The sequence below is a fragment of the Streptomyces sp. NPDC102259 genome, assembly GCF_044766465.1.
Classification (GTDB): Bacteria; Actinomycetota; Actinomycetes; order Streptomycetales; family Streptomycetaceae; genus Streptomyces.
Genome location: NZ_JBIWMA010000011.1, coordinates 112,970 through 226,885 on the forward strand (window position 1 = coordinate 112,970; position 113,916 = coordinate 226,885).

Sequence of the window (113,916 nt, forward strand, 5' to 3'; positions counted from 1 at the left end):
CATCCTGGACCGACAGGTCCACGACGGCCGGAAGCTCGTGTACCTGGACAACGCGGCGACCTCGCAGAAGCCGCGCCAGGTACTGGACGCCCTGAACGAGTACTACGAGCGCTACAACGCCAACGTCCACCGCGGTGTGCATGTGCTCGCCGAGGAGGCCACGGCGCTGTACGAGGGTGCGCGCGACAAGGTCGCCGCGTTCATCAACGCGCCGAGCCGCAACGAGGTGATCTTCACCAAGAACGCCTCCGAGTCGCTCAACCTCGTGGCGAACATGCTGGGCTGGGCCGACGAGCCCTACCGCGTGGACGCCGAGACCGAGATCGTCATCACCGAGATGGAGCACCACTCCAACATCGTGCCGTGGCAGCTGCTGTCGCAGCGCACCGGCGCGAAGCTGAAGTGGTTCGGCCTGACCGACGACGGCCGGCTCGACCTCTCCAACATCGACGAGATCATCACCGAGAAGACGAAGATCGTCTCCTTCGTGCTGGTGTCGAACATCCTCGGCACCGTGAACCCGGTCGAGGCGATAGTGCGCCGCGCGCAGGAGGTCGGGGCCCTGGTCCTGATCGACGCCTCGCAGGCCGCGCCGCACATGCCGATGGACGTCCAGGCCCTCCAGGCCGACTTCGTGGCCTTCACCGGCCACAAGATGTGCGGCCCGACCGGCATCGGCGTCCTGTGGGGCCGCCAGGAACTGCTCGAGGACCTTCCCCCGTTCCTCGGCGGCGGCGAGATGATCGAGACGGTGTCGATGCACTCGTCGACCTACGCCCCGGCGCCCCACAAGTTCGAGGCGGGCACCCCGCCGATCGCGCAGGCGGTCGGTCTGGGCGCGGCGATCGACTACCTGTCCGCGATCGGCATGGACAAGATCCTCGCCCATGAGCACGCGATCACCGAGTACGCGGTGCGTCGTCTGACCGAGGTCCCCGACCTGCGGATCATCGGCCCGGCGACGGCCGAGGACCGGGGCGCGGCGATCTCCTTCACGCTCGGCGACATCCACCCGCACGACGTGGGCCAGGTGCTGGACGAGCAGGGCATCGCGGTCCGGGTGGGGCACCACTGCGCCCGGCCCGTCTGCCTGCGCTACGGAATTCCCGCGACCACGCGAGCGTCGTTCTATCTGTACTCCACCCCGGCCGAGATCGACGCTCTGGTCGACGGTCTGGAGCATGTACGGAACTTCTTCGGCTGAGGGGCGTGAGCTGAGACCGTGAAGCTGGACTCGATGTACCAGGAAGTCATCCTGGACCACTACAAGCACCCGCACGGGCGTGGTCTGCGCGACGGGGACGCCGAGGTGCACCATGTGAACCCGACCTGCGGCGACGAGATCACCCTCCGGGTGAAGTACGACGGCACGAAGATCGAGGACGTCAGCTACGAGGGCCAGGGCTGCTCCATCAGCCAGGCGAGCGCGTCCGTCCTGAACGACCTTCTGGTCGGCAAGGAGCTGGCCGAGGCGCAGAAGATCCAGGAGACCTTCCTGGAGCTGATGCAGTCCAAGGGCAGGATCGAGCCCGACGACGCGATGGAGGAGGTGCTGGAGGACGCGGTCGCGTTCGCCGGCGTCTCCAAGTACCCGGCCCGGGTGAAGTGCGCCCTCCTCAGCTGGATGGCGTGGAAGGACGCGACGGCCCAGGCCCTGGGCGGAGCCGACGCCGAAAGGAAGACGGCATGACCGAGACGATTGAGATGAAGCCGGCCTCCGAGGAGGAAGTCCGCGAGGCGCTGTACGACGTCGTCGACCCTGAACTGGGCATCGACGTCGTCAACCTCGGGCTGATCTACGGCATCCACATCGACGACGCGAACATCGCGACGATCGACATGACCCTGACCTCGGCGGCCTGTCCGTTGACGGACGTGATCGAGGACCAGGCGAAGTCCGCCACGGACGGCCTGGTCAACGAGCTGCGCATCAACTGGGTCTGGATGCCGCCGTGGGGCCCGGACAAGATCACGGACGACGGCCGCGAGCAGCTTCGCGCGCTGGGGTTCAACGTCTGAGATCCGTTCGAGAGCTTCGTTCGAGAGCTTCCCCCGCACACGAAAGCGGCGGCACCCACCGGGTGCCGCCGCTTCTCGTATGTGCTCAGGTGCTCAGGTGTTCGTCTGTGCTCAGGTCTCGTGGGTGCTCAGGCCAGCCCGTCCACCAGGTTGAACGAGAAGTCCTCGCGGTAGTTGGAGCCGTAGCCGAACGCGTCCAGGCGCAGCGCGAAGTTCTTGTGGCGCAGGAACCGGCCGGGGTAGTTCACCGACTCCAGCATGACCGCGCCGGAGGAGTAGGAGGAGGGGACGGTGCAGAACGTGGCGTCCTGCTTGAAGAGGGTGGAGCCGTCGTTGCGTTCGGCCCGCAGGACGAAGTCGCGGTGGCGCAGGTACTTTCCGTCCGCCGTGACGAAGGTGGAACAGGAGCTGTCGGCCAGGCCCTTCACCACGCTGAAGGTGGAGTCCGCACGTGACTCCGAGCCGCCGACCGGGTCGAGTTTCACCAGGCCGCCGCTCACGTGCCAGTAGCGGTCGGGGTAGTTGAGCGAGCGGACCGAGCGCTGCGTGGCGGCCGGTCCGGGAGTGGACGGCTTCGTCGTCGACGACGCGGACGGCACGGCCGGGGCGTGGGGCGTCGAACTGCCCTGCGCCTCGGGGGAGGAGGTCTTCGGCGACGCGGTCGCGGACGCGGTCGGGCTCTTCTTCCCCGTCGGCGTCGTGGACCCGCTCGCGGAGGGGCTGGCGAAGGAGATCAGGCCGCCCTCCGTCTCCTCGTCCGACAGTGTCTGTCCCTGCCGTGCCTCCGACTTGTCGTCAACGGGCTTGTCGTTCAAGGCGATTGTGGTCACGCACGCCACGATGGTGGCCACGGCGAGACCGCCGGCCAGCCAGAGGCGCCGTGTTCCGGGTGCCCGGGAGGTGTCCGGGGCCCAGCCGTTCTCCCAGGGTTGCTCCTGGGACGGCCGGGACTTGTTTTCTGGCATGCGCTGTTCCTCCAGCGGTACCCCTGACGGCTGCCGCGGCTGCGATGGCCCGGTGTGTGAACGGTGAAACAGTAGTGGAACGTGTGGCTCAGGTTCAGCCGTTTGGGTGAGCGCTTTCCATAACGCTTTCGACTCCGGGGCGACTTGGGGCCGCGGCCCCCGTGGTGGCGAGGATCGCGGAAGTACCGGACGGCGCCGATGTGTACGACCGTACGCATCGTTGTGTACGCTCGTACACATGGGATACCTGACGCTGGCCGGCGCCATCGCCGCCGAGGTGGCCGCGACCACCGCCATGAAGTACAGCGACGGCTTCAGCAGGCTCTGGCCCTCGCTTCTGACGGCCTCCGGCTATGTCGTCTCGTTCCTGCTCCTTGCCCAGACCCTCAAGACCGTCGGCATCGGCACGGCGTACGCGATCTGGGCCGGGGTCGGCACCGCGGCCATCGCCGTCATAGGTCCGGCCCTGTTCGGGGAGTCCCTGACGCCCACCAAGGCCGTCGGCATCCTGCTGATCGTCGGGGGAGTGGTCGTGCTGAACCTGGGGGGTGCGCACTGATGCCCCGGCGTCACGACCCCGAGCGGCGGCAGCGGATCATCGACGCGGCGATCCGGGTCGTCGGGGAGAAGGGGCTGGCCGGGCTGAGCCACCGCTCGGTCGCCGCCGAGGCGGACGTGCCCCTCGGCTCCACCACCTACCACTTCGCCACCCTCGACGAACTGATGATCGCCGCCCTGCGGCAGGCCAACGAGGGCTTCGCCAAGGCGGTCGCGGCGCACGGCGGGCTGACGGACACCCGCCTCGACCTGCCGGCCGAACTGGCCGGACTGCTCGGCGAATGGCTGGCCGGCGAGCGCACCGGCGTCGAGCTGGAGTACGAGCTGTACCTGGCCGCCCTGCGACGGCCCGCGCTGCGCCCCGTCGCCGCCGAGTGGGCCGAGGACCTCGCCGCCCTCCTCGCCGGGCACGTCGACCCCCTCACCGCACGCGCGCTGGTCGCGCTGATGGACGGGATCTGTCTCCAGGTGCTGCTGACGGACGCGCCCTACGACGAGGTGTACGCGCGAGAAGCGCTGACACGGCTCATTCCCGCCGCCCCCGGGCCCGCCGCTGCCTCCGGTCTCCGCGCTGCCCCCACTGCCCCTGGTTCCCCCGCTACCCCCGCTTCCCCTCCGGGTCGGCGTCCTCGCCCAGGCGCCGGACGACGCTGAGCGCCTCCTCGACACTCCCCGCCACGTCCGTCACCGGATACTGCACGTGCCGTACGACCCGCTCCCGGTCCACGACCAGGGTCAGCCGCTTCAGCCGGCTCGCCCCCGCCGCCCGGAACGTCGGCAGCCGCAGCGCGGTGATCAACGCCAGCTCGGCGTCGGACAGCAGCGGAAAGCCCAGCCGCTCCTCCTCCGCGAACGCGCGCTGCTCGTCCGGACGTTGGGTGGACACTCCGTGCACCGCCGCGCCCGCCGCACGGAACCCGGCGAGCCGGTCGCGGTAGGAGCGGGACTCCAGCGTGCAGCCCGGGGCGCCCGGGATGTCCGTCCAGCCCGGCGGGTAGGCGTCGGGGCGGGCGTAGGCGCCGGGGAAGCAGTAGAGAACGGTGTGGAGGGCGTCGTCGGCGACCGGATCGCGCGGCGAGCCCTGGTCGTCGACCAGCCGGAGACCGGGCAGCCGGGTGCCCGCCAGCGCGTGCACGCGCCGGGCCTCCGCGGACGCCTGCTCGGCCGTGGCCGTGGTGCCGCCGTCACCCAGGACCCAGGCGTCGCCCCAGTCCTGGAGGGCGACCAGGACGGGCAGCAGGGCCCGGCCGCGCGGGGTGAGGCGGTACTCGTGGCGCACCGGGCGCTCCTGGTACGGCACCTTCGCGAGCACCTCCGCCTCGACGAGGAGCCGCAGCCGCTCGGTCAACACCTTCCGGGACAGGCCGAGTTCGCGCTGGAGCTCGTCGAACCGGTGCACTCCGCGCGCCGTGTCCCGGACGATCAGCAGGGTCCACCAGTCCCCGACGACGTCCAGCGCCTGCGCGATGGCGCAGCCGGAATCCTCCAGGCTCGTCCTGCGGGCCATGGGGCCTCCTCCCGTCGCCGACGGCCATGCTGACACAGTTGGTTCCCAAGGGAAACTCACCAGGCGGGCGGGGGCGTGCGGCCCGCGTCCTGAGACACCGCTGTGCGGGTTGGCCTCTGCGGCCCCCCGCCGGTTAGGTTGCCCTCATGACCGACACGACTGTTCCCCGCACCACCGGCGCCGCGGCCGCAGGCCTCGCCACGATCGCCGCCGACGGCACTGTTCTCGACACCTGGTTCCCCGCGCCCGCGCTCGTCGCCGAGCCCGGCCCGTCCGGCACCGAGCGCCTGTCCGCCGAGAAGGCCGTGGAGCTGCTCGGCGAGGGCGCGGCGAAGGCGATCGGTCCCGACGCCCGCCGGGCGGTCGAGGTGGTCGCGGTCCGCACGGTCATCGCCTCGCTCGACGACAAGCCGCTCGACGCGCACGACGTCTACCTGCGTCTGCACCTGCTCTCCCACCGGCTGGTGAAGCCGCACGGGCAGAGCCTGGACGGCATGTTCGGCCACCTCGCCAACGTCGCCTGGACCTCGCTCGGCCCGGTCGCCGTCGACGACATCGAGAAGGTCCGTCTGAACGCCCGCGCGGAGGGCCTGCACCTCCAGGTCACCTCCATCGACAAGTTCCCGCGGATGACGGACTACGTCGCTCCGAAGGGCGTCCGGATCGCCGACGCCGACCGGGTCCGCCTCGGCGCCCACCTCGCCGAGGGCACCACGGTCATGCACGAGGGCTTCGTCAACTTCAACGCGGGCACGCTCGGCACGTCGATGGTCGAGGGCCGCATCTCCGCGGGCGTCATCGTCGGCGACGGCTCGGACATCGGCGGCGGCGCCTCCACGATGGGCACGCTGTCCGGCGGCGGCAACGTGATCATCTCCATCGGCGAGCGCTGCCTCGTCGGCGCCGAGGCGGGCGTCGGCATCGCCCTCGGCGACGAGTGCGTGGTCGAGGCCGGTCTGTACGTCACCGCGGGCACCCGGGTCACCATGCCCGACGGCCAGATCGTCAAGGCCCGCGAGCTCTCCGGCGCCTCGAACATCCTCTTCCGCCGCAACTCGGTCACCGGCGCGGTCGAGGCCCGCCCGAACAACGCGGTATGGGGCGGCCTGAACGAGATCCTGCACAGCCACAACTGATCATGGGCGGCCGTGACCCGCGGCCGTCCGACCGATCAACTTCCCGATCCGCGGCCGAGCTGTCGGCAGCCGTCGGCGTCGGTCATCGTCGAGCGCCCTTCCCCGCCCGCCCCGGTGCGGCCCGGAAGGGCGCTCGCGTGTGTGTCGGCGTGTGCGTCGGCGAGCGGATCGGCGGCCGGCGGCTCCTGGGCGCGGGCGCTCGCCCGGGGGCCCGCACGCCGGGCCGGGGTTCGTCAGGCGGGCAGTGCGGCCGCGAACTCCGCCAGGGTCGTGAAGTCCTCCTCGCGCAGGCCGAGTCGGGGGTCCACGTGGTGCAGGAGAGCCGGCGCCGGGTGGTGGGTGGTCACGTACGTCGTGTCGGCGGGGGACTGTTCGTCGTCCACCCAGGCGAAGGGGCGGCCCGCCGCGTGGGCGACGATCGCCGCCGTCTTCCAGTGGACTCCGTCGGCCCGGTGGGCGAAGAGCGCCTCGCCGAAGTCGACGTACGGCAGCTCCGGCAGCCCCACCACCGGCGCGATCCAGCGGTTGGCCTGGTCCATCCAGGTGGTCGCCCAGCACAGGTCGTAGGGGAGGCGGAGCAGGGCGGCGCCGTGCCCGGGGTGCAGCCAGACCCGCAGCGGCCGCTCACGGCCCACGGACGCCCTGATGGTCGTATAGCCCGCCGGTCGTTTCGAAGGCCGGGCCGCGTACGGGTTGAGGGGACCGTCGACGTCGAGGTAGAGCAGCGGTCGGCTCATGTAGGCACCGTACGCGGGCGCGGGCGGGCGGCCGACGGAATTTCGGGTGGGGCGGCATAGCGGGGGCGGGGGGTGCGCGTCTCAAGAGGTGCAGGGGGGCGGGCAGCGGGCCCGGTCCCGGGGGAAGAGAAGGTGACGATGGATGCCGAGGAGCTGGAGAGCTTCCGACATTTCGTGGACAGCAGATCGTCGGCGCTGCTGAGGACGGCCGTCCTGCTCAGCGGCGGCGACCGGCACTCCGGTGAGGATCTGCTCCAGAACGCCCTGGCGAAGGCGGCCGGCCGCTGGCACCGCATCGAGGAACCCGAGGCCTACGTACGGCAGGTGCTCTACCGGCAGCAGATCAGCCGCTGGCGTCTGAAGTGGCCCCGGCGCGAGGTCAGCGTCGCCGAACCGCCGGACAGCGGGGCCGGCCTGGACGCGTCCTCGGCCGCCGAACTGCGGGTCGTGATGCGCGCGGCCCTGTCCCGGCTGACCGCGCGCCAGCGCACCGTGCTCGTGCTGCGCTATTTCGAGGATCTGCCGGAGGCCGAGGTGGCCGGGCTCCTCGGCTGCTCCGTGGGCACCGTCCGGTCCACCACACACCGCTCCCTCGCCCGGCTGCGCGCCCTCGCGCCGGAGCTGGCCGCCCTCGGCCACGCGGACGCCGAAAGGGCGCCGTCCAGTGACTTCTCGCCCGTGGAGGTGCGTCCGTGAACGTCGACGAACTCGTACGCGACTCCCTGCGCGAGCAGGCCGACGAGCAGCCGCCCGCCGGGGCCGGACTCGCCGACCGGGTCCTCGCCCTGCGTCGGCGGCGCCGCGCCCGGCGGTTCGTGTCCGTGGCGGCAGTGACCGTCGCCGTGGTGGCCGTCGCCGTGGCGGTGCCGAGGCTGGACTCCGGTGGCCCGACCGATGTGCGCCCCGCCGACGTCACACAGCCCACCCGGATCACCGCGCACCCGGACCAGTCGCCGCCGCGCGACCTGATCGCCGCCGGGCGGACGGCGCTGGCCGCGTACTACGCGACGACCGTCGTCCCGCAGACCGCCGAGCGGGCGGTGTCGACGCGCACCTACTGGCTGCTGAACCCGACCACGCAGAAGTACGTGAAGACCACCGCGTGGTCGTGGGTCGCGGTCGCGCCGGGGCTGCGCACCGCCGCCGTCCTGGAGCAGAACCTGCCCGTCCGCCGGATCGGCCTGCTCGACCTGGCCAGCGGCGAGGTCAAGCGGTGGATCCCGGTCGAGCAGGCCGTCGGCGGGCTCGCGTTCTCGCGGGACGGCCGGGAGCTGGTCGCGACGACGTACAGCGCGAACCCGGACCTGCGGGTCAAGTCCGAGGGCGGCACCGGGGGCTGGGACGCGCCCACGGCGCAGTCGTACCGCACCGGTTTCTACGTCTTCGACGTGGCCTCCGGGAGCGGCTCCTGGAGCGAGGTGAGGCCCGGCACGGACATGAACGACCCCACCGCCTTCCTCAACAGCCGCCAGGACTTCGCCTTCAGCCGTGACGGCAGCCGCATCTGGTCCGGTCTGCCCTCGGAGCCCGGCCACCAGTTCTACGACCGGCAGGGCGCGAAGGTCGGCCCGCCCGCGGGCGAGAAGTATCTGTCGTGGTTCGTCGACGCGGGCCTCTCGCCCGACGGCAGGAGGCTCGCCGGTGACTTCGCGGGCAAGAAGTACAAGTCGTCCTCCTGGATCGTCGACCCCCGGACCGGGAAGAACCTCGTCGAGACGCACGGCCAGCAACTGCTCGCCTGGGCCGACGACTCCACCCTCGTCGCCTGGGACGTCGGCCCGGACGGCAACGAGTACCACCAGCGGCTGGTGCTGGTCACCCTCGACAGCGACGAGGTCGTCCCGCTCAGCGACTTCCGGGCGGTCAAGGACGACAGCCTCGGACGCTGGACGCCGATCTTTGCGGACCGCTGACTGGCCCTCGCCGGGCGCTCAGGAACCCGGTCGGGCCACGAGCCGCTCGTAGGCCGCGCGCAGTCCGTCGACCGTCTCGCGGTCGGCGGGCCGCAGCGGTGCCCGGACCGGGCCGGCCGGCAGGCCCAGGTCGCCCAGGAGCCCCTTGGCGGTGACGGTCCCGGGCAGGCCCGAGGCCATCATCGACTCCACCAGTTCCATGGCCCGGTGCTGAAGCCTGGCGGCCTCGGCGGTGCGGCCCGCGTCGAACGCGTCCAGGACCGAACGGAGTCGATCCGGCACCACGTTCGCGACCGTGCTGACGTAGCCCGCCCCGCCCACCGCGTACAGCGCGAGGAGGTGCTCCTCGCAGCCCGCGTAGTACGCCAACCCGGTCCGGGAGAGCACCTTCTGGGCGCCGAGGAAATCGTAGGAACAGTCCTTGACCGCGACGATCCGCGGGTGCTCGGCGAGCCGGAGCATGGTGTCCGGCTCGATCCGGGTGCCCGTGCGGCCGGGGATGTCGTACAGCATCACCGGCAGCCCGGACGCGTCCGCGACCTCGCGGAAATGCGCCTCCAGGGCGTCCTGCGGCGGCCTGCTGTAGTACGGGCTGACCACGAGCACCCCGTCCGCGCCGGCCTTCTCGGCGGCTCGGGCGAGTTCGACGGTGTGGCGGGTGTCGGAGGTGCCCACCCCGGCCACGATCGACGCCCGGTCGCCCACCGCCTCCCGTACCGCGGCCACCAGTTCCGCCTTCTCGGCGTCCGACGTGGTCGGCGACTCACCCGTCGTACCGGAGAGCACCAGTCCGTCGCAGCCGGCGGACACCAGACGGTCGGCGAGCCGCCGCGCACCGTCGAGGTCCAGCGCGCCGGAACCGGTGAACGGCGTGATCATCGCGCAGAGCGCACGACCGAAGGCCGGAGCGACGGCCGGAGCGAAGGCCGGAGCGGGGCGCGGGGCGGTGGCGGGACTCGGGGGCGTGGTGCGAGCTGTCGTCATACGGGCAGTCTCGGCCGTACGACAGTGAAGCTCTACTTAATTTTTCTACGGGATACGGGTAAGTGTTTCTGTACGGATGGCGCGGCGTCGGGCCGCCCGGCGCGGGGTAGCGGCGACCGGCCGGGGTACCCGGGTGTTCCGGAACCGAGAGGAGGCGGAGGCCGTGACCGGGACCACGGACATCCGGCCCGTCCGCGACCGGCGCCACAGCGACCGGTCCCACAGCGACGAGCGCCGCGACGACGGGCGCCACAGCGACGGAAACCGCACCGTCGGCGAACTCGTCGACCAGGCCACCGAACAGCTCTCCCGGCTCGTACGGCAGGAACTGGCCCTCGCGAAGCACGAGTTCACCGAGAAGGGGCGACGTGCCGGGCGTGGCGGAGGTCTGCTCGGCGGCGCGGGCGCGTTCGGCTACGCCGGGCTGCTCGCCCTCGCCGGCACGGCGGTCGCCGCCCTCTCTCTGGCGCTGCCCGTCTGGGCGGCGGCGCTCATCGTGACGGCGGTGCTCTTCGTGATCGCCGGCGTGCTGGCCGCGCTCGGTCGCGGTCAGCTGCGCAAGGCCGCGCCGCCCACCCCCGAGGAGACCCTCGGCAGCGTCCGGGCCGACGTCGAGGAGATCAGGGAAAGGGCACACCGATGACGGACAGGACAACGGCCGACCTGCGTCGGCAGATCGAACGGACCCGGCACCGGCTCGGGGTCACGGTCGAGGAGCTGGCGGCCAGGGCGGACGTCCGCGGCCGCACCCGGGCCCGCGCCGCCGACCTCATGGACCGCACGGGCGCGATGACCGTACAACTGCGCAGCACGGCGTCCCAGGCGAGCTATCACCTGCACGAACGGGCCGGGCGTGCGGGGCACGCGGTTCAGGAGCGGGCGGGCCACGCGGGGCACGTGGTTCAGGAGCACGCGCTCCACGCCCGCCACGACCTGCGGGACAACGCGGCCCGCGCGGGTCGCACCGCGGAGCGGTCGGCGCCCGCCCCGGTCCGCGTACCCGTGCGGTTCGCCCTCCGGCACCCGCGACCGGTGGTGATCGTGGGCGCGGCGGCGGTGGCACTGGTGGCGGCCGGGGTGATCGGCCGGCGCAGGGCGAAGGAGTAGGTGTAGCGGAGTAGAGGTGTTTACCGGTGTGCCGGTCACGGGCGTCGAGCGCGCTCGTGACCGGCACACTCGGCGTTTGAGGCCGGTCCAGCACCCGCCTCCACCGAACATTTGATTCCCCTGGACAAAAAAAGTGTTCGGTGAGACGGTGGACGCATGCTGGACGTGACCGTGATCGAGGACCCCGAGGCCGCCGCCGCCTCCCTGGACCCCATACGGGCCGGGCTGCTCGCCGAGCTGGCGGCCGGACCCGCGTCGGCGGCGATGCTGGCCGGCAAGGTCGGGCTGCCGAGGCAGAAGGTGAACTACCACCTCAAGGCGCTGGAGCGGCACGGCCTGGTCGAACTGGCCGGTGAGCGCCGCAAGGGCAACGTCACCGAGCGGCTGATGCGGGCGACCGCGGCGTCGTACGTGATCTCGCCGCTCGCGCTCGCCCCGTTGCAGCCGGACCCGGACCGTTTCCGGGACCAGCTGTCCGCGCGCTGGCTGCTCGCGCTCGGCGCCCGGCTGGTGCGCGACGTCGGCTCGCTGATCACCGGCGCCGAGAAGGCGCGCAAGGGCCTGGCGACCTACGCGCTGGACGGCGAGGTGCGCTTCGCCTCGGCCGCGGACCGGGCCGCGTTCATCCAGGAGTTGACGGCGGGCGTCAGCGCGCTCATCCGCAAGTACGACGCCCCTGACGCCGAGAGCGGCCGGGACCACCGGATCGTCGTGGCCGCCCATCCCATGGTCAAGACCCGGACGCAGCCCCAGGCGCTGCCCGAGCCCGAGCCCGGGCCCGAAACCAAGCCTGAGACCCAGGCGTAGAACCAGAGCCAGACGTAGATCCAGACGTAGATCCAGATCCAGAGCCCGGAACAAGTCAGTCGGTAACCAGGAGCCCACCATGTCCAAGGAATTCGAGATCGCCCGCGAGTTCGAGGTCGACGCCACGCCGCAGCAGGTGTGGGACGCCTTCACCGCGGGGACCGGCGGCTGGCTGTGGCCGATGGAGGCGCCGGAGCCGCGCGAGGGCGGCAAGGGCCCCTTCGGCTCGACGGTCACCGTCTGGGACCCGCCGCACCGCTACACCAACCGGGTCGAGAACGTCGACGGCATCTCCGAGCAGACCGTCAACCAGCTCGACTACACCGTCGAGCCGCGCGACGAAGGCCGGCGCGCGTGGGTGCGCTATGTGCACAGCGGCATCTTCGTCGACGACTGGGACAACCAGTACGACGCGGCGGGCCGGCACACCGACTTCTACCTGCACACACTGCGCGAGTACCTGACGCACTTCGACGGCCGCCCGGTCGCCTTCGTCACCTTCGACGGGCCCGACGCCTCCAAGGCGCCCGACGCCCTCACCGCCGTGGCACGGGCGCTCGGCCTCGCGGACGACACGGCCGAGGGCGCGCGTGTCCGGGTCGGTGGCCCCGAGGGGCGGCTCCTCGATGCCGTGGTCGACTTCCGCAACCCGTACTTCGTCGGGCTGCGCGGCGACAGCGCCCTCGTCCGCTTCTTCGGCCGCAACCACTGGGGCTACCCGGTCGGCGTCAGCGTCCACGACTTCGCACCGGACGCCGACGCCAAGGCGAACGAGACCGCCTGGCAGGGCTGGCTGGACGGAGTGTTCAGCCAGCCCCGGTAGCCGGCAGCCGGTACTCAGTGGCCGGTAGTCAGTGGCCGGTAGTCAGTGGCCGGTAGTCAGTGGCCGGCCACTGAGTAGGGCCGGCCACCGGGTAACCGGTGTCCGCCGGTGTTACGGCTCGAAGCGGAGCACCTGCGGGTCGTGGTCGCTGATCTGGTCGTGGAACTCCGAGTTGATGTGCACGCTGTCGTACTCGAAGTCGCAGCCGCGCCGGATCGACGGGCTCACCAGGATCTGGTCCAGGACCTGCTGGTTGCCCTGGTAGTCGTAGGTGTAACGCTCGTTCTTCGGGAGCGACTTGATCGCCGACCACAGTTCGCCGTCACCCTCGAGGAGCTGCGCGGTGCCGGAGAACTCGAAGTCGTTGATGTCGCCCAGGGCGATGACGTCCGCGTTCTTCTGCGTGTCGAGGATGTCCTTGACGAACGCGTTGACCAGCGTCGCCTGCTGGTGGCGCTGGGTCTCCGAGCTGCGCACCACCGGCTGGTACTGCGAGGTCAGGCCCTGGTCGCCGCCCTTGGAGTTGAAGTGGTTGGCGATCACGAAGACCGTGCGGCCACGGAAGACGAACTCGCCGACCAGCGGCTTGCGGCTGGCGTTCCAGGCCGCGTTCGCCGGGTCTATGCGGCCGGGGGAGGCGGTGAGCTGGGCCTTGCCGCGCACCTTGGTGACACCGACGGCCGTGGCCGCGTCGCCGCCCGCGCGGTCGGTGAAGGAGACCCGCTCCGGGTTGAACAGGAACACCTGACGGATGTTTCCGCCCGGCTCGCCGCCGTCGGTGTTGTTCGTCGGGTCGATCGAGCGCCAGTCGTACGTCGGGCCGCCCGCGGCCACGATCGCGTCGATCAGCTTGCCGACCGTCACATCGGCGGCGACCGTACCGTCGTTGGTCGCGCCGTTGTTGTCCTGGATCTCCTCCAGGGACACGATGTCGGGCGACTTCAGGTTGTTCACGATCGCGGAGGCGTGCTCCTCGAACGTGGCGTCGGACGGGTCGAGGTTCTCGACGTTGTACGTCGCGACCGCCAGCTCGCCCTTCTTCTGCTTCTGCGTCGTCTCCCGCTTCAGGCCGCCGCTCTTCAGCGCGCCGAGCCGGTTCGCGACGAGGGTGTAGCCGCCGAACTGGTTGTAGTCGAGCGGGCCCGCGGTGACGTCGGTGAGGGAGTCGCCGACGTTCGCGACGGGGAAGTCCGCCGTCGCGCCGAGCGACTGGATCTGCAGCCGGCCGGTGTTCTGCGAGGTGTAGGAGCCGTACAGGGCGCCCCCGCTGCGGCTGGTGTTCTCGCGCGGCTTCACCGTGACCCACAGTTCGGTGTAGGGGTCGGTGGCGGTGACCACGCGGGCGTCGGAGACCTGGACGTTCATGCCCTCGAGGGACTCGTAGTAGTCCAGGGCGTACGTGGCGGGCCGCAGGGTGAGGCCGTTGACCGAGTTGCTCGCGGCGGCGTCGCCGGCCGGGGTGTAGGCGGCCGGGACCGACTTCGCGTTCACGACCGTCGCGGCCGGGACCGCGTTGCCGCTGGAGACGACGGTCACCGTCGGCTTGGTGATCTCGGTGATCGTCTGGTTGCCGGTCGAGGCGCCGCCCGGGACGAACTCCGAGACCGTGCCGGTGACCGTGACGGAGTCACCGACGGCGACCTTCGGGACGGAGCTGGTGAAGACGAAGACGCCCTCACTGGTGGCCGGGTCGGCGTCCGGGTTCGGATCCTGGATCCAGAAGCCTCTGGACGATCCGTAGGTGCGCACGCCGGTGACGATTCCGGCCACACCCGTGACCGCCTGGCCGGCGTACGGCGACAGCCGGGTCGTGCCCTGGATGTCGTGGATGGCCACCGTCTCCGCGTGCGCGGGCGCGGACAGGGCGACGGTGGAGGCCGCGGAACAGACGGCGGCGACGGTGAGCGCGGCGAGACGCGCGGACTTCTTGCTCGGCAACGGAATCCCTCCGGGGACGTACATGAGCGCCGGGACGAGGGTGGAACGTGGAACGAAGGTGTGGCGTGAAGCGTGGAGCGAGGGTGTGGCGTGAAGCGTGGAACGAAGGTGGAGCGTGGAACGAGGAGCCGCGATCCGCGGGGCGGACGCGACGCGCGTAGAAATTACAGTGAACAGATGTCCATCGGATTTCTACGCGCGTCAATCTCCTGCCTGGTCACGCCACTTGTCAAGGTTTCAGCCATGTACGCCGCCCGGCGGGGAGATGAACCGGGCGGCATGGGTCCATACCCGTCTAGGCTGAGTGGCCCAGTGCCCCCAGCGGGCCGGTGGCACCACGCGCCCTAGGAGAACCAGCCGATGTCAGACAGCTCCCCCCTCCCGCCGGTGCGGCTGCACCCCGAAGCGGAGCTGGCGCGCGACGCGCTGTCCACGCCGTTGCTCTCCCGGGCCGCGCTGCTCGCCCGCTGGGCCGGCCCCGGCACCCGGGTCGACGCCGGGGGCGGACTCGTCGAGGACCAGCTGGCGCCCGCCGCCGAGGTACTGGGGCTGACCGGGGACGACGCCGCCGCCTACGCGAGCGAGGCCTGGCGGGTCGCCGTGGACGCGGGGCTCGTGGAGGTCGTCGACGAGGAGGCGGGCACGGTCACGGCCGGCGAGGACCTGGCCCTGCTGACCGGCGGTTCCCCGCACGACATCCTCGCCGTCTGGCTCGGCGCCCTGGAGACCGTGCTCGCCGACGCGGCCGTCCCCGACCTGGACGAGCTGATGGAGGCGATGGACGAGGGCGGCGAGGTCGACTTCTCCCGGCTCGACTGGAACCCCGAGGCCGAGGCCGAGTTCCTCGACGGCGTCCTCGGCAACCTCTACCTGCTCACCGCCAGCGAGGACGGCCCCGGGGACGCCCCGGTCCCACTGCCCGCCCTCGCCGCGTCGATGATCATCCCCGGTGACATGGACGAGCCCACCAACGACGTCCTGGAACAGGTCTCCGACGCGATGATGCGGCTCGACGACCAGTTCCGGCTCCTGGAGCCGATCGGGATCGTCGCCTACCGGCCCGTCGACGAGGACCTGATGGCGGACCCCGAGGAGGAGCCCGCCGCCCCCGTCGACGACACCGACGTCTCCCGCTACGGCATGGTCCGGCTCACCCCCCTCGGCGTGTACGGGCTGCGGGCCCGGCTGCTGGAGGCCGGCTTCCACGCCCCGGCCGTCGGCGACCTCGCCGACAAGGGAGCCGACGTCCTCCTCGACGGCAGCGCCGGCTACGGCTCGCGGGCCGCCGCAGCCGAGACCGAGCAGTGGCTGGTACGCCGCGAACCCCTGGACGCCGCGCGGGAGTTGCTGGCCGCCGCTCGCGGCTCCGACCCCGGCGCCCCGCTGCGCCGGCTGCGCTGCCAGCAGGCCCTCTCCCTCGTCGGCGGCCAGGCCGAACCCGCCGTCCGCGAGGTCCTCGACGACGCCGAACTCGGCGGCCTCGCCCGCGTCTGGCTCAGCGAGCTCGGCGCGACGGACGTACCGGCGCCCTCCGAGGACCTGGTCTTCTGGCTCACCATCGACACGCTGGCGGCGCAACTCGCCGCGGAGGGCAACTCCGAGGAGCTCCAGGCCCTCGTCGAGGGACTGGCCCAGCAGCACGGCGGGTTCTTCTCGGCGGCCTGGCGGGTCGACCACCCGGCGACCCCGGACGTCCTGGAGGCGATGGGACGCCTGCATCCGGACAAGCGCATCGCGAAGGAAGCACGCAAGGCGGCGTTCAAGGCGCGGTCGCAGCAGGGCGGATGACCCTCCCGCGGTGCGGGTTTCTTTGGTCTCCCGTGGCCTGATCCGTACGGATTCATGGAACGGGGTCCCCTGAAGTCGCCCCCCGTTCAACTCCTGTTCAGGCGTGGGCGGGACGGTGACGCCGAACCGAGGTCCGCCACCCTCCACGGCACTTCCACCGCGTCTCAGGAGACACCATGTCGCTCACCCGCAGGGACTTCGCCCGACAATCCGCGATCACCGGTGCCGGAGTCGCGCTGGCGGGCAGCGTAGGCGCCCTCGCCACCGCGCCCAATGCCCTCGCGTCCACGGAGACCGAGTCCGCGGCCGACACCGCGGACGCGACGCGGAAGTCGACGGCCGGCCACCACGGAGTCGGCTACGGACCGCTGCTGTCCGACCCCGCGGGCATCCTCGCGCTGCCCGCCGGATTCACGTACCGCGTCATCACGTACAGCGGCAGGACGAAGCTGGAGTCCGGCGAGATCACCCCGTCCAACCACGACGGCACCGCCACCTTCTGCGGCCCGCGCGGCGCGACCCTGCTCGTCAACAACCATGAGCTCAAGGGCCCGCGCGCCGGCTGGGCGTACCCGGTCCCGCTCACCGAGGGCCTGGTCTACGACCCGGCGGCGGCCGGCGGCTGCACGGTCGTCGAGGTGCGCCCCGGCGGCCATGTCGCCGAGTGGGTCGGCGTCGCCGGCACCTCCACCAACTGCGCGGGCGGCACCACCCCTTGGGGCACCTGGCTGACCGGCGAGGAGACCGAGGACAAGGCCGGCCAGAACGGCATGACCAAGGACCACGGCTACATCTTCGAGGTGGACCCCGAGGACCGCCGTGCCAACCGCGACCCGAAGCCGATCAAAGCGTTCGGCCGGTACGCCCACGAGGCGGTCGTCATCGACCCCAAGCGCGGTCACGCCTACCTCACCGAGGACGCCTCCGGCCCCAACGGCCTGCTCTTCCGCTGGACCCCGCCGGCGGGCTTCCGGCACGGCCGCGGCAAGCTGCGCACCCTCGCCGACGACGCCGGCGTCCTCCAGGCCTTCAAGTGCTTCGACTCGGGCGGCAAGTTCGTCGACGACCTCTCCCGCGCCACGAAGATCGGCACGGTCTACGGCGTCGACTGGATCGACGTCCCCGACCGCGACGCCAAGTCGGTGTCCGTCCGCAAGCAGTTCACCGACGGCCAGGTCACCCGCGCCCGCAAGCTGGAGGGCATGTGGTGGGCCGACGGCGGCACGTACGTCGTCTCCTCCTACGCCCGTGCCGAGAGCCCCGTCCAGCACGACGGCGCCGTCTGGTTCTACGACCCCAAGCGCCGCACCCTGACCCTGAAGGTGCTGCTCGGCGTCAACCCCGACCCGTCCGTCGACGGCGCCTTCGACGGGCCCGACAACATCACCGTCTCCCCGTACGGCGGTCTCGTCATCGCCGAGGACGGCGAGGGCGTCCAGCACTTGTTCGGCGCCACCGACAGCGGCCGCACCTACCCCATCGCCCGCAACGAGCTGAACCTCGGCACCGCGGACGAGCCGGAATACAGCGAGTTCACCGGCGTCACCTTCTCGCCCGACGGCCACACCCTGTACGCCAACATCCAGACCCCGGGCATCATGCTGGCGATCACCGGGCCATGGAAGCGCCAGCAGCGGTAATTCACCGACGGCGTTTAATTCGCTCGCGACTTCCGTGCTGCGTCTCCTAGATTGAGATCACGACAACGCACCTCCCGGTGCGCAGGCTGCGGCTACTTCTTTGCAACAGAAATCGACGCCGCCGCCGACTCGATCTCGGGAGGCGCAGCATGCGGTGGGTGCCCGGTGCGCAGGCAACGGTTACTTCATTGGATCGGACGGTCGCGGGTTCGAGTCCCGTCATCGACTTCAGGTCGATGTAGCTCAGTCGGTAGAGCATCTGGCTAAGTCCGTCGCCGACCCCTGATCTCGGGCACCTTCCCTATGCTGCGCCACTCCCCGATACACGACTGAATCAGCATTGAATTCGGGGGAATTCATGATGGCGCGCTTCAATATCCGTGCCCGTGCATCGCAGCCCACCTCGCCCGTGACCACCACGGGCCGTACGCTGCGCACCCACGAGGGCGGCCGAGGACACGAGCGGGACGCCCGCTCCGAGCTCTTTCTGCTGGCGGTGTCCAACTTCGTCTCCCAGCAGACCTTCTACGAGACCGGCGCCGCCCGCGACGACCGCTTCACGAAGCTGGTGCGCGAACTCGCCGTCAGCGACCCGGCCTGGACGGCCGGCCTGCTCGGCTGGCTGCGCGGCGAGGGGAACCTCCGTACCGCCGCGGTCGTCGGCGCCGCCGAGTACGTCCACGCGCGCCTGGCGGCGGGCGCCACCGAAGGCCCGTCGAACCGGCAGGTCGTGGACGCTGTGCTCCAGCGGCCCGACGAGCCCGGCGAGCTGCTCGCGTACTGGACGGCGACGTACGGCCGCAACATCCCCAAGCCCGTCAAGCGCGGGATCGCCGACGCCGTGCGACGGCTGTACAGCGGCAGGTCGCTGCTGAAGTACGACACCGCGTCCAAGGGCTATCGCTTCGGCGACGTCCTCAACCTGGTGCACGCGGCGCCCGACCCGGACAAGCCGTGGCAGGGCGAGCTGTTCCAGTACGCCCTGGACCGCCGGCACCACCCGGACACCGCCGTGCCGCCCGCCTCGAACCGCGTCCTGACCGCCCACCGCGAGCTGATGGCACTGCCCGTCGAGGACCGGCGCACGGTGGTCACCTCGCAGGGCGGGGCCGAGCGGCTCGCGACGGCCGGGATGACGTGGGAGGCGCTGGCGGGCTGGCTCCAGGGGCCGATGGACAAGGCGGCCTGGGAGGCGGTCATCCCCTCCATGGGGGCCATGGCCGCGACCCGCAACCTGCGCAACTTCGACGAGGCCGGTGTCTGCGACGAGGTCGCGGCGCGGGTGGCGGCGAAGATCAGCGACCCGGCGGAGGTGACGCGCTCGCGGCAGTTCCCCTTCCGGTACCTCGCCGCGTACCAGCACGCGCCCTCGCTGCGCTGGGCGTACCCGCTGGAGCAGGCGCTCGGCCACTCGCTGGCCAACGTGCCCGCGCTGTCCGGCCGCACGCTGGTGCTCGTCGACCGCTCGGGCTCGATGTTCTACGCACGGCTGTCGGACCGCTCCGAGCTCAACCGGGCCGACGCGGCGGCGATCTTCGGCACGGCGCTCGCGCTGCGGGCGGCCGACGCCGACCTCGTCGAGTTCGGCACCAGCAGCAACACGATCAAGTTCCGTAAGGGGGAGTCCATGGTGAAGATTCTGGAGCGTTTCGGTGACCTCGGCGGTACGGACACCACCGAGGCCGTGCGCCGGCACTACCGCGCGCACGACCGGGTGCTGATCGTCACCGACGAGCAGTTCGCCGCGGGCCGCCACGGCGACCCGACCGACCAGGTCCCGGCGAACGTGCCGGTCTACACCTGGAACCTGGCCGGCCACCGCGCGGGCCACGGTCCGTCGGGCAAGGGGAACCGGCACACCTTCGGCGGGCTCTCGGACGCGGCCTTCCGGATGGTGCCGCTGCTCGAGGCCGCCGACGACACGCGGTGGCCGTGGGCGGCCTGAGAGCCGACCGGACCCGGCCGAGCCGCGAGGTCGGTGGCCGGCGGACAGGAGCGCCGTCGAGATGCCGGATCGCGCAGGTGACGAACGGGCCGTTCTCCCAGGGGACGACCGCGTGCACGATGTCGCCGGGCCCGAGGGCTCGGCGACGATCGGCTCGACCCGACGCCGCTCCGCCCCTTGTGCGCGCACTGAACTGATATCTAACATTTCAGTTCATGGAGGCTGTGCCACGCACTCTGCTCAGGGACCGCGCCTACGCGGCGATCCGGGACGCCATCGTGGCCGGGGACATCGCCCCCGGCGCGGTGGTGCGCGACGCCGATCTCGCCGAGCGGCTCGGGCTGTCCCGGGCGCCGGTGCGGGAGGCGTTCGCCCGGCTGGTCGACGAGGGGCTGCTGGAGAGCAAGCCGCAGAGCTACACGCGGGTGACCGCGCTGGTGGCCGCCGAGGTACGGGACGCGGCGGCCGTGGTGGGCGCGATGCACGAGCTGGTCACCCGGGTCGCGGTGCCCCGGCTGTTCGCGGCGGACGTCGAGGGGATGCGCGGGGCCAACGAACGGTTCGCCGCCGCCGTACGGGCCGGGGACGTGGACGCGGCCCTGCGCGCCGACGACGCACTGCACGACATCCTCGTCCGGGCCGCCGGCAACCGGGCGGCAGCCGCCACCATCGCCCGCTACACCCCCCTCATCCGGCGGCTGGAGCGACGGCGTTTCGGCGAGGGCGGCAGCTGCCGTTCGGCCGGACTGCACGGCCGGCTGATCGAGGCCTGCGCCGGCGGTGACGTCGACGAGGCCGTGCGCGTCACGGCGGAGATCTGGCGCACCCTCGCGGATCTCGCCGACGCCGACGACCGAGCGGCCGAGTGACCGGTGGCCGAGTGACCCACCCGACCGCTCCGGGCGACCGACCGCTCCGGGTGACCGACCGCTCCGGGTGACCCACTGCTCCCGGCGACCCACTGCTCCAGGAGGCCCCATGTCCCTCTCCTCGTACGAGCGTTACCCCCTCCTCTTCGGCCCCTCCCCAATCCATCCGCTGGAACGGCTCACCGCCCACCTCGGCGGAGCCGCGCTCTGGGCGAAGCGAGAGGACTGCAACTCCGGCATCGCGTACGGCGGGAACAAGACCCGCAAACTGGAGTACCTGGTCGCCGACGCGCTCGCGCAGGGCTGCGACACGCTCGTGTCGATCGGCGGGGTGCAGTCCAACCACACCCGTCAGGTCGCAGCCGTCGCCGCCCGCGCGGGGCTCAAGTGCGTTCTGGTGCAGGAGAGTTGGGTGGAGTGGCCCGACTCGGTGTACGACAAGGTCGGCAACATCCTGATCAGCCGGCTGGCCGGGGCCGATGTGCGCCTGGTGCGGGCCGGGTTCGGGATCGGCTTCAAGGAGAGCTGGGAGCTGGCCCTCAGGGAGGTCGAGGAGTCGGGCGGCAAGCCGTACGCCATCCCGGCCGGGGCCTCCGACCATCCGCTCGGCGGACTCGGCTTCGCCGGGTGGGCGTACGAAGTCGCCGAGCAGGAGCGGGAGTCGGGCGTCTACTTCGACACCGTGATCGTCTGCTCGGTGACCGGGTCGACCCAGGCCGGCATGGTCGCCGGGTTCGCCGCGCTGGAGGAGGCGGGTGGGCGGTCCCGGCGCGTCATCGGGATCGACGCCTCGGCCAAGCCGACCGAAACCCGCGGGCAGATCGCGCGCATCGCACACGGCACGGGCCGACTCATCGGAGTCGAGCGCGAGTTGACCGTCGAGGACGTCGAGTTGGACGAGCGGTACCACGCCGGCGTCTACGGCGTCCCGGACGAGACGACCCTGGAGGCGATGCGACTCGCCGCGCGCACCGAGGGCATGGTCACCGACCCGGTCTACGAGGGGAAGTCGATGGCCGGACTCGTCGACCTGGTCGCGCGCGGCGAGATCGGCCGCGACTCCACCGTGCTGTACGCGCACCTGGGCGGGCAGCCGGCCCTGAACGCGTACAGCGCGCTGTTCTGAGGACCCGGCGCGGTTTCCGGACCTGGCCAGGCAGGGCCGGGTCCGCGCCCGGCCCTGTCCCGCGTCGTCTCCGAACAGCGCCGAGCCTTGTCCCGGGCCCTGTCCCGCGGCGTCCCGAACCCGTTCGACGCCAGGTGGCCCGCCCCGTACCGGGGTCGACGCCCGCCTCACCATGCGGGACTCGGCCGCGACGCGAATCCGGGTCACGGACGGTCTCGGCTCCGCATTAGGACGCGGCCCGTTTGGGCTACCTCGAATGTCTTCTCCCGGGCCGCCGGCTTCAGCAGACTCGTTCCAGAGCCCGGCGGCCGCGCCGGGGAAGCCGCCCGAACCGGGAGCCGATCAACGTGAATCTCATCGCCCGTTCCGCCGCTGTCGTTCTCGTCGTCATGGCCGCCTCGATGGGCGTCGCCGCCTCGGCGGCGGCAACGCCGGCGATCACCGTACAGGCGGACGCCGCGCAGGTCACCGAGTCCACGGGGGGCGACAACATCTGGGGGTGAGTACCCCGCGGCAGACCTGGCAGGCGCTCGGCTCGATGATGGACGGACTCCGTTGTACGTGATCACAGCACGACTGGTGAGTTCTCAGCCGAAGGCCCGGCCTTCGGACCTGGACCGGATCGCCGGCCGACTTCGTGAAGCGACCGAGTGCGGCGATTCAGGCCTTCAACACCACTGGATGCGACCGGACCCGCTCGGCGCCGCGCTCGTCCTCTACATGACGGCTCGGACCCTGGAATGCGCGGAGCTCGAAGCTCGCGTGATCCTCTTCTGGGCTCTTGCCTCCGATCCGAGCCTTTGCCGGTGGCGACTGGACCGCGCCAGTGCCGATCTGATCGTGAGTGCGATGGAGGCATCGCTGTGGCGTCAGCCGTTCGACGGCGGCCTGAACTGACTTCCCGGGGGCGCTCGTCCCCCGGTCATGCGGAATGAATTCCCGTTTTCCTCACCGCTGTCGCATTGCTGCTGCCCGCTGCCTGCTGCCCCGGCCACCGGCCCACCGATTCCCAAGGCGGACTTACGTGTCATGAATCTCGCAAATTTCACCCTGGTCGAGGCATTCGACGAGATGGTCAACGGCCGGCCCGATGGAACGGCCGTCGAGTTCGGCGGCGACCGGGCCTCCTATGCCGAACTCGCCGCCGCATCCCGACGGGTGGCGGCCCTGCTGAAGGAACGCGCCGGAGTGCGGCCCGGCGACCTCGTCGCGTTCTGTATGGAGCCCTCCGTCGAAATGGTCGTCACGGTACTGGCGATTCTGCGCTGCGGTGCCGCGTATGTGCCGCTCGATGTGCAGAACCCACCGGTGCGCAACCGGCTCATTCTCGACGACAGCGGTCCGCGGGCCGTGGTCGGCGACGCGGTCGACGGGTCGGCCGGCGTGTGTTCGATCACGAGCGACGAAGTCCGGCAGGTGGCCTGGGACACCGGCGCGCAGGAGTGGTCGGGGGCTCGGCCGGATCCGGGCGCGTACTGCTACGTCATCTACACCTCGGGGACCACGGGCAGGCCCAAGGGCGTGCCGATAACGCACCGCAACGTCCTGGCTCTCTTCGCGGCCGCCGCCGAACTGTTCGACTTCGGTGCCGAAGACGTGTGGCTGCTCTACCACTCCATCGCGTTCGACTTCTCCGTCTGGGAACTGTGGGGGCCGCTCCTGCACGGCGGCTGCCTGGTGATCGTCGACCGGTGGACCAAACTCTCGCCCGAAGCCTGTGCCCAACTGCTGCTGGACCGCGGCGTGACGGTGCTCAACCAGACTCCCACCGCGTTCTCGGTGATGGCCCGCGTCCTCCTGGAGAAGGTGCCCGACGGCGGCGGCGTCCCGTTGCGGTACGTGGTGTTCGGCGGTGAGCGGCTCTCCATGCCCGCTCTGCGTACCTGGGCGGACCGGTTCGGCCTCGACCGGCCGCAACTGATCAACATGTACGGGCTCACCGAGGCCACCGTCCACACCACGTACCACCGGCTCACCGGGCAGGACCTGCTCCTCGACGACTCGGTCATCGGCCGGCCGCTGCCGGGCTTCACCGCGCGCATCGTGGACGAAGCGGGGGACAGCGCTGAGCGAGGTCAACTCGTGGTGTCCGGCCCTCAGGTGGCGGCTGGGTACCTGGACCGGCCGGAGACCACGGCCGAGCGATTCGGGCCCGACCCGCTCGGCCTCGTCGACGGGGCGCTCTTCTACCGGACCGGGGATCTCGTGGAGACGCGGCGCGGGCAGCTCGTCTACCTCGGTCGTGCCGACCGGCAGGTGAAGATCCGGGGTCATCGGATCGAGCTCGGCGAGGTGGAGGCGGCCGTCGCCGCCGTACCGGACATCACCGAAGCGTCCGCCGTGGTCGTCGGCGGCGCCGAGAACCCGATCCTCGCCTGCGGATACACCACCCGCTCGGGGCAGCAGGTCGAGCTTCGCGCCCTCCGGGCCGAACTTCGCAAGCGTGTTCCGCAGTACATGCTCCCGGCCCGTTTCCGGTGGTTCGAGCAGCTGCCGCTGACGGTGAACGGAAAGACGGACAGCCAAAGCGTTGCCAAGGAAATGGAAATGGAGTTCGAGAAGTGAGTGAAACAGTGCCGACATTGAACCGGGACGAAGTGAGGCAGCGGGTCCTCGACTGGATCGGTGAGGAGCTGGGAGACCCTCACATCACCGGCGCCGACAATTTCCTCGAACTCGGCGGCCACTCCATGATGGCGATCGAACTCAAGACCAGGATCGCCCGTGAGTACGGTCTGTCGATCAGCCTCGCCGATCTGTTCCAGCGTTCGGTCTCGGTCGCCGTGGCCCGCGCCGAAGACGGAAAGGCAACGGTGTGAACAGCATGCGCGTCTATGCTTCCGTCCTCCGCATTCCCGACTACCGCAAGCTCTGGATCGGCGCGGTCATCAGCCTGCTCGGTGACGGGGCCACCTGGACGGCCCTCGCGTGGATCGCCGTGTCGACCGGCGGCGCCGGGACCCTGGGTGTACTCGGCGTCTGCTACTCCGCCCCCGTACTGCTCGGCGGCCTCCTGGCCGGCAAGGTCGTGGACCGCTTCTCCCGGCGGAAACTGCTGATGTTCGACTCCCTGGTGCGCGGTGCCGCCATGCTCGCCGTCCCGCTGCTGTACGTCACCGATGTCCTCGACTCGTGGCACCTCTATGTCGTCGCGGCGGTCTTCGGTCTGTTCAAGATCATCCCGATCGGCATCATCCCCGCTGTCCTGCCCGATCTGGTGCCCAAGAAGCAGCTCCCCACCGCGATCGCCCTCGAGGCCGTCGCCTACGGCGCGGCCGGCATGCTCGGCCCCGCGCTCGGCGGTCTGCTGATCCCGCTCATCGGCGGGTACTGGGTGCTCGCCCTGGACTGCGTGACCTACTTGGTGTTCGCGGGGCTCGTGCTCAGCCTGAAGGCCCGCCTGGACCGTCCGGGAGCCGGTACGGAGAGCACCGGCGAGCGGAGCGCGGCCTTCACCGAGCGGAGCTCCTGGCGCCCGGTCGTCGCCTTCGTGGTCCGGGACCGGGTGATGCTGGTGATCACCATCACCTTCACCATCTTCAACGTGGCGATGGGCATGCTGATCGTCGCTCAGCCGTGGCTGGCCCATGAGCGTCTCCCGGGCGGTGCCACCATGCTCGGCGTGCTCGTCGGCGGCCTCGCGGGTGCCGAGATGATCGGCTCGCTGATCGCCGGAGCGATCAAGCCCGCCGTCCGTCCGATGCTCCGTATCGGGCTGCTCCAGGTGATCTCCGGCAGCGGCCTGTTGTTGCTCCTCGGAGCGAACCCGGTGCTCATCCTCGCCGGTCAGGTCGTCTGCGGCCTGCCCGCGATGCTCATGACGGTCTCCTCGCAGAGCGTCCGGTACCAGCGCACTCCGGAGGTACTCCGCGGCCGGACCATGACCCTGATGCGCACGCTGATGCACAGCGCGTACCCGCTCGGGGCGATCGTGGCGGGCCCGCTGCTGGCCGGCGACCACTACACCGTCGTCGTGCTCGCCATGGCCGTGGCCGCGGGCGCACCCGGCCTGCTCACGCTCGGTCTGGTGCGCAACGCGGTCGTCAACAAGCGAGAGCCCGAGACACCGGCCGGGTCCGAGTCCGAGACACCCGCCGGGTCCGCTCCCCAGGCCGCGGCCGAGCCTGTCGGTCAGACCCCTGTGCTCGCGGCCAGGTCGGCGCAGGACGGCTGATCGCCGGCCGGCCCACGCACCCCCCTCGCGGCCGACACCGGCGAGTACCCGGCGGCCCGGTGCTCCCACCGCCCACGTCCTGAGCGGTCCAGTACTGGTCAACCTCACCAGCGTCGAACGCTGACTCACCTCGTATCGGAGTACACACTCATGCCCGCAACAAGCGTCACCACAAAGGTGGTCGCCGCCTCGTACGCCCAGGAGGGGCTGTGGCTGCTGGAGCAGTTCGGCGCGGGGCCGGCGGCCAACAACATCCCCATGGCCTGGCGGATCGCCGGCCGCCCCGACCTCGACGCACTGGGCGCCGCCCTGAGCCTGGTCGCCGAGCGCAACCCGGTGCTGCTGTCACGCTGCGCCTGGGACGAGGACGCCGGAATCCTGCTGATGTCCGAGGACTTCCGGCCGGGTGACATCCCGTTGCACGTCACTCACGGCCTCGAGGAGCAGCAGGCGCTGCTCGAGGTGTCGCGGGAGTCGCTGCGCGCCTTCCCCGGTGACTCCCCGTTGATCCGTGCGCATGCCTGGGTCCCGCAGGGGGAGGGCGACACCCTGCTGTTGCTGGTCGTCAACCACCTGGTGTTCGACGGAGGGTCGGAGGAGTCCCTCTTCGCCGAACTCGACGCGTGCTATCGCCACGTGACGCAGGGCGAGGCGCTGCCGCCGGTCCCGGAGGCGTATCGGCGCTTCGCCCGGGAGCAGCGGGAACGCTTCGCCCGCGCCGACCAGTCCGCCCGGGTGTCGGAGCTCGCCGCCCGGCTGCCCGTACCGCGGAGCGTGGCACTGTCCGGCTCTGCCGACGGTGGCCGGGCCGGACAGGACCCCTCGGAGGCGGCCCGCCACTATGAGCGGATCGACGCCGGGGAACTCTCCCGGCTGAAGCAGTTCGCTCATGGCCACGGCGCCTCCGAGGTGATGGTGCTGCTGGCCGCACTGGTCGCCACGGCGGCCCGATGGGGCGACCAGCAGAGCTGCAGCGTGCTGCTGCCGAACGCGAACCGGGCGGAAGCCTGGAGCCGCCGGCTGATCGGCCCCTGCCTCAACAGCCTGTACGTCACGGCTTCGGCCGATCCCCGGCAGAGCTTCGCCGAGCTGCTCGGCCAGGTCCGTGACCTGGCCCTGGACGCCTACGGGGACCACGACGTGCCCGCCGAAGCGCTGCGCGCACGCTGGGCGGAGCGCGGCGGTGAGGCGCACACCAATGTGATGCTGAACATCTTTTCCCAAGAACGTGCCGAGTTGAGTCTGCCCGGCTGCACGGCGAGCCGGCTGAGCTGGGAGGAGACTCCGGTACGGGCTCGTACGGACCTGTGCGTCTACGGCTGGCCGCAGGACGGCGGACTGCGCCTGGAGTTCCTCCATCGCACGGCGGCCCTCACCCCGGCGGACGCGGCCTCGTTCGCCGCCTCGATGACCGGACTGCTGCGGCAAGCCGTCGTCACCCCGGACCTGCCGCTGGCCGAACTCACCCTGGACGGAGCCGACCGCGCCACCCGCACACTCGCCGAACCGCTGACCGCCACCCCTCGAACGTCGGTCGTCGAACAGGTGTGGGAGGCGGCTGCCCGCCACCCGCAGGCCACCGCGGTCCGGGCGTCCGAAGGCGACCTGAGCTACGCCGAGCTGATCGCCGTCGCCGAGGCGGGCGCGGCCCGGCTCCTCGGCCTGGGTCTGCGTCCCGGGCAGGTCGTCGGGCTGGAGGGCGGCCACAGCAGCCGGACCGTTCTCGCGGCCCTGGCCGTCCTGCGCGCCGGCGGAGTCCTGCTGTTCGTCCAGCCGGGCCTGCCACGGGCCCGTCAGGACGCGATCCTCGAGACCGCCCGCCCCGCGTTCGTGATCGGTGAGACCGATGGCGCCGCCATCAGCCCGGACGCGCTGCTCGCCGCCGGGGACGGCCCGAGCGACATCCCGATGCCCGGCACCGACGATCCGGCGTACGTCTTCTTCACCTCCGGTTCCACCGGCACTCCCAAGGGTGTGCTCGGCCGGCACGGCGGACTCGCCCACTTCCTCGCCTGGGAGCGCGACCTGCTCGCGACCGGCCCCGGCGACCGGGTCGGCTGGCGTACCAACACAGGCTTCGACGTGGTCCTGCGCGACCTGTTCCTGCCCCTGGTCTCCGGTGCCACGCTGGTCGTACCCGAACCCGGCGATCTGGAGGACCCCGCCGCCACCCTGCGGTGGCTGGAGCGCGGCGGTGTGACCACGCTGCACATCACTCCGAGCCTCGCCGACCTGCTCGTCGCCGAGCATGTCGAGGACCCGGACGGAGCCCCCCGGCCCCGCGCCCTGCGCGCCGTGCTCTTCGCCGGAGAGCCGCTCAGCGGTCAGGCTGTCCGCCGCTGGCGCGAACACCTGGGCGGACGGGCCCGCGTCATCAACCTCTACGGGCCGACCGAGACCACGCTCGCGAAATGCTGGTACGAGATCCCCGCCGAGCCGTCGGACGGGGTGCAGCCGATCGGCCGGCCGCTGCCGGAGACCCAGGTGGTCATCCTCGGCTCCACGGGCAGGCCCGCGGGGGTCGGCGAGACCGGCGAGATCACCATCCGCACGCCGCACCGCTCGCTCGGCTATCTCGGGGCGTCCGGCCGTGACGCGGCGGACCGCTTCACGCCCAATCCGTTCCGTGCCGACGAGGCCGATCTCCTCTACCGGACGGGCGACCTCGGCCGTCTCCGGGCCGACGGGCTGCTGGACATCCTCGGCCGCGCCGACGACGAGCTGAAGGTCCACGGGGTGCGCGTGCAGCCCGCGGAGGTCACCGCCGTCCTGCGGGCCCACCCCGACATCGAGCAGGCCGCCGTCCTCAAGCGCGACGACGGCCATGGACTGATCGGCTACGCGGTGACGCGCGCCGGCACACCGTTGGACGAGGCCGCGGTGCTGCGCCACGTCGCCTCCCTGCTGCCTGCGGCCTTCGTCCCCGCCCGGCTGGTGGCCCTGGACCGGCTGCCGCTGCTGCCCAACGGCAAGGTGGACAAGAGGTCCCTGCCGCAGCCCTCCGCGGGCCGCGCGCACTCCGAGATCGTCGCGCCCCGCACCGCCGAGGAGGCGGCCGTGGTCGACATCTTCGAGCAGGTCCTCGGGGTGCGGCGGATCAGCGTGCACGACGAGTTCCTGGCGCTCGGCGGCCATTCGCTGCTCGCCATGCGCATGGCCGCACGGCTCGGGAAGCACTTCGGTGTCCGGGTGCCCGCCGCCGTCGTCCTGGACCGGGCGACGCCCGCGGTGATCGCTGCCCGTGTCATGGTGCGCGACCCCGAGACGCTGCCGCCGGTCGGCACCACGGTGCAGGACGCCCCCTATCCGGCCGGCCTCACCCAGGAGCGGATGTTCTTCCTGGAGGAGATGACAGGCGGCGAGCCGGGCGTCTACACCATCCCGTGGTGCTTCCGCCTTCGCGGCGGCCTCGACCGGGAGTCGCTGCGCAGGTCGCTCCTTCGCCTGGTCGAGCGGCACGCCCCGCTGCGCACCGGCTTCGAGGTCACGGCCGACCGGTTGCGGGCCCTGCCGAAGCCGGCCCAGGACGTCTTCGACTACCGGACGGTCGAGCTCTCCGGAGCCGGCGACCTGTCTGCCCTCGTCAAGGAGGAGCTCGCAAGGCCGCTCGACCTGCGGGCCGGCCGGGTCCTGCGCGCCACCCTCGCCGAACTCGGGCCCGACGACTGCGCCCTGGTACTGATGGTCCATCACATCGCCGCCGACGGCTGGTCGCTGGCCGTACTCCAGGACGAACTGTCGGCGCTCTACGCCGCTTTCAGCGGGCAGTCGGGCGCCGTCGAACCGCCTCTGCCCGAGTCGGACTACGCCGGGTTCGCGCGGTGGCAGCGGGCGCGCACGGCGGCCCTGGAGGCGGACGGCGGCCTGGCGAGGGCGGCCGAGCACCTGCGTGGAGCCCCGGAGCGTTACGGCCTGCTCACCGACCGCCCGCGCGGTCACCGCCAGACCTATCGCGGCGACCGCGAGGTGCTCTCCCTTCCGGCGGGGCTGGCGGAGCGGCTGCGTCACGAGGCGGGCCGCCGCTCCGTCACCCCGTTCACGCTGGTCGCCGCGGCGTACGCGGCGGCGGTCGCGGCCCGCGGAGGCGACCGCGAGCTGGTGCTCGGAGCGGCGGTGGCCAACCGCCCCGAGTCCGGCCAGCAGGAGCTGATCGGCTGCTTCATCAACACCGTCCCGCTGCGGCTGCGGCTGCCCGCGAGCGGACTGCTCGACGACCTCGTCGCGGTGACGGCGGCCGAGGTCGGGCGCGGGCTCTCCGCAGCGGACGTACCGTTCGAACGGCTGCTGTCCGAACTCGACGTGCCGCGCACGGCGAGCCATCCGCCCGTGTTCCAGGCAGCCCTGGTGATGCAACAGGCGGCACCGGCCTCACTCGAACTGCCCGGTGTCCGGGTCGAGGAAGTGCCGGACGCGCGGACGACCGCGAAGGCCGAGCTGAGCCTGATCACCCGTCTCGACGGCGAGCACTGCGAGCTGACCCTGGAGTACAACGCCGATCTGTTCGAGCGGGCCACCGCCCGGCGGCTCCTGGCCCACATCCGCCACCTGCTGGAGAACACCGCCGACCCGGCCGCCCGGTACGACGCACTGCCCCCGTCCGAACGCGCCGCGGAACTCGCCGCGGCGGCCGGGCCCACACCCCCGGCCGGCCCGGACGATGCCCAGGACCTGCTCACCGGGATCCGCCGGTCCGCCGCCCTCACCCCGGACGCACCGGCCGTCAGCTACGCGGGGCGTACCGTGAGCTACGCCGAGCTGCTCGGTCTGGCCGACGCGCACGCCCGTCGGCTGCGCGCGAGCGGAGTCCGTGTCGGTGACGTGGTCGCCGTGCACATGGAGCGCTCGGCAGAGCTGGTCGTCGCCCTCCTGGCCGCGATGGCGGCGGGCGCCGCGTACCTGCCGCTCGACACCGCGGCTCCTGCCGATCGGTTGCGGCTGATGATGGACACCGCCGGGGTCCGGACGCTGCTGACCGGCCCCGGAGGGGTGCCCGACGAGCTCGGCAGGGAGCACACCCTCGTCGTCAGCCTGGAGGCCGAGCACGAGCAGCCGCTGGAACTGCCGCTGCACGGCGAGCTGCCCGCGTACTGCCTCTTCACCTCGGGTTCCACCGGGACTCCCAAGGGCGTTCTGGTCCCGCACCGGGCGATCGTCAACCGGCTGCGCTGGATGCAGAACACCTACCGGCTCGACGCCTGCGACACCGTCCTGCAGAAGACCCCCTACACCTTCGACGTCTCCGTGTGGGAGTTCTTCTGGCCGCTGCTGGCCGGCGCCCGGATCGTGATGGCCCGTCCCGGCGGCCACCGCGACCCGGGATACCTGATCGAGGAGATCCGCCGTGAACGGGTCACCACCCTGCACTTCGTGCCGCCCATGCTGGCCGCACTGCTGGAGCAGCCGGGCGCGGAGACCATCGCCGAGACCGTACGGCTGGTGGTGTGCAGCGGGGAGGCGCTCGAAGGCAGCCTGCGTGACCGCTTCTACGAGGTCACGGCCACCGCCGGGGTGACACCACCCCGACTGGAGAACCTCTACGGCCCCACCGAGGCCGCCGTGGACGTCTCGTGGCACAGCTGCGCAACCGCGGAGGCGGGCGCCGCCGTTCCCATCGGACGCCCGATCGACAACATCCGGCTGTACGTGCTCGACCGCGACACCATGCGGGCGATCCCGCGCGGCGGCGTCGGCGAGCTGTACATCGGCGGCATCGGACTGGCCACCGGCTATGTCGGCCGGCCCGATCTGACGGCCGACCGGTTCGTCCCGGACCCGTTCGCCGGCCCGGAACACCCGGGCTCGCGCCTCTACCGCACCGGAGACCTGGTGCGGCGGCTTCCCGGCGGCGACCTGGAATACCTCGGACGGACCGACTTCCAGGTGAAGATCCGCGGCGTGCGCATCGAACTCGGCGAGATCGAGGAGCGGTTGGCCGCCCAGCCCGAGGTGACCGACGCCGTCGTCGTGGTCCACGAGCATCCGGGCGGCGGCAAGGAGCTGATCGGCTACGCCACCGTCCGCCCCGGCGCCGCGGCGGACGGCACCGTGCTCGCCGAGCGACTGCGCGGCATCCTGCCCGACTACATGTGCCCCTCGTTGATCGTGGTCATGGACGCGTTCCCGCTCGGCGCCACCGGCAAGGTCGACCGGCGGGCCCTGCCCGACCCACAGCCGTGGCGCGGCGACACGGTCGCGTACGAGGTGCCGGACACCGACGAGGAACGGACACTCGCGGCCATCTGGGCCGAGGTGCTCAAGCCGGACCGGCCGGTCGGCGCCCTGGACCACTTCTTCGCCATCGGCGGGGACTCGCTCAGCGCCGTACGCGTGGTGGGTTCAGCGGCCGACCAGGGCTGGTCCCTGGGCCTGGACGACGTGTTCACCGCCCGCAGCCTGCGCGAACTCGCCGCCGTCATGACCGCGGTCGATCCGCGGCGGGAGCAGACGGCACCCCTTGGTGAATTCACCCTTCTCAGCACCGCCGACCTCGCTCGGCTCGGACTCTAGAGACCGGAGAACAGTCGCATGACCACCGCAACATCCCACCGCGGAACAGCCACCAGCTCCGTCACCGACGCCTATCCGCTGTCCCGTCTGCAGGCCGGCATGATCTACCACGCCGAGCTGGAGGGCGACGCCTCCTACTACCACGACATCTACTCGCTGCGGGTGCGCGGTCCCTGGCACGAGGAGAGCTTCCGCGCCGCCGTCGCCGGGCTGATCGGGGCCCACGACGTCCTGCGCACCTCCTTCGAACTCGCCAAGTTCAGCGAACCGTTGCAGCTCGTGCACTCCACCGTCGACGCCCCCTTCGAGACCGTCGACCTGCGCCGCCTGGAGCGGGACGCCGCCGAGCAGGTCCTCGACGACTGGCGCCGCGAGGAGACCGGCCGTCCCTTCGACTTCGCGGCGGCGCCGCTCTTCCGCATGGTCGTCCACCGCCTGGGGGACGAGGAGTTCCACTTCTGGTGGTCCTTCCACCACGCGATGATGGACGGCTGGAGCCTGCACTCCGCCGTGGCGGAACTCTTCGCCGGCTACACGGCGATCCGAACGGGCCGTACGCCCGACTTCACCGCCCCGCGGACCCGCTACCGCGACTACATCGCACTCGAGCTCGACGCTCTCGACGACTCACGACAACGCGACTTCTGGCGCGACCAGCTGGCCGGTGCCGAGCCCGCCGCGCTGCCCGTGCCGCCCCGGCGCACCAGTGACGAACTGGACTCGACCGTGGAGGTCGAGTGGTACGACATCCCGCGGCCCGTGCTCGACCGGCTCGGCGAACTCGCGACGCGGCTGCGCGTCCCCGTCCGGACCGTGCTGCTCACCGCACACCTGCGCGTGGTGTCGGGGCTGCTCGGGCGCTCCGACGTGATCACCGGGGTCGTCGGCAACGGCCGGCCGGAGACGCGGGACGCCGAGCAGGTCAAGGGCCTCTTCCTGAGCACCTATCCGCTGCGTACCCATCTCCCGCGGGCCAGCTGGGCCGACTTCGCCACCGCGGTGTTCGCCCAGGAGACCGCGATCCTCCCCCATCGCCGCTATCCGCTCGCGGCGATGGTCGAGGAGACCGGCTGGAGCCCCTTCGACATCGTCTTCGACTTCCGGCGGTTCCGAAGCTATGAAGGGCTCACCGCACAGGACGACCTGACCCTCGACATCGGCGACTACTACGAGCACACCAACTTCCCGCTGACCTCCGGATTCGTGATGAACCCGGAAGGCACCTCGCTGCGGCTCCAACTGCGCTACGACGCACGGCGCTTCGACCGTGCGGACACCGCACGCCTCAGCCGGGCCTACCTCTCGGTGCTGGAACGGATCGCCGCCGATCCCGACGCCTGCGTACTGGCCGCGCCCGCGCTCGCGGACGAGGACGTCGCCGCCCTTGCCGTGCACGGCTCCGGCCCGTGGCGCGACACCGGGCGCTCGCACGGTGTCTACCAGCGCATCGAGCGCGCCGCCCGGTCCGGTCGGACCGCTGTGCGCGCCATCGACGGCGAACTGGCGTACGACGAGCTGCTGGAGACGGCCGGCCGGATAGCGGGCAGCCTCACCGACGCGGGAGTCCGCCGGGGCGACCCGGTCGGCGTGTGCATGAACCGCGGCACCCTGCTCATACCCGCCCTGCTCGCCATCTGGCGGATCGGCGCCAACTACGTCTCACTCGACCCCGACTACCCGCTCGACCGGCTGCGCTACATCGCCCGACACAGCGGCGCGGACTTCCTCCTGCACGACGCCGCCTCCGCCCGTGTCGCCGCCGAACTCGCGCCGGCCGCCCTCGCGGTCGAGACGGCCGCCGCGCACCCGCGCAGCGCCGAGGCGGTCGAGGTCTCCGGCGACGAGCTCGCCTACACGATCTACACCTCCGGCTCCACCGGCCTGCCCAAGGGGGTCGAAGTACCACACGGCTCCGTCGTCAACTTCCTGGACGCACTCGTGGAGCGCCTGGACCTGGACGACTCGCACCCCTACCTCGCCACGACCTCGATCAGCTTCGACATCCATGTCAACGAGATGTTCGTCCCGCTGATTCTCGGCGGCACCGTGCTCCTGGCCGCCCGCAGCCAGGTCGCGGACGGCACCGCGCTGCGCGAACTGATCGAGTCGGCGCCCGGACTGATCGCCCAGGGACCACCCGCCATGTGGCGGATGCTGCTCGACACCGGCTGGCGCCCGAAGGACATGGCCGCAGTGCTCTGCGGTGGGGAGGCGTTCCCGCGCGACCTCGCCGAGAGGCTGTCACGGGACGGTGCGGCGGTCTGGAACATGTACGGACCGACCGAGACCACCGTGTGGTCCGCCGTCCAGCGGGTGACGGCCGGGGAGGGCACAGTGCCCATCGGCCGTCCGATCCGCAACACCACCATGTGGGTGCTGGACGCCCACATGGACCCGGTCTTCCCCGGCGTTCCCGGCGAGCTGTACATCGGCGGCGAAGGCGTGGTCCGCGCCTACCATGATCGGCCCGACCTGACCGCGGACCGCTTCGTACCGGACCCCTTCGCCGGTCCCGGCCGGCCCGGCGCACGGCTCTACCGCACCGGTGACCTCGTACGCGTCGGCGAGAACGGCGCCTTCGAGTATCTGGAGCGGGTCGACCTCCAGGTGAAGGTGCGCGGTTACCGCATCGAGCTGGAGGAGGTGGAGGCCAGGCTCGGCCGGCACCCGGAGGTGTCCGCGGCCGTGGTCGCCGCGCCGCTGGGCGCGGACGGCGAACGGGTTCTCGCCGGCTACGTCGTGGCCGCTCCCGGTGTGGACGGCAGCGCGCTGCGCACCTGGTGCGCCGAGGCACTGCCCGGCTACATGGTGCCCCAGGCCTGGGTGCTGCTCGACGCGCTGCCGCTCACCCCGAACGGCAAGATCGACCGCAAGGCGTTGCCCGGCATCGGCGAGGCGATGTCCGCCGCCGAGGGCGACACGGCCGCGCCGAGCACCGACACCGAGCGGGCACTGGCCGCCATCTGGAGCGAGGTGCTCGGCGTCACCGGCATCGGCGTGAACGCCAACTTCTTCGACCTCGGCGGCCACTCGCTGCGCGCCCTGCGGGTGGTGCTCAAGGTCCGCGACGAGCTCGGAGTCGAGCTCCCGGTCGCCGCCCTGCTCCAGGCGGCCACCATCCGCAGGCTCGCGGCCCTGATCGACCGCCGGGACGCCGACGGCACCGACGGCGCCGACACACTGGTCGTGCCGCTCAACTCCGCGGGCCACACGCCGTTGTTCCTCTTCCCCCCGCTCGGCGGCCACATCTTCGGCTACGGACCGCTCGCCCGGCTCCTCGACGGCGAGGTCACCGTGTACGGCGTACGGGCGTCCGGCATGGAGCCGGGGGAGGAACCGCTGGACTCGATGAGCGGCCTCGCCGACCACTACGTGGCCCGGCTCAAGGCCGTCCAGCCGGAGGGCCCGTACCACGTCGCCGGCTGGTGCATGGGTGCGACGGTGGCCGTGGAGGTGGCCCGTCGGCTGCGCGCGGCCGGCGACGAGGTCGGCTACCTCGGGCTGGTCGTGGCCAACCCCTTCGACCCGGCCCCGCGCAGGCTCCTGGAGGACCCGACCGCCCTGGTGCACCACATGCTCTCTCAGGGAACCGACACGACGTACGAGGAACTGGCCGCCATCGACAGCCTCGACGAGAAGATCGAATTGGTGTTCAGCCGCGGCCGGAGCGCCGGCGCGCTGCGCGACGACGTCAGCAGCCTCGAAGACGCGCGCAGGCTGCTCGGGGTCTACCAGGCCAACGCCAAGGCGATCAGTTCGCACCGGCAGGCCGCGTACGACGGCGCCGCCCGGGTCTTCGTCCTTCCGGAGGAGAACTTCCAGCCCGTGGACATGGGCTGGTCACAGGTGATCACCGGACCGATCGGCCTGCACGAGCTGCCCGGCCTGCCCGCCACCTTCCTCACCCGCGACGAGGTCGGCCGCCTGGCCGAGCTCATCACGGACGAGCTGTCCCACCGTGCCGCCCGCTGAGCGGCCCCCGTCGACCGACACGAACCGATCAAGGAGTCAGAACATGACTGTCGAGAGCATCGACCGTTTCACCGTGGTGAGCAATGCGGAGCAGCAGTACTCGGTCTGGTTCCCCGGGCGGCCCCTCCCGCTGGGCTGGCAGGCCGCCGGCTTCGAGGGAACCAGGGCCGAGTGCCTCGCGCACATCGAGGAGATCTGGCAGGACCTGCGTCCGCTCGGTGTTCGCACGGCGCTCGCGACCGGAGAGGCCGCCTGAGCCATGCTGACCGTCTACACGACCGCGCCCTCCTCGCACAGCCTCACCGGGCACGAGTTCCGGCGGCGTGCCGTCGACGTGGCGCGCTGGACCGAGGCGGCCGGCCACCGCGGCCTGCTCGTCTACACGGACAACACGCTCGTCGACCCCTGGGCCGCGGCCCAGCTGATGATCGAACACACCGAGACGCTGGTGCCGCTGGTCGCGGTGCAGCCCCTGTTCCGCCATCCCTTCGACGTCGCCAGGGCGATCAGCTCCATCGGCTATCTGCACGGCCGCCAGGTCGATCTGAATCTGGTGACCGGGGGATTCGCCGGGCACATGCGCGAGTTGGGTGACGTCCTCGACCACGACGAGCGCTACGAACGGCTGGCCGAGTACGGGAAGATCGTCAACAAGCTGCTCACCGGGACCCGGCCGGTCACCCACCTCGGTCGGCACTACGGCCTCAACGCCGTCTCGCTCACCATCCCGCTGCCGGCCGAACTCGCCCCGAGGGTCTACGTATCGGGGTCCTCCGGCGCCTGTGTCGAGGCACAGCAGGTCCTGGGCGCCGTCCGGCTCTCGTACCCGCGCGCGGCGGCGGACTACGCGGCGGACCCCGACGGCCTGCGGGGCAATGGCATCCGGCTGGGCATCATCGCCCGTGAGAGCAGCGAGGAGGCCTGGCGGATCGCGCACGAGCGGTTCCCGTCGGACGACTTGGGTGAGCGGCTGCACGATGTGGCGGCCGGGCAGGTCGAGTCGCGCTGGCACCAGAACCTCTCCCGGGACGCGCAGCACTCGCACCGCCCCAGGGACGGCTACTGGCTCTATCCGTTCCGCGCGTACAAGACCTTCTGCCCCTACCTCGTGGGCAGTTACCAGGAGGTGGCCCGGCTGCTGGGTGAGTACCTCGAACTGGGCATCACCGCACTGATCCTCGACGTGCCCAGGGAAGAGGACGACCTCCACCACTCGGGCATCGCCCTTCGACTGGCACAGCGGCTGCCGGTCGCCGTCTGACGCGGCGGCACCGCACGTCCGTCGAACCTTTCGAAGGAGACAGAGCATGACCCAGACAGCCTTGTGGCTCCGGCGTCTCGACGCCGCGGCGGGCACCGCGGTGCCGGATCTGCAGCTCGTCTGCTTCCCGCACGCAGGGGGATCGGCGGGCTTCTACCGTCCGCTCGCGGCCGAGCTGGCCGACCACGCCGAGGTGCTCGGGGTGCAGTATCCGGGTCGCCAGGACAGGTACGCGGAGCCGGTGGTCACGGATGTCCACCGGCTCGCCGACCAGGTGGCAGAGGTGCTGGGGCAGGGCGCGGGAGACCGGCCGCGAGCCCTGCTCGGCCACAGCCTCGGCGCCGTCGTCGCCTACGAGGTGGCCGCTCGGCTGGGCGACACCGCCCCGGTGGCGCTGATCGTGAGCGGCCGGCCGGCCCCCTCGCGTATCCGCCGGACCACCGCTCACCGGCTGCCGGAGGACGCCCTGGCGGAGCAGGTGATGTCGCTCGGGGGTACGGACAGCGAGTTGCTGGACCATCCCGAACTGCGATCCCTGCTGCTGCCGTTGATCCGGGGTGACTATCAGGCCAGTGAGACCTACCGGTTCGGCGGCGGTCCTCCGCTGCGCTGCCCGGTCGTGGCCCTCACGGGCGATGACGACCCGCTGACCCCCGTCGCGGACGCCCGGGTGTGGGCCGAGCACACCACGGGTCCGTTCCGGTTCCACGTCCTGAGCGGTGGGCATTTCTTCCTCAACGAACACTGGGCGGCCGTCGCCCGCACCGTCCGTTCCAGCACGGAAGCGGTCCTCACCTGACGTCGGCGGTACGGGCCCCACGTGGCCCGGAGGGCCGTCCGACAGGGCCATTGGCCGGTTCGTGACGGTCCCGGTGGTCACCGCCCGCGCCGCGGACCCACACTGAGCCCGCCCCTGGCCGGATCGGCCCCGCGATCCCCCCATTCACCATGAACCGAGGAGCCATCAATGAGCACAACCCGCGCCGACCGTGTGCCGGACGCGGTCACCGTCCCGGCCGGCAGCTCGTGTGCCGACGTCGTCGCCACGACCAGGCTGCCCATGACCGGGCCGAACGCGATCGTCGCGGTCCGCGATGCCGACGGCCTGCTCCGGGACCTCTCCTGGCAGCCGGGGGAGGAGGTGAAGGTCTTTCCCGTTCCCCTGTCCAGCCCCGAGGGGCTCGACATCCTGCGGCACTCGACCGCGCATGTTCTCGCCCAGGCCGTGCAGAGCCTCCATGCCGAGGCCAAGCTCGGCATCGGGCCGCCCGTCGAGAACGGCTTCTACTACGACTTCGATGTCGCCAAGCCGTTCCAGCCGGACGATCTGGAGCGGATCGAGGTGCGGATGCGGGAGATCATCAAGAGCGGTCAGCGCTTCCGGCGCCGGGTGTTCCCGTCGATCGAGGCGGCGAAGCAGGAGCTCCGCGACGAGCCGTACAAGCTCGAACTGGTGGATCTGAAAAGTGACGACGGCGCCCCCACTGCCGCTGACTCCGCGGCGGGGGAACTGACCGTCTACGACAACATCGACGCGCGCTCGGACGAGGTGTGCTGGTCCGACCTCTGCCGAGGCCCGCACCTCCCCTCGACCAAGCTGATCCAGGCATTCAAGTTGACCCGCTCGGCGGCCGCGTACTGGCGGGGGAACGAGGCCAACCCACAGCTGCAGCGTGTCTACGGGACGGCCTGGCCGACTCGCGAGGAGCTGAAGGAGCATCTGCGGCAACTGGAGGAGGCCGGCAGACGCGATCACCGCAGGATCGGCGAGGACCTCGATCTCTTCACCTTCAGCAAGGAGATCGGCAAGGGACTCCCGCTGTGGCTGCCCAACGGCACGATCATCCGGGACGAACTCGAAGGCTGGGCGCGGCAGACGGAGCGGCGCCTGAAGTACCGGCGAGTGGTCACACCGAGCATCACCAAGGACGAGCTCTACTACCTCTCGGGGCACCTTCCCTATTACCGCGAGGATCTCTACGCGCCGATCGACATCGAAGGTGAGCAGTATTACCTCCGACCGATGAACTGCCCGCACCACCACATGGTGTACAAGTCGAGGCCGCACAGTTATCGGGACCTTCCCTACAAGATTGCGGAGTACGGCACCGTTCACCGATTCGAACGGAGCGGCCAGCTCCACGGCCTCATGCGCACCCGCGGGTTCACGCAGAACGACGCGCACATCTATTGCTCGGCAGAGCAGGCGAAGGACCAGTTCCTGGAAGTGATGCGCATGCACGACGAGTACTACCGGGCACTCGGCATCTCGGACTTCTACATGGTGCTCGCCTTGCGTGATCCCCGGAACACGGCCAAGTACCACGATGACGAGGAGATGTGGCGCCTCGCGGAGCAGATAACCCGTGACGCCATGGACGAGTCGAACATTCCCTACGTCGAGGAGATCGGCGGGGCCGCCCATTACGGTCCCAAGGTCGACTTCATGATCCGCGCGGTCACCGGCAAGGAGTTCGCCGCCTCGACGAACCAGGTCGATCTGTACACTCCGCAGCGCTTCGGCCTTACCTATCACGACTCGGACGGAGGGGAGAAACCGGTTGTCGTGATTCATCGTGCGCCGCTGGGTTCGCACGAGCGTTTCGTGGCCTATCTGGTCGAGCACTTCGGCGGGGCGTTCCCGGTCTGGCTCGCCCCGGAGCAGGTCCGTGTCCTCCCCCTCGCGTCGGAGTTGCGGGAGTACGCGGACGAGGTGTGCGACGTTCTCCTCGGCGCGGACCTGCGGGCCGAGGTCGACCGCGGTGACGCCCGGCTGTCGGCGAAGGTGCGGGCCGCGGTCACGCGCAAGGTGCCACTCATCGTCGTCCTGGGCCGTAAAGAGGCTGAGGAGCGGACCGTGTCGGTGCGGTACCGCTCGGGCGAGGAGCGCTCGATGCCCCTCGACGCATTTGTGGCGCAGGCCACCGAACTGGTGCGTTCCAAGAGCCTGGAGGGCGCCGGACACCAGTAGGACACGGCGAGTCCGGCGAGGTCCGGGGAGCGGACCGGGAGCAGGCCCGGTACCGCTCCCCGGGCCCTCCGCACGTGGCCCGGCAAGGGCTTGCTGCGGACGTCGGAACCTTTACTCCCCGTTTGAGCATGGCCCCCGTAAAGCCGTGCAGGGCGACGTCGAGCGCCTGTACGATCGGTGGTCGCGCGCCCTGAGTGGTGCGCATAGCATCCTTGGCATGCTCGCAGAGGTTTTCGTAACCTCTCGCGGGTTCGCGGAAGCTGACGGGGGAATAGTGCTTGACTTCTTGGGACTCGATCCCATAGCTGAACGAACATATCGTTTGCTGTTGACTCGGCGCGACCTGGACGTCGAGGGAATGGCCGGTGAACTCTCCGCCACTACGGAAGAGATTCGACAGGCCCTCGACAACCTTGCCGAGCTGACTCTGCTGCGCCCTTCTTGGGAGGTGCCGGGTGAATTGAGGCCGGTCAGCCCTCAAGTCGGAATGGAATTACTCATCCAGCAGCGCCAAGCCGAAATGCTGCGCCAAAGTTATCAGTTCGCCGAGAGCCAGGTGGCCGTCGCGCAACTGGTCCAGGAATACACCGACCAGAGCCCCGGGCACGGCCGCCCCGAGGTCACCAAGCTGATGGGGATGGACGCGATCCAGGACCGGATCGAGCAACTGTCCCTGCGCGCCGCCGAGGAAGTCGCGACCCTCATGCCCGGGGGGCCGCAGGACCCGGTGTTCATCGAGGCCGCGAAGAGACTGGACTCGCAGGTACGCGGTCGCGGAGTGGCGATGCGCACCGTCGGCCTGGAGAGCCTTCGCAAGGACCCGCCCACGCTGGCCTATGCCCGTTGGCTGACCGAGATCGGTGCCGAAGTGCGCACCGCGCCCTCCCTGCCCATCCGGATGCTCATCTACGACCGGCGCGTCGCCCTGGTGCCGGTCGACCCGGACAACTCCTCGCTCGGCGCCCTCGAGGTCACCGATCCCGGCACGGTCACGGTGATCCTCGCTCTGTTCGAACAGATCTGGTCCACGTCCCGGCCCGTCGGTGACACGACTCCCGCCACCGACGACGACGGCCTGTCCCCGCAGGAGCGCGAGCTGCTGCTCCTGCTGTCACAGGGCCTCACCGATGAACGGGCCGGTCGCCAGCTGGGGCTTTCCGCTCGGTCGGTGCGGCGGATGATGGCCGGCCTCATGGAACGCCTCGGTGCGCGCAGCCGTTTCGAAGCGGGTCTGAGGGCGGCGGAGAACGGCTGGCTCTGACCGGTGGAAAAGGCGGTGAGGGCGCCGGCCTCGACGGCCGGCGCCCTCACCGCCCTCCGCTGCTGCCGCCGAATCCCGCCTGACCGCGGCCGGAATCCCGCCGTACCCCGAGGACCGCGACGTCATCGACCAGCTCAGCGCCCTGTCCGCCGGTGTCAACGCCGCGTTCCAGCACTGGCTGCACCACCCCAGGTGAACCCGGGCGTGGTGTCTTCCCGCCGCACCCCGGTGCCGGGCCGGCCAGGGCAGGGTTCCCGGTGGCCGTTCCCGGTCCGCATCAGCCGCCCGCGGCCGGGATCCTCCGCTTTCCCCTGATCGCGAGGGCCGCCGTCAGCAGGCCCGTCAGCGCGATCAGGGCGGCCGCTCCGAACGCCCGGGCCGCGCCGTGGGTGAGGATCTCGGCCGGGCTGCCCACCGCGTGCCGGGTGGCCGTGCCGTACACCGTGACCAGCACGGACAGACCGAGCGTGCCGCCGAGCCACTGCAGGCTCTGGAGCAGGCCGGACGCGGCGCCGGCCTCCGCGGGGCCGACCTTGGCGAGGATCGTGGCGTTCAGCGGCATCAGGGCCAGGCCGATGCCGACGCCCAACATCAACAGGGGGCCGAGCAGCCCCGTCGCATAGCCGTCGTCGGGACCGAGCCGCCACAGCCACGCCCCCGAGCCGGCGAGCAGCGTCATGCCGGTCAGGATCAGTGGCTTGGCGCCGAGGCGGGCCAGCAGCCGCGGCACGAACCGTACGGTCGTGAACATCACCGCCGTCATCGGCAGGAAGGCGAACCCGGCGCGCAACGGGCTGTAGCGCAGCACCTCCTGACTGATGAGGGTGAGGAAGTAGAAGGCGCCGAACATGCCCGCGGGCAGCAACAGGACGCCGAGGTAGGCGCCCGCCCGGTCGCGGTCGGCGAAGAGCCGCAGCGGCATGATCGGCTGTTCGGCGCGCGCCTCGAGCAGGACGAAACCGACGAGGAGGGCGGCCGCGCCGGTGAAGCCGAGCAGTGCCAGGACGTCGCTCCACCCCTCCTGCGAGACCCGGATGAAGGCGTACACCAGGGAGGTCGTCCCGGCGGTGCCGGTCAGGGCGCCCGCCGCGTCGAACCGGCCCGCGTGGCGCGGGGTCTCGATGACGAAGCGGGGCAGGGCGAGGGCGACCGCGATCCCGATCGGCACGTTGATCAGCAGGGACCAGCGCCAGGACGCCCAGGCGGTGAGCATCCCGCCGAGGACCAGGCCGATGGAGGCGCCGATCCCGGCCGTGGAGGAGTAGACGCCGAGGGCGTGGTGGCGACGGGGGCCCTCGGGGAAGTTGGTGGTGATCAGGGCGAGGGTGCTGGGCGCGGTGAGGGCGGCGCCGACCCCCTGGAGGGCGCGGGCGGCGAGCAGCCAGCCACCGTCCCCGGCCAGGCCGCCGAGCAGCGAGGAGCCGGCGAACAGCAGGACGCCGAGGGTGAGCGTGCGGCGGCGGCCGAGGAGGTCGCCGACGCGTCCGCCGAGCAGCAGCAGTCCGCCGAAGGCGAGGGTGTAGGCGTTGAGCACCCAGGACAGGCCGGTGGGGGAGAAGCCGAGGTCACGCCGGATGTCGGGGAGGGCGACATTGACGACCGTGGAGTCGACTCCGACCATGAGATAGGCGGTGACGATGACGAGGAGGACCGCGCCCGGCCGGGCGGCCGGTCCGGGTGGCGCGGGTGGAGGGGAAGAAGCGGCCGGGGCGGAGGCGGCCGAGGCGGAAGGGGACGGCGTGGACATGGGGTACTCCCTGTCTGGTGTCCCCGCGTGATGTGGTGGAACATGCGGGCAGCACGAAAAGACCCTGGTCGTGGACCCGCAGAGCCGAACGCACTAAGCGGGGACTCTCTCCGTTTAGTGTCTGCCAAAATACGGAGAGAGTCCCCGGTTCGCAAGGAGTAACTGGATGACGCAGGTCAGGCCCATGCGTGCGGACGCTCGCCGCAACTACGAGCGCTTGCTGAAGGTGGCGGCGGAGGCCTTCGCCGAGCATGGGGAGGGCGCCTCCCTCGACGACATCGCCAAGCGGGCGGGCGTCGGATCCGGCACGCTGTACCGGCACTTCCCGACGCGCCAGGCGCTGTTGGAGGCGGCCTACGTCGACCGGATCGAGGCGCTGGCCGTACGGGCCGACGAGCTCGGCGCGGAACTCCCGCCGGGCGAGGCGCTGGTGGAGTGGCTCAACGAGCTGTGCGTCGGCACGATCCAGGTCCGCGGTATGAAGGCCCTGCTGGGCTCCGCCGTCACGGACGGCAGCGCGGCCGCGGTCACCGCCTGCGGCACGAACATGAAGGAAGCAGCGTCCCGGCTGGTGGCGGCGGCGCAGCGGGAGGGCACCCTGCGGGCGGACGTCGAGCCGATCGACGTCCTGCGCCTCGCGCACGGGGTGGCGACGGCGTCGGAGCTGGCCAAGGGGGACCGCAGCGCCATCCGACGGTATGTGTCGCTGCTGACGGAGGGACTGCGTCCCGCGCGGTGACGGCGGCGGGCGCCCGGTGGTGACGGCAGCGCCCGCTCCCATGGCGACGGCAGCGGGCGCCCCCGTGGTGGCGGGCGCCCGTGGCTGAGCGACTGCGGGCCGGGGCCGGACGCGGCTACAGGGCCTGGGCGCCCGGCTTCACCATGTTCCGTACGGTGCGGGCCTTCACGAAGTCCCCCATGGCCGTCATCTCCCACTCGCCGGAGAACTGCCGGATCAGCTTGGCCATCAGCACGCCCGTCTGCGGTTCGGCGCCGGTGAGGTCGAAGCGGACGAGCTCCTCGCCGGTCGCCGCGTCCAGGAGACGGCAGTAGGCCTTGGCGACCTCGGTGAACTTCTGGCCGGAGAAGGAGTTCACCGTGAAGACCAGCCCGGAGACCTCCTGCGGGAGACGGCCGAGGTCGACGACGATCACCTCGTCGTCCCCGCCGCCCTCGCCGGTGAGGTTGTCGCCGGAGTGCTTGATCGCGCCGTTCACGATGGAGAGCTTGCCGAAGTAGCAGCTGTCGATGTGGTTGCGCTGGGGGCCGTAGGCGATGACCGAGGCGTCCAGGTCGATGTCCTTGCCGCGGAACGCCGGCTCCCAGCCCAGGCCCATCTTGACCTGCGAGAGCAGCGGGCGGCCGCCCTTGACGAGGGAGACGGTCTGGTTCTTCTGGAGACTGACCCGGCCCTTGTCCAGGTTGATCTTCCCCGGCGCTGCGGGGGCCGCGGCGGGCGGCGCCGGGGGCATCGGCGGGGCCGCCGGGGTCACCGGGGACTGCGGCACGGGCGGCGCGGCCACCTGCTGCGGCGGCGCGGCCGGTGCCGGTTCCTCCACCGTCACCCCGAAGTCGGTGGCGATGCCGGCCAGGCCGTTGGAATACCCCTGGCCGACCGCGCGGGCCTTCCAGACGCCGTTGCGGAGATAGATCTCCACGACGACCAGCGCTGTCTCCGAGCCGAGTTGCGGGGGCGTGAACGTGGCCAGCACGCTGTTGTCGTCCGCGTCGCGGATCGTCGCCGTCGGTTCCACGCCCTGGAACGTCTGCCCCGCGGCGTCCGGGCTGGCGGTGATGACGATCTTCTCGATGCCCGGCGGGACGGCGGCCGTGTCGACGACGATCGCGTCGGGGGCCGTACCGCCGCCGGAGCGGTAGGTGACGCCGGGGCCGCTCGGCTGGTTGTAGAAGATGAAGTCGTCGTCGGAGCGCACCTTGCCGTCGGCGGTGAGCAGCAGGCCCGAAACGTCGAGCCGCACCGGAGCGGCGACGTCCACCGTCACGCGCGCGGTGGAGAGAGGGATGTTCGAGCCGGGGGTCATAGCTGTCATGCCGGGTGAACGAGCGAGACCACTTTGCCGTTCCCTTACCCGGACCCGAACGGGCCCGGGCAGGGACATGGCAGCCATACGGGCCTACGGCACCACCACGATCTTGCGGCCCACCCCCGCCGCGAACTGCTCCAGCGCCCGCGGGTACTCCGCCAGCGGCAGCCGGTCGCTGATGAAGACCTCCGGGTCCAGCACCCCGTTCGCGAAGAGTTCGGCGGCCCGCTCGAAGCTGTGCAGGACGGCCATCGAGCCGGTGATGGTGATCTCCTGGTTGTAGATCCGGTACGGGTCGACGGTGACCCGGGTCGCGTAGTCGGCGACGCCGAACTGGAGGAACGTCCCCGCCTTCGCCACCCGCCCCAGACCGTCCTGGATCGCCGCCGCGTTGCCCGTCGCGTCCACGACCAGGTCCCAGCCGCGCGGCCGCTCCAGCTCGTCCGCGTCGGCCGCCGTCCCGGAGACGCCCAGCCGGCGGGCGGTCTCCAGCCGCGCCGGATTCAGGTCCACCACGTCCACGCTCGCGGCGCCCGTGCGCTTGGCCAGCTCCAGCATCATCAGCCCCATCGTCCCGGAGCCGTAGATCAGCACATGCGCGCCCAGCCGGGAGCGGAGCACGTCGTAGCCGCGCACCGCGCAGGACAGCGGCTCGATCAGCGCCGCGTCCTGGGTGCGGATGTGCTCGGGCAGCCGTACGCAGTTCGCCACCGGCGCCACCGCGTACTGGGCCGCGCCCCCCGCCGTGGTGACGCCGATCGCCGCCCACCGTTCGCAGAGGTTGTTGTGGCCGGTGCGGCAGTAGCGGCACTCGTGGCAGTACAGGGACGGGTCCACCGCCACCCGGTCGCCCACCGACACCTCCGTGACCTGCGTGCCGACCCCCACGACCGCGCCCGCGAACTCGTGCCCCGGCACGATGGGCAGCTTCGGCGCGAACTCGCCCTGGAGGATGTGCAGATCGGTGCCGCACAGGCCGCAGGCGGCGACCTCCACGACCACCTCGCGCGGCCCTGGCGTCGGGTCGGGGACCTCGGTGACGACGGCGCGGCCCACGGACTCGATGACGGCGGCCTTCATTTCACGGCTCCCAGGGACAGGCCCTGGACCAGTTTGTCCTGGGCGGCGAACCCCGCGGCGAGCACCGGCAGGGAGATGACGAGCGACGCGGCGCACACCTTCGCCAGGAACAGGCCCTGGCTGGTGATGAAGCCGGTCAGGAAGACGGGGGCGGTCTCCGCGACCACGCCCGTGAGGACCCGGGCGAACAGCAGCTCGTTCCAGCTGAAGATGAAGCAGATCAGGGCCGTCGCCGCGATCCCGGGCAGGGCGATCGGGGCGACCACGCGCGCGAGGATCGTCGGCAGCCGTGCCCCGTCCACCCGCGCGGCCTCGATGATTGCCACCGGCACCTCGGCCAGGAACGACTGCATCATCCACACCGCGATCGGCAGGTTCATGGAGGTGTAGAGGACGACCAGCAGCCAGATGTTGTCCAGCAGCCCCGCGTTCTTCGCGAACAGGTAGATCGGCAGCAGGCCCGCCACCACCGGGAGCATCTTGGTCGACAGGAAGAAGAACAGGACGTCCGTCCACTTCTTCACCGGCCGGAGCGACAGCGCGTAGGCCGCCGGGAGGGCGAGGAGCAGGACGAACAGGGTCGACGCGAGGGACGCCACCGTCGAGTTGACCAGCGCGGGCCAGGGGCTCGCGCCGCCGCCGGTGCCGAAGAACTCGCGGTAGCCGTCGAGGGTGAGCGACGCGGCGAAGGACGGCGGGTTGGTCGCCGCGTCCTGCTCCGAGTGGAAGGAGGTCAGGGCCATCCAGGCGACGGGCAGGAAGAACACGATCCCGGTCGCCCAGGCCAACAGGCCCAGGCCGCCTCGGCGTACGACGTTCATGCGCGGGACACCTCCTCGCGGAACAGGGACGAGACGACCCGCAGGGCGAAGGTCGCGATGACGATCGAGCCGATGACCACCAGGACGCCCGCGGCCGACGCGAGGCCGTTCTCATGGGCCTGGTAGAAGCTCTGGTAGACGGTGTAGGGGAGGTTCGCCGTGCCGAGGCCTCCCGAGGTGATGGTGAAGACCGCGTCGAAGTTCTGCACGATGTAGATCGAGCCGAGCAGGGCGCCCAGTTCCAGGTAGCGGCGCAGGTGCGGGAGGGCCAGATGGCGGAAGATCTGCCAGTCGCTCGCGCCGTCCACCCGGGCCGCCTCGATCTGCTGCTGGTCCCGGCTCTGGAGACCGGCCAGCAGGATCAGCATCATGAACGGCGTCCACTGCCAGACCAGGGAGGCCTCCACGGCGAGCAGCGGGGTGTCCGAGATCCAGTCCGGCTGGGGCCCGCCCACGTAGTGCAACAGGCCGTTGAGCAGGCCGTACTCGGGGTTGTAGAGGACGTGCTTCCAGAGCAGGGCGGCCGCCACCGGCACCACCAGGAAGGGCGCGATCAGCAGCGTGCGGACCACGCCCCGGCCGCGGAACCGGCGGTCCAGCAGCAGGGCCAGCCCCAGTCCCAGCACCAGGCTGACCAGCACCACGGTCGCCGTCAGCAGGACGGTCGTCCACACCGAGTGGCGCAGGTCGGCGTCGGTCAGCACCTGGTGGTAGTTGTCGAACCCGGTGAAGCGGCGGGCCTTGGGGTAGAGGGCGTTCCAGTCGAAGAAGGAGATCGCCACCGTGGCCACGAACGGGAGCTGGGTGACCACGATCATGAAGACCAGGGCGGGCAGCAGCGGGGCCCGGGTCGCCCAGGCGCGCAGCCGGGTGGAGGGGCCGCGCGGGGCACGTACGGGGGGTGCGGCCACGGGGGCCGTCGTCGTCGCGGTCATCGTCCCTCGTACTCCTCGGAGATCCGCTCGGCGAGCTGCTGGGCCTTGTCCAGGGCCGACTCGACGGACTGGCGTCCGGCGATGGCCGCGCTGATCTCCTGGGAGACCTTGGTGCCGAGGTCGGTGAACTCGGGGATGCCGACGAACTGGATGCCGGGCGCGGGCCGCGGCTGCGTTCCCGGGTCGTTGGGCTTCGCCGCCTCGATGGCCTGCTTCGTCATGTCCTGGAAGGCGGCCGCCTCCGCGCGGTAGGCCGCGTTCTCGTAGGTCGACGCCCGCTTGCCGGCCGGCACGTTCGACCAGCCGATCTCCTCGCCGACCAGCTGCTCGAACTCCTTGCCCGACGCCCAGGAGACGAACTTCCAGGCCTTGTCGGCGTTGCGGGAGGCCTTCTGTATGCCCCAGGCCCAGGTGTAGAGCCAGCCGGAGGCGTCGGTCCGCTCCACGGGGGCCGGGGCGTAGCCCACCTTGCCCTTGACCGGGGACTTCGCCGCCTCCAGGGAACCGGCCGCGGAGGTGGCGTCGTACCACATGGCGGCCTTGCCCTGGGTCATGTTGTTGAGGCACTCGGCGAAGCCGGACTGGGCGGCTCCGGACTCGCCGTGGTCGCGGACCAGGTCGACATAGAACTTCGTCGCCTTCTCGAAGGCGGGCGAATCGAGCCGCGCCGTCCAGTCCTGGTCGAACCAGGTGCCGCCGAAGGTGTTCACGACGGTCGTCAGGGGCGCCATCACCTCGCCCCAGCCGGGCAGGCCGCGCAGACAGATGCCCTTCATGCCGGGCTCGGCCCCGTCCGTCTTCGCCGCGAGGTCGGCGACCTGCTGCCACGTGGGGTGCGCGGGCATGGTGAGGCCTTGCGCGGCGAACACGTCCTTGCGGTACATCAGGAAGGACGACTCGCCGTAGAAGGGCTGGCCGTAGAGCTTTCCGTCGTCCCCGGTGAGGGACTCGCGCATCGGTTTCAGTACGTCCTGCTCGTCGTAGGCGGGGTCCGCCGCCACGTACGAGTCCATCGCGTGCAGCCAGCCGTTGCGGGCGTAGATCGGTATCTCGTAGTTCGACAGGGTCGCCACGTCGTACTGGCCCGCCTGGTTGGCGAAGTCCTGGCTGATCTTGTCGCGGACGTCGTTCTCCGGCAGCAGGGTGAAACTGACCTTGATGCCGGTCTCCTTGGTGAAGTGGTCGGCGGTGAGCTTCTGCAACTCGGCCATCTGGGGGTTGTTGACCATGAGGACGTTGAGGGAGTCGCCGCCGGAACCCGCCCCGCCGGCTCCGGCCCAGCAGCCGGAGAGCAGCGGGGCGAGCAGCGTCCCTGCGGCGACCGCGGCGAGCGTGGCTCGCGGCCTCCGTCGGCTCTGGGTGCGCATGGATCGCTCCTGGGCATAGGGGGATGTGTCGGGTGACCCGAGGCATGGCGGTGCCCTCGGGAGGGGGTGGTTAGGGGGTTCAGACCCGGATGACCTGAGGCCCCAGCAATGAGTACCGGTGGGCCTCGGCCGTCGGCAGCAGCGTGCTCGTCACGATCGTCTCCAGCGCGCCCACCTCGGCGAACCGGCAGAAGCTGACCGCTCCGAACTTGGTGTGCACGCCCACGAAGGCCACCCGGCGGGCCGCCCGCACGGCCTGTGCCTTGACCTCGCCGACGGCTGGGTCCGGGGTGGTCAGACCGTGTTCGCGGGAGATGCCGTTGGCGCCGATGTAGGCGAGGTCGACGACGAAGCCGGCCAGCATCTTCGTCGTCCAGTGGTCGACGGTGGCCAGGGTGCCGGAGCGGACCCGGCCGCCGAGCAGCAGCACGGACATGTTCTCGGTCTCGGCGAGCGCGCCCGCGACCGGCAGGGACGCGGTGACCACGGTCAGCGGCCGGTCCCTGGGCAGCGCCTCGGCGATGAGCTGCGGGGTGAAGCCCTCGTCGACGAAGACCGTCTCGGCGTCCCCGAGCAGAGCGGCCGCCGCGGCGGCGATCCGGCGCTTCTCGGGCACATGGCTGGTGGCGCGGAAGGCCAGCGTCGTCTCGAAGCCGGCGCTCTCCACGGGATAGGCGCCGCCGTGCGTGCGGCGCACCAGGCCGTGGTCCTCCAGGGCGCGCAGATCCCGCCGTACGGTCTCCCTGGCCACGCCCAGTTCGGTGGCGAGCGTGGCGACGTCGACCGAGCCGGTGGCGCGCGCGGTGCGCACGATCTCGCGCTGGCGCTCCTCCGCCGTTCTCGGGGGCATGTCGTCACCTCGCTCTTCCGCTGTCGTGCCCGTTCGGGCCCGGTGCGGCCCATGGGGGAAGTTGTACAGCGGGTGCGCGGCACTGACCAGGCCTGTTGCGGGCCCGATACTGCCCGGGTGGGCCCGTTTGCCGGGTGGCCTGCCCGGCTCGGACCTGCGGGGCAGCCGGGCGGCGGGTGGGATCGGGCAGGGCGCGTGCCCGGATACGGCGGCGGGCGGGCCCGTTCGGTGCCCGCCCGCCGTCCGCGAGGTCCTTCTTCCGGTCAGTACGGCCAGATCGGCGGGTCGCTGACGAAGTGGCCGCCCAGGTAGGCGTGGGCGATGTTCTCCGGGTCCAGCTCGCCCTGCTCGGCGATCAGCTTCTCGGCGTACGGCTCGGAGTCGTCCTGCGGTTCGTAGCCGAGCGCCCGCGCGGTGCCGAGGTCCCACCACAGCCGGGTGTTGGCGGAGGAGCCGTAGACGACGGTGTGGCCGACGTTCTCGGCGGTCAGGGCCGCGTGGAGGAGACGGGCGCAGTCGGCCGGGCTCATCCACACCGACAGCATGCGCACACTGGTCGGCTCGCCGAAGCAGGAGCCGATGCGCACCGACACGCTCTCCAGGCCGTGCTTGTCCCAGTAGAGCTGGGCGAGATCCTCGCCGAAGGACTTGGACAGGCCGTAGAAGGTGTCCGGGCGGCGCGGGGTGTCGATCGGGATCAGGTCGCCCTCGTCGGGCGACGGGTCGCCCGGGGGGCGGGGGGTGAAGCCGACGGCGTGGTTGGAGGAGGCGAAGACGATCCGCCGCACGCCCTCCTCGCGGGCCGCCTCGTACAGGTGGTACGTGCCCACGATGTTCGCGCCGAGGATCTTCTCGAAGGGGGCTTCCAGCGAGATGCCCGCGAGGTGGATGATCGCGTCGACGCCCCGCACGGCCTCCCGGACCGCGTCCCTGTCGGCCAGGTCCGCGACGATGGCCTCCGGGGCGTCGTCGATCGGACGCAGGTCGAGCAGGCGCAGGTCGTAGCCGTAGGCGGGCAGCAGCTCCCGCATCAGGGTGCCGAGGCCGCCGGCGGCGCCGGTGAGCAGGACGGTGCGCGGAGCGGGCATCCTCGGGTCTCCTTGGATCACTGGGGGGGGCGGACGCATGCGTGGCCGCAGTTCACATGCATGGACACGCTAAGGAGCGGCGACGGCACCCGTCAAGTGTCCTACGAGAGTGACAAAACTGCTGGTGTCTCGGGGGTTGGCGCGCTTGACCCGGCCGGAGGGGGCACCCTAGCGTGAGCTTGTTCAGGAATATGGACACTGCTCAAGAATATGGACCCGTTATGGACCCGGGAGAGCCCGTGACGTCAGCCCCGCTCGCCGACCGCCTCCGCGTTCCCAGCGGACCGCTGTTCTTCCCCGTCACCGCCTACGGCCCCGACGGCTCCCTCGACCTCGACACCTACCGCGCGCACGTCCGCCGGGGCGTCGAGGCGGGCGCCGCCGCGGTCTTCGCGGCCTGCGGGACCGGGGAGTTCCACGCGCTCGTCCCGGAGGAGTTCGAGGCCTGCGTGCGGGCGGCCGTGACCGAGACCGCCGGGCGGGTGCCGGTCGTCGCGGGCGCCGGCTACGGGACCGCGCTCGCCGTGCGCTACGCGAGGCTGGCCGAGTCGGCCGGGGCGGACGGCCTGCTCGCCCTGCCGCCCTACCTCGTCGTCGCCGCCCAGGAGGGGCTGTTGCGCCACTACCGGGAGCTGGCGGCCGCGACCGCCCTGCCGGTCGTCGTCTACCAGCGCGACAACGCCGTCTTCACCCCGGAGACCGTCGTCGAACTCGCCCGCACCGAGGGGATCATCGGCCTCAAGGACGGCCTCGGCGACCTCGACCTGATGCAGCGGATCGTCAGCGCCGTCCGCACCGAGGTCCCCGGCGACTTCCTCTACTTCAACGGGCTGCCGACCGCCGAACAGACCCAGCTCGCCTACCGGGCCCTCGGCGTCACCCTCTACTCCTCGGCCGTGTTCTGCTTCGCCCCCGAGATCGCCCTCGCCTTCCACCGGGCCCTCACCACCGGCGACGACGCCACCGCCCACCGCCTCCTCGACGGCTTCTACCGGCCGTTCGTCGAACTGCGGGCCCAGGGCCGCGGTTACGCCGTCTCCCTCGTCAAGGCCGGGGTCCGGCTGCGCGGCCTCGACGTGGGCGAGGTGCGCCCGCCGCTGCACGAACCGAGCGAGGACCATGTCAAGCAGCTCGCCCAGGTGATCGAACGCGGCTACGCGCTGCTGGAGGAGGACGGTTAAGTGAAGGCGTCGACATTCGTCTATCCCTGGGACGTCACCGGCGATCCCGAGGCGCCGGCCCGGATCGCCGCGCTCGGCGTGGAACAGGTGACCCTCGCCGCCGCCTACCACTCCACCCGCGCCCTCACCCCCCGCCACCCGCGCCACCGCATCGTCACCGCCGAGCACGCGGCCGTGCTGTACCCGACGGATCCGGCCGGCGACCGTTGGAAGGGCCGCGCCCTGCGCCCCTACCCGGCCGGTGACTGGGCCCCCGGCGACGCCTACGGGGAGGCCGCCGAAGCGCTCGCGAGCGCCGGTCTCGACGTGCACACCTGGGTGGTCCTCGCGCACAACTCCCGGCTGGGCGCCGACCATCCGGACACCTCGGTCGTCAACGCCTACGGCGACCGCTACCCGTGGGCCCCCTGCATCGCCCAGCCCGCCACGCGCGCGTACCTCGTCGACCTCGCCGCCGAGGCCGCCGTACGCCCCGGCGCGGGCGGCACCGAACTGGAGTCCCTCGGCTGGTACGGGCTCCAGCACCTGCACGCCCACGACAAGACCGCCGGAGTCGGCCTCGGGGACGCCGGCCAGTACCTGATGGCGCTCTGCTTCTGCCCCGCCTGCCGGGCCGGCTACGGCGAACAGGGCCTGGACGCCGACGCCCTCGCCGCCGCCGTACGGGAGGCGCTGGAGCCGCTGTGGCGGGGGGCGCCCGACGGGGAAGACTGGACCGGGGTGGAGAAGCTGCTCGGGGAGGAGACGGCGGCGGCCACGCGCGCGTGGCGCGACGAGACCGCCCGCACGCTCCAGGAGACGGCCGTACGGGCGGTACGGGACGTGGCGCCCGACGGCTTCCAGGTCCTGCTGCACGCCGACCCCGTGACGTACCACGTCGGCGCCAACCCGGGCGTCGACCCCGCGCACATCCTGTCCGTCGCGGACGGGGTCGTCGTGCCCTGCGCGGGCGGGCCCGGCCTGCTGGCCCCCTTCGCCGGACAGGGCCGGGCGGGCGCGGTCGTCGCCGCCAACTTCGGCGTCGTCTCCGGCATGGGCGGCAGCCCGGGGACGCTCACCGCCGACCTGGCGCGGGCGCGTGAGCTCGGGGCGACCGAACTCCGCCTGTATCACGCGGGATTGGCGTCGGACGGGGACCTGGCGGCCGTACGCGAGGCGCTGGCCGCCCGCTGAGAGCCGCGCAGCAGCGGCAGGACCGCCGACCGGGCCAGGGCCAGCAGCACCAGCAGCGGCCGGTACGGCACGAGTTCGGAGAGACCCGCCCCCGCCGCGAGGCCGACGGCGGTCGGCGCGTACAGCAGGGTGCCGGCCGTCGCGGTGACCCGGCCGAGCAGCGCGTCCGGCGTCTCCCGCTGCACGGCGGTCAGCGCGGCGATCAGCACACAGGGCAGCCCCGCCCCGATCGCCGCGCCGCACACCAGGGCCACGGGGTCCGAGACGATGGCCTGCGCGGCCACCGCGACGGCGGTGAGGGCGATCCCGCACGCGGCGAACCGGCGCTCCCCCAGCCGGCGCAGCGCGGGCCCCGAGAGCAGCCCCACCGCGACCGAACCGGCGCCCTGGACCGCGTGGAGCGTGCCCGTGTACGCGGGGGAGTGGCCGAGGCCCTCGACGACGGCGTAGACCAGCGGGCCGCCGAGACCCGACAACAGCATCGTCGCACCGCCCGCCAGGACCAGCGGGCGCAGCTCGGGATGGCCCCACAGGAAGCGGACGCCCTCGGCGGTCCGCGCCCGCCGGTGCACGGTGGTCGGCCGCGGCCGCTCCTCGCGGACCCGCACGCACGCGTACAGCCCCGCCGCGCAGAGGAAGCTGACCGCGTCCAGCAGCGCCACGGCCGGGCCGCCGTAGGCCGCGTAGACGCCCGCGCCGGCCAGCGGGGCGACCAGCTTCATGCCCTCCGTGGCCGTCATGCGCAGCCCGTTGAAGTCGCCCAGCAGCTCCGGGGCGACGACGCCGGCGACGAGCGCGGACTCGGCCGCGTCGGCCACCACCGCGGCGGCGCCGTACAGGAACAGCACCGTCCACAGCAGCCACAGCCGGCCGGCGGAGTCGACGGCGAGGACGGTGAGCAGCAGGGCCGCCGGGCCCAGGTTGAGCGCGACGAGCAGGGGCCGTCGGCGGGTCCGGTCGGCGAGGGCGCCCAGCGCCGGGCCGAGCAGCGTGGGCGCCCACAGGGCGAGCGTGCACAGCGCCGCGAGCCCGCCTGAGCCGGTGAGGTCCTTGACCCACACCCCGGCCGCCAGCCAGAGCGCCGAGGTGCCGAAACCGGAGACCCACGACGCGGTGAGACAGAGCGCGGCGTCGCGGTCCCGCAGGACACGAACCACCGACCAGTTCTTCGTCATACCCGGTCATCGTGGGTCTGAGGCGGTCACCCGGGCATCGGGCAACTGCCCTATCCGCTGCCGCCGGCCCCGCGGGGATCCGCCGGACTTCCTGGGCGACGCACACCGCCGGGACCCGCACCGATGAGTTCGCGGGCTGCCGCCGGTCCACCCCGTATGACCGACACGACAGCCGTACCCACACTCGACCTCGGACCGCAGACCCTGATCGTGGCGCGCCTCGCGGAGGGCGTCCGCGACGAGCAGCTCGCGGACGGGACGCCCTGCCCGGGCTGTGCCGTCCGCAACATGCTCGGACACCTCACCGGACTCGCGGTCGCCTTCCGGGACGCCGCCCGCAAGGACCTGGGCCCCACGACCGACACCCCGCCGGACGCCGCCGCGCCGGAGATCGGCCCCGGCTGGCGCGAGGAACTCGCCAAGGCGCTCGACGCGCTCGCCGACGCCTGGCGCGACCCGGCCGCCTGGACCGGCATGACCCGCGCGGGCGGTGTGGACCTGCCCGGCGCGGTCGCGGGCGCCGTCGTCGCCGACGAGCTGGTGATCCACGGCTGGGATGTGGCCCGGGCCACGGGCCAGGAGTACACACCCGACCCGGCCGCGCTGTCGGCGGCGCACGGGTTCCTCGCCGCCGCGGCGGCCCAGGGCGAGCCCGGGAGCGGCGCGTTCGGCCCCGTCGTCCCCGTCCCGGACGACGCCCCGCTGCTCGACCGGGCGGTCGGACTGAGCGGACGCGACCCGGGGTGGACGCGGTAGCCCGCCCACCGGGCGGGGCGTGAAGGTTCCCTGCGGTCGCCGTGGACACACGCAATCACGGCGCGTCCCGCGGAACCGAAACGTACGCTCCCCACCATGCCCCTGAGCCTCACCGTCCTCGGTACCGCCTCTCCGCACCCGGGGCCGGGCCGCCCCTGCTCCGGCTATCTGCTGCGCGGCGCGGGGGCGGAGGTGTGGGTGGACGCGGGCCCCGGGACGTTCGCCGAGTTGCAGCGGCACACGGATCCCGACCGGCTCACCGCGATCTGGATCTCCCACCTGCACGCCGACCACAGCGCCGACCTCCTCGCCGCCGCCTACGCCCTCGCCTACGGCGGGATGACCCCGCCGGCCCCCATCCCGGTCTACGCGCCGCTCGACTGCGCCCGGCGTCTCGCCGGGTTCTTCGGTCGGCCGGACGTACGGTTCCTGAGCGGGGTCTTCGACTTCAGGGCCCTGTTCGACGGGCACACCGTGCGGCACTGGAACCTGCGCCTGACCTCCCGCGCGATGGTGCACGACACCGAGGCGTACGGGCTGCGGGCCGAGTGCCAGGGGAGCGTCCTGGCGTACTCGGGCGACACCGGGCCGTGCGAGGCCCTCACCGAACTCGCCTCCGGCGCCGATCTGTTCCTGTGCGAGGCGGACATCGACAGTCATCGCGAAGGCGAACGGGAGCGGCAGGTGCATCTCACGCCGGAGGAGGCCGGCGACGCCGCCCGCAGGGCGGGGGTGCGCGAGCTGTACATCACCCACGTCGGGCCCACGCTGACCCGGGAGGCCGCGACCGCCCGGGCCACCGTCGCCTTCGGGGCCCCCGCCCGCACCGCCCGCGAGGGCGAGACCCTCCCCTTCTGACCCTCGGGGCGCTCCCGCCCCGGCAGCCCCGCCCCGGCATCCCGTCCCGGCAACCTCAACTTCCTTTGTCGGAAGCATTGACGAAACACAGCGCCGCTCCTACCTTCGACCCGTCGTACTTCGTACGTCATATATGAGACGCGATACACCAGATCCGAGATCAGATACGCGACATCCGAGAGGCGCGCATGACCTCTGTGCCCACGCCGATCCCGTCCCGCACGCAGTACGTGCTGGAGGAGATCAAACGCCGCATCCTCACCGGGCGGCTGACGCCCGGCCAGGCCCTGGTCGAGACCGAGCTCGCCGCGCAGTTCGGGGTCTCCAAGACCCCGGTGCGCGAGGCGCTCAAGACCCTGGCCGGCACCGGACTGGTCGTCATGAGCCAGTACAAGGGCGTCACGGTGCGCATGGTGGACGCGGACATGGCGCGCGAGGTCTACGACGTACGCCTGCTCCTCGAACCCGAGGCGCTCCGGCGGGCGGTGCGTCGAGGCGCCTCCCTTGACGCCGCCCGTGACGCGCTGACCAGGGCCGACCAGGCGACCGACACCGCCGAACGGTCTCTGGCCAACCGTGAGTTCCACCGTTCGCTGTACCTGCCGTGCGGCAACCCGCTGCTCGGCCGGATGCTCGACGAGGTGCGCGACCAGGCCGCCCTGGTCTCCGCCGTCGCCTGGGCCGCCTCGCCCTCCTGGGAACGGGAGGCCGGCGAGCACCGCGAGATCCTGCGGCTCGCCCTGGCCGGCGACTCCGACGGAGCGGCCCGCGCCCTGCACGCCCACATCGCCTCGTTCGTGCACCGGGCGTTCCCCGAGACCGCCCAGGAGGCCCCTGAGGGGCCCCGGGCAGAGAAAGGTCAGGAATGAGCAGCGTGGCGTTCGAGACCCAGCGTGCGGCCCTGGCCGACGTGGTGGCCATCCCGGTGACCCCGTTCGCCGAGGACGGCTCCGTCGACGGCGAAGCCCACCGGGCCCTGCTGCGCCGGCTGCTCGACGGCGGGATCACCACCCTCACCCCGAACGGCAACACCGGCGAGTTCTACGCCCTGACCCCCGAAGAGCGCCGCCTGGTCACGGAGCTGACCGTCGAGGTGGCCGGCGGACGGGCGGCGATCCTGGTCGGCGTCGGACACGACGTGCCGACCGCCGTCGCCTCCGCCCGGCACGCCCGTGAGCTGGGCGCCCAGATGGTGATGGTCCATCAGCCCGTCCACCCGTACGTGTCGCAGAGCGGCTGGGTCGACTACCACCGGGAGATCGCGGCGGCGGTGCCCGAGCTGGGCGTCGTCCCGTACATCCGCAACGCGCAGCTGCGCGGCGAACGTCTCGCCGAGCTCGCCGACGCCTGTCCGAACGTCATCGGCGTCAAGTACGCCGTCCCGGACGCCTCGCGCTTCGCCGCGTTCGCGCGGGACGCGGGCCTGGAGCGCTTCGTCTGGGTGGCCGGCCTCGCCGAGCCGTACGCCCCCTCCTACTTCTCCGCGGGCGCCACCGGCTTCACCTCCGGGCTCGTGAACGTCGCCCCCGCTGTTTCGCTGAACATGATCGAAGCGCTTCGATCTGGGGACTACCCGGCCGCGATGAAGGTGTGGGAACAGATCAGGCGCTTCGAGGAACTGCGCGCCGCCAACGGCTCCGCCAACAACGTCACCGTCGTCAAGGAGGCCCTTTCCTCCCTTGGCCTGTGCCGCCGAGAGGTCCGCCCGCCGAGCCGGTCGCTGCCCGAGGACGAGCGCGCCGAGGTCGCCGCCATAGCCGCCGGATGGTCCATATGAAGCGCTTCGACGATCAAGCTCGCAAACGCCCGGAGGACCTCCGAAGCCACCAGTGGTACGGCGCCGAGGGCCTGCGCTCCTTCAGCCACCGCGCCCGTACCCGCCAGCTCGGCTACCTCCCCGAGGAACACCTCGGCAAGCCGGTCGTCGCGATCCTCAACACCTGGTCGGACATCAACCCCTGCCACGTCCACCTGCGCGACCGCGCGCAGGCCGTGAAGCGGGGCGTGTGGCAGGCGGGCGGCTTCCCGCTGGAGTTCCCGGTCTCCACGCTCAGCGAGACCTTCCAGAAGCCGACCCCGATGCTCTACCGCAACCTGCTCGCGATGGAGACCGAGGAGCTGCTGCGCTCCTATCCCGTCGACGGGGCCGTGCTGATGGGCGGCTGCGACAAGACGACGCCCGCGCTGCTCATGGGCGCGGCCAGCGTCGACCTGCCGACGGTCTTCGTCCCGGCCGGCCCGATGCTGCCGGGGCACTGGCGCAACGAGGTCCTCGGCTCGGGCACCGACATGTGGAAGTACTGGGACGACAAGCGGGCCGGCCTCATCGGCGACTGCGAGCTGGCCGAGCTGGAGAGCGGCCTCGCGCGCTCGCCGGGCCACTGCATGACGATGGGTACGGCGTCCACGCTGACGGCCGCCGCCGAGGCGCTGGGCGTGACGGTCCCGGGCGCGTCGAGCATCCCCGCCGTGGACTCCGGGCACGACCGGATGGCGGCCGCCGCGGGCCTGCGCATCGTCGAACTGGTCCACCGGGACCGCAGGTTGAGCGAGATCCTCACCGCGGACGCGTTCGAGGACGCGGTGACGACCGTCCTCGGCCTCGGCGGCTCGACGAACGCCGTGATCCACCTCATCGCCATGGCCGGCCGCGCGGGCGTCAAGCTCACCCTCGACGACTTCGACCGCGTCGCCCGGACCGTCCCGGTGCTCGCCAACGTGCGGCCCGGCGGCCAGAAGTACCTCATGGAGGACTTCCACTTCGCGGGCGGACTCCCCGGCTTCCTCTCCCGGATCCCGGACCTGCTCCACCTGGACCGCCCGACCGTCTCGTACGACACGCTGCGCGAGCAGCTGGCCGGGGCCCAGGTGCACGACGAGGACGTCATCCGGCCCCGGGACAACCCGGTCGCGAGCGAGGGCGGGGTCGCCGTCCTGCGCGGCAACCTCTGCCCGGACGGCGCCGTCATCAAGCACATCTCCGCCGAGCCCCACCTGCTCCGGCACACCGGCCCCGCGGTCGTCTTCGACGACTACCGGACCATGCAACGCACCATCAACGACCCCGGGCTGGGCATCACCGCGGACACCGTCCTGGTGCTGCGGGGCTCCGGACCCAAGGGCGGCCCGGGCATGCCCGAGTACGGCATGCTGCCCATCCCCGACCACCTGCTCAAACAGGGTGTGCGGGACATGGTGCGGATCTCCGACGCCCGGATGAGCGGGACGAGTTACGGCGCGTGCGTCCTGCACGTGGCGCCCGAGTCGCACGTCGGCGGCCCGCTCGCCCTGGTGCGCACGGGGGACTCGATCACCCTCGACGTCGAGGCCCGCTCCCTCCGGCTCGACGTGGACGACGAGGAGTTGGAGCGGCGTCGGGCGGAGTGGACGCCGCCGCCCGCCCGGTACGAGCGCGGCTACGGCGCGCTCTACAACGAGCAGATCACCCAGGCCGACACCGGCTGCGACTTCGAGTTCCTGGCCCGCCCCGGCAAGGTCGCGGACCCGTACGCGGGCTGAAGCCGGCCCACCACCACACGCCCGGCCAAGAACGCGCCACGCACCACGAGAAAGCGCTTCCTGCGCGACGCGCCCCGCACGCATGACGCACCGAGAGACGTACTGAGAACGGAGAACAGTCATGGCCCAAGCCGCAGCCGTGGCGAAGCCGCCCGCGCCACCCCGGCGGCGCCGTGCCTCCGCCACGCCCCGCAGACTGCCGTACCTGCTGATCGCGCCGGCGGCCCTGCTGATGCTGGGCTTCATCGCCTACCCGGTCATCAGCGTCTTCTACTACAGCCTGCAGAACTACAACCCCACCAAACCGTGGCGCAACGGCTACGCGGGCTTCGACAACTTCGTCCACGCCTTCACCGACGACCCCCAGTTCTGGGACACGCTGACCTTCAGCGCCCAGTGGGTCTTCGTCGAGGTCGGACTCCAACTGCTGTTCGGCCTCGCCCTCGCCCTGATCGTCAACCAGACCTTCGTGGGGCGCTCGCTCGGCCGGGCGCTGGTCTTCTCCCCGTGGGCCGTCTCCGGAGTGCTGACCTCCGCGATCTGGGTGCTGCTCTACAACTCCCAGACCGGCATCACCCGTTACCTCGCGGACATGGGGATCGGCGAGTACGGCACCAGCTGGCTGTCGGACACCTCCACCGTCTTCCCGGCGGCGATCATCGCCGACCTGTGGCGAGGCGTCCCCTTCTTCGCGATCCTCATCCTCGCCGACCTCCAGTCCGTCTCCAAGGACCTGTACGAGGCCGCCGAGGTCGACGGCGCCAGCCGGATCAAGCAGTTCTGGCACATCACCCTGCCCCACCTGAAGGACGCCATCGTCCTGTCCACGCTGCTGCGCGCCGTGTGGGAGTTCAACAACGTCGACCTGCTCTACACGCTCACCGGCGGCGGCCCGGCGGGGGAGACCACCACCCTCCCGCTCTACATCGCCAACACCAGCGTCGACGCACACAACTTCGGCTACGCGTCCGCCCTCACCACGGTCGCGTTCGTGATCCTGCTCTTCTGCTCGATGGTCTATCTGCGGCTGAGCAAGTTCGGAGGAGGCGACAAATGATCACCAAGGAGGCCACCGAGGTCACACCCGTCCCCGTGCGCGTGACCGGCGCGGCCGACCGGCGTCCGCCCAGGCAGAAGCGCGCCTGGGACGAGGCCCCCCGCTGGCAGATCTACCTCCCCCTGTCGATCTACCTGGTCTTCACCCTCGTCCCCTTCTACTGGATCCTCCTCTTCGCGCTGCGCCCGGCCGGCTCGACCTCGCTCGTGCCCTGGCCGATGACCTTCGACCACTTCGAGAAGGTCTGGAACGAGCGGGACTTCGCCGTCTACTTCCAGAACAGCGTGCTCACCGGTGTGGCGACCCTGCTGCTCACCACCGGCGTCGCCCTGGCCGGCGGCTACGCCCTCGCCCGCTTCGACTTCAAAATCAAGCGCGGCTTCATGCTCGCCCTGCTGTGCACCCAGTTCGTGCCGGGCGCGCTGCTCCTGGTGCCGCTCTTCCAGATCTTCGCCGAGCTCAAGATGATCAACTCGCTCGGCAGCGTCATCATCGCCGAGACGGTCTTCCAGCTGCCCCTGTCGATGATCCTGATCAGCGGCTTCATCCGGAACGTGCCGTACTCCCTGGAGGAGGCCGCCTGGGTCGACGGATGCAACCGGCTCACCGCCTTCCGGATCGTCGTCCTTCCCCTGCTGCGCCCCGGGCTGATCGCCGTCGGTTCCTTCGCCTTCGTGCACGCCTGGAACCACTTCCTGTTCGCCCTGATGTTCCTGTCCGACCAGACCAAGCAGACGATCCCCGTCGGCCTCAACACCCTGATGAGCGCGGACAGCGTCGACCTGGGCGCGCTGGCCGCGGGCGGCATCATCGCCGCCGTCCCCGTGGTGCTCGTCTTCGCCTTCATCCAGAAGTGGCTGATCACCGGCTTCAGCGCGGGGGCGGTGAAGGGGTGAGGATCCGTCAGATCACCGTGGTGGCAGCGGCGTTGGGACTGCTCTGCGTCCCAGCGCAGGCCGAGGCCCGGGACATCTCCCGCGACACCCTCGCCACCGACGACGGCTGGGCCGCGTACGGAACCGGCACCACCGGAGGCGCCGCGGCCGACGACGCGCACGTCTACACGGTCACCGACCGCGCCGGACTCGTCCGCGCCCTCGACGGCGGCAGCGACACCCCGAAGATCATCAGGATCGCCGGGACGATCGACGCCGACACCGACGACGACGGCGACCACCTGGACTGCGCCGACTACGCCACCGACGGGTACGGCCTGAAGAAGTACCTGACCGCCTACGACCCGCGCACCTGGGGCTCCGCCAAGCCGAGCGGCCCGCAGGAGGAGGCCCGCCAGGCGTCGGCGGCCCGGCAGGCCGAGCGGATCGTGCTGCCCGTCGGTTCGAACACCACCATCGTCGGCCTGGACCGGGCGGTCCTCAAGGGCGCGAGCCTCCAGGTCAGGAACGCGGACAACGTCATCCTGCGCAACCTCGACCTGCGCGACGCCTACGACTGCTTCCCCGTCTGGCAGCCCAACACCGGCGGCCTCGGCGACTGGAAGACCGCGTACGACACCATCTGGCTGAACGGCGCGACCCACGTCTGGGTCGACCACGTCACCGCCTCCGACCAGGGCCACCCCGACGCCGCCGAGCCCACCTGCTTCGCCCGCAACTACCTGCGCCACGACGGCCTGCTGGACATCACCAACGGCTCCGACCTCGTCACCGTCTCCTGGAGCCGGTTCGCGGGCCACGACAAGGCGATGCTCATCGGCAGCGGCGACACGGCCACCGGCGACCGCGGGAAACTCCGGGTCACCCTGCACCACAACCAGTTCGAGTCCGTCGTACAGCGCGCACCGCGCGTCCGCTTCGGGCAGGTGCACCTCTACGACAACCGGTACGTCGTCCCCGAGGGCGCCGAGTACCGCTACTCGATCGGCGTGTCGACCGAGTCGGCCCTCTACGCCGAGAACAACGCCTTCCACACCCCCGGCCACGTCGAGGTCGCCGACCTGGTCAAGAGCTGGAACGGCACCGCCCTGCACCAGAGCGGCACGCTCTTCAACGGCTGGCCCGTGGACCTCCTCGCCGTCTACAACGCCTACAACAGCGGCAGCGAACGCGATCTCACGGCGGACGTCGGCTGGACGCCTACCCTGCACGGAAAGATCGACAGCGCCGCGGTGGCCGACCGTGAGGTGGCACGCGGCGCGGGCGCTGGGAGGATCCCATGAGCACCGCCGAACCGATGACCAGCCCGGTCCCGATCGTCCTCGCGGGCGCGCGCGGCCACGGCCGCTGGCACCTGGACAACATCCGCCGGCTCCAGGACAAGGGCATCGTCCGCCTGTCGGGAGTCTGCGAGCTGACCCCGCTGACCGCGGCGGAGATCCCCGAGGGACTCGGCACGCCCGAGCAGTCCGCCGACTTCGGCACGCTGCTGGACACGACCGGCGCCCGGATCGCCGTCATCTGCACCCCGATCCCCACCCACACCGACCTGGCCCTGATCGCCGCGCGCAAGGGGGTGCACCTGCTGCTGGAGAAGCCGCCCGCGCCCTCCTACGCCGAGTTCCGCCGGATGGCGGACGGGGTCGCCGAGGCGGGCGTGGTCTGCCAGATCGGCTTCCAGTCGCTGGGCTCGCACGCCGTGCCCGCGATCCGCGCACTGATCGAGGACGGGGTGGTCGGCGAGGTCGCCGGGGTCGGCGGCGCCGGGGCCTGGGCCCGGCCCGAGGCGTACTACCGACGGGCGCCCTGGGCGGGCAGGCGCCGGCTGAACGGCGTCGACGTGATCGACGGGGCGCTCACCAACCCGCTCGCGCACGCCGTCGCCACCGCCCTCGCGCTGGCCGGCGCCACCCGCGCCACCGACGTGAGCGGCATCGAGACCGAGCTGGCGCACGCCAACGCCATCGAGTCCGACGACACCTCCTGCGTCCGCGTCACCACGGCCGACGGCCGCGAGATCGTCGTCGCGGCCACGCTGTGCGCCGAGGACCCCGACGACCCGTACGTCATCGTGCACGGCAGCCGCGGCCGGATCACGTACTGGTACAAGCAGGACCGCGTCCTGCTCCAGCGGGCCGGCCACGGCCCCGAGGAGTTCGAGTACGGCCGCACCGACCTGCTGGAGAACCTCGTCGAGCACCTCACCGACGGAACGGAACTGCTGGTCCCGCCCGTCGTGACCGAGTCGTTCATGCGGGTCGTCGAGGCGATCCGGGTCGCCCCCGACCCGGTGCAGGTGCCCGCCGACGCCTGGCGTCTGCTGCCCGACGAGGAGCGGCGGGTCGTCCCCGGCATCGACGGCCTCGTCGCGGCCGCCGCCGACACCCTCGCCCTCTACTCCGAACTGGGCGTCCCCTGGGCGTTCACGACCGCGCATCCGAAAGAGGTGAGCCCCTGATGACCGCAACCGCACCCGACGCACCGGTCGTCCTGCGTGTCGCCGGCCGCCCGGTCGCCCGCTACGTGACCCGGCCCGAACTGCCCGCCCGGCTCTCCCCGCGCCCCTATCTGCACCCCGTCACCACCCTGGCCGGCACGGCGGTCACCGAGCTGAGCCCGGCCGACCACACCCACCACCTCGGCGTCGGTGTAGCCGTACCCGACGTCGAGGGGCACAACTTCTGGGGCGGCCGCACCTACGTCCGCGACCAGGGCCCGACCGAGCTCGACAACCACGGCGCCCAGCGGCACGGTTCCTTCCAGCTCCGCGACCCGGACGGCTTCGTGGAGGAGCTGCGCTGGGTCGCCTCGGGGACGGAGCTGCTGCGTGAGCGCCGTACGGTCGCGGCCACCGAACTCACCGACTCCGCCTGGGCGCTGGACTTCACCTTCTCCCTGACCAACGTCACCTCAGGACCGCTGTCCATCGGCAGCCCGGCGACGAACGGGCGCCCCGGAGCGGCCTACGGCGGCTTCTTCTGGCGGGCCCGGAAGGAGGACGCGGCCCCCGAGGTCTTCACCGCCGGCACGGAGGGCGAGGCATCCGTCCACGGAGGCCGCGCCGACTGGCTCGCCCTGGCCGGCGCCCACTGGACCCTCGTCTTCGCCGGAGCCACCCCCGCCACCCGCCGCGACCCCTGGTTCGTCCGCACCGCCGAGTACCCGGGCGTCGGCTCCTCGCTGGCCTCCGAGGAGAGGCTGGCGGTCCCGCCCGGCGAGACGGCCGTACGCCGGATCGTCACCGTCGTCGCCGACGGCCGCCTGAACCGGGACGAGGCGGCGGTACTGGTACGGAAGGCGGTCAGCCAATGACGTCCGAGACGTACACCAACCCCGTGCTGAACGCCGACTGGTCCGACCCGGACGTCGTGCGGGTCGGCGACGACTTCTACCTCACCGCCTCCAGCTTCGGCCGCGCCCCCGGCCTGCCCCTGCTGCACTCGCGCGACCTGGTCCACTGGACGCTCATCGGCCACGCCCTCGAACGCCTGGAACCGGCGGCCGAGTTCAGGTCCCCGCGGCACGACTGCGGAGTGTGGGCGCCCTCCCTGAGGCACCACGACGACCGTTTCTGGATCTTCTGGGGCGACCCCGACCAGGGCATCTTCCAGGTCAACGCCCCGCAGATCAGGGGGCCCTGGTCCCGTCCGCACCTGGTGAAGGAGGGCAAGGGCCTCATCGACCCCTGTCCCCTCTGGGACGACGAGACGGGCGAGGCCTATCTGGTCCACGCCTGGGCCAAGTCCCGCGCGGGCGTCAAGAACCGGCTCACCGGCCACCGGATGCACCCCGAGGGCACGGCCGTCCTCGACGAGGGCAAGGTGATCGTCGACGGGGACCGGATCCCCGGCTGGTTCACCCTCGAAGGACCGAAGCTCTACCGGCACGACGGCTGGTTCTGGATCCTGGCGCCCGCCGGGGGAGTGGAGACCGGCTGGCAGGGCGCCTTCCGGGCCCGCGACTTCTTCGGCCCGTACGAGGAGCGGATCGTCCTGGAGCAGAAGGACACCGAGGTCAACGGCCCCCACCAGGGCGGCTGGGTGCGCACCCGGTCCGGCGAGGACTGGTTCCTGCACTTCCAGCAGCGCGGCGCGTACGGCCGGGTCGTCCACCTCCAGCCGATGCGCTGGGGCGCATCCGGGAGCGCGGCGGGCTGGCCGGTCATCGGCGACGAGGGCGCGCCCGTGCTCGAGCACCGGCGGCCCGACCTGCCCGCGGGACCGCCGGCCGCACCCGCCACCGACGACGACTTCCCCGGCGGACGCTTCGGCCGCCAGTGGTCGTGGACGGCCAACCCGCAGGACGGCCTCGCCACCCAGCACTCCGCCGACGGACTGCGCCTGACCTGCGTGCGGACGGCCGACGCGCACGACCTGCGCAGGCTGCCGAGCGTCCTCACCCAACGGCTGCCCGGCCTCCCGTCCGCCGTGGAGGTGGAACTGGAGCTGCACAGCGAGGAGCCGGGAGCCCGCGCCGGACTCGCGGTCCTCGGGGACGCCTTCGGCTGGATCGGGCTCCAGCGGGGCACCGACGGGGCGGTCCACCTCGTGCACCGGTTCGCCGAAGCGGTCGCCGAGAGGGAACGGGACGCGGCCCATCCGCGACTCGCCCCCCGGGGACGGGCGCGCCTGCGGATCGAGATCGGCACCGGAGCACGTTGCCGTTTCGCCTACGACACCGGTGACGGTCTGCGCTACTCGGGACCCGTGTTCGCCGCCACGCCCTGGCGCTGGGTGGGCGCCCTACTGGGCCTCTTCGCCCTCGCGCCCCCCGGAACCGGGCACGCCGGAGCGGCCGCGTTCGGCGAGTTCCGGATCAGCCCGCTCCGCCCGCTCTGACCCCTCACTTTCCGTACGCCTGTCGGGAGCCGCAATGACGCACTTCCCTAGCAAGCGCTTGCCGAGACCGGCTGTGGTCCTGGCCGCCGTCACCGGCCTGCTGGCCGCTCTCGGCCTCGGTGCCGCCGGACAGGCGAAGGCCGCCGGTGAGCCGGGGACGGCCGCCGTCACCCCGGCCTTCTCGGCGTCCCCCTGGACCGACCGGGCGCACGGCTTCGCCTCCCTCGCCGGCGGCACCACCGGAGGCGCCGGCGGCGAGGTCGTCACGGTTGCCGACCAGGCCTCGCTCGCGCGGTACGCGGCGGCCGAGGAGCCGTACGTCATCCGGGTCGAGGGCGCGGTGGCGGTCGAGCCCTTCGGCTCCGACATCGTCGTGACCTCGAACAAGACGATCATCGGCGTCGGCGACACCGGCGAGATCGTGCACGGGGAGCTGCATCTGAACCCCGGTACGCACAACGTGATCATCCGCAACCTGACGATCCGCGACTCGTACGTCGAGGGCGACTGGGACGGCAAGACGACCGACTTCGACGCGATCCAGATGGACACCGCGGACCACGTGTGGATCGACCACAACCGGTTCACGCACATGGGCGACGGGCTGCTCGACATCCGCAAGGACAGCCAGTACATCACCGTCTCCGCCAACCGGTTCGACACCCACAACAAGGCGTTCGGCATCGGCTGGACGACGAACGTCCTGACCCAGATCACCATCGACCACAACTGGTTCACGGGGACGAAGCAGCGCAACCCGTCCGCGGACAACTGCGCGTACGCCCACCTCTACAACAACTACCTCTCGGCGCAGGTGGCCGACGGGGACCCGGTGTGGAGTTACGGGAACTGGTCGCGCGGCCACACGAAGATGGTCATCGAGAACAGCTACTTCGACGGGATCCAGCACCCCTACCAGGCCGACGCCACCGCCGAGCTGGTGCAGCGCGGATCGATCCTGAGGAACACCAGCGGGCGGACCGACGCGTGGGGTTCGGCCTTCGACCCGCGGGAGTTCTACGCCTACCGGCTGGATCCCGCGGCCGCCGTTCCCGCGCTGGTCACCCGGTTCTCCGGGCCGCAGAAGCGGATCGGCGCCCCACCACGCCTCCGCACCGGCATCACCCACTGACCCCACCCACCGGCACCACCACTGACCCCCCACAACTTCATATCTCCGTTGGGATCCAGAAGAAGAGAGCCGACCACATGAAGAGCAGCATCCGCAGAAGCAGGCGCGCCGCCCTGGCCGTCGCCCTGGGCTCCGTGCTCGCGCTGACCGCCACCGCCTGCGGCGACGACGGCAGCGGCGGCGCGGGGGACAAGGGAGGCGAGGGCTCCGGCAAGGGGGAGATCACCTTCTGGGACAACAACGGCGGTGTGCGTACCGACGTCTGGAAGGAGATCATCGCCGACTTCGAGAAGGCGAACCCCGACATCAAGGTCAACTACGTCGGTGTGCCGGCCGACAGCGTCCAGTCCAAGTACGACACCGCCATCCAGGGCGGCGGTCTGCCCGACGTCGGCGGCGTGGGCACCGCGATGCTCGCCGAGGTCGCCGCGCAGGGCGCCCTCGAACCGCTGGACAGCCGGATCTCCAAGAGCGCGCTGAACGGCAAGCTCAACCAGAAGTTCCTGGACGGCGTCAAGGCGGCGGGCATCGACGGCAAGACGTACTCGGTGCCGACCTCCGCGAACAACGGCACCCTCTGGTACCGCACCGACCTGTTCCAGCAGGCCGGCCTCGACGCGCCGACGACCTGGACGAAGTTCTACGCGGCCGCCGACAAGCTCACGAACAAGAAGAAGAACGCCTTCGGGTACACCATCCGCGGTGGCGCGGGGTCCATCGCCCAGGCGCTGGACGCCACCTACGGGCAGAGCGGCATCACCGAGTTCTGGAACGGCGAGAAGACCACGGTCAACGACCCGAAGAACGTGGCCGCGCTGGAGAAGTACGTCGGTCTGTTCAAGAAGGACACGCCGTCCGCCGACGTCAACAACGACTTCACCAAGATGGTCGCCCAGTGGGACTCCGGCACCATCGGCATGCTGAGCCACAACCTGGGCTCGTACGGCGACCACGAGAAGGCGCTGGCCGGCAAGTTCAAGGGCATTCCGGCGCCGACGCAGGACGACGGCACGCGGGTGCAGGTGTCCAACCCGGTCGACGGGCTCGGGCTGTTCAAGGCGAGCAAGAACAAGACCGCAGCCTGGAAGTTCATCGAGTTCGCCGCGTCGCACGCGTCCAACAGCAAGTGGAACGAGACGGCGGGTCAGGTGCCGGCGAACTCCGAGGCGGCGCAGGACAGCTGGGTGCAGGAGTCGGAGCCGACGAAGCTGGCCGCCGAGGCGCTGGCGGGCACCACCACCAAGATCGTGCAGCTGCCCTACTACCTGCCCGACTGGAACACCATCTCCAAGGCGGACAACGAGCCGAACTTCCAGAAGGTGCTGCTCGGGAAGCTGAGCCCGAAGGACTTCCTGGACACGTTGGCCGAGCAGCTGAACGCGGCGCAGGCCGACTGGAAGAAGAACCACGCGTAGGTCACGCGGTTTCGGTCGTGGGGGACTGCGGGCCCGTTGTGGCCGGCCGCGCAGTTCCCCGCGCCCCTGAAGACATTCACTCGCCCCTGTTGAGAGGTGCACCTCGTGTCCCTTACCCGCAGACAGGTCACTTCGGCGGCGTTCGCCGCCGTTCCGCTGGGCGTGGTGGCCGCCGGGCCCGCACAGGCCGGGGCTCGCCGGCCCCGCACGCTCTTCATCGCCGGTGATTCCACCGCCGCCCAGAAGTACTCCGACGCCGCGCCCGAGACCGGGTGGGGCATGGCGCTCCCCTTCTTCCTGCACAAGGACCGGCCCGTCGCCAACCACGCGGTGAACGGGCGCAGTTCGAAGAGCTTCGTCGACGAGGGGCGGCTCGACGCCGTCCTCGCCGCGATCCGGCCGGGGGACCTGCTCCTCGTCCAGTTCGCGCACAACGACGAGAAGACCACCGATCCGGCCCGCTACACCGAGCCCTGGACCACCTACCAGGACTACCTGCGGATGTACGTGGACGGCGCCCGTGCGAAGGGCGCGCGGCCGGTGTTGGTCACGCCCGTGGAGCGGCGCAGGTTCGACGCCGAGGGCAACGCCGTGCCGACGCACGGCGAGTACCCGGCCGCCATGCGCGCGCTCGCCGAGGCGGAGCGGGTGGCGCTGCTCGACGTCCAGGCGTTGTCGCTCGCGTTGTGGCAGCGCCTCGGCGTCGAGGAGACGAAGACGTACTTCAACTGGACCGAGACCGAGCAGGACAACACGCACTTCAATCCGCCGGGCGCGATCGCCGTGGCGCGGCTCGTCGTCGGCGAGCTGCTGCGGACGCGGGTGCTGGGGCCGCGTGACGTCGTCCGGCTGCACGACGAGATCCCCACGTCCTGGATCACCTGGCCCGCACCGCTCGCCTAGGCCCGCACCGCTCGCCTAGGCCCGCACCGCTCGCGCAGGACCCGCACGCCCTTTCGTCACAAGAGGAGACCCGTACAGTGCGTACACAGATATGTCATGGCCGCGTCATTGCTGCCCTGATGGGGTGCACCGCGCTGGTGCTGTCCGTCACCGGCACCGCGTCCGCCCAGGCCGACGCCCACTCCCGCTCCTCGGCCCGCGACCTCGGCCGGCAGGTCCTGGGCGCGAACGACGGCTGGGCCTCCTACGGGACGGGAACCACGGGCGGGTCGGCCGCCGACGCCGACCACGTGTACACCGTCACCACCTGGGCCGGGTTCAAGGCCGCCCTCGCCGCCGGCGGCAGCGCGCCGAAGATCATCAAGGTGAAGGGCGTCATCGACGCCGTCGCCGAGGGGTGCGACGCCTTCGCCGCGCCCGGCTACGACTTCGACGCCTATCTCGCCGCGTACGCGCCCGAGACCTGGGGTCTTGACACCGACCTGAGCGCCGAGCCCGACGACAGCCCGGAGGGGCTGCGGCGCGCCTCCGCGGCCGCCCAGGACACGGCCATCAAGGCGAACATCCCCGCCAACACCACCATCGTCGGCATCGGGAAGAACGCCGGCTTCAAGGGCGTCAGCCTGCAGATCAAGGCCGTCGACAACGTGATCATCCGGAACCTGGCCTTCGAGTCGCCCATCGACTGCTTCCCGCAGTGGGACCCGACCGACGGCACGAACGGCAACTGGAACTCCGAGTACGACACGGCCGTCGTCTACGGCTCGACGCACGTGTGGCTGGACCACAACACGTTCACCGACGGATCGCACCCGGACAGCGCCGCGCCGACCTACTTCGGCATGCTGTACCAGCAGCACGACGGCGAGCTGGACATCGTCCGGGGCGCCGACTACGTCACCGCCTCCTGGAACGTCTTCACCGACCACGACAAGACGATCCTCATCGGCAACAGCGACAGCGAGTCGACGGCCGTCGGCGACCGGGGGCACCTGAAGGTGACCTTCCACCACAACCAGTTCTCGAACCTGGTCGAGCGCGCCCCCCGGGTCCGCTTCGGACAGGTCGACTCCTACAACAACCACTTCGTCGCCGACGACTCCTTCGCCTACAGCTTCGGCATCGGCAAGGAGTCCCAACTCGTCGCCGAGCACAACGCGTTCACGCTGCCGACGGGGGTCAGCGCGGCCAAGGTGCTGAAGCGGTGGAACGTGTCGCCGCTCACCGCCGACGACAACTACGTCAACGGCCGGCTCACGGATCTGATCGCCGTGCACAACGCGGAGATCCCGGCCGAGGTCCTGCAGTCCGGCGCGGGCTGGACGCCGACCCTGCGCACCAAAGTGGACCCGGCGAAGGCGGTTCCCCGGATCGTCGACTGCGGCGCGGGCGCCGGACGCCTGGGCTGACCCTCCGGCCGACCCCTCCGGCCGACCCCTCGGCCGGCCCCTCCTACGAAGGCCGGGGCGGGCGGCGCCCGTCGCCGCCCCGGCCCCCTCAGCAGAGCCGCACTGCCAAGGAGCACCCGCATGTCCTCGCCCCGGCACCCTCGAAACCCCCGACACTCCCGACTCCCGCTCTCCAGAAGAGGATTCCTGACGGCGACCGCCGGTACGGCCGCCGCCCTCGGCCTCGCCGCCGCACCCGCGCGGGCCGCCACCGCGCGGCGCGGCCCGTTCGGCCGACACGGCTCGCCGGCCGATCGCCTCACCCCGCGAACCCTGTACGTCGACCCGCTGGGCAGGGGCGACTTCACCGGCGTCCGGGACGCCGTCGCCGCCACCACCGGCAGCGGCTGGACCCTGGTCCTCGCCCCCGGCACCTACCGGGAGACCGTCGCCCTCGACGTCACCCGCACCGAGGCCACCTGGATCGGCGCCTCCGAGGACCCCCGCGACGTCGTGATCGTCTACGACAACGCGGCCGGCACCGCCAAGCCCGGCGGCGGCACCTACGGCACCACCGGATCGGCCACCACCACCGTGCAGGCCGACGGCTTCACCGCCCGGTGGATCACCTTCGCCAACGACTGGCTGCGCGCCGACCACCCCGACATCACCGGCACCCAGGCCGTCGCCATCAAGGTCCAGGGCGACCGCTCCGCCTTCCACCACTGCCGTTTCCTCGGTCACCAGGACACCCTGTACGCCGACTCCATCGCCCTCACCGCCTTCGCCCGGCAGTACTACGCGCACTGCTACGTCGAGGGAGACGTCGACTTCGTCTTCGGCCGGGCGACGGCCGTGTACGAGCAGTGCCACTTCCGCACCCTGAACCGCACCGACCTGGCCGCGGCCCCCTACGGCTTCGTCTTCGCCCCCTCGACGGCGGGCGCCAACCCCCTCGGCTACCTGGTCGTCCGCGGCCGCGTCAGCAGCGAGGCGCCCGACGCCGCCTACAAACTGGCCCGCCCCTGGGTGCCCAGCTCCGACACCACCGCCCGCCCGAGCCTCACCGTCCGCGACACCCGCCTGGACGCCGGGATCGACGCGGTCGCGCCCTACACCAACATGTCGGCCTCCTTCCCGTGGCAGAACCAGCGGTTCGCCGAGTACCGCAACACCGGGCCGGGAGCCCGGATCACCGTGCCCGAGAACCGCCCCCAACTCACGGCGGAACAGGCGCGCTCGGCGACCCGCGCGGCCTACCTGGGCGACTGGGAGCCCTGGAAGGGGGAGTGCTGAGATGCTGCGCCGACGCACCCTTCTCGCGGGCATCACGAGCGCCGCCCTGATCACCGCGACCCCAGCCCACGCCCGGTCCCACCGCACCCTGCACGTCCGCCCCGGCGACTCCCTCCAGGCCGCCGTGGACGCCGTCGACGGCCCCGGCGGGACGGTCGTCGTGCACCCGGGCACGTACCGGGATGTCGTGAACGTGCCAGCGGAAAAGGGGGAGTTGACGATACGCGGCGCCTCCCGTGACCCGCGTGCCGCCGTGCTCGTGTTCGACAACGCCAACGGGACCGCCAAGCCCGACGGGTCCGGGACCTACGGCACCGCGGGCTCCGCCACCTTCACCTCCGCCGCGCCGGGCCTCACCGTCCGCGACCTCACCCTGGCCAACGACTGGCTGCGCGCCGACCATCCGGAGATCACCGGCACCCAAGCGGTGGCCGCCTACGTCACCGGCGACCGCACGCACTTCGACAACGTGCGTCTCCTGGCCCACCAGGACACCCTGTTCGCCGACACCACCGCGCTGGACGCCTTCGACCGGCAGTACTTCCACCGCTGCTACATCGAGGGCGACGTCGACTTCGTCTTCGGGCGGGGCCGGGCCGTCTTCGACGCCTGCCACTTCCACACCCTTCAACGGGACGTGACCTTCACCCCCAAGGGCATGGTCTTCGCCCCCGCCACCGCCCGGGCCAACCCCTACGGCTTCCTCGCCCTGCGCGGCCGGATCACCTCCGGCGCCGAGGACGCGGCGTACAAGATCGCCCGCCCCTGGGTGCCGTCGTACGAGACGACCGCCTGGCCCTCGCTGGTCGTGCGGGACACCTGGATCGGCTCCGGAATCGACGCGGTGACCCCGTACACCAACATGCGCGACGCCTACCCCTGGCAGACCATGCGCTTCCGCGAACACGCCAACTCCGGCCCCGGCGCGGTGATCTCGGTGCCGGAGAACCGGCCGCAGCTGACCGCCGAGGAGGCGGCCACCCACACCCGGCGGACGTACCTCGGGGACTGGAGGCCGTATGGGCGTCCGTGATCCGGCGGTGGGGCGGCGGACGTTCGTGGTCGGCACCGGGGCCGCGCTCCTCACCGCAGCAGCCACCACGGACGCGCGAGCAGCCGTCGTGGACGGGCGGGCAGCCGTCGTGGACGGGCCGCTGCCCGACTTCCACCCCGCCCTCAAAGCCGAGCTGACCTTCCCCCTCGCCTGGGGAACGTCCCCGATCCGCGACTTCCGCGCCTGGCGCCGGGCCGCCCGCGCCAAGGTCGAGGAACTGCTGGTCGTCGGAGCACAGGACCGGACCCCGTACGCCCCCGAGTTCACCGACCGGCGCCGACAGGACGGCTACACCGGCGAGTTGGTGACCCTCTCCCTCACCCGCCACGAACGCGTCCGCGCCGCGCTCCTCACCCCGGACGGTCCCGGCCCCTTCCCGGCCGTACTGCTCCTGCACGACCACGGGGCGAAGTTCGACATCGGGAAGGAGAAACTGGTCCGGCCCTGGTACGACGACACCCGGCTCGCCTCCGCGCAGGGCTGGTCGGAGCGGTACTTCAGCGGGCGGTTCGTCGGCGACGAGCTGGCCCGGCGGGGATATGTCGTGCTGTGCGCGGACGCCCTCGGCTGGGGTGACCGCGGGCCCCTCGCCTACGACCAGCAGCAGGCCCTCGCCTCCAACTTCTTCAACCTCGGCTCCTCGCTCGCCGGACTCATGGCCCGCGAGGACGCCCGTGCCGCCGGGTTCCTGGCCGGCCTCGACCGGGTCGACCGGGGCCGGGTCGCGGCCGTCGGGTTCTCCATGGGCGCCTTCCGCGCCTGGCAGACGGCCGCGCTCAGCGACGACCTCGCCGCGGCGGCGGCCGTCTGCTGGATGACCGGCTTGAAGGAAATGATGGTGCCCGGCAACAACACCCTGCGCGGACAGTCCTCGTACTACATGCTCCACCCCGGGCTTCCCCGGTACCTCGACTTCCCCGACGTGGCGAGCATCGCCGCACCCAGGCCGATGCTGTTCTTCGACGGCGGGCTCGACCCGCTGTTCCCCGCCGACGGCGTCCGCGCGGCCCACGACCGGCTGCGCGGCGTCTGGCGCTCCCGTCACGCCGAGGAGCGGTTGCACCTGAAGAGCTGGCCCGACCTCGGCCATGTCTTCGTCGACCGCATGCAGGACGAGGTGTTCGCCTGGCTCGACACCGTCCTGTGAACGGCACCGCTGCTCCACCCCCTGAACGACTCCCCATCCCCTGAGCGACTTCCCATCCCCTGAGCGACTTCCCATCCCCTGAACGACGGAAAGGACCGCACTCCATGTCTCGTCGTACCGCTCTCACGGCCGTCGCCGCCCTCACCCTGGGCGCCGGACTCGCCGTCCTCCCCACCCAGGCGCAGGCCGCCACCGTGGTGGTCAGCAACTCCACCGACCTGTCCAACGCCATCAAGAACGCCACCGCGGGCACGGTCATCCAGGTCCGCGCGGGCACCTACTACCCGACGGCCACCCTCCAGTCCACGGCCAACGGCACCTCCTCGTCGCCCGTCACCCTCACGGCGTACGGCTCGGAGACCGTGAAGATCGACGGCTCGTCGCTGCCCGACGGCGACTGGATCTTCAAACTCACCGCCGACTACTGGAACGTCTCCAACCTCACCTTCCAGAACTCCCCGGACAGCGCGGTCGTCTGCCAGTCCTGCACCGGCACCAACTGGAACAACATCAAGACCATCAACGGCGGCGACTCCGGCTTCACCCTCACCGGGGACGGCACCGTCAACAACACGGTCCGCAACATCGACAGCTACGGCCACTACGACGCCGCCAACCACGGCGAGAACGCCGACGGCGTCGCGGTGAAGTTCGGTTCCGGCACCGGCAACCTCATCACCGGGGCCCGCCTCTACAACAACTCGGACGACGGGATCGACTTCTGGTCCTTCTCCTCGCCCGTCACCATCGAGCACACCTGGTCCTTCGGCAACGGCGTCAACCGCTGGTCCGACTCGGCCTTCGCGGGCGACGGCAACGGCTACAAGCTGGGCGGCGACGGCGAGGTGGTCGCGCACGTCGTCAACAACTCGGCCGCCTGGGGCAACGCCGGAAACGGGTTCACCGAGAACTCCAACACCGGCGCCATCGTCATCAACCGCACCACCGCCTACGCCAACAGCAAGTGGGGCTACTACTTCGCGACCAGCTCCGCCAAGCTCGGCAAGAACCTGGCCGTCAGCAACGGCGGTGGCTCGGTGAGCAAGGGTTCGTCGGTCACCTCGGCCGGCAACAACTGGGACTCCGGGATCTCCACCCCCGCCTTCAAGTCCACCGACGCGAGCTCCACGTACAACGCGCGCAGTTCGAGCGGCACCCTGCCCACGACCACGTTCCTGACGACGGGCTCGACGACCATCGGAGCGACCATGAACTGACCGGCGGCCCCGCCGGGTCGTCCGGGCGCCGGACCCGATGGGCCGGACCGGATCGTCCGCCCCGATCGCTTGACCCGATTTTTGCCCGTGAACGGGTAACGGTCGGGCAACGGGTCTCGCGCTCGGAGGTGTGACGCGCGTAGAAAACGTGTCATGCATAAGCCACTGCGCATCGCGGCCATCGCCGCGGCCTGCGCCGTCGCCGGCGCCGCCCTCTACGGCGCCGGCGCGGCCACGGCCGGCCAGTCCACGGCCAACTCCACCCACGAGCCCTACAACATCGGGCTCCTGGTGAAGGACATCGACACCTACTACGGCACCGCGCCGGACGCGAACGGCGTGTACCAGGCGTCGCCGACCAGCCCGTACGCCAAGGACCTCGCGAGCATCGACAAGGCCGCGAAGAAGTACATCGACCAGGCCGCCCGCAAGGCGGTCAGGAAGGGCGAGAAGCCCGCGGTCGTCTTCGACATCGACGACACGCTGCTGCTCAGCCTCGACTACGAGAAGCGGTACAACTACACGTACAACTCCGCCACTTGGGCGGCGTACGTGAACAAGGCCGACCGTCCGGCGGTGTTCGGCAGCCCCGAACTCGTGCAGTACGCCGAGAAGAAGGGCGTCGAGGTCTTCTACAACTCGGGCCTCGCCGAGGCGCAGCGCTCCGCCGCCGTCGAGAACCTGAAGAAGGTCGGCGCCGACATCAACCTCGACGCCGACCACATGTTCCTCAAGAACGCGGCCACCCCGCCGTCGTACCTGAGCGGCTGCGCCACCCCGGGCGCCTGGACCTGCACGACCGTCCAGTACAAGTCCGGTACCCGCAAGCACATCGAGCACGACCTCGGCTACGAGATCATCGCCACCTTCGGCGACCAGTACTCCGACCTCGACGGCGGCTACGCCGACCGGACGTACAAGCTGCCGAACCCGACGTACTACGTCGGCTGACGCAACTCTCTCGATCTCTTTCGGTGGCACGGCAACCTGCTGCGGCCACGGTGACGACTGAGGTGCGGAAACGGGCCGGGGCGGCCCCTCCGGCCCGTTTCCTCCCTCACTCCCTCACCGGAAGGACCACCCCGTGCGCATGAGCACCGGACGCCACCGCAGGACCCGCACCCTCTCGATCGCCGCCGCGGTGGCGGTCTCGGCGGGGGCGGGCGGCGTCTACCTCGGCCTGTCCGGCGGCGGCGCCGAGGCCGCCTCGTCGACGGTCACCGTCTCCACCACCGCCCAGCTGGAGTCGGCCGTGCGGAACGCGGTCGCCGGCACCGTCATCCAGGTCCGCGGCGGCGCGTACTACCCGACGGCCACCCTCAAGTCGACCGCCAGCGGCACGAGTTCGGCCCGGATCACCCTTCAGGCGTACGGCACCGAGAAGGTGAAGATCGACGGGTCCAAGCTCCCCGCCGGCTCCTGGCTCGCCGGGATCTACGGCAGCTACTGGACCGTGCAGAACCTCACCTTCCAGTCCGCCCCGGCCCAGGGCTTCGTCGTCACCTCGTCGACCGGCGGCGTCTTCAAGAACCTGGTCACGGCGAACAACGGCGACTCCGGGTTCACCCTCCGCGGCGACAACACCGTCAACAACCTCGTGCAGAACCTGGACAGTTACGGAAACTACGACGCCGCAGGGCACGGCCAGAACGCGGACGGCATCGCCATCAAGTTCGGGTCGGGCACCGGGAACAGGATCACTGGCGCCCGTCTCTACAACAACTCGGACGACGGCCTCGACCTGTGGCAGTTCTCCACGCCGGTCACCATCGAGCACTCGTGGGCCTTCGGCAACGGGAAGAACCGGTGGAGCGACGCCGCGTTCGAGGGCAACGGCAACGGCTTCAAGCTGGGCGGCGGGGGCGTGGCCGTCGCGCATGTCGTCAACAACGACGCGGCCTGGGACAACACGCTGAACGGGTTCACCGAGAACTCCAACACCGGGGCGATCGTGCTGAACCGCAACACCGCCTACGCCAACGCCGAGGCGGGGTTCTACTTCGCCACCGGCAAGGCCCGGCTCGCCCGCAACCTCGCGGTCGGCAACAAGGGCGGGCTCGACAAGCTGGGTTCGTCGGCCGTCTCCGCGGCGAACAACTGGGACGGCGGGGTGTCCACGCCGGCGTTCGTCTCGACGGACGCGACGACGGCCTACGGCGCCCGGAAGGCGGACGGCTCGCTGCCCGCGACGACCTTCCTGACCACGGGCTCGACCACCATCGGCACGACCATGAAGTAGGCGCTGTCCCGGTGGTCAGGAATCGCCTTCGTCGTCCTCGGCGGAGGCGAAGTCACCGCCCACGGCGCCCTGTCGCTGCTCCGAGCTGCCCGTGACCGCATAGGTGTCGTCCTTGGCGTCGCGGCCGCCGCGGTCGTGGTCGTACTGCCCGGCGAACACCCACTCGCCCTTGGCGACCGTACGGCCCTCCTTGAGCACCCAGGTGTAGACCAGGAAGCCGTCCCGCTCGGCCACCGAGAACGTGAAGTCGTCCTCGGGCAGCGAGCGCCAGGCGCCCGCCGACGAGACCCCGCCGGTCTGCGCGACCTTCAACTGCACGGTCAGTGCGGTGAGTGCCTCGGACGTCTTGATCGTGACGTTGCTCTGCGCCCAGAAGTCGTTGCTGTGCGGGTCGACCGAGCCGTCCGACCACAGCGGGCCGTCCTCGTCGTCGGTCGTCGCCGGCAGCAGCGTGGCCGCGGGCGCGGAGGGCGTCGCCGCGGAGCTCTTCGACGGGGAGGCGCTCGGCTTCGCCGGGTCCTTCGCGCCGCCGCCGGAGCTCGGCGTGGCCTTCGGCGAGGCAGGCGGGCGGCTCGTCGCCTCCGGGGACTCGACCGGCGGCGAGGAGACGGAGACCGTCTGCTGCGCCGGGGTGTCGTCCTTCACGGCGGACGCCACCGCGTAGCCGCCGACCGCGAGCATGCCCGCGACCGCGGCCGTGGCGCCCACGATCCGCGCCCAGCCCCACAGGAGCGGGCGGCTCGCCCGGTGGTCGGACCGTTCCGGTCCCCGTGCCTGTCCCGCCATGCCGCGCTCGACGCGGGCCAGGATGTACGCCCGGTCGGGTTCGTGCGCCTCGGCCGCCTCGTGCAGCCGGGCGCGCAGCTCGTCGTGCACGTCCCGCTGCATCGTCATCGGTCCCTTCCTGAGGCCGAGGCCTCACCGGTGCGCACCATCGTCGGCACCTTGAGCGGAGCCCCCTTGGCGCCGAGCAGCTTCTGGAGCTCGGCCATCCCCTTCGAGGTCTGGCTCTTCACCGTACCCACCGAGACCCCCAGGGCGAGCGCCGTGTCCTTCTCCGAGAGATCGAAGGCGTGCCGCAGCACCACACAGGCCCGTTTGCGGAACGGCAGTCTACGCAGCGCCGACTGGACGTCCACCACGCCCGCGATGTCGGGGTTCTCCGTCTTCTCCTCGCGCTGCGACCAGAACAGCGCGATCCTGCGGCGCTCCCGGACGGCGCTGCGGATGCGGGTGCGGGCGAGGTTGGCGACCACGCCACGGGCGTACGCCACCGGATGGTCGGCCGCGCGCACCCGGTCCCAGCGGTTCCACAGGGCGAGCAGCGCGTCCGCCGCGAGATCGTCGGCGGCGTCCGCCTCACCGGTCAGCAGGTGGGCGAGACGGGACAGTTCGGCGTAGTGGCGGTCGAAGAAGGCATGGAATTCCACGGAGGCGGCGTCGTCGACGACTGTGCCCACGGGTGACCTCTTCTCGGTACGGCTGGTGCGGCTCGGCGCAACCTGCGGGGTGCGCCTGTGTGTGTCATGTGAATGACATGGGGATGCCCCGAGGAGGTGGCCGGGGCGAGATCGGGAAGCGTAGCAGTGATCGATTACTCGGTTTGGTGCGGGGGTTCGAACATCATGTGGCAGGCCGAACGTCCTCGGAGTCCGATTCCGTAACACGGCGAAAACCTGAAGACGGTTCAACACGGCAACAATCCAGCCAGCATCCGCGCACAGATCATTCAGGCCCCTAGGAGCACCAGCCATGTCCGAGACGAAGACGACGGCCGACCGGCCGGGTACCGCGCCACCCGCGGCGAACAGCGTCGACCGGTACTTCAGGATCTCCGAGCGGGGGTCCACCTTCGGCCGTGAGATACGCGGCGGCTTCGCCACGTTCTTCACCATGGCCTACATCCTTGTCCTGAATCCCATCATCCTGGGCAGCGCCAAGGACAAGTTCGGGCACCAGCTCGACGCCGTCCAACTCACCACCGCCACCGCCCTGGTGGCCGCGGTGATGACGATCATCATGGGCGTCGGCGGCAACCTGCCCCTCGCCCTCGCGGCGGGCCTCGGCCTGAACGCGGTCGTCGCCTTCCAGATCGCCCCGCTGATGAGCTGGGACGACGCGATGGGCCTCATCGTGCTCGAAGGCCTGCTGATCTGCGTCCTGGTGGTGACCGGTCTGCGCGAGGCCGTCATGCACGCCATCCCGCAACCGCTGAAGCAGGCGATCAGCGTCGGCATCGGCCTGTTCATCGCCTTCATCGGCTTCGTCGACGCCGGCTTCGTCAGCCGCATCCCCGACGTCGCCAACACCACCGTCCCCGTGCAGCTCGGCGGCACCGGCACCCTCTCCGGCTGGCCGGTGCTCGTCTTCTGCCTCGGCGTGCTGCTGACGATCGGTCTGCTGGCCCGCAAGGTCAAGGGCGCGATCCTGATCAGCATCGTGACGATGACGGTCCTCGCGATCGTCATCAACTCGATCGCGGACATCAAGTCCTGGGGCCTGACCACGCCCTCGTGGCCCGACAAGGTCGTCGACACCCCCGACTTCGGGCTGATCGGTCACTTCAGCCTGTTCGGCGCGTTCGGCGAGACCAGCGTCATCACCGTCGTCCTGCTGATCTTCACCCTGATCCTGTCCGACTTCTTCGACACCATGGGCACCGTCGTCGGCATCAGCGCGGAGGCCGGACTGCTGGACGAGAAGGGCGACGTGCCCAACCTCGGCCGGGTGCTGCTCATCGACGGCGCGGCGGCGGTCGCGGGCGGCGCGGCCTCGTCGTCCTCCGCGACCTCCTACATCGAGTCGGCCGCCGGCGTCGGCGAGGGCTCGCGCACCGGCTTCTCCAACCTGGTCACCGGCTCGCTGTTCGCGCTCGCCCTGTTCCTGACCCCGCTCCTCACCATCGTCCCGCTCCAGGCCGCCGCCCCGGCCCTGGTCGCCGTGGGCTTCCTGATGATGACCCAGGTCAAGAGCATCGACTGGGACAAGTACGAGATCGCGATCCCGGCGTTCCTCACCATCGCCGTGATGCCGTTCACCTACTCGATCACCAACGGCATCGGCGCGGGCTTCCTCGCGTACGTCGTCATCAAGACGGTGCTCGGCAAGGCGAAGGAGGTCCACTGGCTGCTGTGGGGGGCCTCGGCGCTGTTCGTGGTGTACTTCGCGATCGACCCCATCGAGCAGGTGCTGGGCGTGTAGTTCCCGGGGGCGCCCCCCGGCCCCCCGGCCCCCCGTGACCCGGCCCCGGCCCCGGCCGGGAGCGGGTCACGGGGAGCCGGGGGGCTCGGTACTCAGCTCTTCAGCGCCGCCTTCATCATCGCCTTCGCGACCGGGGCGGCCAGCCCGTTCCCGCTGACCTCGGACCGCGCGGCGTCGGACTGTTCGACCACCACCGCCACGGCGACCTGCTTGCCCGAGGAGTCGGACTTCCCGTACGACGTGAACCAGGCATACGGCGCCTTGCTGTTGTTCTCGCCGTTCTGGGCCGTGCCCGTCTTGCCGCCGACGGTGACGCCGTCGATGATCGCGTTCGTGCCGGTGCCCTTCTCGACGACCGTCTGCATCGCCGACCGAAGCTGTTCGGCGGTGGAGGAGCTGACGATCTGCGTGGTCGACGCCTCGTCGTCGTAGTCCTCGAGGACGTCGCCGCCGCCGTCGGTGATCTGCGAGACCAGATGCGGCGAGACGAGCTTGCCGCCGTTGGCGATGGCGGCCGACACCATGGCCATCTGCAACGGCGTCGCGGTCACGTCGAACTGGCCGATGCCGGTCAGGGCGGTGGACGACTCGTCCATGTCGGACGGGTACACGCTCGGGTAGGCCCGCACCGGCACGTCCTGGCTGTCGTCGTTGAAGCCGAACTTCTCGGCCGTCGCCCTCAGCTTGTCCTGACCGAGCTCGACGGCCATGTGCGCGAAGACGTTGTTGCAGGAGTACTGCAGCGCGACCCGGATCGTGGCGTTCTCACAGGGCGCGGACGTGTTCTCGTTCTTCAGGACCGTCCGCGTGCCCGGCAGGGTGTACGGGTCCTCGCTGTCGGTCTTCTCGTCCACCGACGTGTACAGCCCGTCCTCCAGCGCGGCCGCCGCCACGACCAGTTTGAACGTCGATCCCGGAGCCAGCGGCTGCCGCAGCGCCCGGTTGGTGAGCGGCTTGTCGGAGTCCGCGTTGAGCTTCTTCCAGGCCGCAGCGGCGGTGTTGGCGTCGGTCAGCGTCGACGGGTCGTACGACGGGGTCGACACCACCGCGAGGATCTGGCCGGTCGTCGGGTCGATCGCGACGGCCGCGCCCTTCTTGTCGCCGAGCGCGTCGTACGCCGCCTTCTGCACGTCCGGGTCGATCGTGGTGAGCACGTTTCCCGGGTCGGCCCGCTGGTCGGTGACCGTGTCCATGGCGGTCTTCAGACGGGTGTCCGTGCCGTTGAGCAGGTCCGCGTAGATGCCTTCCAGCTGCGTGGGGGCGTAGCTCTGCGAGGCGTAGCCCGTCACCGCCGCGTACAGCTCGCCGTCCGTGTACGTGCGCTTGTATCTGAGGTCGCCGCCCGTGGTGACGGCCGAGCCGGTGATCGCCTTTCCGCCCACGATGATGTTCCCGAGCGGCTCCGCGTACGTCTCGATCGCGTTGCGCCGGTTGTCCGTGTCGTCCGCGAGTGCCTGGCCCTCGTAGAACTGCACCCAGGTCGCCCGGAGCAGCAGGGCGAACACCAGCAGCAGCGCGAAGACCGAGGCGCGCCTGATCGTCTTGTTCATTGCGAACAGAAGGACGAACGGGACGGCGGCGATCGTTCCCTTCCGCCCGGTTTCTCATCGACCGTTCATCTGAGTCCGGTTCAGGTCAGGACTCCAGACGGAGCACGATCTCCTCGATCTCCCCGCCCCGCGCGTTCGCGTATCCGGTGGCCCGGGCGGTGGACCGGAAGCCGCACTTCTCCAGGACGCGCAGGGAACCGGCGTTGTCGGCCGCCGCCCGCGCGAACAGCGGACGCTCCGGGACCTCGGACACCAGGGCCCGCAACGCCTGTGTGGCGATGCCCCGGCCCCAGTACGCCCGGTCCACCCAGTACGTCACCTCGCGCTCGCCGGGCTCCCCGTACACCGCCGCGCTGCCGACGACGTCCCCGTCGGCCAGGATCGTGCGCGGCATGGCGGACGAGGCGCGGATCCTCTCCCAGTGGGCGTCGAAGGCGTCCCGGTCGGTCGGGTCCTGCGCGGTGAACGCGGCCATCCGCAGCGACTCGGGGTCGTTCATCTGCCGGAAGAACACCGGCAGATCACTGTCGTGGACCTGGCGCAGGGTGATCAGCATGCGTCAGAGCCTACGGGTGGCCAGCGTGAGCCGGTCGCGCGCGTCGAACAGCGCGTCCTTCACCAGCTGCTCGTGCGCGGGGGTGAGCCTCGCCACCGGCACCGAGCAGCTGATCGCGTCCCGGGCCGGCGTGCGGTACGGGATCGCCACGCCGAAGCAGCGCAGGCCCAGGGTGTTCTCCTCGCGGTCCACCGAGAAGCCCTGCTCGCGGATCTGGTGCAGCTCCTCGATGAGCTTCTCGCGGTCCGTGATCGTGTGCTCGGTCAGCGCCGGCAGCGTCTCCGGCAGCAGCTTGCGGACCTGCTCGTCGCTGTAGGTGCTCAGCAGCGCCTTGCCCAGCGAGGTGGAGTGGGCGGGCAGCCGGCGGCCGACCCGGGTGAAGGGACGCAGGTAGTGCTGGGACTGGCGGGTGGCCAGGTACACGACGTTCGTGCCGTCGAGCCGGGCCAGGTGGATGGTCTCGGTGGTGTCGTCCGAGAGCCGGTCCAGGGTGGGGCGGGCGGCCGCGACCACCTCGTCGCCGTCGATGTAGGACGTGCCGACGAGCAGCGCCCGCACCCCGATGCCGTACCGCGTGCCCGTCGCGTCCGTCTCCACCCAGCCCAGCTCCACCAGCGTGCGCAGCAGCATGTAGAGACTGGACTTGGGATATCCGACGGCCTCCTGGACCGACGCCAGAGAGTGCATTCCGGGGCGGCCGGCGAAGTATTCCAGCAGCTCAACCGTCCGCACCGCGGACTTGACCTGCGCCCCGCCCCCCGTCTCGCCAGCCGACATCGCCCTTGACCCCTTCGTTCGACGGGAAATACGCTCCGACAGCATATTCATCATCAGAGACAGCGTTCAGTATATCGAACGACCCTGGTGAATGAGCCAGTACCAAACGTGGTCAGAACCAAGCGTGGAGGGACCCGCGGTGGCAGCAGCACCAGTCTGGAGTGTCGACCCCCGAACCGGGAAGCAGCGTGAACAGGTTGCGGTGGAGGCCACGGCCCAGGAGGTCGACGCCGTCGTCCGCGCCGCCCATGAGGCGCGCGGCTTCCTCGCCGACCGTACCGTCCGCGCCGCTTTCCTGCGTTCCGCCGCCGACCGGCTCCAGGCGGCCAAGGACACGCTCGTGGAGGTGGCCGACGCGGAGACCGCGCTCGGCCCGGTCCGGCTGACCGGCGAGCTCGCCCGCACCTGCTATCAGCTGCGCGCGTTCGCCGACATCGTCGACGAGGGCGCGTTCCTCGACGTCGTCATCAGCCACCCCGACGACACCGCCACCCCGCCCATCCCCGACCTGCGCCGCTACAAGGTGCCGCTCGGGGTGGTGGCCGTGTACTCGGCGTCCAACTTCCCCTTCGCCTTCTCCGTCGCCGGCGGTGACACCGCCAGCGCGCTCGCGGCGGGCGATCCGGTCGTCGTCAAGTCCCACCCCGACCACCCCGGCCTGTCCGAGCTGGTCGCGAAGGTGGTGCGCAACGCCGCCGCCGAGCACGGCATCCCGGCGGGCGTGCTGGGTCTGGTGCACGGCTTCGAGGCCGGCGTCGAGCTGATCAAGCACCCGCTGGTCGCCGCGGCCGGTTTCACCGGGTCGATCCGGGGCGGGCGCGCGCTGTTCGACGCGGCGGCGGCCCGTCCGGTGCCGATCCCGTTCCACGGCGAGCTGGGCTCGCTGAACCCGGTCGTGGTGACCGAGGCGGCCGCCGCCGAGCGGGCCGAGGCCATCGGCGCCGGCCTCGCCGGGTCCATGACCCTGGGCGTCGGGCAGTTCTGTGTGAAGCCGGGACTGGTGCTGGTGCCGTCCGGCGCGGCCGGCGACGGGCTGGTCAAGTCGCTCACGGACGCGGTGAGCGACACCGACGCGGGGGTGCTGCTCGACCACCGGATGCGCGACAACTTCATCGCCGGGGTCGCCGAGCGGGCCGAGCTGCCCGACGTGGAGTCGCCGGTGACTCCGGGTGCGGGCGGGGAGCACACCGTCAGCGCCGGGTTCCTGACCGTGCCGGCCTCCCGGCTGACCGCCGAGGGCGCGTACGACCTGCTGCTCGAGGAGTGCTTCGGGCCGGTCACCGTCGTGGCCCGCTACGACGACGACGGCGAGGTCAGGGCGGTGCTGTCGCGCCTGCCCGGAAACCTCACGGCGACCGTCCAGCTGTCCGAGGAGGAGGCCGCGGGCGAGGGCCGGGGCGGGGAGATCCTCGCCGAGCTGACCCCGCTGGCCGGACGCGTGCTGGTGAACGGCTGGCCCACGGGCGTCGCCGTCGCGCCGGCCCAGCATCACGGCGGGCCGTACCCGGCCACCACCTCCACGTCCACCTCGGTCGGAGGGACCGCCATCGAGCGCTGGCTGCGGCCGGTCGCCTACCAGAACACTCCCGCGGCGCTGCTGCCCGTGGAGCTTCGGGACGAGAACGAGCTGGGGCTGCCCCGCCGGTTCAACGGGCGTCTGGAGCGGTAGCGCTCCGCGCGAGCGTCGTCGGGTCACGGTGGCTCGTCGCACATCGATGCAGGCCCGCGCCCCTCGGGGCGCGGCTCCCCTGCGATGATGAGGCCATGGACCTTTCCCTTCCCGAACTGCCCTTTCCCCTGCGCACTTACGGGCCCGACGGGCACTGGTCCCATGAGGACGGGGTGCTCACCGGGTGGGCCGGGGCCCGGCAGGACCGGTTCGTGCCGCCCACCGGGGACGGGGTGGAACCCGCCGCCGACGCACCCCGGCTGCTGGGGGCGCCGGAGGGCGACTTCCAGCTCATCGCCCGCGTCACCGTCGGGTTCAACTCGGCCTTCGACGCGGGGGTGTTGTACGTCCACGTCGGTGAGCGGGCGTGGGCCAAGCTGTGCCTGGAGTACTCCCCGGATGTGGCCACCGTCTGCACGGTGGTCACCCGGGGACACTCCGACGACGCCAACTCCTTCACCGTGGACGGGAGTTCGGTCTGGCTCCGGGTGAGCAGGACCGGCCGTGCCTTCGCCTTCCACGCCTCCCGGGACGGCAGCCGGTGGACCTTCGTCCGCCTGTTCACGCTGGGCGGGGAGAAGGAGACCGGAGCCGCCCTGATCGGCTTCATGATGCAGTCGCCGATGGGCGAGGGCTGCGTCGTGACGTACGACCACCTCGAGTTCAGGACCGAGTGGCCGCACGACCTGCGAGACGGAAGCTAGCCGGTGCGAGACGGAAGCCGGCCGGCCGGAACCGGGGGGCGGCCCCTCTCGTCCTCTCCTGCATGATCGGAGATCGAGTCACGGGGCACCGGGCGATCCGCACCGCCGTCCCGGCCGAGGCGGAGAAGGTCGCCGCGCTGCACGCGCGGGCCAGGGCGACGTACTACCCCGACGGGGTCCCCCAGGACGGCACCGACTGGCTCGCCGCCTGGCGCACGGCCATCGAGCGGCCCGACGGCCATGTGCTGTGCGTCGTCGAGCAGGGACGGCTCGTCGGCCTCGCGTCCTTCCGCACGCCGGAGGGCGCGCCCGCGCACACGGTCAAGCTGTTCCAGTTCCACGTCGACCCCGATCACTGGCGTTCCGGGATCGGCACGGCCCTGCACACGGCCTGCGTCGAGCAGTGGCGGGCGGACGGGCGGCGCACGGCCGTGCTCGACGTGCACGTCGACAACCGGCGGGCCCAGGCCTTCTACGTCCGGCAGGGCTGGAGTCCGGACCCGGAGAACCCGCCGGCCGAGGGCGAGCACCACCTCTGGCTGAGGTACGCGGTGGCCGGGGAATGACCGGGGATGACCGGGGGAATGAAACGCCCTGCTTGAACGTTCATGCACTCGCCGGAGGGAACCTCCGTGCGGACCTCCCGCGGGGAGATCCGTACCAGCCGCACGACCTGGAGAGAGCCGAGACATGCGCGTCGAGATCTGGAGCGACATCGCCTGCCCCTGGTGCTACGTGGGCAAGGCCCGCTTCGAGAAGGCGCTCGAGGCCTTCCCGCACCGTGACCAGGTCGAGGTGGTGCACCGTTCCTTCGAGCTGGACCCGGGCCGCGCCAAGGACGACGTCCAGCCCGTGCTGGCCATGCTCACCAAGAAGTACGGGATGAGCGAGGCGCAGGCGCAGTCCGGCGAGGAGAACCTGGGCGCCCAGGCCGCCGCCGAGGGCCTCGACTACCGCACCCGGGACCGCGACCACGGCAACACCTTCGACATGCACCGCCTGCTGCACCTCGCCAAGGAGCACGGCCGGCAGGACGAGCTGATCCAGATCCTCTACCGGGCGAACTTCGCCGAGGAGCGGTCCCTCTTCGCCGAGGGCGACGAGCGGCTCGTGGAACTGGCCGTCGAGGCCGGTCTCGACGCCGAGGCCGCCCGCGCGGTCCTCGCCGAGCCGGCCCGCTACGCCGACGAGGTCCGCGCCGACGAGCGCGAGGCAGCCCAGCTCGGCGCGAACGGCGTGCCCTTCTTCGTCCTCGACCGCGCCTACGGCGTCTCCGGGGCCCAGCCCGCCGAGGTCTTCACCCAGGCCCTCACCCAGGCCTGGGACGCCCGCTCCCCGCTGAAGCTGATCGACGACGACGGCGCGCAGGCCTGCGGCCCGGACGGATGCGCGGTCCCACAGCAGTGAAACCCGCAGGTGAGAGCCGATCTATAAGCTCTCCTTAGCGGAATCACGTAAAAATCGGCAATGGACGAGGGGTTCTCGCGGTCCCACAGTGGACCCATGGAGACCTTCGAGAGCCTCGTCCGCGCCGAGTTCACCCCGAAGACCACGTACCTGAACACGGCGAGCAACGGTCTGCTGCCGGCCCGTACCGTCGCCGCCCTGCACGAGGCGGCGGTGCTGCGCGCCGAGGGCAGGCCGCTGACCCCGCTGCACGAGGACGTGGAGGCCTGCCGGGCCGCGTACGCCCGGCTGGCCGGCGTCCCGGTCACCCGGGTGGCGCTGGGCGCCTCGGTCGCAGCCCACACCGGCGTGATCGCCGCCTCGCTCCCCGCGGGCGCGGAAGTGCTCACCGCCGAGGACGACTTCACCTCCGTCCTCAACCCGTTCCACGTCCGCGGCGACCTCAAGGTGCGCGCCGTCCCGCTGGAGCGGATCGCCGAGTCCGTCCGCCCCGGCACCGCGCTGGTCGCGGTGAGCGCCGCCCAGTCCGCCGACGGCCGGCTCGCCGACCTGCCCGCCCTGCGCGAGGCGGCCCGGACGCACGGCGCCCGCACCTACGTCGACTTCTCGCAGTCCGCCGGCTGGCTCCCGGCCGACGCCGACGCCCACGACTTCTCCGCCGCCGTCTCCTTCAAGTGGCTGCTCGGCCCGCACGGTGCGGCCTTCCTGGTGGTCCCGGAGGACTTCGGCGGGCTGTCACCGGTGCTCGCGGGATGGGTCGCCGGCGAGGAGCCCTGGGACAGCTGTTACGGCCCGGTGGCCGAACTCGCCCACTCGGCACGGCGGTTCGACCTGACCCACGCCCTGTTCACCTACGCGGGACTGCGCCGCTCCCTCGAACTGGTGGAGGAACTCGGCGTGCGGGCGATCGGCGCCCACGACCTCTCCCTCGCCGACCGCTTCCGCGCCGGACTCGCCACGCTCGGTCATCGACCGGTGGCCGCGCCCGGCTCCGCGATCGTCTCGGTGCCCGGACTCGGCTTCCGCCAGGCCGAGTTGGCCGCCGCCGGCATCCAGGTCTCCGACCGCTCCGGCAATCTGCGCGCTTCCTTCCACCTGTTCAACACGCCTGACGACGTCGACCGCCTGCTCGACGCCCTGTCGGCCTGAGGTTCCCGGCCACCGACAGACCCGGACGCCCCCACCCGGATCGGGTGGGGGCGTCCGGGCCTGCCGACCCTGCCGGCGAGGGACGAAGGCGGTTCACCGCACGGGCGTGAAGTCCCGCGCGCCGATGTACTCCGGCCTGCGCACCGGCGCCGCGAACGGCTCCACCGCCGTGTTCTCCACGCTGTTGAACACGATGAACACATTGCTGCGCGGGAACGGCGTGATGTTGTCGCCGGACCCGTGCATGCAGTTGCAGTCGAACCAGGTCGCCGAACCGGCCTTGCCCGTGAACAACTTGATGCCGTGGTCGTCGGCCATCGCGGTCAGCGCCTCGTCCGACGGCGTGCCCGCGTCCTGCATCTGGAGCGACTTCTTGTAGTTGTCCTCGGGAGTCGCCCCGGCGCAGCCGAGGAACGTGCGGTGCGAGCCCGGCATGATCATGAGCCCGCCGTTGGTGTCGCGGTTCTCGGTCAGCGCGATCGACACGGACACCGTCCGCATGTTCGGCAGACCGTCCTCGGCGTGCCAGGTCTCGAAGTCGGAGTGCCAGTAGAAACCCCCGGCCCCGAAGCCCGGCTTGACGTTGATCCGCGACTGGTGGACGTACACGTCCGAACCGAGGATCTGCCGGGCCCGCTCCACGACCCGCTCGTCGCGGACCAGCGCGGCGAACACCGGACTGAGCTTGTGCACCTCGAAGACGGAGCGGATCTCCTGGGACTTCGGCTCGACGATCGACCGCCCGTCGGCCCGGATCTCCGGGTCGGCGATCAGCCGCTCCAGCTCCCGTCGGCAGACGGCGACCTCGTCGTCGCTGATCAGCTGGTCGACGGTGAGGAAGCCGTCGCGCTCGTACTCCTGGAGGCCGGCCGCCGGGATCGGGCCCGGTGCGTCGGGGGAGCCCCAGACGACGGGATCCTGACGGGGGACGGACACCTCGGTGGTGCCACGGGTGGGGTAGAGATCGGTGAGGGTGGTCACGATGCTTACACCTCCTCGGGCTCGGTCAGCAGGGGGTAGACGCCGTTCTCGTCGTGGTCCTCCCGCCCCGTGACGGGCGGGTTGAACACGCAGATGCAGCGGAAGTCCTCCTTGACGCGCAGCGTGTGCCGCTCGTGCCCGTCGAGGAGGTACATGGTGCCGGGCGTGATGCTGTGCGTCCGCCCGGTCTCGTGGTCGGTCAGTTCGGCAGCGCCCTCGACGCAGACGACGGCCTCGATGTGGTTCGCGTACCACATCGACGTCTCGGTACCGGCGTACAGAATCGTTTCGTGCAGCGAGAACCCGACCCGTTCCTGAGCGAGCACGATGCGCTTGCTCTCCCAGGTGCCGGACGCCGCCCGCACATGCCGGTCGGTGCCTTCGATGTCCTTGAACGAACGGACGATCACGGTGGTGCGATGCCTCCTAGGTAGGGGATACAGGTAGGGATGCAGCCAGGGACACGGGGGCCGAGGGCGTCAGACGGTTTCCCGTACGGCGCGGGCGATGACGCTCAGGCCCTCGTCCAGTTCCTCGGGGGTGATGGTCAGGGCCGGCAGCAGTTTGACGACCTCGCTCTCCGGGCCGGACGTCTCGATCAGCAGCCCGAGTTCGAAGGCCCGCTGCGCGACCCGCCCGGCCCGCGCCTTCTCGTGGAACTCCAGGCCCCACACCAGACCGCGGCCCCGGTACTCCTTGACGTCGGCCAGGTTCTCCTCGGTGATCGAGATGAGCCCCTGCTCGATCTGCTCGCCACGCGCCCGGGTCTGCTTCTCCATGGCGGACCCGTCGGCCCAGTACGTCTCGAGGGCGGCGGTGGCGGTGACGAAGGCCGGGTTGTTGCCGCGGAAGGTGCCGTTGTGCTCACCCGGCTCCCACACGTCCAGCTCGGGCTTGAACAGGCAGAGCGACATGGGCAGTCCGTAGCCGCTGATCGACTTGGAGACGGTCACGATGTCCGGGACGATCCCGGCCTCCTCGAAGGAGAAGAAGGCCCCGGTGCGCCCGCAGCCCATCTGGATGTCGTCGACGATCAGCAGCATGTCCTGCCGCTCGCACAGTCCCTTGAGCGCCCGCAACCACTCCGGACGCGCGACGTTGATGCCGCCCTCGCCCTGCACGGTCTCGACGATCACGGCGGCGGGCTTGTTGAGCCCGGACCCCTGGTCCTCCAGCAGCCGCTCGAACCACAGGAAGTCGGGGACCTGGCCCTCGAAGTAGTTGTCGAACGGCATGGGCGTGCCGTGCACCAGCGGGACCCCGGCCCCGGCCCGCTTGAAGGCGTTGCCGGTCACGGCGAGCGACCCCAGGGACATGCCGTGGAAGGCGTTGGTGAACGACACGATGGCCTCGCGTCCCTTCACCTTCCGCGCCAGCTTCAGCGCCGACTCCACGGCGTTGGTGCCGGTCGGGCCCGGGAACATCACCTTGTAGGGCAGGTCACGCGGCCGCAGCACCAGATCCTGGAAGGTCTGCAGGAAGGTCCGCTTGGCCACGGTCGACATGTCGAGCCCGTGCGTGACGCCGTCCCGCATCAGATAGTCGACCAACGCCCGTTTCAGCACCGGGTTGTTGTGGCCGTAGTTGAGGGACCCGGCGCCGGCGAAGAAGTCCAGGTAGCGGTGCCCGTCCTCGTCGTACATACGGCTGCCCTGCGCGCGGTCGAAGACGGCGGGCCAGCTGCGGCAGTAGCTGCGCACCTCGGACTCGAGGGTCTCGAACACGCTCAGGTCGGGCGGGGTGATGGTCACGACGAAACGCTCCTCGGGGTGGGGGTCGGAAGGAGAGACGGGCGGAGGCGGGGCGGGGAGGTCACAAGCGGAGGCCGCAAGCGGAGGTCACGGGAGGTCACAAGGGGAAGGTCAGAAGGCGAGGGGGCCGATGCGGTACAGCACCTCGGGGTCGTGCGGGCCGTCGGGGAACAGCCCGGCGTCGAACAGCACCTCACGGGCGACGGTCGCCCCGTGCCGGTCGGCGTACGAGGTGAACAGCCGCTCGGAGGCGGTGTTGCCCGGCGTGATCGTGGTCTCCACGGCGGTGAGCGGGCGCTCGGCGGCGACCCGGGCGGTCAGCCCGTCCAGCAGAGCGGCGGCGAGGCCGCGACCACGGTGCGCGGCGTCGACGGCCACCTGCCAGACCAGCAGGGTCTGCGGGTCCTCCGGCCGGACGTACCCGGTGACGAACCCGACCGGCTCGCCGTCCTGCGCGCGCGCCACCGCCGAGGTGGCGGCGAAGTCGCGGCACCACAGCAGATAGCTGTAGGACGAGTTCAGGTCGAGCGTTCCGGATTCCTTCGCGAGACGCCAGAGCGCTGCTCCGTCTTCCACCGACGGGCGGTCGATACGTAGGTCTGCTTGTGCGGCAGTCATGCGGATGGAACTTACCCACGGAAATTCAATAACGCATGGAGAGGCCGTGGTGATTCCGTGAGGCCACCGGGGCGGGTTGCCGTTTCATCCACTTTTGCACCGCATGAAAGGGGCATAACGACCCGCTTGTGCAATGCGTCACGCAATCGAAACCTGCTCGAAATTCCCCGCGTTTAGGTGCGGGGAATCCGGGCAGAAGCACTCAGGAAAGCTATGGTCGAGAAGAAGGCCGGGAAAGGAAGCGGCGGGAATTCGCGAATTACCTTGAATTCAGGCTCCGGTAACCCCGTCGATACGCTCCCGGAGAATGTCCGCGTGGCCGTTGTGCCGGGCGTACTCCTCGATCATGTGGATCAGCACCCAGCGCAGGCTGACCTCGAGCCCGGCCATCGGCCCGTCGAGGATCCGGCCGGTTGCCTCCAGCGGCCGCCCGGCGATCAGCTCACGTCCACGCGCGATCTCCCGCCGCCAGGCGGCCAGTGCCTCGTCGAGACCCCGCCCGGCGTCGAGGGCGTACCCGGTCGCCTCCTCGAAGACGGGCGGCACGTCGAGTCCGGCGAACGCCCGCTGGAACCAGTTGCGTTCGACCTCGGCGAGATGCTGGACGAGACCGAGCAGGGTCAACTCGGACGGCTCGGCCGCCGGTTGCCGCAGCTGCTCGTCGTCCAGTCCCGCGCACTTCAGCTCGAGCGTTGCCCGGTGGAACGCCAACCAGCTCTCCAGCATGGCGAGTTCGTCACCGGTCAGCAGGGGGACGGGTCGGCCGTCGGGGAGGGTGAGGGGAGTGTCCGTGGTCATGCGGGGCAGCATGCCAGGCGGCACCGACAACCGGGACGGGCAAGCGGCGGTGAAGGGCGGCACGACAACCGGGACGGGCAAGCGGGTTCCGTCGGCCCGTCCGGTGGCACCGAAAAGCGGGTTCCGTCGGCCTGTCCGGCGGCGACCGGCGGCCACTGGCGGGCGCCTACCGCCAGGCGCTCTCCACGGCCCGCCGGGCCCCTTCCAGGTCCACGTCCAGCCCCTTCTCCGCCAGCGCGGCGCCCAGCGCCGCCAGACATCCCTGCACCACACCGACGGTCGCGTCGCTCCCGTAGTGGTTGACCCGGATCATCTCCTTGGCCAGCGCGCCTCCACCCGCGGCCAGCGGTAGTGCCGGGTCGCTCGCCAGCGCCCGGGCCACCAGCTCCGACGCCACCACGCCCGACGGCGTCCGCAGCGTCGTGGCGACGGGCGCCGCCTCCGCCGCGTCGCGCACGTACGGCTCCAGCCCGCCGCCCAGCGCGGTCGCGCCCGCCCGGGTCGCGGCGGCGGCGGACGCGTGCCGGGCCATCACCGTCTCCGGCCGCTCGGCCTCGATCCGCTCGACGCACGCCTCCAGCGCCAGCATCTCCAGCTGCGCCGGCGCGTGCAGCAACGCCTTGCGGCCGCCGTCGACCCACCGCTCCTTCCAGTCCAGCAGGGACAGGTACGACCGGCGCGGGGCCCCCGGGTTCGCGGCCATCCGCGCCCACGCCCGCTCGCTCACCGACACCGCCGACACGCCCGCCGGACCGCCCATCGCCTTCTGCGCGCCGATCACGCACAGGTCCACGCCCCACGCGTCCGGCAGTACCGGCTCCGCGCCGATCGAGGCGACCGCGTCCAGGTAGAACAGCGCGCCGTGCTCCCGCACCACCTCGCCGATCTCCGCGACCGGGTTGGTGTTGCCGGTCGCCGCCTCCGCGTGCACCAGCGACACGAAGTCGATCCCGGGGTGCTCGGCGAACGCCTCCCGGATCTGCGCGGCCGTCACCGCCGTGTGGAAGGGCACCGCCAGATCGATCACCGTGGCGCCGCAGTCCCGCAGCCAGTCCCCGAAGGTCTGCCCGTACGGACCGGTGATCACGTTGAGCGCGGTGGTGCCCGGACCGGCCGTGCCGCGGATCGCGCCCTCGAGCGGCAGCAGCGCCTCGCCCTGCATGATCACGACGTCCTGCCGGGTGTCCAGCAGCCGGGCCACCCGGTCCTCGATCGAGGCGAAACGCGCGGCACTCAGCGGGGCGAGGTCCAGGAACGGGTGTGTCACGGCGGTGCTCTCTTCACTCACGGGGTAGAGGTGACGAGACTAACCGGCACGTACCCCACCCTCCCCGCCCTCCCCACCGGTGACTTCGCAGGCCGCATGGCTCCGTAACCATCGGTTTGATTTGAGAGCCTCAAACTTCTCCTTATAATCGGAACCCATAGTTCCCTTACAGGAAGGCCCGCCGTGAACACCCTCCCCGGCCGCCGGACCCGCGTTCTGGCCGCCACCACCGTGACGGCCGGGCTGATGCTCGTCGCCGCCTGCACCTCCACCGACGACGGCGGCAGCGGCTCCAAGACCGCCGCCGGCGGAGTGGAGCTCGTCAAGGCGGGCCAGCTCACCACCTGCACCCACCTGCCCTACCCGCCGTTCCAGTCGGAGATCGACGGCAAGGTGCAGGGCTTCGACGTGTCCCTGATCGACCTGGTCGCCAAGAACCTGGGGGTGAAGCAGGAGATCCTCGACACGCCCTTCGAGAACTTCAAGACCGGCGCCTTCCTCAACTCCGGCGAATGCGACCTGGCCGCGGCCGGCATGACCATCACCGACGAGCGCAAGAAGAACGTCGACTTCTCCGACCCGTACTTCGAGGCCACCCAGGCCGTCCTCGTCGACAAGGGCGCGGGCGTCACCTCGCTCGCCGACGTGAAGTCCAAGGACGTCAAGCTCGGCGCCCAGGCGCAGACCACCGGCGAGGACTACGCCAAGAAGCAGGGCTTCGACCCGGTCTCCTTCGAGTCCTCCGACGCCGTCCTCAACGGTCTGCGCACCGGCCAGGTCAAGGCCGTCATCATCGACTTCCCGGTCGTCCAGGGCTGGCTGAAGGACAAGGCGAACGCCGACGCCTTCAAGGTCGTCGACAACCTCAACACCGGTGAGCAGTACGGCTTCACGGTGAAGAAGGGCAACACCAAGCTGGTCGCCGCGATCAACAAGGCGCTGTCGGACGCGAAGGCCGACGGCACCTACAAGAAGCTGTACGAGAAGTGGATCGGCCCGTACGACGAGTCGGCCGCGTCCCCGTCGGCCGCCGCCTCGGCCTCCTGACCCATGGCCGATACGGACGTACGACTCCAGCCGAAGAAGAAGGGCCTGACGCGGCGACAGAAGCGCCGCCTCTCGCGCGGCGCGCAGTACGTCGTCTTCGCCGCCGCCGTGATCGTCTTCGCGGTCACGGCGGACTGGGGCCGGCTGAAGAACCAGTTCGCCCAGTGGGACATCGCGAAGGAGATGTTCCCGGACGTCATCACGCTGGCGCTGAAGAACACCGTGCTGTACACGGCGTCCGGCTTCGTCCTCGGCCTGGTGCTCGGTCTGGTGATCGCCCTGATGCGGCTGTCCTCCGTGGGCCCGTACCGCTGGGTGGCCGGTGTCTACATCGAGATCTTCCGCGGTCTGCCCGCCCTGCTGATCTTCGTGTTCATCGGCGTGGCCGTGCCGCTGGCCTTCCCCGGCACGGAGATCGTCGGCGGCACCTACGGCAAGGCGGCCCTCGGGCTCGGTCTGATCGGGGCCGCGTACATGGCGGAGACGTTCCGCGCGGGCATCCAGGCGGTCCCCAAGGGGCAGCTGGAGGCGGCCCGGTCGCTGGGCTTCTCGCCCGCCCGCGCGATGGTCTCCGTCATCATCCCGCAGGCGTTCCGGATCATCCTGCCGCCGCTCACCAACGAGCTGATCATGCTCTTCAAGGACTCCTCCCTGGTCCTGCTCCTCGGAGTGACGCTGGAGGAGCGCGAACTGTCCAAGTACGGCCGTGACCTGGCCAGCACGACCGCCAACTCCACGCCGATCCTGGTCGCCGGCCTGTGCTACCTGCTGGTGACCATCCCGCTCGGCTTCGTCGTGCGGCGCATGGAGGCCAAGGCCCAGGAGGCCGTGAAATGAGCCGACCGGAGATCGAAGTCCGCGACCTGCACAAGTCGTTCGGCGCCAACGAGGTGCTGCGCGGCATCGACCTGGAGATCGGCCAGGGCGAGGTCGTCTGTGTGATCGGCCCGTCCGGCTCCGGCAAGTCGACGCTGCTGCGCTGTGTGAACCTGCTGGAGGAGCCCACCAAGGGCCAGGTGTTCGTCGGCGGCACCGAGCTCACCGATCCCGACGTCGACATCGACGCCGTACGCCGCCGTATCGGCATGGTCTTCCAGCAGTTCAACCTCTTCCCGCACCTGTCGGTGACCGAGAACCTCACGCTGCCGCAGCGCCGGGTGCTCAGGCGCGGCAAGGCGGAGGCGGCGCGGGTGGCCGCCGAGAACCTGGAGCGGGTGGGCCTGTCGGAGAAGGCGGCCGCCTACCCCGCCTCCCTCTCCGGCGGCCAGCAGCAGCGCGTCGCGATCGCCCGCGCGCTGGCCATGGGCCCCGAGGTGATGCTGTTCGACGAGCCGACGTCGGCGCTCGACCCGGAGCTGGTCGGAGATGTCCTCGCGGTCATGCGGATGCTCGCCGACGAGGGTATGACGATGATGGTCGTCACCCATGAGATGACCTTCGCGCGCGAGGTCGCCGACCGGGTCGTCTTCATGGACGGCGGTGTGATCGTGGAGGACGGCGCCCCGGCCGAGGTCATCGGAAACCCCAGCCACGAGCGCACCCGCCACTTCCTCTCCCGCCTCCTCGACCCCGCGATGGCGGACGTGGAGGAGGGCGCCTCCGGCCAGGTGGGCGGCCGGACGGGCGACCGGAAGGGCGAGCCGGAGCAGTAGCTAGGGTGCACGCATGAGCGATCGCGCGGTGCTGCACGTGAAGGGCCGGATCCTGACCGGATCCGACGAGGTCCGCGACGGGCTGTGGGTCGTCGACGGCCGGGTCTCCTACGACCGTCCCGTCGGCGCCCGCGACGTGCGGACCGTCGAGGGCTGGGCGCTGCCCGGCCTGGTCGACGCCCACTGCCATGTGGGCCTGGGCGCGCACGGCCCCGTCGACACCGACGTCGCCGAGAAGCAGGCGCTGACCGACCGCGAGGCGGGCACCCTGCTGATCCGCGACGCCGGCTCGCCCTCGGACACCCGCTGGGTCGACGACCGCGAGGACCTCCCGAAGATCATCCGGGCCGGCCGGCACATCGCCCGCACCCGCCGCTACATCCGGGGCTACGCGCACGAGATCGAGCCCGACGACCTGGTCGCGTACGTCGCGCGGGAGGCCCGGCGCGGCGACGGCTGGGTCAAGCTGGTCGGCGACTGGATCGACCGCGAGGTGGGCGACCTGGCCCCCAGCTGGCCACGGGAGGCGGCCGAGGCGGCCATCGCGGAGGCCCACCGCCTGGGCGCACGGGTCACGGCGCACTGCTTCGCCGAGAACTCGCTCCGCGACCTCGTCGAGTCGGGCATCGACTGCGTCGAGCACGCGACCGGCCTGACCGAGGAGCTGATCCCGCTGTTCGCGTCACGAGGCGTGGCGATCGTGCCGACCCTCGTCAACATCGCCACCTTCCCGGGCCTGGCCGCCGGCGGCGAGTCCAGGTTCCCGCGCTGGGCGGCCCATATGCGCCGGCTCCACGAACGCCGTTACGACACGGTCCGCTCCGCCTACGACGCCGGCATCCCGGTCTTCGTCGGCACGGACGCCGGCGGCACGCTGCCGCACGGGCTGGTGGCCGCGGAGGTCGCGGAACTGGTGACGGCGGGCATCCCGCCGCTGGCGGCGCTCTCGGCGACGACCTGGGGCGCACGCGAGTGGCTCGGGCGCCCCGGCCTGGTCGAGGGTGCTCCGGCGGACCTGGTGGTCTACGAGAGCGACCCGCGCGCCGACGTACGGGTGCTCGCGGCACCGCGCCGGGTGGTACTGAACGGCGCGGTGGTGAGCTGAAGGCACTGTGACACGGGCGGTTGTGGAGAACGTGCGTGCCGATGGATTCGAAGACACGCACGGAAAACTCACGTTGGAGTGAACTCGCGTCACCCTGCTGACCGTTCACCCCTCGTACGTGATTCTTGCGGGGTCCCGAGGCATTTCTCTTCTGGGGGTCCCACCCTTGAACGGCAACAACTTCCCGCTGCCCGCGCGCGCCCGTCGCGTCGCCACCGTCGTGGCGGTCACGGCTCTGACCGCAGGTCCCGCGGTCCTGGCCGGCGCGGGCACCGCCCACGCGACGTCCGGCCACGGCCGGGCGAGCGCGTCCGTCCTGCGCACCGACCTCGACGTGGCCCTGCTCGACAAGACCGTCGACATCCCGCTCGCCGTCTCCCTCAACGAGGTGCGGGCTCCGCACAGCGCCGAGAGGACCGCGCTGTCGGCCGAGTTGAACGGCGTCGACGGCGGAAAGCCCTTCAGCGTCCTGCGCGCGGACGTCGCCGAGGCGAAGGCGACCGTCGACGACACCGGAGCCGAGGCCTCCACCCGCCTCGCCCACGCCAAGCTGCACGTCCCCGGCCTCCCCCTGCTCTCGCTCGTCGAGGTCGGCACGGTCACCTCCAAGGCGACCTGCGAGGCCGGCAGGACGCCGGTCGCGGTCTCCAACCTGCTCGGCTCGGTGACCGTCCTGGGCAAGAAGGTGTCGGTGAGCACCGGCGGCACGACGGACGTGAAGGTGCCGGGCGTGGGCGAAGTCCGCCTGGAGCTGTCGAAGCGCGAGACCACCTCCCGCACGGCCGCCGCCACCGCCCTCGAACTCACCGTCTCCGTCAACCCGTTGAGCCTCAACGTCGCCGAGGTCACCGGCACCCTGACCCTGGCGAAGGCCACCTGCGAGGCCCCCGCCCAGCAAGGCCGGGAACAGGACCAGGGCGAGGCGCAGGACCAGGGCGAGGAACAGGACCAGGGCGAGGAACAGGAGCAGGACCAAAGCCAGCGCCAGGACCGAAGCCAGAGCCAGGAGCAGGGCCAGGAGCAGGTCGCCGAGCCGAGCGCCGCCCCGGCCGGTGACGTCGAGGCACAGGGCGCGCCCGCCCAGGCGGACCTGGCCCGGACCGGCGGCGGCTCGACGACCCCGTACATCGCGGGCGGCGCGGCGGCGCTGCTGGCGGCGGGCGGGGGAGCGGTGGCACTGGCCCGCCGCCGCGGCTGACCGGACGGAGCGCGGGGTACGGACCCGGGACGTCCCGCCCGGGTCCGTACCCCGCCCTCATCCCCGCGTCAGGGCCAACGCCTGGTCCAGCGCCTGGAGGAACCGGTTCACCGTCACCCGGTCCCGTACCGCCAGTCGCAGCCACTCCTCGTCCAGCCCCGGGAAGGTGTCCCCGCGCCGGACCGCGAACCCCAGGGTGCGCAGCCGCCGGCGGACGGCGTCCGCCCCGGGCAGCCGGATCAGGACGAACGGTCCCTCCGCGGGCCCCGCGACCCGCACCCCGTCCACGGCGAACTCCTCCAGCCCGGCCACGAGATGCGCCCGGTCCGCGGCGACGCGGTGCGCGGCGTGTGCGGCCTCCGCCAGTGCCTGTGCCCCCATGCACGCCTCCGCCGCGACCAGGGCCGGGGTGGACACCGGCCACAGCGGCTGCGCCCGCTCCAGGTCGGCGACGGTCTCCGGCGCGGCGAGCACATAGCCGATCCGCAGCCCCGCCAGCCCCCAGGTCTTGGTCAGGCTGCGCAGCACCACCAGGCCGGGCACGTCCGTGTGCGCGGCGAGGGCCTCCCGCTCGCCCGGCACCGCGTCCATGAACGCCTCGTCGACCACCAGCGTCCGCCCGGGCCGGGCCAGCCGCCTGATCGTCTCCGCCGGGTGCAGCACCGACGTGGGATTCGTCGGATTGCCGATGACCACCAGGTCCGCCGTCTCCGGTACGGCCGCCGGATCCAGCCGGAAGCCGTCCTCGGGGCGCAGCAGCACCCGGTCCACGCTGTGCCCCGCGTCCCGCAGCGCCGCCTCCGGCTCCGTGAACTGCGGGTGCACGACGACGGGCCGCCGGACCTTCAGGGCGCGCGCCAGCAGCACGAACGCCTCCGCCGCGCCCGCCGTCAGCAGCACCCGTTCGACGGGCAGCCCGTGCCGTGCCGCGACCGCCGCCCGCGCGGGCCGCCCGTCCGGGTAGGCCGCCAGGCCGCCCAGGGACGCGGCGACGCGCTCCCGCAGCCACCGCGGGGGCGTGTCCGCGCGGACGTTCACCGCGAGGTCTACGAGCGCCGAGCCGTCGTCGCGCACCTCGGCGTCCCCGTGGTGGCGCAGGTCGTGGCCACCGGCCCGCCCCTCGGCCGGTCCCTCGGCGGGTCCCTCAGTGCGCATGGGAGTGCGCGTGTCCGTGATGGTGGTGGCCGTCGTGGTGGTGGCCCTCGTCGTCCGGGTGGAAGTGCGGCTGCTGCGCCAGCCCCACCTTGTCCTCGAAGCCCGGCAGCGCGATCCGGTACACGCACGAGTCGCAGTTCATCCGCAGGTCGCCCTTGACGGCCTCCTCGTACCGCTCCATCACCAGGTCGAGCAGCTCCGGCTCGGGACCGATGACGTCCGCCGACCGCACCTCGACCTCCGGGTGCGCGGCCGCCCAGCCCTCGGTCTGGTGCCGTACCCGCTCGGGCAGGATCCCGGTGAACAGGAAGTAGGGGAGCACGACGATCCGCTTCGCCCCCAGCTTCACGCACCGGTCGAGCCCGCTCGGCACGTCCGGCGCGGCCAGCGACACGAACGCGGTCTCCACACCCGCGTACCCGCGTCCCTCCCACAGCAGCCGCGCCGCCTTGTACACCTCGGCGTTGGCGTCCGGGTCCGTCGAACCGCGCCCGACCAGCAGCACGGTCACGTCGGCCAGGTCGTCGGGGGTGCGCCCCACGGTGCCCAGCGCCTCGTCGAGGCGTCGCTCCAGCACGGTGAGCAGCGCCGGGTGCGGGCCCAGCGGACGCCCGTACGTGTACGAGATCCCCGGGTGCCGCTCCTTCTCGCGGGACAGCGCCGCCGGGATGTCGCCCTTGGCGTGCCCGGCTGACACCAGCATCAGCGGAACGGCGGCGAACCGCCGTACGCCACGCTCCACCAGCTCCGTCACCGCCTCGCCCAGCGGCGGCGGGGACAGCTCGATGAAGCCGCCCGCGACGGGCAGTTCGGGGTGGCGGCGGCCCAACTCCCGTACGAAGTCACGGAACGCCTCGGCTCCGGCTTCGTCCCGGGTGCCATGGCCGGCGATGAGCAGGGCGGGCGGCGGGGTGGTCACTGTTTCTCCTCGGAGGGCGAAGCGGGGGACGAAAGTGGGGTGTACAGCAGGGCGTTGAGCGCGGCGGCGGCGACCGCCGACCCGCCCTTCTCGGACACGTTGCTCACGGCGGGCAGTCCGCTCTCGCGGAGCGCGGCCTTCGACTCGGCCGCCCCGACGAAACCGACGGGCAGACCGATGACCAGCGCGGGGGAGGCGTCCAGCGTCAGCAGCTCCTCCAGGGCGGTCGGCGCGCAGCCGATCACCCAGAGGGCGCCGGGCCCGACCTCCTCGTACGCCAGCCGGATCGCGTGGGCGGACCGGGTCAGCCCGGGGCCGGACGTGGCGTCCTTGAGACGACAGACGGTCTCCCGCCGGGTGATCCCGGCAGCCACCATCTCCACGTCGACGACGACGGGCGCCCCGGCGTGCAGCGCGGTGTGCGCCTTCGCCAACTCGCCCTCGTCCAGCACGAGATCGGTCGCGTACTCCAGATCGGCGGCGGAGTGGATGACCCGCTCCACCACCGCCCGGCTCAGCGGCGCGAAGTGCGAGGTGTCCAGGCGGGCGCGCAGCCGCCGGAAGGACTCCTGCTCGATCGGATGGACCACACGGTTCACAGGGCGCCCTCCTGGGCGCCTTCCTGGGAGCTTTCCCGAGAGCTTGCGGGGGAGTTCTCCTGCCAGCGGTAGCCGCGGGGCGTCACCATGCGCCCCGCGATGTTCCGGGTCGCCGTGTTCCCCACGGTCACGACCGTCATCATGTCGACCCACGCCGGGTCGAGTTCCGTGAGCGTCGTCAGCCGGGCGGTGCCGTCCGGGCGCGAGGCGTTGCGCACGACGCCCACCGGCGTCGTCGGCTCCCGGTGCTCGGCGAGGATCGAGAGCGCCTTGGGGAGCTGCCAGTCGCGGCCCCGCGAACGGGGGTTGTAGAAGGTGACGACGATGTCCGCCTCGGCGGCCGCCCGCACCCGCCGCTCGATGACCTCCCACGGCGTGTGCAGGTCGGACAGGCTGATCGACACATGGTCGTGGCCCAGCGGCGCGCCGAGGATCGCACCGGCCGCGAGCGCGGCGGTCACCCCCGGCACCCCGACCACGTCGATGTCGTCGGACGCCTCGGCGAGCGCGGGGGAGGCCATCGCGTACACGCCCGCGTCCCCGCTGCCGATCAGCGCGACGCTCCGCCCGCGCCGGGCCTCCGCCACGGCGGTGCGGGCCCGCTCCTCCTCGGCGCCGAGCCCGGACTCCAGGATCCGGGTGCCGGGCCGCAGCAGGTCGCGGATCTGGTCGACGTACTGGTCGAGGCCGACGAGTACCGAGGCCCGCTCCAGCTCCGCCTTCGCGCGCGGTGTCAGCAGGTCCCGCGCGCCGGGCCCGAGCCCGACGACCGCGAGCCGTCCACGCCCCGGCCGCCGTACGACCGCACAGGTCGCCGTCGCGGGGACCCCGGCCGACTTCCGCTTGGGGACCAGGAGTTCGCCCCCGCCGATCAGCGCGGCCGCCTCCGCCACGGACGGCGTGCCGACGGCGGCGAGCGACGCGTCGGACGGGTTCGGCACCGCGACGCCCGACAGCTCCTCGGCGGTGTACGTCACCACGGGCACGCCGAGCCGCCGGGCGGCCTCGACGATGCCCGGCTCGTCCCGCTTGGCGTCGACGGTGGCGAGCTCGGCGAGACTGCGAGCGGACAGCCCCGCCTCCCGCAGCACACCCTCGACCAGGTCGAGCACCTCGTCGACCGGGGCGCCCCTGGACGCGCCGACCCCGACGACGAGGGACGGCGGACGCAGCAGCACCTCCCCGGCCGCGGGCTCGACCGCGCGATCCGTCAGCCGCACGGTGTACGACCCCCGCTCCGCGAACGGCACCGGCGGCAGCGGCCACGCCACCTCGGCGGCCAGCGCGACCGGCTCGCCGTCCAGCAGGGCCCGCGTCAGGCCGGCCACATCGCCCTCCACGGGAAGGCCGAGCGTGTCGAGACCGGGGATGCCGACGGCGTCCGTGGCCGTGGTCATCACAGGCTGCGCACCCAGCAACTCGCCTACCGCCAGCGCGAGTTCATTGGCGCCGCCGGCGTGTCCGCCGACCACCGGGACGGCGAACCGCCCGGCCTCGTCGACGCACACCACGCCCGGGTCGGACGTCTTGTCGGACAGCAGCGGCGCGACCAGCCGGACGACCGCTCCGGTCGCCAGGAAGCACACGAGCTGCTCGCACTCGGCGAACGCCCGCCGGACGGCGTCCCCGACCGGGCCGTCGTACACGCGCGTGCGGTCCGGCCAGGCCGCGGCCAGCCGGCCGCGCGCCGCCGCCCCCGCCGCGGTGGCGGAAATGAGGCCGATCACAGGGCTACTCCTTCTCGATGAACAGGGTGCGCGCCGACGGCGTCTCTGACACCCCACAGCAGGAAAACGGGATTGGTCGCGGCCAGCCGGGTCACCTCACCCGGCAGCGGCGCGAGCCGTGAGGAGTGCAGCAGCACGCCGTCGCAGTCGAACCCGGCGTCGCCGAGCGCGGCGCGCACCGCCGGGACCCGGTCCAGCGCGGCCATCGCGACGACCACGGTCCGCCGGGCCCGCCGCGCGCACGCGCCGACGATGCCGGGCAGCTCGCGGCCGCCACCGCCGACGAACACGGCGTCGGGATCGTCGAGTCCGGCCAGCGCCCCGGGCGCGGTGCCGTGCACCACGTGCACGTCGACGCCGTGCGCCTCGGCGTTGGCGCCGATCCGGGCGACCCCGTCCGCCGCCTTCTCGACGGCGCTGACGGCGGCGCCGAGCCGCGCGCACTCCACGGCCACGGACCCCGACCCGGAGCCCACGTCCCAGACCAGGTCGCCGGCGCGTGGCCCGAGCCGGGCCAGGGCCAGCGCCCGCACCTCGAACTTGGTGATCATCGAGTCGCGGTGGGTGAAGTCGCCCTCGTCCAGCGCCCACCCGGCGGGCCGGACCCCGGGCCCGGCCAGCGTCCGTACCGGACCGAGCGCCCGCGTCTCGTCCAGACACAGGACGACGCTCACCGCCGTACCCCAGTCGCGTCCGGCGGCCTCGGCGGGGGAGACGCGCTCCACGCGCTCGCCCGCCGGGTCGCCCAGCACGGAGGCCACGACGAGGACCCGGTCGGGCGCGCTGCGCGCGAGCGCGGCGCCCAGCTCGGCGGGCCCGGCGCCCGGCCCGGTCAGGACGGCGACCTTCGGGTGCGCCCGGCACACGTTGACGGCCGTCCGCGGATCCCGCCCGTGCGCGCTGACGACGACGGCGTCGTCCCAGGCCAGTCCGAGCCGGGCGAAGGCGGTGGCCACGGAGGACACGCCGGGCCGGACGTCCAGCCGGTGCGCCCCGAACCGTTCGGCCAGCGCCCGCACGATCCCGAAGAACCCGGGGTCGCCGGAGGCCAGCACGACCACGCGCCGGTCCTTGTCGACGTACTCCGCGATGGCGTCGAGGGCCGGCGCCAGCGGACCGAGCACGATCCGCTCGACGGTCGCGGGCAGCCCGGCGGCGTCCAGATGCCGTCGCCCGCCCACGACGAGCTCGGCGCCGGCCACCGCGTCGGGGGGCACCGCCGCTCCCGTTCCCGTGCCGACGACGGTGATCGACCGGCTCACGTACTGGCACCCCGCGACCGCAGCGCCCGGCGGGCCTCCGGGTCGGCCTTGCGATAGCCGTGGAAGTGACCGGGGTGGTAGAGGTGCGAGCGGGTGCCGTGCGCGGCGAGCGCCGGGCCGACCAGGAAGAGGGTGTGCTTCCAGAGCTTGTGCTCCTTGACCGTCTCCTCCAGCGTCTCGATCGTGCACGTCACGACCAGCTCCTCCGGCCAGGTCGCCTGGTAGGCGACGACCACCGGGGTGGCGGTCGGATAGCCGCCCTCCAGCAGCTCCCGCACCAGCTGACCGCTGCGCGCCGCCGACAGGAAGATCGCCATGGTCGTGCCGTGCTTGGCGAACTCCCGCACCTCCTCGCCGGGCGGCATCGGCGTCTTGCCGCCGCCGAGCCGGGTCAGGACGACCGACTGCGCGACCTCGGGGATCGTCAGCTCGCGCCGGGCGAGCGCGGCGACGGCCGAGAAGGAGGACACGCCGGGCACGATCTCGGTCTCGACGCCGATCTCGTCGCAGCGGTCGAGCTGCTCCTGCGTACCGCCCCACAGGGCGGGGTCGCCGGAGTGGATGCGGGCGACCTTCAGCCCGTCCCGGCGGGCCCGCTCGTACACGGCGACGACGTCCTCCAGGGACATCGTCGCCGAGTCGAGGATCTCGGCGCCCGCGCGCGCGTGCTCGAGGACCTCCGCCTGGACCAGGCTCGCGGCCCAGATCACCACGTCGGCGTCGGCGATGGCACGCGCGGCACGGAACGTCAGCAGGTCGGCGGCGCCGGGGCCGGCACCGACGAAGGTCACCTTGCCGGTGGGGGCATCGGCCATGGGTTCGGGTCCTCTCATAGCGGTCTTTGTCCGTGTTTTCCGGCGTCAGCGAGCGGCGCGGATGTGCGCGAACGGGGGTTGATCGGATAGCAAGGGCCTATGGCGGTCTTCGTCGCGCTCGGCGCGTTCCTCATGACGCTGGCCGGCGGCTGGACGGCACAACGCGTGACCGACCGCCGCCATCTGGTGCTGGGCCTGGCCGGCGGCCTGATGCTGGGCGTCGTCGGCCTGGATCTGCTGCCGGAGGCCCTGGAGACGGCCGGCACGGAGGTCTTCGGCGTCCCGGCCGCGCTGCTGCTCTTCGTGGCCGGCTTCCTGCTGGCCCATCTGGTGGAACGGCTGCTGGCGGTACGCCAGGCCGCGCACGGCGCCGAGGAGCACGACGGCAGGGCCCCCGAGGTCGGCCTGACGGCGGCCGCGGCGATGGTCGGCCACAGCGCCATGGACGGCGTGGCGATCGGCGCGGCCTTCCAGGTGGACGGCGGCATGGGAACCGCCGTGGCCCTCGCGGTCATCGCCCACGACTTCGCGGACGGCTTCAACACCTACACGATCACGAGCCTGTACGGGAACGCCCGCCGCAAGGCCCTGTTCATGCTGTTCGCGGACGCCGCCGCACCGGTGGTGGGCGCGGCCTCGACGTCGTTCGTCAGCATTCCCGAGCAGGTGCTCGGCAGCTATCTGGGCTTCTTCGGCGGTGCGCTGCTGTACCTGGCGGCCGCCGAGATCCTTCCCGAGGCGCACCACGAACACCCCGCCCGCTCGACCGTGCTGTGCACGATCGCGGGCGCGGCCTTCATCTGGCTGGTGGTGGGCCTGGCCTCGTGACCCGCCGACGCCGACGCCGGTGCGGGTCAGCGACAGGCTGCCGGCGGCGGACGGACTCACAGCTTGCCGCCCCGGCCGCCCTCGCGCCGCGCGGGCGCGATGAGCGTGGAGAGGTAGGGGAGCGGCTCGCCGTCCAGTTCCCCGGCGGGCCGGATGGACTCCTCCGCCAGCCCGAGCGCCGACCCCCATACGGCGTCCCCGATCCGCCCGGTCTCCCGCAGCGCCTCGGCGACCTCGGCGGCCTGCCGTCCGAACTTGTAGGCCACGACGGTCCCCGGCCCGGCCAGCGCGTCCTTCAGCACGGCCGAACCCGCCGTCACCGGCACCAGCGTCAACGGCTCGGTGCCCTCGGTCAGCACGGCGCCCGACCGCGCCGCGAGATCCTGCATGGCGGTGATCCCCGGGACGGTCTCGATCACCACGCCCGGCACCGACTCCACGATGGTCTGCGCGAGATAGGTGAAGGTGGAGTACACGTTGGGGTCGCCGATGGTCGCGAAGGCGACGCCGCCGTGCTGCCGCAGCAACTCGGCGACCCGCTCCCCGGCGGCGTCCCAGGCGGCCTCCCGCCGCGCCCGGTCGGTCCGTTCGTTGAGCGCGAAGACGACCCGGACGATCTTCTCCGCCGGCACGTAGTGCAACACGGTGGCCTCGGCCCGCCCGCGCTCCCCGCCGTCCATCACGGGCACGACGACGACCTCGGCGGCCCGCAGCGCGTTGACGCCCTTGACGGTCACCAGCTCCGGATCCCCGGGGCCCACCCCGACTCCGACCAGCTTGCTGCTCATGACGTCCGGCACCTCTCCACGAACCGACGGGCCACACCGGGCTCGGACGCCCAGTGCGTGTGCAGATAACTCGCGTGCACACCGCGCTCCACAAATCCTTCGACCCGTCGCGGGGCCAGCACCCCCCAGGCGGGAGCCGACCCCGAGCCGGGCTCGACGACGGTCCGATGGAACTCGTGCCCGCGCATCCGCGTCCCGGCCGCGGCCAGCACACTGTCGCTCACGGCCACGGCGTCCCGATACCCGAGCGTGAGCCGCTCGCTCATCCGCGCGGTGGCGTCGAGCACCCCGCACATGGGCTGCCCGTCCAGCTCCCGGCACAGGTACAGCAGCCCGGCACACTCCGCGGCGACCGGCGCACCGGACTTCGCGAGCGCGGAGACCTCCTTGCGCAGCGCCTCGTTCGACGACAGCTCGGCCGCGTACACCTCGGGAAACCCACCCCCGACGACCAGCCCGGTGGTCCCTTCCGGCAGGCGTTCATCCCGCAGCGGATCGAAGACGACGACCTCGGACCCGGCGGCACTGAGCAACTCCGCATGCTCGGCATAGGAGAACGTGAACGCGGGACCGCCGGCTACGGCGACCACCACGTCGTGGCTCCCCCTCAGCCCGTCCGGCGTCTGAGGACGAGGCCGTTCAGGCCGAGAGCGGGGGTCTGGGGGCGCAGCCCCCGGGGATGGGACGGGAAGGGGCGGCGGGGGCGAGAAGACAAGCGCCTCGGCCGCGTCCCAGGCCGCACCCGACAAGGCGCCCGCACCCCGCGCCAGCGCGACCAGAGCCTCGAGATCGCATCCCCGGGCAACCTGCTCCGCCATGGCGGCGACCGCGTCCACCGCCGAAGCCCGCCGCTCGGCGACCGGCACCAGCCCCAGATGCCGGGACGGCGTATCCACCTGGGCCACCCGCCGCAGCACACCCAGCACCGGCACCCCGGCCGACTCCAGCGCCTCCCGCAGCAACTCCTCGTGCCGGTCGGAGGCGACCTTGTTGAGAATCACGCCCCCGATCCGGACCTCCGGATCCCAGGAGGCGAACCCGTGCACGAGCGCGGCCACGGACCGCGACTGGGACGACGCGTCGACCACGAGGACGACCGGCGCCCGCAGCAGCTTCGCCACGTGCGCGGTGGACGCCAGCTCCCCCTCCCCGGCGGCCCCGTCGAACAGCCCCATGACCCCTTCGACCACGGCGATGTCACATCCGCGCGCACCATGCGCGAACAGCGGCCCCACCAGGTCGGGCCCGCACAGATAGGAGTCGAGGTTGCGTCCCGTCCGCCCGGTCGCGAGCGAGTGGTAGCCGGGGTCGATGTAGTCGGGCCCGACCTTGTGCGGGGACACGGCGAGCCCCCGCGCGGTGAGCGCGGCCATCAACCCGGTGGCGACGGTCGTCTTGCCGCTGCCCGAGGAGGGCGCGGCGACGACCAGCCGGGGGACGGAGGACGGGGAGGTCAGCACGGCTTCACCACTCGATACCCCGCTGCCCCTTCTGACCCGCGTCCATCGGGTGCTTGACCTTGGACATGTCGGTGACGAGGTCGGCCAGGTCGACGAGCTTCTCCGGCGCGTTCCGCCCGGTGATCACGACGTGCTGGGTGCCCGGCCGATGGCGCAGCACGTCGACGACCTCGTCCGTGTCGACCCATCCCCAGTGCATCGGATACGCGAACTCGTCGAGCACGTACAGCTGGTACGTCTCGGCGGCGAGATCCCGCTTGACCTGCTCCCAGCCCTCCCGGGCCTTCTCCTCGTTGTCCATCTGGGAGTCCCGCTGGACCCAGGACCATCCCTCGCCCATCTTGTGCCAGTCGACGGAACCGCCCTCCCCGGACGCCCCCAGCACGCGCAGCGCGTTCTCCTCGCCGACCTTCCACTTCGCCGACTTGACGAACTGGAACACCCCGATGGGCCATCCCTGGTTCCAGGCCCGCAGCGCGAGCCCGAAGGCGGCGGTGGACTTGCCCTTGCCGATCCCCGTGTGCACGACGACCAGCGGCCGGTTGCGTCGCTGACGCGTGGTCAGGCCGTCGTCCGGCACCACACTCGGCTGTCCCTGAGGCATTACGCGGCCCTCCTCGAAGTCCCCTGCACGTCCCTGACCAGTCCGGCGATGGAGTCCGCCCGCAACTCGTCCAGCGTCACGGCGGTGCCCCCCAGCTCACCCGCGAGCTGCCCCGCGAGCCCCAGCCGGACCGGCCCCGACTCGCAGTCGACGACCACGGACGCGATCCCCTCGGCGGCGAACAGCCGGGCCGCCCGCCCGGCGAGAGCGACCGGCTCGGGGCCGCCGGTGGCCCGTCCGTCCGTCACCACGACGACCAGCGCCCGCCGCGCCGGATCCCGCAGCCGCTCGACCCGCAGCACGTCGTGCGCCTTGAGCAGCCCGGCGGCGAGCGGCGTCCGCCCACCGGTGGGCAGCGACTCCAGTCGTACGGCGGCGGCGTCCACCGACGAGGTGGGCGGCAGCGCCAGGTCCGCGGTCGTCCCCCGGAAGCTGACGAGCCCCACCTTGTCGCGCCGCTGGTAGGCGTCGAGCAGCAGCGACAGCACGGCGCCCTTCACCGCGGTCATCCGCTGCCGGGCCGCCATAGACCCGGACGCGTCGACGACGAAGAGCACGAGGTTGCCCTCACGCCCCTCCCGGGTCGCCTGCCGCAGATCGTCCCGGCGGACGACGAGCCCGCGTCCGGACCTTCCCCGCTCCCGCTGGTGCGGTGCGGCGGCCATCACCGTCGCGGCCAGGTGCAGCTTGGTGAGCGTCCCCCGGGGCCGCCGCGCACCCGTCGTCCGCCCGTGCTCGGTCCGCGCCCGTGAGCGCCGTCCGGCGGCGCCCTCACCGATTCCGGGCACGCTCAGCACCTTCGTGCGGAACGGCTCGGCGGCCCGTACGGCGGACTGCTCCCCGGCTCCGGAAGCGGCGGGCCGCGGCTCCCCGCCCTCCCCGTTCTCCGTGCTCTCCGCGTTCTCCGTGCTCTCCGCGTTCTCCGCGCTCTCCGTGCTCTCGTCCGTCTCGGGTCGGGCGGCGGTGTCGTCGTCCCCGTCCCGCGGACCGTCGCCGTCGGACCGCGGCGGCTGCCCGCCGTCCCCGCCACCGGGCCCGTCGGGGTCGGGGTCGGGATCCTCGTCGTCCGAGCCGCCGAACTCCTCCAGCGTCTCGTCCAGCTTGTCCTCGTCGAGTCCCGGCGCGTCGAAGGGGTTCCGGCGCCGGCGGTGCGGCAGCGCCAGCAGCGCGGCCTGCCGCACGTCCTCCGCGAGCACGTCCGTGCGCCCGGCCCAGGCGGCCAGCGCGGTGGCGGTCCGCGCCATCACGATGTCGGCCCGCATGCCGTCCACCTCGAAGGCGGCACAGGTCGCCGCGATCTGCCGCAGCGCCCCGTCTCCCAGCCGCACCGAGGGCAACAGCTTCCGCGCCGCCACGATCCGCCCGCGTACGGCGCTCTCCTCGTCCGCCCACCGCTCGGCGAAGGAGGCCGGATCGTCGTCGTGGGCGAGCCTGCGCCGTACGACCTCCACCCGTTGGTCGGGATCGCGCGAGGCGGCCACCTCCACCGTCAGCCCGAACCGGTCGAGCAACTGCGGACGCAGTTCGCCCTCCTCCGGGTTCATCGTCCCGACGAGCAGGAACCGCGCGGCGTGGCGCACGGAGACACCCTCGCGCTCCACGTACGAGGCACCCATCGCGGCCGCGTCGAGCAGCAGGTCGACGAGGTGGTCGTGGAGGAGGTTGACCTCGTCGACGTACAGGATCCCGCGGTGCGCGTCGGCGAGGAGCCCCGGCTCGAAGGCCTTGACGCCCTCGGCGAGGGCCCGCTCGATGTCGAGGGCGCCGACCAGCCGGTCCTCGGAGGCGCCGACGGGCAGCTCGACCATCCGGGCCGGCCGGGTCTCGAAGGCCCCCGGCTCGTGCGGCCCGTCCGGGCAGGCGGGGTCGGGGGAGCCGGGGTCGCAGGAGAACCGGCAGCCGGAGACCACGTCCAGGCTGGGCATGAGCGCCGCGAGGGCGCGGACCGCCGTGGACTTGGCGGTGCCCTTCTCGCCACGGACCAGCACACCGCCCACCGCCGGCGAGACGGCGTTCAGCAGCAGCGCGAGCCGCAGGTCGTCCTGGCCGACGACGGCCGTGAACGGGAATGGGGTACTCACTTCTCGTCGCCCTCCAGGTCGCCTTCGAGCTCCAGGTAGGTGGCGCGCAGCCGCTCGATCGTGTGGGCGTCCGGCTCGGCCCACAGCCCGCGGTCGGCGGCTTCGAGGAGCCGCTCGGTGATGCCCCGCAGGGCCCACGGGTTGGACTTCTTCATGAAGTCCCGGTTCTCCGGGTCGAAGACGTACTCGGCGCTGAGTTTCTCGTACATCCAGTCGTCGACGACTCCGGCGGTGGCGTCGTAGCCGAAGAGGTAGTCGACGGTCGCCGCCATCTCGAAGGCGCCCTTGTAGCCGTGCCGCCGCATGGCCGCCATCCAGCGCGGGTTGACCACGCGCGCCCGGAAGACCCGGTGCGTCTCCTCACCCAACGTGCGCGTCTTCACCTGGTCCGGCGTCGCCGAATCACCCACGTACGCCTCGGGGTTGGCGCCCGTCAGGTGCCGCACCATGGCGACCATGCCGCCGTGGTACTGGAAGTAGTCGTCGGCGTCGACGAGGTCGTGCTCGCGCGTGTCCACGTTCTTGGCCGCGACGGCGATCCGCTTGAACGCCGTCTCCATGTCGCCGCGCGCCGCCCGCCCGTCGAGCCCGCGCCCGTAGGCGTAGCCGCCCCAGACGGCGTACACCTCGGCGAGGTCCGCGTCCGAGCGCCAGTTGCGGGCGTCGATCAGCGGCAGCAGCCCCGCCCCGTAAGCCCCCGGCTTGGAGCCGAAGATACGGGCCGTCGCGCGTCGCCGGTCGCCGTGCGACGCGGTGTCCTCGTCCACGTGGGCGCGCACGAAGTTGGACTCGGCGGGCTCGGCCAGCTCGGCCACCGCCCGCACCGCGTCGTCGATCAGCCCCACCACGTGCGGGAACGCGTCCCGGAAGAACCCGGAGATACGGACGGTCACGTCGATGCGCGGCCGGCCCAGCTCGGCCGTCGGCACGATCTCGAAGCCCGTCACCCGGCGCGAGGCGTCGTCCCACACCGGACGGCAGCCGAGCAGCGCCAGGATCTCGGCGATGTCGTCGCCCTGGGTGCGCATCGCGGACGTGCCCCAGACCGTGAGGCCGACGGACT

The 113,916-nt window shown here is 71.6% G+C and carries 100 protein-coding genes and 1 pseudogene (2 of these 101 only partly in view); 65 read left to right on the forward strand and 36 right to left on the reverse strand.

The window, feature by feature from the left end; translation table 11 throughout:
• The 3 genes in view from ACIRPU_RS24795 to ACIRPU_RS24805 are tightly spaced (at most 18 nt apart) and all read left to right on the forward strand, a layout consistent with a single transcriptional unit that may run on beyond the window.
• Nucleotides 1-1,204: the 3' portion of a cysteine desulfurase gene (locus ACIRPU_RS24795; protein ID WP_385554469.1), read on the forward strand. 53 nt of this gene lie to the left of the window's left edge; the window shows 1,204 of its 1,257 coding nt (coding positions 54-1,257); its start codon lies beyond the left edge, outside the window; its stop codon occupies nucleotides 1,202-1,204.
• A gap of 18 nt (nucleotides 1,205-1,222) precedes the next feature.
• A complete protein-coding gene (sufU, locus tag ACIRPU_RS24800) occupies nucleotides 1,223-1,690 on the forward strand; it encodes a Fe-S cluster assembly sulfur transfer protein SufU (protein ID WP_355703834.1) in 468 nt (155 codons plus the stop codon).
• Entirely contained in the window at nucleotides 1,687-2,019 is a 333-nt protein-coding gene (locus ACIRPU_RS24805) for a metal-sulfur cluster assembly factor (protein WP_355703835.1), read from the forward strand. The genes sufU and ACIRPU_RS24805 overlap by 4 nt, the downstream gene beginning before the upstream one ends.
• Nucleotides 2,020-2,147: 128 nt before the next feature.
• On the opposite strand, the gene ACIRPU_RS24810 is transcribed toward ACIRPU_RS24805, so the two are convergent.
• A complete protein-coding gene (locus tag ACIRPU_RS24810) occupies nucleotides 2,148-2,984 on the reverse strand; it encodes an AbfB domain-containing protein (RefSeq protein ID WP_403870933.1) in 837 nt (278 codons plus the stop codon).
• 238 nt (nucleotides 2,985-3,222) lie between these two features.
• On the opposite strand from ACIRPU_RS24810, the gene ACIRPU_RS24815 reads away from it, so the two are divergent.
• Nucleotides 3,223-3,543 (forward strand): multidrug efflux SMR transporter, encoded by a 321-nt coding sequence (locus ACIRPU_RS24815; protein WP_351764471.1) that lies wholly within the window; start codon nucleotides 3,223-3,225, stop codon nucleotides 3,541-3,543.
• The gene (locus ACIRPU_RS24820; RefSeq protein ID WP_403870937.1) at nucleotides 3,543-4,196 is read left to right on the forward strand and encodes a TetR/AcrR family transcriptional regulator; all 654 of its coding nucleotides are present in this window, start codon (nucleotides 3,543-3,545) and stop codon (nucleotides 4,194-4,196) included. The genes ACIRPU_RS24815 and ACIRPU_RS24820 overlap by 1 nt, the downstream gene beginning before the upstream one ends.
• Here the strand turns inward: ACIRPU_RS24820 and ACIRPU_RS24825 are convergent.
• On the reverse strand, nucleotides 4,141-5,049 hold the full coding sequence (locus ACIRPU_RS24825) for a winged helix-turn-helix transcriptional regulator (RefSeq protein WP_403870940.1): 909 nt from the start codon (nucleotides 5,047-5,049) through the stop codon (nucleotides 4,141-4,143). The genes ACIRPU_RS24820 and ACIRPU_RS24825 overlap by 56 nt on opposite strands.
• A gap of 146 nt (nucleotides 5,050-5,195) precedes the next feature.
• Here ACIRPU_RS24825 and dapD point away from each other — a divergent pair, with 146 nt between their 5' ends.
• Complete coding sequence (dapD, locus tag ACIRPU_RS24830) at nucleotides 5,196-6,185, forward strand: 2,3,4,5-tetrahydropyridine-2,6-dicarboxylate N-succinyltransferase (RefSeq protein WP_355703839.1); 990 nt, start codon at nucleotides 5,196-5,198, stop codon at nucleotides 6,183-6,185.
• Nucleotides 6,186-6,418: 233 nt separating this feature from the next.
• On the opposite strand, the gene ACIRPU_RS24835 is transcribed toward dapD, so the two are convergent.
• A complete protein-coding gene (locus tag ACIRPU_RS24835) occupies nucleotides 6,419-6,922 on the reverse strand; it encodes a hypothetical protein (RefSeq protein WP_403870943.1) in 504 nt (167 codons plus the stop codon).
• 138 nt (nucleotides 6,923-7,060) lie between these two features.
• Here ACIRPU_RS24835 and ACIRPU_RS24840 point away from each other — a divergent pair, with 138 nt between their 5' ends.
• The gene (locus tag ACIRPU_RS24840) at nucleotides 7,061-7,618 is read left to right on the forward strand and encodes a SigE family RNA polymerase sigma factor (RefSeq protein WP_355703841.1); all 558 of its coding nucleotides are present in this window, start codon (nucleotides 7,061-7,063) and stop codon (nucleotides 7,616-7,618) included.
• On the forward strand, nucleotides 7,615-8,835 hold the full coding sequence (locus tag ACIRPU_RS24845; RefSeq protein WP_403870948.1) for a WD40 repeat domain-containing protein: 1,221 nt from the start codon (nucleotides 7,615-7,617) through the stop codon (nucleotides 8,833-8,835). The genes ACIRPU_RS24840 and ACIRPU_RS24845 overlap by 4 nt, the downstream gene beginning before the upstream one ends.
• Nucleotides 8,836-8,853: 18 nt before the next feature.
• Here ACIRPU_RS24845 and dapA read toward each other — a convergent pair whose 3' ends face one another.
• A complete protein-coding gene (dapA, locus tag ACIRPU_RS24850; protein ID WP_403870950.1) occupies nucleotides 8,854-9,819 on the reverse strand; it encodes a 4-hydroxy-tetrahydrodipicolinate synthase in 966 nt (321 codons plus the stop codon).
• Nucleotides 9,820-9,982: 163 nt separating this feature from the next.
• On the opposite strand from dapA, the gene ACIRPU_RS24855 reads away from it, so the two are divergent.
• The 4 genes from ACIRPU_RS24855 (at nucleotide 9,983) to ACIRPU_RS24870 (ending at nucleotide 12,556) form a co-directional block, all read left to right on the forward strand.
• Complete coding sequence (locus ACIRPU_RS24855; protein ID WP_403870953.1) at nucleotides 9,983-10,462, forward strand: phage holin family protein; 480 nt, start codon at nucleotides 9,983-9,985, stop codon at nucleotides 10,460-10,462.
• On the forward strand, nucleotides 10,459-10,926 hold the full coding sequence (locus ACIRPU_RS24860) for a DUF3618 domain-containing protein (RefSeq protein ID WP_403870956.1): 468 nt from the start codon (nucleotides 10,459-10,461) through the stop codon (nucleotides 10,924-10,926). Before ACIRPU_RS24855 ends, ACIRPU_RS24860 begins: the two co-directional genes overlap by 4 nt.
• Before the next feature lie 156 nt (nucleotides 10,927-11,082).
• Nucleotides 11,083-11,733, forward strand: coding sequence for an ArsR/SmtB family transcription factor (locus ACIRPU_RS24865; RefSeq protein ID WP_403870959.1), 651 nt, complete (start codon nucleotides 11,083-11,085; stop codon nucleotides 11,731-11,733).
• A 79-nt stretch (nucleotides 11,734-11,812) separates the two neighbouring features.
• Nucleotides 11,813-12,556, forward strand: a complete 744-nt coding sequence (locus ACIRPU_RS24870; protein ID WP_403870962.1) for an SRPBCC domain-containing protein — start codon at nucleotides 11,813-11,815, stop codon at nucleotides 12,554-12,556.
• A gap of 111 nt (nucleotides 12,557-12,667) precedes the next feature.
• Here ACIRPU_RS24870 and ACIRPU_RS24875 read toward each other — a convergent pair whose 3' ends face one another.
• Nucleotides 12,668-14,494, reverse strand: a complete 1,827-nt coding sequence (locus ACIRPU_RS24875; RefSeq protein ID WP_403870965.1) for an endonuclease/exonuclease/phosphatase family protein — start codon at nucleotides 14,492-14,494, stop codon at nucleotides 12,668-12,670.
• A 360-nt stretch (nucleotides 14,495-14,854) separates the two neighbouring features.
• Here ACIRPU_RS24875 and ACIRPU_RS24880 point away from each other — a divergent pair, with 360 nt between their 5' ends.
• From ACIRPU_RS24880 to ACIRPU_RS24960, 17 genes are all read left to right on the forward strand, one after another.
• On the forward strand, nucleotides 14,855-16,282 hold the full coding sequence (locus ACIRPU_RS24880) for a hypothetical protein (RefSeq protein ID WP_403870968.1): 1,428 nt from the start codon (nucleotides 14,855-14,857) through the stop codon (nucleotides 16,280-16,282).
• A 176-nt stretch (nucleotides 16,283-16,458) separates the two neighbouring features.
• On the forward strand, nucleotides 16,459-17,922 hold the full coding sequence (locus tag ACIRPU_RS24885; protein WP_403870971.1) for an alkaline phosphatase PhoX: 1,464 nt from the start codon (nucleotides 16,459-16,461) through the stop codon (nucleotides 17,920-17,922).
• Nucleotides 17,923-18,283: 361 nt separating this feature from the next.
• The gene (locus tag ACIRPU_RS24890) at nucleotides 18,284-19,867 is read left to right on the forward strand and encodes a TROVE domain-containing protein (RefSeq protein WP_403870974.1); all 1,584 of its coding nucleotides are present in this window, start codon (nucleotides 18,284-18,286) and stop codon (nucleotides 19,865-19,867) included.
• A 215-nt stretch (nucleotides 19,868-20,082) separates the two neighbouring features.
• Nucleotides 20,083-20,736, forward strand: coding sequence for a GntR family transcriptional regulator (locus ACIRPU_RS24895; RefSeq protein WP_403870977.1), 654 nt, complete (start codon nucleotides 20,083-20,085; stop codon nucleotides 20,734-20,736).
• Nucleotides 20,737-20,845: 109 nt separating this feature from the next.
• Nucleotides 20,846-21,862, forward strand: a complete 1,017-nt coding sequence (locus ACIRPU_RS24900; RefSeq protein WP_403870980.1) for a 1-aminocyclopropane-1-carboxylate deaminase — start codon at nucleotides 20,846-20,848, stop codon at nucleotides 21,860-21,862.
• A 347-nt stretch (nucleotides 21,863-22,209) separates the two neighbouring features.
• Nucleotides 22,210-22,365 carry a hypothetical protein gene (locus ACIRPU_RS24905; RefSeq protein ID WP_403870983.1) on the forward strand — a complete coding sequence of 52 codons (156 nt, stop codon included), beginning with the start codon at nucleotides 22,210-22,212 and terminating at the stop codon, nucleotides 22,363-22,365.
• 52 nt (nucleotides 22,366-22,417) lie between these two features.
• Complete coding sequence (locus ACIRPU_RS24910) at nucleotides 22,418-22,759, forward strand: hypothetical protein (RefSeq protein ID WP_403870985.1); 342 nt, start codon at nucleotides 22,418-22,420, stop codon at nucleotides 22,757-22,759.
• A gap of 132 nt (nucleotides 22,760-22,891) precedes the next feature.
• Nucleotides 22,892-24,427, forward strand: a complete 1,536-nt coding sequence (locus ACIRPU_RS24915) for an amino acid adenylation domain-containing protein (RefSeq protein WP_403870988.1) — start codon at nucleotides 22,892-22,894, stop codon at nucleotides 24,425-24,427.
• On the forward strand, nucleotides 24,424-24,681 hold the full coding sequence (locus tag ACIRPU_RS24920) for a phosphopantetheine-binding protein (RefSeq protein WP_403870991.1): 258 nt from the start codon (nucleotides 24,424-24,426) through the stop codon (nucleotides 24,679-24,681). The genes ACIRPU_RS24915 and ACIRPU_RS24920 overlap by 4 nt, the downstream gene beginning before the upstream one ends.
• Before the next feature lie 5 nt (nucleotides 24,682-24,686).
• Nucleotides 24,687-26,036 carry an MFS transporter gene (locus ACIRPU_RS24925; protein ID WP_403870994.1) on the forward strand — a complete coding sequence of 450 codons (1,350 nt, stop codon included), beginning with the start codon at nucleotides 24,687-24,689 and terminating at the stop codon, nucleotides 26,034-26,036.
• A 150-nt stretch (nucleotides 26,037-26,186) separates the two neighbouring features.
• Complete coding sequence (locus ACIRPU_RS24930; RefSeq protein WP_403870997.1) at nucleotides 26,187-32,543, forward strand: amino acid adenylation domain-containing protein; 6,357 nt, start codon at nucleotides 26,187-26,189, stop codon at nucleotides 32,541-32,543.
• An 18-nt stretch (nucleotides 32,544-32,561) separates the two neighbouring features.
• Nucleotides 32,562-36,515: an amino acid adenylation domain-containing protein gene (locus tag ACIRPU_RS24935; RefSeq protein ID WP_403871000.1), complete on the forward strand. Its 3,954-nt coding sequence runs from the start codon at nucleotides 32,562-32,564 to the stop codon at nucleotides 36,513-36,515.
• A gap of 43 nt (nucleotides 36,516-36,558) precedes the next feature.
• Nucleotides 36,559-36,771 carry an MbtH family protein gene (locus ACIRPU_RS24940; protein ID WP_403871003.1) on the forward strand — a complete coding sequence of 71 codons (213 nt, stop codon included), beginning with the start codon at nucleotides 36,559-36,561 and terminating at the stop codon, nucleotides 36,769-36,771.
• A gap of 3 nt (nucleotides 36,772-36,774) precedes the next feature.
• The gene (locus ACIRPU_RS24945; protein WP_403871005.1) at nucleotides 36,775-37,776 is read left to right on the forward strand and encodes an LLM class flavin-dependent oxidoreductase; all 1,002 of its coding nucleotides are present in this window, start codon (nucleotides 36,775-36,777) and stop codon (nucleotides 37,774-37,776) included.
• A 46-nt stretch (nucleotides 37,777-37,822) separates the two neighbouring features.
• Nucleotides 37,823-38,575: a thioesterase II family protein gene (locus ACIRPU_RS24950; RefSeq protein ID WP_403871008.1), complete on the forward strand. Its 753-nt coding sequence runs from the start codon at nucleotides 37,823-37,825 to the stop codon at nucleotides 38,573-38,575.
• A 168-nt stretch (nucleotides 38,576-38,743) separates the two neighbouring features.
• Nucleotides 38,744-40,747 (forward strand): threonine--tRNA ligase, encoded by a 2,004-nt coding sequence (gene thrS, locus ACIRPU_RS24955; RefSeq protein ID WP_403871011.1) that lies wholly within the window; start codon nucleotides 38,744-38,746, stop codon nucleotides 40,745-40,747.
• Nucleotides 40,748-41,021: 274 nt separating this feature from the next.
• Nucleotides 41,022-42,008 (forward strand): LuxR C-terminal-related transcriptional regulator, encoded by a 987-nt coding sequence (locus ACIRPU_RS24960; RefSeq protein ID WP_403871014.1) that lies wholly within the window; start codon nucleotides 41,022-41,024, stop codon nucleotides 42,006-42,008.
• A 277-nt stretch (nucleotides 42,009-42,285) separates the two neighbouring features.
• On the opposite strand, the gene ACIRPU_RS24965 is transcribed toward ACIRPU_RS24960, so the two are convergent.
• Nucleotides 42,286-43,755 carry an MFS transporter gene (locus ACIRPU_RS24965; RefSeq protein WP_403871017.1) on the reverse strand — a complete coding sequence of 490 codons (1,470 nt, stop codon included), beginning with the start codon at nucleotides 43,753-43,755 and terminating at the stop codon, nucleotides 42,286-42,288.
• A gap of 166 nt (nucleotides 43,756-43,921) precedes the next feature.
• Here ACIRPU_RS24965 and ACIRPU_RS24970 point away from each other — a divergent pair, with 166 nt between their 5' ends.
• Nucleotides 43,922-44,494 (forward strand): helix-turn-helix domain-containing protein, encoded by a 573-nt coding sequence (locus ACIRPU_RS24970; RefSeq protein WP_355703855.1) that lies wholly within the window; start codon nucleotides 43,922-43,924, stop codon nucleotides 44,492-44,494.
• 115 nt (nucleotides 44,495-44,609) lie between these two features.
• Here ACIRPU_RS24970 and ACIRPU_RS24975 read toward each other — a convergent pair whose 3' ends face one another.
• From ACIRPU_RS24975 to ACIRPU_RS25005, 7 genes are all read right to left on the reverse strand, one after another.
• A complete protein-coding gene (locus ACIRPU_RS24975) occupies nucleotides 44,610-45,797 on the reverse strand; it encodes a TerD family protein (protein WP_403871298.1) in 1,188 nt (395 codons plus the stop codon).
• Between the two features lie 93 nt (nucleotides 45,798-45,890).
• Complete coding sequence (locus tag ACIRPU_RS24980; RefSeq protein WP_403871020.1) at nucleotides 45,891-46,880, reverse strand: zinc-dependent alcohol dehydrogenase family protein; 990 nt, start codon at nucleotides 46,878-46,880, stop codon at nucleotides 45,891-45,893.
• Nucleotides 46,877-47,701 carry a carbohydrate ABC transporter permease gene (locus ACIRPU_RS24985; protein ID WP_403871023.1) on the reverse strand — a complete coding sequence of 275 codons (825 nt, stop codon included), beginning with the start codon at nucleotides 47,699-47,701 and terminating at the stop codon, nucleotides 46,877-46,879. The genes ACIRPU_RS24980 and ACIRPU_RS24985 overlap by 4 nt, the downstream gene beginning before the upstream one ends.
• Entirely contained in the window at nucleotides 47,698-48,636 is a 939-nt protein-coding gene (locus tag ACIRPU_RS24990; RefSeq protein ID WP_384121171.1) for a carbohydrate ABC transporter permease, read from the reverse strand. Before ACIRPU_RS24990 ends, ACIRPU_RS24985 begins: the two co-directional genes overlap by 4 nt.
• Entirely contained in the window at nucleotides 48,633-50,003 is a 1,371-nt protein-coding gene (locus ACIRPU_RS24995; RefSeq protein WP_403871026.1) for an ABC transporter substrate-binding protein, read from the reverse strand. Before ACIRPU_RS24995 ends, ACIRPU_RS24990 begins: the two co-directional genes overlap by 4 nt.
• A gap of 79 nt (nucleotides 50,004-50,082) precedes the next feature.
• A complete protein-coding gene (locus ACIRPU_RS25000) occupies nucleotides 50,083-50,853 on the reverse strand; it encodes a DeoR/GlpR family DNA-binding transcription regulator (RefSeq protein WP_403871029.1) in 771 nt (256 codons plus the stop codon).
• Nucleotides 50,854-51,116: 263 nt separating this feature from the next.
• A complete protein-coding gene (locus ACIRPU_RS25005; RefSeq protein WP_403871031.1) occupies nucleotides 51,117-51,941 on the reverse strand; it encodes an NAD-dependent epimerase/dehydratase family protein in 825 nt (274 codons plus the stop codon).
• Between the two features lie 239 nt (nucleotides 51,942-52,180).
• Between ACIRPU_RS25005 and ACIRPU_RS25010 the strand changes: the two genes are divergently transcribed.
• Together ACIRPU_RS25010 and ACIRPU_RS25015 are read left to right on the forward strand one after the other, a co-directional pair.
• Entirely contained in the window at nucleotides 52,181-53,122 is a 942-nt protein-coding gene (locus tag ACIRPU_RS25010; protein ID WP_403871034.1) for a 5-dehydro-4-deoxyglucarate dehydratase, read from the forward strand.
• Nucleotides 53,123-54,295, forward strand: a complete 1,173-nt coding sequence (locus ACIRPU_RS25015; protein WP_403871037.1) for a hypothetical protein — start codon at nucleotides 53,123-53,125, stop codon at nucleotides 54,293-54,295. It begins immediately after the preceding gene.
• Here ACIRPU_RS25015 and ACIRPU_RS25020 read toward each other — a convergent pair.
• Nucleotides 54,232-55,470 (reverse strand): MFS transporter, encoded by a 1,239-nt coding sequence (locus ACIRPU_RS25020; protein WP_403871040.1) that lies wholly within the window; start codon nucleotides 55,468-55,470, stop codon nucleotides 54,232-54,234. The genes ACIRPU_RS25015 and ACIRPU_RS25020 overlap by 64 nt on opposite strands.
• A 156-nt stretch (nucleotides 55,471-55,626) precedes the next feature.
• Between ACIRPU_RS25020 and ACIRPU_RS25025 the strand changes: the two genes are divergently transcribed.
• The 21 genes and pseudogenes from ACIRPU_RS25025 to ACIRPU_RS25125 all read left to right on the forward strand — a co-directional run bounded on the left by ACIRPU_RS25025 (nucleotide 55,627) and on the right by ACIRPU_RS25125 (nucleotide 79,185).
• Nucleotides 55,627-56,226, forward strand: a complete 600-nt coding sequence (locus ACIRPU_RS25025; protein WP_403871043.1) for a TIGR03086 family metal-binding protein — start codon at nucleotides 55,627-55,629, stop codon at nucleotides 56,224-56,226.
• Between the two features lie 96 nt (nucleotides 56,227-56,322).
• On the forward strand, nucleotides 56,323-57,084 hold the full coding sequence (locus tag ACIRPU_RS25030) for an MBL fold metallo-hydrolase (protein ID WP_403871046.1): 762 nt from the start codon (nucleotides 56,323-56,325) through the stop codon (nucleotides 57,082-57,084).
• 188 nt (nucleotides 57,085-57,272) lie between these two features.
• Entirely contained in the window at nucleotides 57,273-57,953 is a 681-nt protein-coding gene (locus ACIRPU_RS25035; protein ID WP_355703867.1) for a GntR family transcriptional regulator, read from the forward strand.
• Nucleotides 57,950-58,861 (forward strand): dihydrodipicolinate synthase family protein, encoded by a 912-nt coding sequence (locus tag ACIRPU_RS25040; protein WP_355703868.1) that lies wholly within the window; start codon nucleotides 57,950-57,952, stop codon nucleotides 58,859-58,861. Before ACIRPU_RS25035 ends, ACIRPU_RS25040 begins: the two co-directional genes overlap by 4 nt.
• Nucleotides 58,858-60,603: an L-arabinonate dehydratase gene (araD, locus tag ACIRPU_RS25045; protein ID WP_355703869.1), complete on the forward strand. Its 1,746-nt coding sequence runs from the start codon at nucleotides 58,858-58,860 to the stop codon at nucleotides 60,601-60,603. Before ACIRPU_RS25040 ends, araD begins: the two co-directional genes overlap by 4 nt.
• 121 nt (nucleotides 60,604-60,724) lie before the next feature.
• Nucleotides 60,725-61,660 carry a sugar ABC transporter permease gene (locus tag ACIRPU_RS25050; RefSeq protein WP_355703870.1) on the forward strand — a complete coding sequence of 312 codons (936 nt, stop codon included), beginning with the start codon at nucleotides 60,725-60,727 and terminating at the stop codon, nucleotides 61,658-61,660.
• Entirely contained in the window at nucleotides 61,657-62,556 is a 900-nt protein-coding gene (locus ACIRPU_RS25055; RefSeq protein ID WP_403871050.1) for a carbohydrate ABC transporter permease, read from the forward strand. Before ACIRPU_RS25050 ends, ACIRPU_RS25055 begins: the two co-directional genes overlap by 4 nt.
• Nucleotides 62,553-63,839, forward strand: coding sequence for a polysaccharide lyase family 1 protein (locus ACIRPU_RS25060; RefSeq protein WP_403871053.1), 1,287 nt, complete (start codon nucleotides 62,553-62,555; stop codon nucleotides 63,837-63,839). The genes ACIRPU_RS25055 and ACIRPU_RS25060 overlap by 4 nt, the downstream gene beginning before the upstream one ends.
• Complete coding sequence (locus ACIRPU_RS25065; protein ID WP_403871056.1) at nucleotides 63,836-65,014, forward strand: Gfo/Idh/MocA family protein; 1,179 nt, start codon at nucleotides 63,836-63,838, stop codon at nucleotides 65,012-65,014. The genes ACIRPU_RS25060 and ACIRPU_RS25065 overlap by 4 nt, the downstream gene beginning before the upstream one ends.
• A complete protein-coding gene (locus ACIRPU_RS25070; RefSeq protein WP_403871059.1) occupies nucleotides 65,014-65,868 on the forward strand; it encodes a PmoA family protein in 855 nt (284 codons plus the stop codon). Before ACIRPU_RS25065 ends, ACIRPU_RS25070 begins: the two co-directional genes overlap by 1 nt.
• Nucleotides 65,865-67,394, forward strand: a complete 1,530-nt coding sequence (locus ACIRPU_RS25075; protein ID WP_403871061.1) for a family 43 glycosylhydrolase — start codon at nucleotides 65,865-65,867, stop codon at nucleotides 67,392-67,394. Before ACIRPU_RS25070 ends, ACIRPU_RS25075 begins: the two co-directional genes overlap by 4 nt.
• Nucleotides 67,395-67,428: 34 nt before the next feature.
• A pseudogene (locus ACIRPU_RS25080) lies at nucleotides 67,429-68,490 on the forward strand (polysaccharide lyase family 1 protein); the annotation flags it as partial.
• A 113-nt stretch (nucleotides 68,491-68,603) separates the two neighbouring features.
• On the forward strand, nucleotides 68,604-69,941 hold the full coding sequence (locus tag ACIRPU_RS25085; protein ID WP_403871063.1) for an ABC transporter substrate-binding protein: 1,338 nt from the start codon (nucleotides 68,604-68,606) through the stop codon (nucleotides 69,939-69,941).
• 105 nt (nucleotides 69,942-70,046) lie between these two features.
• Nucleotides 70,047-70,844, forward strand: coding sequence for a rhamnogalacturonan acetylesterase (locus tag ACIRPU_RS25090; RefSeq protein ID WP_403871065.1), 798 nt, complete (start codon nucleotides 70,047-70,049; stop codon nucleotides 70,842-70,844).
• Between the two features lie 77 nt (nucleotides 70,845-70,921).
• A complete protein-coding gene (locus tag ACIRPU_RS25095) occupies nucleotides 70,922-72,253 on the forward strand; it encodes a polysaccharide lyase family 1 protein (protein WP_403871068.1) in 1,332 nt (443 codons plus the stop codon).
• A gap of 120 nt (nucleotides 72,254-72,373) precedes the next feature.
• Nucleotides 72,374-73,528: a pectinesterase family protein gene (locus tag ACIRPU_RS25100; protein ID WP_403871071.1), complete on the forward strand. Its 1,155-nt coding sequence runs from the start codon at nucleotides 72,374-72,376 to the stop codon at nucleotides 73,526-73,528.
• Nucleotides 73,529-73,532: 4 nt separating this feature from the next.
• The gene (locus ACIRPU_RS25105) at nucleotides 73,533-74,561 is read left to right on the forward strand and encodes a pectinesterase family protein (protein WP_403871301.1); all 1,029 of its coding nucleotides are present in this window, start codon (nucleotides 73,533-73,535) and stop codon (nucleotides 74,559-74,561) included.
• Nucleotides 74,548-75,729 carry a dienelactone hydrolase family protein gene (locus ACIRPU_RS25110; protein ID WP_403871074.1) on the forward strand — a complete coding sequence of 394 codons (1,182 nt, stop codon included), beginning with the start codon at nucleotides 74,548-74,550 and terminating at the stop codon, nucleotides 75,727-75,729. The genes ACIRPU_RS25105 and ACIRPU_RS25110 overlap by 14 nt, the downstream gene beginning before the upstream one ends.
• Before the next feature lie 104 nt (nucleotides 75,730-75,833).
• Nucleotides 75,834-76,946, forward strand: a complete 1,113-nt coding sequence (locus ACIRPU_RS25115; protein WP_403871077.1) for a chondroitinase-B domain-containing protein — start codon at nucleotides 75,834-75,836, stop codon at nucleotides 76,944-76,946.
• Between the two features lie 153 nt (nucleotides 76,947-77,099).
• Nucleotides 77,100-77,897, forward strand: coding sequence for an HAD family acid phosphatase (locus ACIRPU_RS25120; protein ID WP_403871079.1), 798 nt, complete (start codon nucleotides 77,100-77,102; stop codon nucleotides 77,895-77,897).
• 133 nt (nucleotides 77,898-78,030) lie between these two features.
• Nucleotides 78,031-79,185: a right-handed parallel beta-helix repeat-containing protein gene (locus ACIRPU_RS25125; RefSeq protein ID WP_403871082.1), complete on the forward strand. Its 1,155-nt coding sequence runs from the start codon at nucleotides 78,031-78,033 to the stop codon at nucleotides 79,183-79,185.
• Nucleotides 79,186-79,200: 15 nt separating this feature from the next.
• On the opposite strand, the gene ACIRPU_RS25130 is transcribed toward ACIRPU_RS25125, so the two are convergent.
• Together ACIRPU_RS25130 and ACIRPU_RS25135 are read right to left on the reverse strand one after the other, a co-directional pair.
• Nucleotides 79,201-80,079, reverse strand: coding sequence for a hypothetical protein (locus ACIRPU_RS25130; protein WP_403871085.1), 879 nt, complete (start codon nucleotides 80,077-80,079; stop codon nucleotides 79,201-79,203).
• Nucleotides 80,076-80,645 carry a SigE family RNA polymerase sigma factor gene (locus ACIRPU_RS25135; RefSeq protein ID WP_384120393.1) on the reverse strand — a complete coding sequence of 190 codons (570 nt, stop codon included), beginning with the start codon at nucleotides 80,643-80,645 and terminating at the stop codon, nucleotides 80,076-80,078. Before ACIRPU_RS25135 ends, ACIRPU_RS25130 begins: the two co-directional genes overlap by 4 nt.
• 292 nt (nucleotides 80,646-80,937) lie before the next feature.
• Between ACIRPU_RS25135 and ACIRPU_RS25140 the strand changes: the two genes are divergently transcribed.
• The gene (locus ACIRPU_RS25140) at nucleotides 80,938-82,386 is read left to right on the forward strand and encodes an NCS2 family permease (RefSeq protein ID WP_403871088.1); all 1,449 of its coding nucleotides are present in this window, start codon (nucleotides 80,938-80,940) and stop codon (nucleotides 82,384-82,386) included.
• Nucleotides 82,387-82,478: 92 nt separating this feature from the next.
• Here the strand turns inward: ACIRPU_RS25140 and ACIRPU_RS25145 are convergent, their stop codons facing one another.
• The 3 genes from ACIRPU_RS25145 to ACIRPU_RS25155 form a co-directional block, all read right to left on the reverse strand.
• Nucleotides 82,479-83,936 carry a peptidoglycan D,D-transpeptidase FtsI family protein gene (locus ACIRPU_RS25145; protein ID WP_403871091.1) on the reverse strand — a complete coding sequence of 486 codons (1,458 nt, stop codon included), beginning with the start codon at nucleotides 83,934-83,936 and terminating at the stop codon, nucleotides 82,479-82,481.
• Nucleotides 83,937-84,021: 85 nt separating this feature from the next.
• Nucleotides 84,022-84,492: a GNAT family N-acetyltransferase gene (locus tag ACIRPU_RS25150; protein ID WP_403871094.1), complete on the reverse strand. Its 471-nt coding sequence runs from the start codon at nucleotides 84,490-84,492 to the stop codon at nucleotides 84,022-84,024.
• A 3-nt stretch (nucleotides 84,493-84,495) separates the two neighbouring features.
• Nucleotides 84,496-85,269 (reverse strand): IclR family transcriptional regulator, encoded by a 774-nt coding sequence (locus ACIRPU_RS25155; RefSeq protein WP_389507008.1) that lies wholly within the window; start codon nucleotides 85,267-85,269, stop codon nucleotides 84,496-84,498.
• Nucleotides 85,270-85,408: 139 nt separating this feature from the next.
• Between ACIRPU_RS25155 and ACIRPU_RS25160 the strand changes: the two genes are divergently transcribed.
• From ACIRPU_RS25160 to ACIRPU_RS25180, 5 genes are all read left to right on the forward strand, one after another.
• The gene (locus ACIRPU_RS25160; RefSeq protein ID WP_403871098.1) at nucleotides 85,409-86,938 is read left to right on the forward strand and encodes an aldehyde dehydrogenase (NADP(+)); all 1,530 of its coding nucleotides are present in this window, start codon (nucleotides 85,409-85,411) and stop codon (nucleotides 86,936-86,938) included.
• Between the two features lie 95 nt (nucleotides 86,939-87,033).
• On the forward strand, nucleotides 87,034-87,642 hold the full coding sequence (locus ACIRPU_RS25165; RefSeq protein ID WP_355703889.1) for a DUF1349 domain-containing protein: 609 nt from the start codon (nucleotides 87,034-87,036) through the stop codon (nucleotides 87,640-87,642).
• A 62-nt stretch (nucleotides 87,643-87,704) separates the two neighbouring features.
• Nucleotides 87,705-88,208, forward strand: coding sequence for a GNAT family N-acetyltransferase (locus ACIRPU_RS25170; RefSeq protein ID WP_384120402.1), 504 nt, complete (start codon nucleotides 87,705-87,707; stop codon nucleotides 88,206-88,208).
• 124 nt (nucleotides 88,209-88,332) lie between these two features.
• On the forward strand, nucleotides 88,333-89,049 hold the full coding sequence (locus ACIRPU_RS25175; RefSeq protein WP_403871103.1) for a DsbA family oxidoreductase: 717 nt from the start codon (nucleotides 88,333-88,335) through the stop codon (nucleotides 89,047-89,049).
• Nucleotides 89,050-89,145: 96 nt separating this feature from the next.
• Nucleotides 89,146-90,198: an aminotransferase class V-fold PLP-dependent enzyme gene (locus ACIRPU_RS25180; RefSeq protein ID WP_403871106.1), complete on the forward strand. Its 1,053-nt coding sequence runs from the start codon at nucleotides 89,146-89,148 to the stop codon at nucleotides 90,196-90,198.
• A 93-nt stretch (nucleotides 90,199-90,291) separates the two neighbouring features.
• Here ACIRPU_RS25180 and thpD read toward each other — a convergent pair whose 3' ends face one another.
• The 6 genes from thpD to ACIRPU_RS25210 all read right to left on the reverse strand — a co-directional run bounded on the left by thpD (nucleotide 90,292) and on the right by ACIRPU_RS25210 (nucleotide 95,613).
• Complete coding sequence (thpD, locus tag ACIRPU_RS25185; RefSeq protein WP_403871109.1) at nucleotides 90,292-91,179, reverse strand: ectoine hydroxylase; 888 nt, start codon at nucleotides 91,177-91,179, stop codon at nucleotides 90,292-90,294.
• A 5-nt stretch (nucleotides 91,180-91,184) separates the two neighbouring features.
• Entirely contained in the window at nucleotides 91,185-91,589 is a 405-nt protein-coding gene (locus ACIRPU_RS25190) for an ectoine synthase (protein WP_057599305.1), read from the reverse strand.
• A 69-nt stretch (nucleotides 91,590-91,658) separates the two neighbouring features.
• Nucleotides 91,659-92,930 carry a diaminobutyrate--2-oxoglutarate transaminase gene (ectB, locus tag ACIRPU_RS25195; RefSeq protein WP_403871112.1) on the reverse strand — a complete coding sequence of 424 codons (1,272 nt, stop codon included), beginning with the start codon at nucleotides 92,928-92,930 and terminating at the stop codon, nucleotides 91,659-91,661.
• 111 nt (nucleotides 92,931-93,041) lie between these two features.
• Nucleotides 93,042-93,548, reverse strand: coding sequence for a diaminobutyrate acetyltransferase (ectA, locus tag ACIRPU_RS25200; protein WP_403871115.1), 507 nt, complete (start codon nucleotides 93,546-93,548; stop codon nucleotides 93,042-93,044).
• 270 nt (nucleotides 93,549-93,818) lie between these two features.
• Entirely contained in the window at nucleotides 93,819-94,346 is a 528-nt protein-coding gene (locus tag ACIRPU_RS25205) for a DinB family protein (RefSeq protein ID WP_403871118.1), read from the reverse strand.
• 166 nt (nucleotides 94,347-94,512) lie between these two features.
• Nucleotides 94,513-95,613 carry a pyridoxal-phosphate-dependent aminotransferase family protein gene (locus ACIRPU_RS25210; protein ID WP_403871304.1) on the reverse strand — a complete coding sequence of 367 codons (1,101 nt, stop codon included), beginning with the start codon at nucleotides 95,611-95,613 and terminating at the stop codon, nucleotides 94,513-94,515.
• A 183-nt stretch (nucleotides 95,614-95,796) separates the two neighbouring features.
• Here ACIRPU_RS25210 and ACIRPU_RS25215 point away from each other — a divergent pair, with 183 nt between their 5' ends.
• From ACIRPU_RS25215 to ACIRPU_RS25235, 5 genes are all read left to right on the forward strand, one after another.
• Entirely contained in the window at nucleotides 95,797-96,660 is an 864-nt protein-coding gene (locus tag ACIRPU_RS25215) for a transporter substrate-binding domain-containing protein (protein ID WP_403871121.1), read from the forward strand.
• A gap of 3 nt (nucleotides 96,661-96,663) precedes the next feature.
• Nucleotides 96,664-97,497 carry an amino acid ABC transporter permease gene (locus ACIRPU_RS25220; RefSeq protein WP_355703898.1) on the forward strand — a complete coding sequence of 278 codons (834 nt, stop codon included), beginning with the start codon at nucleotides 96,664-96,666 and terminating at the stop codon, nucleotides 97,495-97,497.
• On the forward strand, nucleotides 97,494-98,312 hold the full coding sequence (locus ACIRPU_RS25225; RefSeq protein WP_355703899.1) for an amino acid ABC transporter ATP-binding protein: 819 nt from the start codon (nucleotides 97,494-97,496) through the stop codon (nucleotides 98,310-98,312). The genes ACIRPU_RS25220 and ACIRPU_RS25225 overlap by 4 nt, the downstream gene beginning before the upstream one ends.
• A 13-nt stretch (nucleotides 98,313-98,325) precedes the next feature.
• Nucleotides 98,326-99,417 carry an amidohydrolase family protein gene (locus ACIRPU_RS25230; RefSeq protein WP_355703900.1) on the forward strand — a complete coding sequence of 364 codons (1,092 nt, stop codon included), beginning with the start codon at nucleotides 98,326-98,328 and terminating at the stop codon, nucleotides 99,415-99,417.
• Between the two features lie 166 nt (nucleotides 99,418-99,583).
• A complete protein-coding gene (locus ACIRPU_RS25235) occupies nucleotides 99,584-100,615 on the forward strand; it encodes an SCO1860 family LAETG-anchored protein (protein WP_403871126.1) in 1,032 nt (343 codons plus the stop codon).
• A 57-nt stretch (nucleotides 100,616-100,672) separates the two neighbouring features.
• Here ACIRPU_RS25235 and cobC read toward each other — a convergent pair whose 3' ends face one another.
• From cobC to cobM, 6 genes are read right to left on the reverse strand one after another with little or no spacing between them, the layout of a single operon-like run.
• Nucleotides 100,673-101,770 (reverse strand): Rv2231c family pyridoxal phosphate-dependent protein CobC, encoded by a 1,098-nt coding sequence (gene cobC, locus ACIRPU_RS25240; RefSeq protein WP_403871129.1) that lies wholly within the window; start codon nucleotides 101,768-101,770, stop codon nucleotides 100,673-100,675.
• Nucleotides 101,760-102,689 carry a sirohydrochlorin chelatase gene (locus tag ACIRPU_RS25245; protein ID WP_355703903.1) on the reverse strand — a complete coding sequence of 310 codons (930 nt, stop codon included), beginning with the start codon at nucleotides 102,687-102,689 and terminating at the stop codon, nucleotides 101,760-101,762. The genes cobC and ACIRPU_RS25245 overlap by 11 nt, the downstream gene beginning before the upstream one ends.
• A complete protein-coding gene (locus ACIRPU_RS25250; protein ID WP_384116572.1) occupies nucleotides 102,686-103,288 on the reverse strand; it encodes a precorrin-8X methylmutase in 603 nt (200 codons plus the stop codon). Before ACIRPU_RS25250 ends, ACIRPU_RS25245 begins: the two co-directional genes overlap by 4 nt.
• Nucleotides 103,285-105,015 carry a precorrin-3B C(17)-methyltransferase gene (gene cobJ / locus ACIRPU_RS25255; RefSeq protein ID WP_403871132.1) on the reverse strand — a complete coding sequence of 577 codons (1,731 nt, stop codon included), beginning with the start codon at nucleotides 105,013-105,015 and terminating at the stop codon, nucleotides 103,285-103,287. Before cobJ ends, ACIRPU_RS25250 begins: the two co-directional genes overlap by 4 nt.
• Nucleotides 105,012-106,277 (reverse strand): precorrin-6y C5,15-methyltransferase (decarboxylating) subunit CbiE, encoded by a 1,266-nt coding sequence (gene cbiE, locus ACIRPU_RS25260; protein WP_403871135.1) that lies wholly within the window; start codon nucleotides 106,275-106,277, stop codon nucleotides 105,012-105,014. Before cbiE ends, cobJ begins: the two co-directional genes overlap by 4 nt.
• Nucleotides 106,274-107,092 carry a precorrin-4 C(11)-methyltransferase gene (gene cobM, locus ACIRPU_RS25265; protein WP_355703907.1) on the reverse strand — a complete coding sequence of 273 codons (819 nt, stop codon included), beginning with the start codon at nucleotides 107,090-107,092 and terminating at the stop codon, nucleotides 106,274-106,276. Before cobM ends, cbiE begins: the two co-directional genes overlap by 4 nt.
• Nucleotides 107,093-107,191: 99 nt before the next feature.
• On the opposite strand from cobM, the gene ACIRPU_RS25270 reads away from it, so the two are divergent.
• On the forward strand, nucleotides 107,192-107,920 hold the full coding sequence (locus tag ACIRPU_RS25270; RefSeq protein ID WP_355703908.1) for a ZIP family metal transporter: 729 nt from the start codon (nucleotides 107,192-107,194) through the stop codon (nucleotides 107,918-107,920).
• A 56-nt stretch (nucleotides 107,921-107,976) separates the two neighbouring features.
• Here ACIRPU_RS25270 and cobI read toward each other — a convergent pair whose 3' ends face one another.
• The 5 genes in view from cobI to cobN are tightly spaced (at most 4 nt apart) and all read right to left on the reverse strand, a layout consistent with a single transcriptional unit that may run on beyond the window.
• On the reverse strand, nucleotides 107,977-108,708 hold the full coding sequence (gene cobI, locus ACIRPU_RS25275; RefSeq protein WP_355703909.1) for a precorrin-2 C(20)-methyltransferase: 732 nt from the start codon (nucleotides 108,706-108,708) through the stop codon (nucleotides 107,977-107,979).
• Nucleotides 108,705-110,168, reverse strand: a complete 1,464-nt coding sequence (locus tag ACIRPU_RS25280) for a cobyrinate a,c-diamide synthase (RefSeq protein ID WP_403871140.1) — start codon at nucleotides 110,166-110,168, stop codon at nucleotides 108,705-108,707. The genes cobI and ACIRPU_RS25280 overlap by 4 nt, the downstream gene beginning before the upstream one ends.
• Nucleotides 110,169-110,172: 4 nt before the next feature.
• Entirely contained in the window at nucleotides 110,173-110,772 is a 600-nt protein-coding gene (gene cobO / locus ACIRPU_RS25285; protein ID WP_355703911.1) for a cob(I)yrinic acid a,c-diamide adenosyltransferase, read from the reverse strand.
• The gene (locus ACIRPU_RS25290) at nucleotides 110,772-112,853 is read right to left on the reverse strand and encodes a putative cobaltochelatase (protein ID WP_403871143.1); all 2,082 of its coding nucleotides are present in this window, start codon (nucleotides 112,851-112,853) and stop codon (nucleotides 110,772-110,774) included. The genes cobO and ACIRPU_RS25290 overlap by 1 nt, the downstream gene beginning before the upstream one ends.
• Nucleotides 112,850-113,916, reverse strand: the 3' end of a protein-coding gene (gene cobN, locus ACIRPU_RS25295; protein WP_403871146.1) for a cobaltochelatase subunit CobN. The gene runs 2,590 nt beyond the window's last position; only the last 1,067 of its 3,657 coding nucleotides appear in the window; its start codon lies off the right edge, out of view; the stop codon is at nucleotides 112,850-112,852. Before cobN ends, ACIRPU_RS25290 begins: the two co-directional genes overlap by 4 nt.

What these genes read in the sequence shown, in the direction of transcription:
- ACIRPU_RS24805 (WP_355703835.1), top strand. Translation starts at nt 1,687, where the DNA reads ATGACCGAGACGATTGAGATGAAGCCGGCCTCCGAGGAGGAAGTCCGC.
- ACIRPU_RS24810 (WP_403870933.1), bottom strand. Translation starts at nt 2,984, where the DNA reads ATGCCAGAAAACAAGTCCCGGCCGTCCCAGGAGCAACCCTGGGAGAAC.
- ACIRPU_RS24815 (WP_351764471.1), top strand. Translation starts at nt 3,223, where the DNA reads ATGGGATACCTGACGCTGGCCGGCGCCATCGCCGCCGAGGTGGCCGCG.
- ACIRPU_RS24820 (WP_403870937.1), top strand. Translation starts at nt 3,543, where the DNA reads ATGCCCCGGCGTCACGACCCCGAGCGGCGGCAGCGGATCATCGACGCG.
- ACIRPU_RS24825 (WP_403870940.1), bottom strand. Translation starts at nt 5,049, where the DNA reads ATGGCCCGCAGGACGAGCCTGGAGGATTCCGGCTGCGCCATCGCGCAG.
- dapD (WP_355703839.1), top strand. Translation starts at nt 5,196, where the DNA reads ATGACCGACACGACTGTTCCCCGCACCACCGGCGCCGCGGCCGCAGGC.
- ACIRPU_RS24835 (WP_403870943.1), bottom strand. Translation starts at nt 6,922, where the DNA reads ATGAGCCGACCGCTGCTCTACCTCGACGTCGACGGTCCCCTCAACCCG.
- ACIRPU_RS24840 (WP_355703841.1), top strand. Translation starts at nt 7,061, where the DNA reads ATGGATGCCGAGGAGCTGGAGAGCTTCCGACATTTCGTGGACAGCAGA.
- dapA (WP_403870950.1), bottom strand. Translation starts at nt 9,819, where the DNA reads ATGACGACAGCTCGCACCACGCCCCCGAGTCCCGCCACCGCCCCGCGC.
- ACIRPU_RS24860 (WP_403870956.1), top strand. Translation starts at nt 10,459, where the DNA reads ATGACGGACAGGACAACGGCCGACCTGCGTCGGCAGATCGAACGGACC.
- ACIRPU_RS24865 (WP_403870959.1), top strand. Translation starts at nt 11,083, where the DNA reads ATGCTGGACGTGACCGTGATCGAGGACCCCGAGGCCGCCGCCGCCTCC.
- ACIRPU_RS24870 (WP_403870962.1), top strand. Translation starts at nt 11,813, where the DNA reads ATGTCCAAGGAATTCGAGATCGCCCGCGAGTTCGAGGTCGACGCCACG.
- ACIRPU_RS24880 (WP_403870968.1), top strand. Translation starts at nt 14,855, where the DNA reads ATGTCAGACAGCTCCCCCCTCCCGCCGGTGCGGCTGCACCCCGAAGCG.
- ACIRPU_RS24885 (WP_403870971.1), top strand. Translation starts at nt 16,459, where the DNA reads ATGTCGCTCACCCGCAGGGACTTCGCCCGACAATCCGCGATCACCGGT.
- ACIRPU_RS24890 (WP_403870974.1), top strand. Translation starts at nt 18,284, where the DNA reads ATGGCGCGCTTCAATATCCGTGCCCGTGCATCGCAGCCCACCTCGCCC.
- ACIRPU_RS24895 (WP_403870977.1), top strand. Translation starts at nt 20,083, where the DNA reads ATGGAGGCTGTGCCACGCACTCTGCTCAGGGACCGCGCCTACGCGGCG.
- ACIRPU_RS24900 (WP_403870980.1), top strand. Translation starts at nt 20,846, where the DNA reads ATGTCCCTCTCCTCGTACGAGCGTTACCCCCTCCTCTTCGGCCCCTCC.
- ACIRPU_RS24915 (WP_403870988.1), top strand. Translation starts at nt 22,892, where the DNA reads ATGAATCTCGCAAATTTCACCCTGGTCGAGGCATTCGACGAGATGGTC.
- ACIRPU_RS24925 (WP_403870994.1), top strand. Translation starts at nt 24,687, where the DNA reads ATGCGCGTCTATGCTTCCGTCCTCCGCATTCCCGACTACCGCAAGCTC.
- ACIRPU_RS24930 (WP_403870997.1), top strand. Translation starts at nt 26,187, where the DNA reads ATGCCCGCAACAAGCGTCACCACAAAGGTGGTCGCCGCCTCGTACGCC.
- ACIRPU_RS24935 (WP_403871000.1), top strand. Translation starts at nt 32,562, where the DNA reads ATGACCACCGCAACATCCCACCGCGGAACAGCCACCAGCTCCGTCACC.
- ACIRPU_RS24940 (WP_403871003.1), top strand. Translation starts at nt 36,559, where the DNA reads ATGACTGTCGAGAGCATCGACCGTTTCACCGTGGTGAGCAATGCGGAG.
- ACIRPU_RS24945 (WP_403871005.1), top strand. Translation starts at nt 36,775, where the DNA reads ATGCTGACCGTCTACACGACCGCGCCCTCCTCGCACAGCCTCACCGGG.
- ACIRPU_RS24950 (WP_403871008.1), top strand. Translation starts at nt 37,823, where the DNA reads ATGACCCAGACAGCCTTGTGGCTCCGGCGTCTCGACGCCGCGGCGGGC.
- thrS (WP_403871011.1), top strand. Translation starts at nt 38,744, where the DNA reads ATGAGCACAACCCGCGCCGACCGTGTGCCGGACGCGGTCACCGTCCCG.
- ACIRPU_RS24965 (WP_403871017.1), bottom strand. Translation starts at nt 43,755, where the DNA reads ATGTCCACGCCGTCCCCTTCCGCCTCGGCCGCCTCCGCCCCGGCCGCT.
- ACIRPU_RS24970 (WP_355703855.1), top strand. Translation starts at nt 43,922, where the DNA reads ATGACGCAGGTCAGGCCCATGCGTGCGGACGCTCGCCGCAACTACGAG.
- ACIRPU_RS24975 (WP_403871298.1), bottom strand. Translation starts at nt 45,797, where the DNA reads ATGACCCCCGGCTCGAACATCCCTCTCTCCACCGCGCGCGTGACGGTG.
- ACIRPU_RS24980 (WP_403871020.1), bottom strand. Translation starts at nt 46,880, where the DNA reads ATGAAGGCCGCCGTCATCGAGTCCGTGGGCCGCGCCGTCGTCACCGAG.
- ACIRPU_RS24985 (WP_403871023.1), bottom strand. Translation starts at nt 47,701, where the DNA reads ATGAACGTCGTACGCCGAGGCGGCCTGGGCCTGTTGGCCTGGGCGACC.
- ACIRPU_RS24990 (WP_384121171.1), bottom strand. Translation starts at nt 48,636, where the DNA reads ATGACCGCGACGACGACGGCCCCCGTGGCCGCACCCCCCGTACGTGCC.
- ACIRPU_RS24995 (WP_403871026.1), bottom strand. Translation starts at nt 50,003, where the DNA reads ATGCGCACCCAGAGCCGACGGAGGCCGCGAGCCACGCTCGCCGCGGTC.
- ACIRPU_RS25000 (WP_403871029.1), bottom strand. Translation starts at nt 50,853, where the DNA reads ATGCCCCCGAGAACGGCGGAGGAGCGCCAGCGCGAGATCGTGCGCACC.
- ACIRPU_RS25005 (WP_403871031.1), bottom strand. Translation starts at nt 51,941, where the DNA reads ATGCCCGCTCCGCGCACCGTCCTGCTCACCGGCGCCGCCGGCGGCCTC.
- ACIRPU_RS25020 (WP_403871040.1), bottom strand. Translation starts at nt 55,470, where the DNA reads ATGACGAAGAACTGGTCGGTGGTTCGTGTCCTGCGGGACCGCGACGCC.
- ACIRPU_RS25025 (WP_403871043.1), top strand. Translation starts at nt 55,627, where the DNA reads ATGACCGACACGACAGCCGTACCCACACTCGACCTCGGACCGCAGACC.
- ACIRPU_RS25030 (WP_403871046.1), top strand. Translation starts at nt 56,323, where the DNA reads ATGCCCCTGAGCCTCACCGTCCTCGGTACCGCCTCTCCGCACCCGGGG.
- ACIRPU_RS25035 (WP_355703867.1), top strand. Translation starts at nt 57,273, where the DNA reads ATGACCTCTGTGCCCACGCCGATCCCGTCCCGCACGCAGTACGTGCTG.
- ACIRPU_RS25040 (WP_355703868.1), top strand. Translation starts at nt 57,950, where the DNA reads ATGAGCAGCGTGGCGTTCGAGACCCAGCGTGCGGCCCTGGCCGACGTG.
- araD (WP_355703869.1), top strand. Translation starts at nt 58,858, where the DNA reads ATGAAGCGCTTCGACGATCAAGCTCGCAAACGCCCGGAGGACCTCCGA.
- ACIRPU_RS25050 (WP_355703870.1), top strand. Translation starts at nt 60,725, where the DNA reads ATGGCCCAAGCCGCAGCCGTGGCGAAGCCGCCCGCGCCACCCCGGCGG.
- ACIRPU_RS25055 (WP_403871050.1), top strand. Translation starts at nt 61,657, where the DNA reads ATGATCACCAAGGAGGCCACCGAGGTCACACCCGTCCCCGTGCGCGTG.
- ACIRPU_RS25065 (WP_403871056.1), top strand. Translation starts at nt 63,836, where the DNA reads ATGAGCACCGCCGAACCGATGACCAGCCCGGTCCCGATCGTCCTCGCG.
- ACIRPU_RS25070 (WP_403871059.1), top strand. Translation starts at nt 65,014, where the DNA reads ATGACCGCAACCGCACCCGACGCACCGGTCGTCCTGCGTGTCGCCGGC.
- ACIRPU_RS25075 (WP_403871061.1), top strand. Translation starts at nt 65,865, where the DNA reads ATGACGTCCGAGACGTACACCAACCCCGTGCTGAACGCCGACTGGTCC.
- ACIRPU_RS25085 (WP_403871063.1), top strand. Translation starts at nt 68,604, where the DNA reads ATGAAGAGCAGCATCCGCAGAAGCAGGCGCGCCGCCCTGGCCGTCGCC.
- ACIRPU_RS25100 (WP_403871071.1), top strand. Translation starts at nt 72,374, where the DNA reads ATGTCCTCGCCCCGGCACCCTCGAAACCCCCGACACTCCCGACTCCCG.
- ACIRPU_RS25110 (WP_403871074.1), top strand. Translation starts at nt 74,548, where the DNA reads ATGGGCGTCCGTGATCCGGCGGTGGGGCGGCGGACGTTCGTGGTCGGC.
- ACIRPU_RS25115 (WP_403871077.1), top strand. Translation starts at nt 75,834, where the DNA reads ATGTCTCGTCGTACCGCTCTCACGGCCGTCGCCGCCCTCACCCTGGGC.
- ACIRPU_RS25120 (WP_403871079.1), top strand. Translation starts at nt 77,100, where the DNA reads ATGCATAAGCCACTGCGCATCGCGGCCATCGCCGCGGCCTGCGCCGTC.
- ACIRPU_RS25130 (WP_403871085.1), bottom strand. Translation starts at nt 80,079, where the DNA reads ATGACGATGCAGCGGGACGTGCACGACGAGCTGCGCGCCCGGCTGCAC.
- ACIRPU_RS25140 (WP_403871088.1), top strand. Translation starts at nt 80,938, where the DNA reads ATGTCCGAGACGAAGACGACGGCCGACCGGCCGGGTACCGCGCCACCC.
- ACIRPU_RS25145 (WP_403871091.1), bottom strand. Translation starts at nt 83,936, where the DNA reads ATGAACAAGACGATCAGGCGCGCCTCGGTCTTCGCGCTGCTGCTGGTG.
- ACIRPU_RS25150 (WP_403871094.1), bottom strand. Translation starts at nt 84,492, where the DNA reads ATGCTGATCACCCTGCGCCAGGTCCACGACAGTGATCTGCCGGTGTTC.
- ACIRPU_RS25155 (WP_389507008.1), bottom strand. Translation starts at nt 85,269, where the DNA reads ATGTCGGCTGGCGAGACGGGGGGCGGGGCGCAGGTCAAGTCCGCGGTG.
- ACIRPU_RS25165 (WP_355703889.1), top strand. Translation starts at nt 87,034, where the DNA reads ATGGACCTTTCCCTTCCCGAACTGCCCTTTCCCCTGCGCACTTACGGG.
- ACIRPU_RS25170 (WP_384120402.1), top strand. Translation starts at nt 87,705, where the DNA reads ATGATCGGAGATCGAGTCACGGGGCACCGGGCGATCCGCACCGCCGTC.
- ACIRPU_RS25175 (WP_403871103.1), top strand. Translation starts at nt 88,333, where the DNA reads ATGCGCGTCGAGATCTGGAGCGACATCGCCTGCCCCTGGTGCTACGTG.
- ACIRPU_RS25180 (WP_403871106.1), top strand. Translation starts at nt 89,146, where the DNA reads ATGGAGACCTTCGAGAGCCTCGTCCGCGCCGAGTTCACCCCGAAGACC.
- ectA (WP_403871115.1), bottom strand. Translation starts at nt 93,548, where the DNA reads ATGACTGCCGCACAAGCAGACCTACGTATCGACCGCCCGTCGGTGGAA.
- ACIRPU_RS25205 (WP_403871118.1), bottom strand. Translation starts at nt 94,346, where the DNA reads ATGACCACGGACACTCCCCTCACCCTCCCCGACGGCCGACCCGTCCCC.
- ACIRPU_RS25220 (WP_355703898.1), top strand. Translation starts at nt 96,664, where the DNA reads ATGGCCGATACGGACGTACGACTCCAGCCGAAGAAGAAGGGCCTGACG.
- ACIRPU_RS25225 (WP_355703899.1), top strand. Translation starts at nt 97,494, where the DNA reads ATGAGCCGACCGGAGATCGAAGTCCGCGACCTGCACAAGTCGTTCGGC.
- ACIRPU_RS25230 (WP_355703900.1), top strand. Translation starts at nt 98,326, where the DNA reads ATGAGCGATCGCGCGGTGCTGCACGTGAAGGGCCGGATCCTGACCGGA.
- cobC (WP_403871129.1), bottom strand. Translation starts at nt 101,770, where the DNA reads ATGCGCACTGAGGGACCCGCCGAGGGACCGGCCGAGGGGCGGGCCGGT.
- cobM (WP_355703907.1), bottom strand. Translation starts at nt 107,092, where the DNA reads ATGGCCGATGCCCCCACCGGCAAGGTGACCTTCGTCGGTGCCGGCCCC.
- ACIRPU_RS25270 (WP_355703908.1), top strand. Translation starts at nt 107,192, where the DNA reads ATGGCGGTCTTCGTCGCGCTCGGCGCGTTCCTCATGACGCTGGCCGGC.
- cobI (WP_355703909.1), bottom strand. Translation starts at nt 108,708, where the DNA reads ATGAGCAGCAAGCTGGTCGGAGTCGGGGTGGGCCCCGGGGATCCGGAG.
- cobO (WP_355703911.1), bottom strand. Translation starts at nt 110,772, where the DNA reads ATGCCTCAGGGACAGCCGAGTGTGGTGCCGGACGACGGCCTGACCACG.